Below are 115,343 nucleotides of genomic sequence, written 5' to 3'. Positions count from 1 at the left end.
TATGGTATCAACAGTTTATGAAAGAAGCGGGGCAGGTGTATGAAGTCTGGTACGGCCTGGCCGTAAAATGGAAAGGATGAGATAAAATGAAACTTTATACGAGAAGCGGAGATAAAGGAACGACGGGAATTATCGGGGGACGACGGGATAAGGACCATATTCGTGTAGAAGCCTATGGCACCTGCGATGAGCTTAATTCATTTGTAGGCCGTGCGGTGGCACTGCTTGATGATGAGATGTTCCCGGATATGAAAAGTGAACTGATCCGTATTCAGCACGAATTGTTCGACTGTGGAAGCGATCTTGCCAACGTGAAAGAGGACGCAGAATTTAAAGTGACTCCGGAAATGGTGACGGCACTTGAAGAGCACATAGATGAGTATATTCCACAGGCTCCGGAACTGCAGCGTTTTATCCTGCCGGGTGGTTCGATTGCAGCAGCGGAAATGCACATTCTCCGCACGGTAACGCGGAGAACAGAACGGCTTACAGCAGCGCTTATGAAAGAAGAACCTATTAATGAGCATGTATTTAAATATTTGAACAGGCTCTCTGACTATTTCTTTGCAGCCGCACGTGTAGTCAATGCCAGAGAAAAAGTAGCAGATATTGAATACGAAAGAAGTGCAATTGTATTCAAAGGCTCACGCAAGAAAAAGCAGTAGTCGAACAGTCTTTTAAAAAAAGAAGTATATTCAACGTACGATAAAAAAAAGCAGAGGCGGCGGCCTCTGCTTTTTGTTTATACTTCTATTTTGTCTGCCATAATAATCTCTTCAATGGAGGTTAAATCGTCCAGAACATTCTGGTTAGGCTCTTTATCAACAGCGAGCATCATAATAGCTTCTCCGCCCTCCTGGCGGCGGCCTACCTGCATAGTAGCAATGTTTACATTATGCTTTCCGAGCAGCTGTCCCATTTTACCAATTACACCGGGACGGTCGGTATGCTGAATGTATATTAAGTGGCCGGTTGGATAAAAGTCGACGTTAAAGTCATTAATACGGACAATACGAGGGCCGTAGGCTTTCACGTATGTTCCATAAATAGCGAATTTTTTTCCTTCCCCTTTTACCGTAGCTTTAATGAGGTTGGAATATCCGGAATCGTCGGAACGGTGTTTTTCCCCGTAAGTAATGCCGCGCTCTTTGGCGATAATTGTAGCATTCACGTCATTGACAGGCGCATCTACGCGGGAGCTTAGGAATCCGGCAATCAGTGATCTTGTAAGAACACTCGTTTCAAGATCGGTTACATCGCCGCTGTAGTGAACATCAATATCCTGTACAGGTGTTTTCATGCTCTGGGAAAGAATATTACCCATTTTTCTGGACAGCTCATAGTAAGGCTGAAGCGTGTCGAAGATTTCCTTGGACATCGTCGGCAGGTTAATGGAATTTAGTGCCGGCATGCCGTTTAAAAACTGCAGGACTTCTTCTGATACCTGGGAGGCTACATTAAGCTGGGCTTCTTTTGTGCTTGCAGCAATGTGAGGTGTAGCAACTACCTGTTCAAAAGCAAGAAGTGGATTTTCATTAGCTGGTTCTTCTTCGAATACGTCCAGCGCTGCTCCTGCTACGTGGCCGCTTTCCAGATTATTATAAAGTGCTTTTTCATCAATAATGCCGCCGCGTGCGCAGTTGATAAGAAATACGCCGGGTTTTGTTTTTTTAATATTTTCTTCTCCAAGAAGCCCTTTTGTATCTTTCGTCAGGGGAGTGTGGACCGTTAGAATATCCGACGCACCGAGAATGGCGTCCAGGTCAGCAAGCTCTACACCCATTTTCTCCGCACGTTCTTTTGTGAGAAACGGGTCGTATACAAGCACGTTGATATCAAAGCTGTGAGCACGCTTTGACAATTCAGAACCAATACGTCCAAAACCAATAATACCAAGCGTTTTTCCTCTTAGTTCAGAACCTTGAAAAGCTTTTCTGTCCCATTTTTTATTTTTTATAGAAGCATTTGCCTGCGGAATCTTCCGGGCAAGGGAAATAATCATCGCAAAAGTATGTTCAGCTGTAGAAATCGTATTACCGTCAGGGGCATTTACGACAACGATGCCGCGCTTTGTTGCTTCTTCAATTTCAATGTTGTCGACGCCGACACCGGCACGCGCTACAATCTTTAAATTAGTCATCTGGTCCATTAATTCTGCTGTTACGGTTGTGCTGCTGCGAACCAGCAGGGCATCATAGCTGTGCAGGTCAGACGTTTCTTCAATCGTCTGCTGTACACATTCCACCTGGCTGTTGTCCAGTAAAGGAGCAAGTCCTTCGCTGCTCATTGCATCAGAAACCAGAATGCGGTAATGTCCTTTAGCAGATGCTGTCTGCTGATCTTCAGTTGTAGATTGTTGTATCATAGTGCTCTCCACTCTCCCTCAATCTATTTTCTCTAAATATATATAGAAAGCTTCCGCCCGCACGAATTCATCGTGAGAGGCAGAAGCTTTCGTGATACTACCCTCATTACAGGAATCAGGTGACCTTATACATAAAAATGGAAATAGTATATCAGCACCAGACCCTGCCGGAAAGAATACGGGCAACCAGGTGTTCTCTTCAAAAGGACATTTGTCTTTCAGTTGATTGCAATGTATCACACCTTCACATAGGTGTCAATTTGGCATGTATAGAATAAAGCCGTTATAAATGAAAAATCCCTGTTTCTTCACAGGGATTCAACAAATTAATCGAATTTAAGCGCGTCGCCGTCGAAGGTTTCATCCGCGATCTTAATAGAATCGGTCGGACAGCCTTCAAATGCGTCCATCATATCTTCTTCAAGATCTTCAGGAACTGCTGTAATACCTTTGTTGTCGTCAAGGATTACTTCCGCCAGACCTTCATCATCGTAGTCATAAATATCAGGAGCGGCAGCACCACAGGCGCCGCAGGCGATGCATGTATCTTTATCAACGATTGTAAACTTAGCCATTTTCGATAACCTCCTACTTCTTTAATCAAGTAAACATATTTATAGAGCTCTTCATAAGAACCCAAACGTCTATTTCATATTGTATTCTTTCATGGTAAACTTTTCAACAGTTAAAGACGTTAATTTTCTAAAATTACGCAGGACAATCACGCGATAACAAGGGGGAAACCCGCGCATGGAATGGAATTTCAGGCGACATCTTATTCTTCATGTGTTAGTGAAACTTGAGGGAGACAGAACGCCGGGTGCGGTTTATCATATACTTACAGGCAAAAAAAGTTCCCAGTCCATCCAGGATATGAAGTGGTACGGGCTGACGGAATGGTATGGAGCTTTTCCTAAGCTTACTATGGAAATATTTCAAAATGATCTGACTCTTTTTCGTCAGAATGGGCTCCTGCTGCCATCTGCTGATTTTATCAAAATACCGGATACAGCAAAAGAAATGGATAAAGATTTTTGGTCGGTGTATGTACGGCCTGTTTTGTATAATCAATGGAAGTATGGAGCAGCGGCAGGCGTTTTCTGGGAAAGACTCGCTCTGCTGGTGCAGTGTTTATCGTTTTCCCTTGCCGGCTCCGGCCATTTTATTCCCGTAACGAAAGAAAAAGCGGTACTGCACTGGCTTAAAACGATATGGCCTTCGGGCAGAGAAGCTAAAATCCAGCTGGCAGATACTCTGCACGTTGAACTGAACAGCCTGCTGGATAGTTTCAAAACAGAAGATGCTGCTATTTTAGTAAATAAACTGGGCGGATCTGCCAAAACCGGACTCACCTATTCACAGATAGCCGGAGCGCTCGGACGGGAAGAAGAAGAAATCATCTATAGGTTTAACGGAATTCTACACTATATAATAGAAGTACTGCAGCAGAATTCATCTTCCTTTCCACTTCTGGCCGGACTGCTGCCGGCTGTTGAGTCTTCCATCCGTCTGACGAAAACGGCTGCAGAAACAAAACGGCTTCTCGATAAAGGCTGGTCTTTTGAAAAGATCAGCCGGTTTCGGCGTTTAAAACAGAGTACCATCGAAGACCATATCATTGAAATTGCTTCGGAAAGCAGTTCTTTTCCACTTTTTGACTACGTTCCGGCTGCATATTCGGAAAAAATAAGAGCGGTTTCAAACACTCTGCAGACGAGAAAGATGAAAGAGCTGAAAGATCAATTTCCCGATGAAATCACTTATTTTCATATACGATTAACGCTTGCTTATTATGGAGGGAAAACAGATGAATCTTCAATATGAGCTGAAGAAGTATTTTGGTTATGATTCTTTTCGAAACAGCCAGGAAACGATTATTCGTTCTCTTCTTCAAAAAGAAGATGTACTTGCCATTATGGCTACCGGCTCGGGAAAGTCAATCTGCTATCAGCTTCCGGCCTATCTGCAGCCCGGTCTTACCGTAGTTGTTTCGCCGCTGCTGTCGTTAATGGAAAACCAGATGCAGGAAATGCAGCAAAAACAAATGAAACAGGTGGACATGTATAATAGCTTTTTAAGCTTTTCTGAAAAAGAAAACGTGTTAAGAAACCTGTCTGCATTAAAAATACTGTTTATTTCTCCGGAAAGCCTGCAGCTTGATAAAGTGAAGCGGGCGCTCGGCTCTGTGACTGTTTCCCTTCTTGCTGTAGATGAAGCGCACTGTATTTCACAGTGGGGCCATGAATTTAGAACGGATTACCTGAAAATAAAAGAAATACGTAAAGATATCGGCAGTCCGACTGTACTGGCAGTCACAGCCACAGCTGCTCCGAGCGTACAGGAAGACATAGTAAATCAGCTGGAAATGAAAAAACCGCTTATTGTAAAAGAATCTACGAATCGTCCCAACATATCCATCCATGTAAAAAAAACAAATTCAGATGAAGAAAAAAATAATGAGCTGCTGCGTACTATTAATCATTCACCTGACCCCGGGATGGTTTATTTTTCGAGCCGGGCAGCAGCAGAACAAATGAGTGCCTTTCTGGAAATTCACACGAATAAACGCGTATCCGCCTATCACGGAGGGATGCTGCAGGAAGATAGAATTCTCGTCCAGCAGCAGTTTCTACAGGATGAACTTGACGTAGTGTGCTGTACCAATGCTTTTGGAATGGGAATAAATAAACCAGACGTTAGATACGTTATTCATTACCATTACCCTAAAGACCTTGAATCGTACGTTCAGGAAATCGGAAGAGCAGGAAGAGATGGAAAAAGAAGCAGCGCTCTTTTATTATATAAAGAGGATGACATTTATCTGCCCCGGTTTTTTATTGAAATGGAATTTCCTGCAGAAGAAGAAATTGATTGGCTGGTCTCCCATATAACTAAAGGCCCGGAGATTTCTGAGGCAAGCCTGGAAGAGTCTGCCGTAAACAGGGGCTGGGAGGAAAATCATATTCGTTTTTTTCTTCACTATTACCGGGAGTGGAAGAAGGGTCCGGGGGGTCCGCTGGCGGACAAAATAAAAGAAGTAAAAGAAAGACGGACAATCTGGAAGCAGCAAAAGCTTAAAAGTATGGAAGAGTGGCTGCAGGTATCAACCTGCCGGCGTGAAGCGCTGCTTCACTATTTTGGAGAAACGCTCCAGGAAAAGCCGGAACACTGCTGCGATTTATGCGAGGCGCACTGGGTGGCAGCCGCCACTGCGCAGAAAAGGGAAAAACGAAAGGTATTTGAACTCTCCTGGAAAAAAAGGCTGGAAGATTTACTGCTGACCAAGGAGTCCGGGAGTGCAAAAGGAGAGAAAGGCTAATGATGGAAGAGAAGCCTGGTAAACGTACGGAGAAAAAAAGACTGGAAAGAAAGGAAGAGGAAAGAAAAAAGCAGGAGCAGAAAAAGCAGGCGGAAAAAGCAAAGCTGGAAAGAAAAAATCAAAAGAAACAAGAAAAAGAACGTTTAAAACAGGAGTGGAAACAACAGGAAGAAACGAACCAAAATAATGAAATGCAGCCGGAAAAGGCTCCGATTCGGAGAATGGCTGCACGTAAACAGGAAAAAGAAGAAAACGCACCGGTGACGATGACGAACCTGTTATTTATTATTTTTCTGGGAATCGTTTTTCTTATTGTGATCAGCGCAGCTCTTATAATTAATATTTAAAATTGACGGGCTGCAGATTCTCCCTGATATTGTGGTGATAAGGCGCTTCGGTCCTGATCTGTTAGAGGCGAGGATAAAATCAGGCCGATAAAACAGATAACAACTCCTGCTGCCATCAAAATAAATGGAATAAGCAGAGAGATTTTTCTGGCCAGAAAAAAGAGAAGCAGCACAAAACCAACAGCGAACATAAGTGTTCCTATAAGAAATACAGCAAAATCCATGAGAGGTCTCCTTTCTATCATTCATTGTTGCGTTATTTACAGTATAACAAAATCGGACCGGTACAGGGATTCTAAAAGAAATGGTCACAATCCGTTCATGAGTTAAAAGTACAGGAGATGGTTTATAATCACCGTTTAGAGGGAATAATAGGTAAAACAAATATGCTCTTATAAAAAGGACGATATTATGAAGTGGATAACCGTGGTCTTTTCAGCCGCGTCAGGCCTGCTGCTCTATATGAATTATGCTGCCCACCGGGCTGTAGTCAAGCAGGAACAGATTTTAATACATGAACTCCCTGAGAGCTTTACAGGGAAGACCATCTTTTTTATTTCTGATATACATAGAAGAAAAATATCCAAGTCTTTAAGCAGGCAGATTGCCGAAAAAGCGGATATTATTATAATAGGCGGGGATTTAAGAGAGAAAGGCGTGCCTTTTTCCAGAACTGATTACAATCTGCGCCTGCTGAAAAAAGAAGTACCTATGTTATTTGTATGGGGAAATCATGATATGCAGGAGCGTTCCCTTGAATTGAAAAGTCTGCTGACAGTTCATCAAATAGAAATTCTGGATGGAGATATATTTACCTGGAAGGTACACAACAGTAAACTCTGCATTGCCGGACTTAATGAAACGACCGGGGGAGCTGACAGCAGATGGATGAACGCTGAAATATTAGTTTCCCACTATCCGAGTACGGCCGTTGAGGCAGCAGAGCATGCGGAAGCTTATTTTATGCTTACAGGTCATTCCCATGGAGGGCAGATTCGTTTTGGTCCCTGGGGCATACGTCCGCCCGGAGGCTGGAAACAGGCTGGCCGTTTAACCTATCTGGTCAGCTGCGGATACGGAACAACGCTTCTGCCGCTCCGCTTTGGAGCAAGAGCAGAAGCTCATTTTATTACGTTAGTATCTGCGGAGAAGTGAAATAAACAGGCGCGGGGGGAAAAGAAATGGAACCTATGGAAGGCAAATACAATATAAAGGCTATTTCCAACATGTTAGGTATCCAGCCGGGCACGCTTCGTGCCTGGGAAAGAAGATATAATATTGTGCATCCGGAAAGAAACTCGGCCGGCCACCGTCTTTATACAGAAAAAGATGCAGCGGTTCTTAAATGGATTCTGGACAAAACGAGCAGCGGCTTTACTGTAAGCCAGGCGGTAGGACTTCTTGATAAGTTTGAAGAAATAGACAGCATGGCAGCCCACCCTATGGAAGTAGACCACACCTTTGCTTTAGCAGAAGAGATTCTGGGGCACCTGCTCCGCTTCAGAGAGGCAGAGGCGCAGGAGGCACTCAACAGAGCTTTTTCTATGTTTACGCTGGAAAAGGTAACGACAGATATATTGGGAACTCTTTTAGTGAAAGTGGGAACTCTTTGGGAAATGGACCAGATTACTATTGCCCATGAGCACTATATTACTTCCTTTCTGCGCACAAAAATAGGAAGTATCATGCACTCCTACAACGTGAAAGGATTTTTACCTAAAATCGTAACCGCCGCAGGTCCGAATGAAAACCACGAACTGGGGCTGCTCTTTTTCACACTGTATCTAAAACGAAAAGGCTTTGAAGTCATTTATCTGGGTGTAGGCATTCCTGAAGAAGACCTGATCCAGGTAATGGGGGAAATAGACAGCAGCATTTTCTTTACCTCCTGTACGCTGCTCGAAAACCTGGAGCCTTCCCTGGAATTTATTACAGAACTGGAGACGCTGCATCCTCATTTGAGCATTGGCATGGGAGGACATGCCGTTCAATACATGGATGTTGACAAAACCAAGGAATACAGCCGTTTTCTGGTCGGCTCTGATGCTTCAGAATGGGATGAATGGATAAGTAACGTATTGTACAAAAAAACGGAAAACAGAAAGAATTAAAAGGGTGCAGATTATGAACAGAAAGACAGTAGTTATTGTAGGAGCAGGGCCGTGCGGAATAGCGGCGGCCATCGAATTAAAACGCAGAGGAATGGATGCTGTTTTAATTGAAAAACGAAATATTGTGGATGCTATATACCAGTATCCCATTCACCAGGTTTTCTTTAGTACCAGCGAAAGGCTGGAGGTGGGAAATCTTCCATTCACATCAATAAATCGAAAACCGACCCGCCAGGAAGCGCTCGTGTACTATAAACGAGTGGTCGACCAGGAAAATCTCCGCATTCATTCATATGAAACGGTAGATTCTATCGAAAAGACGCAGGATGGATTTCTTGTGTCTTCTCATACGATGAACGGCGTGAAAAAGCAGTATGAGCCGGCATATGTCATCATTGCGACCGGTTATTACGGACAGCCCAATAAGCTGGAAATCGAGGGGGGAAACCTGCCCCACGTTTCTCATTATTTTAAAGAGGCGCATCCTTATTTCCGCAGGGATGTCGCGGTGATCGGCGGAAAAAATTCCGCAGTGGACGCGGCTCTGGCTCTGGAAAAAGCAGGGGCGTTTGTAACGGTTCTTTACAGGGGAAGTTCCTTTTCAGAGCATGTAAAACCCTGGATACTCCCGGATTTTAATGCGCTTGTAAGGCAGGATAAAATCAGGCTTTTATCCGAAGCGGTCGTTACCTCTATTTCAGAACAATCCGTAGAATATACGCAGTACGGCCAAAAACAAAGCCTTCCTGCAGATTTTGTTTTTGCAATGACCGGCTATCATCCTGATCATTCTTTTCTTGAACAGGCAGGAGTTTTAAAAGGGGAAGAAGGACGGCCTTATTTTGATCAGGATACGATGGAAACAAACGTACCTGGACTTTATATTGCCGGAGTAATAGCGGCCGGGGACAATGCCAATGAAATTTTTATAGAAAACGGCAGGTGGCACGGAGAACAAATTGCCTCCCATATAAAAGAAAAAGAAAGCTGGCCTTCGTCATTATGACGGCCAGCTTTCAAATGTATTGGTAAGATCTATTCCGGTAATTCCTGCCTCAAGAGCGATCATTAATTTCAGCCGCGCCTTCTGGCCGTTCAGCCCGTTCGAGAAAATAACGCCTTTCTTTTTAAGCTGCATGCCTCCGCCTTCATATTCGTAAGTGGCCTGTACGATACCGCTGTAACATCTTGATACAAGAACGACCGGGATATTGCGGGCAATAAGCGCTTCTACTGCCGGAACAATAGCCGGGGGCACATTGCCCTGGCCGAATGCTTCGATGACGAGTCCGGAAGGAGAAGCTGATTCAAACAATTCAATTGTTTCTCTTTCCATTCCGGCGTACGCCTTAAGCAGAAATACCTTTTTAGTCAGAGAAGAGATGGAAAACTGCTCTCTGGCTGAGGGAGTATGGTGAAAAAGGATGCCGCGCCGTGTTACGAGGCCTATTGGTCCAAATTGAGGGCTTTGGAATGTGGCCACATTGGAGGAGTGCGTTTTTGTAACGTTGACTGCTGAATGCACCTCATCGTTCATTACGACGAGCACTCCTTTTTCCCTCGCTTGTTCTGATGAGGCCGTTCTTATAGCAGCAAGGAAATTGTAGGGACCGTCTGCTCCTAATTCATTGCTTGACCTCATAGCGCCCGTTAAAATAACAGGGATGGGGGAATGATGAAGAAGGTCCAGAAAATAGGCCGTTTCCTCCAGAGTGTCCGTGCCATGCGTAACTACGATACCATCATAGAGGTTTTCAGCTATTTTTTCGTTAATAAAAGACGATAGTTCAAACATATTTTCAGGCGTTATGTGCGGCGAGGGAAGATGAAAGAACGGAACAACCGTAATATCAGCAACCTGTTTTGCTTCTTCATGCCACTGATCAAGCGGGTTTTTCTCTCCTGGAGCTACACTGCCAGTCTGTTTGTCTTCTTTCATGGAGATCGTGCCTCCGGTATGTATCGTTAAAATCCGCTTCATTGAGGTGGCCTCTTTTCTATTTATAGTTAGTTGATCAAGTACAAAGCTGGAAAGGACGGATGCGTGAGTGTTTGCTATTATAACTGCGGCCCTGGCGCCTTCGGTCGCATTTTTAAGCTATTATTACTTAAAGCAGGAGACTCATTCGCGGTCTTTTCGTAAAACAGCCCGGTCCTTTTTAATCGGTATGCTGCTTGTTTTTCCTATTGTTACTGTGCAGTATGCACTGACACAAGAAACCGGGACGGAGGCGTCTGTTTTTGTACAGTCTTTTGTGTATGCCGGGCTGCTTGAAGAATTCTTTAAATGGTTTATTCTCTGTGCTGCGGTTATTCCGTTTATCCGGGTACGCTCCGTTTACGATACGACTCTTTACGCGCTGGCTGTCGGGCTCGGATTTGCGGCAGCGGAAAACATATTGTACCTGACAGCATATGGCGTGGATATAGCGCTTGGAAGAGCGTTTCTGCCGGTAGCAAGCCATGCTTTGTTTGCCTGTACTATGGGATATTATATAGGGAAAGCCTCTTTTTTAAAAGGTACTGCACGGAAATTATTTTTGTTTTTGGCTCTGGCAGTCCCGTTCGTTTTACACGGCACGTACGATTTGCTATTATTAATCGACCGGCAGTACATAGTCTACTTCATTCTCCCATTAGGATTTCTTCTATGGTGGACAGCTGCTGAAAGGCTCAAAGCAGCAAATAGGTTTGAGCAGATGGAAGGAGAATAGACGGCTTATGATAGAGGAAAAGCGATATCGTGTCGTCATACGATGCCCGCAGTGCGGGGAAAAATTCGTTTTAAAAGGAAGCAGAAAAGAAGATGGAACCATTCAGACAGGTTTTGTCCGCTGTATCTGCGGAAACAGCAGCCACTTGTATGTAGATACGGCTCCTGAATAAATTCAACGAATTCGCACAATTTGATTGCAATTCGTACGGTAATCTTGTAAGGTTTTACTACACAACTATATAAATAAAGCTTTCTTATCCAGAGAGACGGAGGGATCAGGCCCTATGAAGTCTCAGCAACCAGCCTAAACAGGTCAGGTGCTAAATCCGCCGGGCAGCAGATGCCCGAGAGATAAGAAGAGGTGCTCTTATAAAACGCAGACCTTCTTCTTACTTTTAGAGGAAGGTCTTTTAGCGGAATGATAAATCAGGATACGCCGGCCACTATATAGTAATCAGCCACAAAAAGGGTGACAATCATGGATAAGAAATTTCACATTGAAACGAATCTAGTACAAATCGGAAACAAAGAAGATCCACGGACAGGGGCGGTCAGCGCTCCTATTCATATGTCTACAGCCTTCCGCCACGAAGGACTGGGCGAGTCTACAGGATTCGACTATTCCCGTACCGGCAATCCTACAAGGGACATATTGGAACGTGCTATTGCAGGCCTTGAGAACGGGGCAAAAGGTTACGCACTAAGTTCGGGAATGGCTGCGATTCAAACTTTGTTTGCTATTTTTGATAAAGACGATGAGATCCTCGCTTCCCAGGATTTGTACGGCGGGACCTACCGTTTATTTGAAGAAGGATGGAAAAACTGGGGCATTACCATCGCATACGGCGACCCAAGAAATCTGGGAGCATTTGAACAAAAAATCACCGACCGTACGAAAGCATTGTTTATTGAAACACCGACTAACCCATTAATGCAGGAAGCAGATATTACCGAAATGTCAAAACTGGCCAAAAAACACGGCCTCTGGCTGATAGTAGATAATACTTTTTATACACCGATCCTGCAGCGCCCGCTTGATATGGGAGCTGATATTGTTATTCACAGCGCTTCGAAATACCTCGGCGGCCATAACGATATTATTGCCGGATTAATTGTTACAAAAGACGAGCAGTTAAGCAGTCGGATAACGGCATTTCATAACGGAATGGGAACCATACTATCGCCGATGGATTCCTGGCTTTTGATGAGAGGGATGAAAACACTCTCCCTGCGTATGGAGAAGCATACAGAAAATGCCCGGGCAGTGGCGGCGTTTCTGGAAAAACATCCGAAAGTAACGGACGTGCTGTATACAGGAAAAGGCGGCATGCTTTCCTTTCGGATCGAAAACGAGAAGTGGGTCGATTCCCTGCTGCGCGGGCTGGAGCTTGTGACGTTTGCAGAAAGCCTGGGTGGTGTAGAAAGCTTTATGACCTATCCGGCCACGCAGACACACGCTGATGTACCGGAAGAAGTCCGTATTGCCAACGGCGTCTGTAACAGGCTGCTTCGTTTTTCTGTAGGTATTGAAAATAAAGAAGATATTATCGCAGATTTAGAGCAGGCGCTCGACCGTCTGTAAAAAGAAAATCACGAATCAGGGGAGTGGCTCGCAGTGAATTTGGCAGAAGAATACGCAAAACGGATGTTAATTGGCGACGGGGCGATGGGAACGTATCTATACGAAAAAGGATACAGCGGCTCCTACGAATCACTAAATCTATCAGACCCCGATCTGATTAAAACCATTCATAGAGAATACGTAGAAGCAGGATCGGATATTATTCAGACCAATACGTATGCGGCAAATCGCATCAAGCTTGCAAAATACCAGCTGGAAGAAGAAACAGCTGATATTAACAGACGAGGTGTAGAAGCAGCCCGGGAAGCTTCTGAAGGCAGGACATTTGTATTTGCAACGATAGGCGGCATTCAAGGACTGCAGAAAATGGAAGAAAGCGAAGCTGAAATAATTAAAGCTTTTTCCGAACAGATGGATGCTCTTATAAAAGCGGAGCCCGATGGAATTATTCTGGAAACGTTCTATGATCTTCAGGAGATTACTGCGGTCATCAAGCTTGCCAAAAGTAAAACAAACCTGCCGATAATTGCCCAGGTGGCACTGGGGGAAGTAGGAGTTATGCATGGCGGACTGCCTCTTGGAGAAGCATTTAAGCAGATGACGGCAGCCGGCGCGGATGCCGTAGGAGTCAACTGCAGAATGGGACCATATCACATCTTAAGATCGCTGGAGATGACACCGCTCGATGAAAATACGCTGTACGCGGTACACCCTAACGCCAGTCTTCCGGATATTGATGACGGCCGGTTCGTCTACCAGTCCAATCCGGACTACTTTTATGAAAAGGCGCTTGATTTTCAAAATCAGGGTATCGGCATTATTGGCGGATGCTGCGGCACAACGCCGGAGCACATCGCTCAAATAGCCGCGGCTGTTAAAAACACTGTTCCAAAGAAGCGGGCCGCCCAGGCAGTTGCCCAGAAAACAGGGCAGTTTTCCATCGTTGAACCTCCTTCTACAGAACCAAGTCTGCGGGAAAAGGCAAAGCAGTCCACTACCGTTATTGTGGAACTCGACCCACCTAAAAAACTTGCTACGTCAAAATTTGTAGAAGGCGCCCAGGCTTTATACCAGTCCGGGGCGGATGCTGTTACGATGGCGGACAATTCGCTGGCAAGTCCCCGCGTGGATAATCTGGCAATGGGTGCACTCGTTAAAAGCATGACCCAGGCACGGCCGCTGCTTCACGTCGCCTGCCGTGATAGAAACCTTATCGGCCTTCAGTCTCATTTAATGGGCATCAATGCTCTTGGTATTCATGACATACTGGCTGTAACCGGGGATCCTACCAAGGTAGGAGACTTCCCGGGAGCAACCTCTGTATATGATGCGAATTCCTTTGACTTAATTCATTTAATGAAAGAGATGAATAAAGGACTGTCTTTTTCCGGAAAGTCACTCGGCCAGAACACGACGTTTACCGTCGGAGCTGCGTTTAACCCTAACGTACGTAACGTAGACCGGGCCGTGCAGCGTCTGGAAAAGAAGATTACGGCTGGAGCCGATTATTTCATGACACAGCCGGTCTTCGGGGAAGGCCAGTTTAAAGAAATTTATGAAGCGACAAAACATATGGACGTTCCGGTGTATATCGGTATCATGCCTCTAGTGAGCAGCCGGAATGCCGAATTTCTGCATAATGAAGTGCCCGGCATTAAGCTGACGGATACGATCCGCCAGAGTATGGCGGCCTGCGGGGAAGACCGTGCGCTTGCAGCGGAAGAAGGAATTGCGATAGCGAAAACGCTGATCGACGAAGCGATGGAATATTTTAACGGCATTTATTTAATCACCCCATTTCTTCGTTATGATATTACATGCCGCTTAACCGAATATATAAGAGAAAAAGCAGCGGTTCGCACAGAAGAAAAAAGCAAGTGAACAGAGTGGAGGGAAACATATGCCTAAAACAGCAATCCAGGACAGACTGAAAACGTCGATTCTCATTTTAGATGGAGCAATGGGAACAATGCTTCAGAACGCCGATTTAACCGCAGAGGATTTCGGCGGGGAAGAGTATGAGGGCTGCAATGAGTATTTGAACGTAACCGCTCCTCACGTGCTTGAAAAAATCCACCGCGATTACCTGGAAGCAGGAGCGGATATTATTGAGACCAACACGTTTGGAGCAACGAGCATTGTACTCGCAGATTATGATCTGCAGCATATGGCTGAAGAGTTAAATATTGCTGCAGCCAGGCTTGCAAAGGACGCTGTCAAAGAAATAGAAACAGAAGAATTTCCACGCTATGTTGCCGGTGCTATGGGACCAACAACTAAATCCCTGTCCGTAACCGGAGGAACGACATTTGAAGAATTGACCGAAACCTACCGTGAGCAGGCCTCCGGGCTGATTAAAGGTGAGGTGGATTTATTTCTGCTGGAAACAAGCCAGGACGTAAGAAATGTAAAGGCGGCCTACCTGGGCATTCAGCAGGCGCAGCAGGAGCTCGGCATCGAACTGCCGTTAATGATTTCAGGAACAATCGAGCCGATGGGTACAACGCTTGCCGGACAGACGATGGAAAGTTTTTATATCTCGATAGAGCATATGAACCCGATTGTTGTCGGACTGAACTGCGCTACGGGTCCCGAATTTATGAGAGATCACCTGCGCTCTCTATCTGAACTTTCCACCACGTATGTCCACTGTTATCCGAATGCAGGACTGCCGGATGAAGAGGGGCATTACCATGAATCACCGGAATCCCTGACGACAAAGCTGGAAGGCTTTGCTGAAAAAGGCTGGCTGAACGTAGTCGGAGGATGCTGCGGCACAACACCCGAGCATATTAGAGTTATGCGTGAAGCATTAACCAAATTCGAACCCCGGACTCCTTCAGAGGGGCATCCTCATGTGGTGTCCGGTATTGAGCCGCTCGTATATGAAGAAGATATGCGTCCGCTTTTTGTAGGGGAACGGACAAACGTTATTGGTTCCAAGAAATTTAAAAGGCTGATTAATGAAGGCAAGTTTGAAGAGGCGTCGGAAATAGCCCGAGCGCAGGTGAAAAAAGGCGCTCACGTAATAGATGTCTGCCTGGCTGATCCGGACCGTGAAGAAATAGATGATATTGAGGTCTTTTTAAGCCATGTCATTAATAAAGTGAAAGTTCCGCTTATGATTGATTCAACCGATGCAGCGGTTATTGAAAAAGCACTGACGTATTCACAGGGAAAAGCGATTATTAACTCTATTAACCTCGAAGACGGGGAAGAACGCTTTGAAGATATCGTGCCGATCTTAAAGAAGTTTGGTGCAGCAGTAGTAGTAGGAACCATTGATGAAGAAGGAATGGCGGTTTCTACGGAAAGAAAAGTAGAAGTAGCAGTCCGCTCGCATGACATTCTCGTCAATCAATATGGGATGAATCCAAAAGATATTATATTTGATCCGCTTGTCTTTCCGGTCGGCACCGGAGATGCCCAGTATATCGGCTCCGCTGAAGCGACAATCAACGGTATTAAAGAAATTAAAAAAGCGCTACCGGACTGCCTGACGATACTTGGTATAAGCAACGTCTCCTTCGGTCTGCCCCCTGTAGGAAGAGAAGTTCTTAACGCATCATTTATGTACTACTGTACAAACGCAGGGCTTGATTATGCGATCGTCAACACGGAAAAGCTGGAACGTTTTGCAAGCATTCCGGAAAAAGAGAAACAGATGGCAAAAGAGCTGCTGTTTGAAACGTCAGATCAGACACTGGCAGATTTCACCGCTCATTACCGGGGCAAAAAGGCAGAAAAGAAAACGGTGGAGCAGAATCTTTCGCTCGAAGACAGGCTTGCAGAGTATATTGTAGAAGGCACCAAAGAAGGCCTCTACAAAGACCTTGATGAAGCCCTTACTAAATATGACGAGCCTCTGAGCATTATTAATGGTCCGCTTATGGTCGGCATGGACAAAGTCGGAAAACTGTTTAATAACAATGAGCTGATTGTAGCGGAAGTACTGCAGAGTGCCGAAGCGATGAAAGCAGCTGTATCACACCTGGAACCGTACATGGAGACAAAAGCGGCGGATGATACGGGCAAAGGAAAAATTCTCCTTGCTACCGTTAAAGGTGATGTGCATGATATCGGTAAAAACCTGGTAGACATTATTTTGTCCAACAACGGTTTTAAAATTGTGAATTTAGGTATTAAAGTGACGTCCAACGAACTCATTGAAGCGGTCGCTAAAGAAAATCCGGATGCGATCGGTTTGAGCGGCCTTCTCGTTAAATCGGCCCAGCAGATGGTGCTGACTGCCCAGGACCTGAAAAACCAGCAGATTTCCATTCCGGTTATGGTCGGCGGAGCGGCCTTAACGAGAAAGTTCACCGAAGAAAAAATCAGTGCGGAATACGACGGCATGGTGCTGTATGCAAAAGATGCCATGAATGGACTTGATCTGGCCAACCGGCTGGCCCGTCCCGATGATATGAAGCAGCTTCAGGTGGAATGGGCGGAAAAACGGGAAAAGCGGCTTAATAAAACAGCTGAAAAACCAAGAGCGTCAACAGCAGTAGCTGAAGCGCCGGCCCGTTCGGAAGTATCGACAAAAACACCGCTGCTCGTACCGCCTGATCTTAAACCGCATCTGATGAAGGATTACAGCATCAGTCATATACAGCCGTATGTGAATATGCAGATGCTTCTTGGAAGACACCTTGGTGTACAGGGTAAAGTCAGCCGCCTGCTTGCTGAAAAGGATAAAAAGACAGTAGAGCTGAAAGAAAAAGCTGATGATTTAATGGAGCGTGCGAAAAAAGAGCAGATTCTGCGTGCCCACGGCATGTATCAATTTTTCCCGGCCCAGGCAGACGGCAATACGATTATTATTTATGCAGATACAGAGGGCACAACAGAACTGGAGCGGTTTACGTTTCCACGCCAGAACAAGCCGCCGTTTTTATGTCTTGCCGATTTTGTAAAGCCTAAGGAAGAAGGCGTCATGGATTATATAGGATTCCTGACGGTTACTGCAGGAGAAGGCGTGCGTGCCAGAGCCAATAAAGCGAAAGAAGAAGGCGATTATTTATTCAGCCATCTTATTCAGGCGGCAGCGCTTGAATTAGCAGAAGGATTTGCAGAGCGCGTACACCAGATTATGCGTGATCAGTGGGGCATTCCTGATCCTACAGATTTCACGATGGAAGACAGGTTTTCTGCGAAGTACCACGGCATTCGTGTTTCTTTCGGTTATCCGGCCTGCCCGGATCTGGAAGATCAGGCCAAGCTCTTCCGGCTGCTTCAGCCGGAAAAGATCGGTGTGGAACTGACCGATGAATATATGATGGAACCGGAAGCCTCAGTGTCGGCAATGGTATTTTCCCATCCGGAAGGCAGATATTTCAGCGTGTTATCTTCCGGCAGATAGTATAAGGACAAAACGAAAAAGCAGGCAGCTGCTTTTTCGTTTTTCTTATATCCGTTAAAACAGCCCGGGGTATAGTATGTTAAAATTTAAGAGTGATGACGCGAATAAAGAGTAGAAGAGGAGCATGAAAATGACAGTTAGTATTGCAATAGACGGCCCTGCAGGAGCGGGAAAGAGCACCGTAGCAAAGAAAGCAGCCTACCTGCTTGGTTATACATATATTGATACTGGTTCCATGTACCGGGCTATTACGTATCTGGCGCTTGAGCAGCAGGCAGATCCGGAAAAAGAAGAAGAGATACTGCCGCTTCTTCAGAATCTTGAGATCGAGTGGAAGCAGGAAAATGGAGAAAACATTATTTATATTAACCGGAAAAATGCAGCGGACGCGATCCGCACACCGGAAGTAACAGCCAGCGTGTCGGCAGTATCCGCCCATCCGCTTATCCGTGAACGCATGGTGGAAAAGCAGCGGGAGCTGGCGGCATCCGGAAGCGCCGTACTGGACGGCAGAGATATTGGGACTACTGTTCTTCCCAATGCAGAAGTGAAGATCTACATGACGGCCAGCGTAGAGGAAAGAGCACGCAGGCGCCATGAAGAAAATAAAGCCAAGGGAATGGAGTCCAATCTGGAAACGATACAGCAGGAAATTGCTGAGCGTGACTTAAAAGATTCCACAAGGGAAGTGTCCCCGCTCATAAAAGCAGACGATGCCGTAGAGCTCGATACCACTAAGCTTTCTATTGACGAAGCCGTCGAGAAAATTTTGGAAATGGTGAAGGAAAGGACGTTCAAAGCATGAGATTATATACGATTGGCAAAGCACTCTGCGGAATATTTTTCCGGGCTGCGCTCAGGGTGGAGATAGAAGGAAAAGAAAATCTGCCCGCTGAAGGGCCGGTATTAATCTGTTCGAACCACGTAAGCAATTTTGACCCGCCGCTTGTAGGAACATTTATTAAGCGTGACGTCGTTTTTATGGCAAAAGAGGAGCTGGTGACAAATCGTTTTGCGGGACCGATTATTTCCAGACTGGAAGTGATGCCGGTTAAACGGGGAATGGCGGACAGGCAGGCTTTGAAGCAGGGACTGCAAATACTTAAAGACGGAAAGGTTTTGTGTTTGTTTCCAGAGGGTACAAGGAGTAAGACCGGTGCAATAGGTGAAGGTTTGTCGGGGGCTGGTTTTTTCGCTCTTCGTTCCTCCGCTGTTGTCGTTCCGGTTGCCATAACAGGAGAATTTAAGCCTTTTGGGAAAGTGAAGCTTTCCTACGGAGCTCCGGTTAATATGTCGAAGCTCCGCATAGAAAAAGCAAATGCTGAAACAGCCACAAAGGTTATTATGAAAAGTATTAGAGAGCTTAAGGAGTCCCAGGTTCTATTGAAGTAAGAAAGAAATAGGTATTTTCTTTTGCTTATGGCCTATTTTTTATTATAATAGATATAGTAGCGAGGAAAAGTAGAAGGAGGCAATGGACAATGGTCGATGAAATGAACAACGAGTTAGCTGGTATGAGTGATATTAAAGAAGGAGATATCGTCAAAGGCAAGGTAACAAAGGTTGAAGAAAAGCAGGCCTTTGCTGATGTTGGATACAAGGTGGATGCTGTTATCCCAATAAGTGAACTGTCCGGTCTTCACGTGGAAAAAGTAGAAGATGTCCTGAAAGAAGGGGACGAAATCGAATGCAAGGTAACGAAACTTGAAGACGATGAACTGGTTATTTCAAGAAAAGCTGCCCTTGCAGATAAAGCCTGGGGCGAACTGGAATCCAAGTTTGAAAACGGCGATATTATTGAGGCAGAAGTAGCAGAAGTAGTAAAAGGCGGCCTCGTAGTGGATCTTGGAGTGCGCGGATTTATTCCGGCTTCATTGGTGGAAAGACATTTTGTTGAAGATTTTTCCGACTATAAGGGACGTACTCTTTCCCTTAAAATTATTGAAATCGATTCAGCTGATAATAAGTTAATACTCTCCCAGAGAGCAGTATTGGATGAACAGGCAAACCGTCAGAAAAAAGACGTACTGGAACAGCTTCAGGTAGGCGATACCGTAAAAGGTACCGTGCAGCGTTTAACTGACTTTGGTGCATTTGTTGATGTAGGCGGAGTAGACGGACTTGTACACATCTCGCAGATGGCTCATCACCGTGTAGAATCCCCCGGCGAAATCGTCAAAGAAGGCGAAGAAGTTCAGGTGAAGATTCTTGCAGTGGATACCGACAGCGAGAGAGTATCTCTTTCCATTAAAGATACGCTTCCAGGACCGTGGACCACGATTGAAGGCCAGATGGAGCCTGGAGATATTATTGAAGGACAGGTAAAGCGCCTTGTTTCTTTCGGAGCATTTGTTGAAGTGGCTCCCGGAGTAGAAGGACTGGTCCATATTTCGCAGATAGCTGACCGTCACATCGGTACGCCGGGTGAAGTACTTGAAGAAGGCCAGGCAGTAAAAGTGAAAATCCTGGATATAACTCCTTCCGAGCAGCGTATCAGTTTGAGCATTCGTGAACTGGAAAAAGCAGAGAAGCCAGACCAGAAAGTGCAGCAGGAATATGATGCACCGGAAGACGATCACTCCGGATTTTCTCTTGGAGATATGATCGGCGACCAGCTGAAAAAATATAAAAAATAAGGGGTTCGATGTGTCGTGTCAAGAGCACAGCGTAAACAAGACCATATTACTCATGCACTAGCGACAGGATTTGCTGGGGCATCGAGTTATGATGATCTTCGTTTTGTACACAACAGTCTCCCCGGTTCTTCAGTGGACAATATAAGCTATACTACTAATGTCGGCGGACTTTCCTTAAGTTCGCCGATTATTATTAATGCAATGACCGGAGGCGGCGGGGAAACAACAGAATCAATTAACCAAATGCTTGCCCAGTCGGCAAAAGCTACAAATACGGCTATGGCAGTAGGTTCGCAGATGTCTGCAATTAAAGATCCGGCAGAAGCTGCATCCTACCAGATCGTGCGCCGTGAAAATCCCGAGGGTGTTATTTTTGCCAATCTGGGGAGTGAGGCAACACCGCAGCAGGCGGTGCAGGCTGTGGATATGATAGAAGCAGATGCTCTGCAGATTCATCTGAATGTTATTCAGGAACTGGTTATGCCTGAAGGGGACAGAAACTTCGCAGGAGCGCTTGATCGTATTAAAGCGGTCCGCCAGAGCCTGGATATACCTATTATCGTAAAAGAAGTAGGGTTTGGTATGTCGGCCGAAGCATTTCAAACGCTTGAAGAAGCAGGTATTACGGTTATAGATACGGGTGGAAGCGGAGGCACCAATTTCTCAGCTGTTGAAAACAGCAGGCGGGAAGCGAAATGGTCTTTCTTTGATCAATGGGGTATCAGCAGTGCGGCTGCTGTGGCGGAATCTTCATTTGTACATAAGAAGGCTGACATTATTGGTTCCGGCGGCATCAGACATGCTCTGGATGCAGCGAAAGCTATAGCACTGGGAGCTTCCGCTGTCGGCATAGCCGGCAAAGTACTGGAAGCTGTTCATGAAAATGGCAGTGAAGGGGGCGCCGCTTACCTGAATGCTGTCCTGGAACAGCTGACGTTCATTATGGCAGCCGTCGGTGCAGAAGATGTATCCGCCCTGCAGCGTGCTCCTCTTGTTCTTTCGGGAGAAACTGCACACTGGTTAAAAGAAAGAGGATTTGATACAAAAAGCTATGCAGCAAGAGTAAAATAGCGGCAGGCGGAAGCCGGTTCTATGAAAAAACATAGAACCGGCTCTTTCTATGGTTATGTAGAGGCTTAAAATCTAGTATAATAAATGAGGAACAAATAAATGACAGAGTTTTTGTTAAGGGATAGGAATGAGGGAGTAAGATGGCAAAGCCAACAATAGCAATAGTAGGAAGACCGAACGTAGGTAAATCAACCGTTTTTAACCGGATTATAGGAGAGCGGGTGGCTATCGTCCAGGACGAGCCGGGCATTACCCGTGATCGTTTATATAATAACGCGGAATGGCTGAACAGAGAATTTTTTGTTATAGATACCGGTGGAATCGATCTGGGAGATGAGCCTTTTCTTGATCAAATGAGGGCTCAGGCTGAAATCGCAATCGATGAAGCGGATGTTGTATTGTTTGTCGTAAACGGCCGTGATGGGATTACGACCGCAGATCAGGAAGCAGCAAATCTTCTGCTCCGGTCCAAAAAGCCGGTTGTAGTAGCAGTGAACAAGATCGACAGTCCTGCTATGCAGACACAGATGTATGAATTTTATTCGCTTGGATTTGGAGATGTCTATCCGGTTTCCGGTTCGCACGGTATCGGCCTTGGCGATCTGCTCGACCGTGCTCTTGAACATTTTCCGGATCAATCAGAGAAAGAATATGACGAAGATACGATTCAAATGGCAGTAATTGGACGTCCAAACGTAGGGAAATCTTCCCTCGTCAACGCGCTTCTCGGCGAGGAACGTGTTATCGTAAGTGAGATTGCAGGAACCACCCGTGACGCCATTGACACCCCTTTTGAAAAAGATGGACAGGAATACGTCATTGTTGATACTGCCGGTATGAGACGCCGGGGAAAAGTATATGAAGCAACAGAGAAGTACAGCGTACTGCGCGCGATGAAAGCCCTTGAGCGGGCTGATGTTGTTCTTACATTAATTGATGGAGAACAAGGAATAAAAGAGCAGGACAAAAAAATTGCCGGCTATGCCCATGAAGCCGGACGTGCGATTGTTATCGTCGTGAATAAATGGGATGCTATGGAAAAAGACGAAAAAACGATGCAGGAATTCACGCAGAAGATTCGTGAAGAGTTTCAGTTTCTTGCGTATGCCCCTATCGTATTTTTGTCTGCTAAAACGAAAAAAAGAATGAAAAACCTGCTTCCTATAGTTAAAACAGTAGCAGAAAACCACAGCCTTCGTGTGCCGACAAACGTCTTAAACGACGTTATTTCCGATGCAGTTGCGATGAATCCAACGCCTACTGAACACAACAAGCGCCTTCGGATTAACTACGCTACCCAGGTAGCGATCGCTCCGCCGGTTGTGGTGCTGTTTGTAAATGAACCAGAGCTAATGCACTTCTCCTATAGACGCTATATCGAAAATAAACTGCGGGAAGCCTTTCATTTTGAAGGAACACCGCTCAAGATATATGCAAGGAAAAAGAACGACTAGTCTATTGTAAGGGAGCAGAAGAGAATGGGAGTCATTCTGTCAATCATCATAGCCTATTTGATCGGTTCGATCAGCTTCAGCTATGTGATCGCTAAAAAAATAAAGAAAATTGACATTAGAAAACACGGAAGCGGCAATGCCGGCGCAACGAATACGCTGCGTGTACTGGGAAAGGGCCCGGCTGTTATAGTGCTGCTGCTGGATATTGCCAAGGGAATGGCGGCTGTCTGGATTGCAGCCGGTCTGGAAGCTGTTCCTTTTCTGTCATCGGGCGCTGAAGGGCTTGCACCTGCAGCCGCCGGACTGGCTGTAATTCTTGGCCATAACTGGCCGGTATATTTTGGGTTCAAAGGCGGTAAAGGCGTAGCTACAACGATTGGAGTAATCAGCACGCTGTTTTTCTTTCCGGCAGTTTACGCAGGGATCGTAGCTATTATTGTGATTATCATAACGCGTTATGTATCTCTTGGTTCTCTGCTGTTTATTATCGGTACCTCCCTGCTGTTAATTATTACAGCAGGGTCGGGGACCCACCCGGTTTCCTATATTTTACTCAGCATCATCTTGTCCGTGCTTGCTGTATGGACGCACCGATCCAATATAGAACGGCTTGTTAAAGGACAGGAAAACAAACTGGGAGCAAAATAAAGGAGGATCTTCATGGCAAAAAAGAAAGCAGCTGTAATCGGGGCCGGAAGCTGGGGAACGGCTCTTGCCCAGGTGCTGGCTGATAATGGGCACAGCGTTCAGCTCTGGGGCAGAAGAAGTGAGCAGTCTGAAGAAATCAATCAGACGCATATTAATTCGCGTTATCTGCCGGATGTGGTGCTGAATTCGACGATTAAAGCCTACAGCGATTTGTCGGCTACAGATGCAGATAACGATTATATTATCTGTGCTGTTCCTACAAAAGCTATCAGAGAAACGATAAAACAGCTTCGTCCCCTTCTGCACGAACATAGTATTCTTGTTCATGCCTCCAAAGGCATTGAGCCCGGTACATTTAAACGGATTTCCGAGATGATGGAAGAAGAGCTGGAGGGCGCCTCCTACAAAGCAGTAGCAGTACTGTCAGGTCCGAGTCATGCTGAAGAAGTGGGTATTAAACAGCCGACTACGGTCACTGTCTCATCAAAACATTTAGAAGCAGCAGCCGCTGTTCAGGATTTATTTATGAACAATTATTTCCGGGTCTATACTAATGAAGATATGATTGGCGTGGAAATCGGCGGTGCTTTAAAAAATATCATTGCTTTGGGCATCGGGATGACTGATGGCCTTGGCTACGGTGATAATACTAAAGCCGCGTTAATGACAAGAGGGCTTGCCGAGATTACCCGGCTGGGCGTAGCCCTTGGTGCAAATCCAATGACGTTTATCGGACTCTCCGGCCTCGGTGACTTAATCGTGACCTGCACGAGCGAGCACAGCAGAAACTGGAGGGCCGGTCATCTTCTCGGCAAAGGGAAAAAGCTTGATGATGTGCTTGATGAAATGGGAATGGTCGTAGAAGGTGTACGCACCACAAAAGCTGTTTTTGCGCTGGCACAGGCAGAGAACGTAGAAATGCCGATCACTTCTGCTTTATACAGCGTGCTGTTTGAAGAAGAACCACCTTTACAGGCGGCGGACCGGCTGATGGGCCGGATGAAGAAAAACGAAGAAGAAAGCTCTTTTATGGGAAGAAACGAAGGCGGCCGGGAAAGTTAGGCTGCTTCTTTTCCTTTACAGAAAAAGGAGGATACATTATGACAGCGCTTCAAAATATGTGGGTGTCGTTTATCGGCCTGTTCCTGATGTTTGTTTCTACCGCAGCAGCCGTGCTGGGTAAAGAAAAGCTGACAGGAGTACTTCGGTTTCTTGTTATGACTTTTTCATTTATCTGCCTGGTGATTGCAGGTCTTATTGTTTTTGTGGTGGTGTTTAGAGGGCCTCTGGCAGAATGATATCAGAAAGGGGAAAGCCCGAATGAACAATCGAAAAAAAGCCGGCTTTTTGTGCTTTATTCCTCTTTTGCTGCTTGGAGGCTGCTTTTATCCGAACAGTGGAGCTGAAGAGAGACAGGGGCCGGATGAGAGCCAGATTGCTGCCGTACAGCAGGCGGTTGATCAATATAGAGAAGATGAAATTAACCTTCTTCCCATCCGAACGCCGGAAAACAACCCGCCTTTATACGAGCGGTACGTTATTGATTTCAGGCAGTTGATGCCCCGGTATATGCAGGAGCCGCCTGCTAATTCTTTTGAAAGCGGAGGGAGCTATCAATATATGATTATAGATCCCGAAGAAGAGGCGGAAGTGAAAGTCATCGATCTCCGAATGACCCGGGAAATCAGGGAGTTCGAACAAAGGGTGAGCGCCTACATAGCTGAAAATGAATTTGCCCCTATTAAAGAATCAGTAGCTCCCGGTATATTCGAGGCTGATCTTGAAAAACTGGAGTACGAAGAGCGGCCCACTGTAGCAAGTCCATACTTTAACACCAGCCTGCCGCTTCTTATAAACGCAGATGGGGAAGCCCTCGTGGATTATTCGATTGATATTAACCGTGCGCTTCAAGTACATGATGCCTCCGTAGACGAAGGAGAAGATGCCAGAACGGTGCTTGTCGAGCATTATCCGGTTGTTCCTGCCTTTTCCGGAACATATGAACTCGATGAAAATGGTGAGCCTGTGTTAACTGGTGAAGAAGAGCCCGGCCAGCTGTAATGGCCGGGTATTGTTTACATAATATAAATATTGGTTATAAGATTCCCGTTGATCCCCTGAAGTGATAGCTTTGCTTTATAAATTACGGTATGCTAAAATTTTCAAAGACAAAGATAAAATAAGGGTAGGGGGAAGAGTAGTGGCTCCTTTTGATCATAAAAAAATAGAACAAGCCGTTACATTAATATTAGAAGCAGTTGGGGAGGACCCGAACCGGGAAGGCCTGGAAGATACACCGAAAAGAGTAGCACGGATGTATCAGGAAGTATTCAAAGGCATTCATGAAGATCCATCCACTCATTTAAAAACGGTATTTGGAGAACAGCACGAAGAGCTGGTATTAGTAAAAGACATTACTTTCTATTCCATGTGCGAACATCATCTCGTACCATTTTACGGTAAAGCCCATGTAGGCTACATACCTAAAGGCGGTAAAGTAACAGGACTCAGCAAGCTGGCGAGGACGGTAGAATCCGTTGCAAGCAAACCCCAGCTTCAAGAGCGGATTACTTCTACGATTGCCAATACTATAGTAGAGACACTTCAGCCGCATGGAGCGATAGTCGTCATAGAAGCAGAGCACATGTGCATGGCTATGCGCGGAGTTAAAAAACCGGGGTCAATGACGGTGACGTCAGCTGTAAGAGGAAGTTTACAAAAAGACGCAGCTGCCAGAGCGGAAGTTTTTTCTTTAATAAATACTCGTTAAAACAAAAAAGGCAGGGGAACGCAATATGAGCGGAGCGCAGGATTTTTTTGTAGTAAAAGCAGAGGAAGACGGAGTGAACGTGATCGGTCTGACAAGAGGAACAGATACACGGTTCCATCATTCAGAGAAGCTCGATAAAGGGGAAGTAATGGTAGCACAGTTTACTGAACATACTTCCGCTATCAAAATCAGGGGCAGGGCTCTCATTCAGACGAGCCATGGGGAAGTCCATACCGATTCCCAGTCATAAATAAAAGGCGCATTGCAAGGATAAATTAACGCAGCAGGCGCCTTTTTCCTGCTTTATTGAAGATTACAGCGTATTTCGAAAACATGTCTATGGGGGACAATGCAATGACAGATCAAATTTTCAGGGAAGCTGATATCGAGCGGATTGAAATGCTCTTTAGATCCAAAGCCTCTCATCAATATGTTTCAACGATTACAGGTGAAATGGCCGTCAATAAAAGCATGATATATTTTCTGCTCGATATTATGCAGCAGGTGGAGCTTGATTCTCTGCGTAAAGAAGAACAAATCGTAGCAGCTTTGATGGTAAACGGTGCTTTTGATACACACGAACATGTTCAGATTGCGCCGGTGCAGTCTGCACTTCATAAGAAAAAGCGCCAGTTAACTATTCTGGCAGGAGATTATCATTGGAGCCTTTATTACTCGATGCTTGCTCATCAGATCCATGCTCCCATTCTCAAAGTATTCAGCTCCTCTATTCAGCAGATTAATGAAGAGAAAATGCGTCTTCATCTCGCGGAAAGCACGGATAGAAATGATTTTATTAAGCGTCTGGAAACGGTGGAATCTGGCTTTCTGCAGAATATTGCCTCTTATTACGGACAAAAAAAGACAGCAGAAGCGGCTAATACTTTTTTTATGTTCAAACGTCTGAATGATGAGCTGCAGGTTCAGGAACAGCAGCCATTATCTGCTTTTATGGCAGCCGTTCATGCATACTGGACAAATGATGTTGAGGCCTCCCTCCAGGAAGATGCTGTACTGGGACTCGAAGAGCTGCACTGGCTTCAGGAGCTCAGGGAAAATTATTTTCTTGAACTTCAGCGGCATGCAGCGGAGTTACCGGAAACTTCACTATTTTTCAGCCATATAAAAGATACCATTTCCCAGCATGAAAATAAATTTATCCAGTAAGGAGGGCATACGTTGGGACAGTCTAAAGAAGAACGCGTGCATGACGTATTTGAAACGATTTATGAGAAATACGATACAATGAACTCGATTATCAGTTTTAATCTGCATAAATCCTGGAGAAAAGAAACGATGCGCCAGATGAATGTTCCAAAAGGGGCTTCCGCACTGGATTTATGCTGCGGAACAGCAGACTGGACCCTCAGCCTTGCAGAAGCAGCTGGCTCTGAAGGACATGTAAAAGGGCTTGATTTCAGCGCCAATATGCTGAAAATAGGCCGGCAGAAAGTAAATCAATCGGGATGGAAAACAATTGAACTGGTAGAAGGTAACGCCATGGAGCTGCCTTTTGATTCCAACAGTTTTGATTTTGTTACGATAGGATTCGGTCTGCGTAATGTACCTGATTATCAACAGACAATGCAGGAGATGCACCGGGTATTAAAGCCGGGCGGAATGGCCGTGTGCCTGGAAACGTCTCAGCCGGAAAGAAAGGCTGTAGAAGGAGTATATTCTCTCTATTTTAAATATATTATGCCAAGACTTGGAAAATATCTGGCCGGACGGTTTGATGAATATTCCTGGCTGCAGGAATCCACAATGAATTTCCCGAACAAATCGGCTCTTGCCGTTATGTTTAAGCAGGCTGGTTTTAAAACCGTAAACGTACATTCTTTTTCAATGGGGGCGGCTGCGGCTCATTTTGCACGTAAACAATTGGATTAATAGATAGGATGCTTATAATGAAAAAAATTAAAGTGATACTTGAAATGATAAAATTTGAACATACTGTATTTGCCCTGCCATTTGCTTTTCTAGGTGCTGTGCTGGGCAGTATGTCTGTACAAGGCACCTGGCCGACCATCATGGAATGGATATTTATTACCCTGGCCATGGTCGGAGCACGAAGTGCGGCCATGACGCTCAACCGCGTGATTGATGCAAATATTGATAAAAAAAACCCGCGTACAGCAGATAGGGCGATACCGGCAGGAGAAGTTTCCATTGCCCAGAGTCTTCTGTTTATTGGAGGATCTTTTGCGCTTCTCTTTATCGCAGCCTTTTCCCTTAATACATTGACGGTGCTCATGCTGCCCCTGTTCGTGTTTCTGCTTACTTTTTATTCCTATACGAAACGATTTACGTGGCTTTGTCACGTATTTCTTGGTGTTACTATAGCAATGGCGCCTGTCGGAGGCTGGATAGGGGCGACCGGCCAGTTTTCAGTGGAGCTGCTTTTTCTCTTTTTAACCGTAGCTTTCTGGACGGCTGGATTTGATGTAATCTATGCTACTCAGGATGCTGAATATGACCGCCGGGTAAAGCTTCATTCGATCCCGGCCCGGTTTGGTATTGAAAAAGCCCTTCGTATTTCCAAAGGTTTTCATTTAATCAGCTTTGCTTCGCTGCTGCTGCTCAGCCTGCTTTCACCGCTGGGCTGGCTGTTTTTTATCGGCGTGATGATAGTAGGTGCGATCATGGTTTATGAACACTCCTTAGTCAAACCTAATGATCTCACGAAAGTCGGCGTTGCTTTTTTCCAGATGAACGGCATCATCAGTATTACTATGCTGGTTTTTGCTATTGGGGATCTGCTGCTATGAATAATACGAAGCGAATATTCACCGTAGCTATTACAGGAGCAAGCGGTGCCGTATACGGCATTAGAGTAGTACAGCAGCTTCTGAAAGCAGACTGCAGAGTGCATCTGCTGATCAGCGAAGCGGGCTGGGAGGTTTTCAGGCTGGAGATGGAGCTTGATACATCAGACAGACAGGCATGCCTGAATGGACTGTTTGGCGACTATGATGAAAAAGATCTTCTTATACACGGACTTAGAGACTTTACGGCTCCTATTGCGAGCGGCTCTTATAAAACAGAAGCAATGATTATTGTGCCCTGCTCCATGGGGACACTTTCCAAAATTTCCAACGGAAATTCAGGCAGCCTGCTTGAACGCGCCGCGGATGTAATATTAAAAGAAAGACGCCGGCTTGTCATTGTACCAAGAGAAACGCCGTTGAACGGAATTCATCTTGAAAACCTCGTTCGCGCTGAACGGGCGGGAGCGCATATCGTTCCGGCAATGCCTGGTTTTTACCATCTGCCTAAAAGCATGGATGATTTGATCAATTTTGTAGCAGGGAAAGTGCTGGACAGCGTTCATGTAGAGCACACGTTGTTTGCAAGATGGGGGGAGAAACGATGAGCCTGCATCTTGGTGAAATTTCCTATACAAATATCCTTCCCTTTTTTCATTACCTGGACCGGCAAGAGCTGCGGAACAGGGGCGTTCAGTTTTATTACGAAGTGCCGTCATCGCTTAATCATTCTCTGGCAGAAGGTACGATTGATATTGCAGCGGTTTCATCATTTGCTTACGCAAAAAATTACGACAGGCTCTGTCTGCTTCCGGATTTATGTGTGTCTTCTAAAGGAAAAGTGCGCTCGATATTTTTGATTTCCAAAAAACCTATCACAGAGCTGGAAGAAGCTCGTATAGCACTGACTTCAGCAAGTGCTACATCGATTCATCTGGTGCAGATTCTGCTCAAAGAGTTCTATCATTATGATACGATTCATTTTGAAACGGTTTCTCCAAACCTGCTGGAAATGATGAAAACGTACGACGCCTGTGTGCTTATTGGAGACGATGCTATAAAGGCAAGGCGGGAACACACCCAATACTATTATTATGATTTGGGGGAACAGTGGTTTACCCATACCGGACTTCCGATGACGTATGCTGTATTTGCAGTGCAGAAGGACGCACTACAGTCGCATCCGGAGCTTTTGTCTTACTTAAGTGAAGAGTTTGCACACAGCCGGGATAAAGCCCGAAACGATAAATATAAAAAGCTGGCAGAAGATGTATCGGCAGATATGGGGGGCGCTCCTTCTTTCTGGGAAAGTTATTACAAAGGTATCCACTACGTATTTGGAGAAGAGGAAAAGCGTGGACTCCTTTACTATTATTCGTTAGCATATAAGTATGGATTTATTGATAAACCCATACCTGCATTAAACATATGGGGAAGCGGAAGAGAGGTGCAGTCTTCAAAGTGAAAGTGAATGCGGTGAAATTAGCAGATTTGTATATGTATTTAAACGCAGATATAAAGAAAATTGAGGAAGAGCTGGAGCAGTCTGTTCTGTCCGAGCACCCTGCCCTTAAAAGCGCTTCTCTTGACCTCCTGCAGGCGGGGGGTAAACGTATCAGACCGGTTTTTGTTCTTCTCGGTGCAAAATACGGCAATTATGATATTGACCGGGTTAAACATATTGCCGTTTCGCTGGAATTGATTCACATGGCATCCCTTGTGCATGATGATGTAATTGATAATGCAGAACTGCGCAGAGGATCCCAGACGATAAAAGCCAAATGGGATAATAGGGTTGCTATGTACACCGGCGATTATATTTTTGCAAAAGCCGTGGAAAAAACAACTTTTTTTAATGATGGAAATATTAATACCATTCTATCCCATGCGATGATTCAAATGTGTCTCGGTGAAATTGAACAGATTCGTGATCAGTACAATTGGGAGCAGAATATGAGGATTTATCTGCGCAGAATCCGCAGAAAAACAGCACTGCTCATTGCCGTAAGCTGTCAGCTTGGAGCAATAAGCGCAGGGGCATCCAAGCAGGAACAGATCAGGCTGTATCAATACGGTTATAATGTAGGAATGTCGTATCAGATTATAGATGATATTCTTGATTTTACCGGTACGGAAAAACAGCTGGGCAAACCGGCCGGCGGCGATTTAAGGCAGGGAAACGTGACCCTGCCCGCTCTTTACGCTATGGACCGGGATCCGTCCCTTAAGAGGGACATAGTCCAGCTGATTGAAGACGAGGCATCAAGCTCGCAGGATATTACTCCGATTATAGAAGCAATTAAGCAGTCGGGCGGCATTGAGTATTCGAAAGAACTCAGCCGCAAGTATTTAAACAAGGCATACAGTGCCCTGGACAGCCTTCCGGATATTAAGGCAACTAAATCCCTCAGGGAAGTGGCTACTTATATAGGCGGCCGCAAGCATTAAAACAGGAACTTTGTCCGTCCGGCGGATAAAGTTCCTGTTTTTTTATGTCCATTGCGAACGCTTACATGTTTTGATATAATCATAAAGGTTGAAAGCTTTCATTTACATAAGGAGGAACAGTCATGGAGCAGACATTTGTTATGGTGAAACCGGATGGGGTACAGAGAAACTTAATCGGTGAAATTGTTCAGCGCTTTGAAAAGAAGGGCTACACATTAAAGGGTGCGAAGTTAATGAGTATTTCCAGAGAGCTTGCCGAAAAGCATTATGGTGAACATAAAGAAAAACCATTTTTCGAAGAACTCGTAGGATTTATTACCTCATCACCGGTATTTGCAATGGTGCTTGAAGGAGATAAAGTTGTTTCCTCCGCAAGAAAACTAATGGGAGCCACAAACCCGCAGGAAGCGGCTCCGGGAACAATCAGAGGAGACTACGGTGTTCGTATAAGCATGAATGTTATTCATGGATCGGATTCAGTAGAAAGCGCAGAAAGAGAAATTGCTCTCTTTTTTGACCGCGGCGAATTAACGAGTTACGAAAAGCAGGTATCAGTGTGGGTCTAATACAATAAATGAAAGCCGGCAGTCGTGGAATATTCCACAGCTGCCGGTTTTAAATTTTTATGAATAAACAATAATAAGCAGGATGTGCTCTTCTCCGCAGGCTTTTACTCATGATATGATAGACAATGCGTAATAAACCGCGAATGAGACGAAAAGGATGTATAAAACCAATGAAGAGCAGAGAATCCAGTGCGTTCGCTTCCCAAAAAGGATCCGGTCTTCCGGCCGGTGATTATATTGTTTTTACTGAGAAAGTCAAAACAAAAACGGGTATTGATTTATCTTTGTACAAAGAAGATCAGATGAAGCGCAGATTGAAAACCTTTTACGAGAAGAAAGGTTTTTCCAGCTTTGTCTCTTTTTTTGATGATGGTTTAATGAAAAAAGATGAGCTGTTTCATCAATTTTTAGAACGAATGACAATAAATGTGTCGGAGTTTTATAGAAATCCGTCCAGATGGGAACAGCTCGAAGAGACAATTTTTCCATTATTGTGTAAAGGATCTTCGGTTTTTAAAGTATGGTCGGCTGCCTGTTCGACCGGGGAAGAACCATACACTATTTCCCATATGTTAAATGAAGCACCCTACTGCAGCCATTACAGCATACTCGCCACCGATATTGATACCAATGCCCTGCTCACTGCAGAAAAAGGAATCTACACGTCCCATACGCTCAGCGCCATTCATATGGCCAGGCCGGGACTGCTGAAAAAAACGGAAGACGGATATGAAGTATCCGCCCATTTGCGAAGTAAAGTAACGTTTAAACAGCTTAACCTTTTAGGAGATGCGTTTGACCGCCAGTTTGATTTTATATCATGCCGGAATGTACTAATCTATTTTACCGAATCAGCTAAAGCCGATTTATACAGGAAATTTTATCACTCCCTGAAGGACGGTGGAATTCTGTTCGTAGGAAGCACGGAACAGATTTTTCAGCCGCAGCAGTTTGGTTTTGAAACAGCTGGGCCGTTTCTTTATAGAAAAAACACCCGGCTGCTGTAGACAGAATAGAATAAATCTTCAAACGCAAAATACGCATAATACAGAAAATTATGTTACAATTTAATGCATAAAAGCACTAAAGAGCTCATGGAGCGTATGGAATAGGAGAGAATAAAACGATGAGATATTTAACAGCGGGAGAATCACACGGCCCACAGCAGACGACAATTATTGAGGGAGTTCCATCCCAGCTTGAACTGCTGCAGGAAGATATTAACACGGAATTAAAGAGAAGACAGGGCGGACACGGCAGAGGCCGCCGCATGCAGATAGAAAAAGATACTGTGGCTATTGCAGGCGGAGTAAGGCACGGAAAAACGACAGGTGCCCCTTTAGCTTTAATAGTTGAAAATGATGATTTTAAACATTGGACAAAAATTATGGGAGCCGATCCGCTTACCGAAGAAGAAGAAAAAGAAATGAAGCGTGTCATCAGCAGGCCGCGTCCAGGCCATGCCGACTTGAACGGTGCTATTAAATACGGCCACCGGGACATGCGTAATGTACTGGAGCGCTCCTCTGCAAGAGAAACGACAGCCAGAGTAAGCGCCGGAGCGGTAGCTAAGAAGTTACTTAAAACGCTGGGTATTGAAGTAGGCGGGCAGGTTCTGGAAATTGGCGGGATTGAATCAAAGGACCGTGATTATACAGATATCCACGATTTAAAAGAGCGCACCGAAGCTTCACCCGTTAGATGCCTGGACAAAAATGCAGAAAAAGAAATGATGCAGGCAATTGATGACGCGAAAAAAGACGGCGACTCCATCGGAGGTATCGTTCAGACCGTCATTACAGGAATGCCGGCAGGGGTAGGAAGCTACGTTCACTACGACCGCAAGCTTGATGCCAAAATAGCCGGAGCGGTTATGAGCATTAATGCCTTTAAAGGTGTAGAAGTAGGGCTTGGCTTTGAAGCAGGCCGTATGAACGGAAGTAAAGTACATGATGAAATATTGTGGGAAGAAGGCCGCGGCTACTACAGAAGCCGCAACAACCTGGGCGGTTTTGAAGGCGGAATGACAACAGGTATGCCTATTACCATCCAGGGCGTAATGAAGCCGATACCAACCTTGTATAAACCATTAAGAAGTGTAGATATTGAAACAAAAGAACCTTTTGAAGCAAGTATTGAACGCTCAGACAGCTGTGCTGTTCCGGCAGCATCTGTTGTAATGGAAAATGTCATTGCATTTGAAGTCGCCAATGCCATTCTTGAAATGTTTGGATCTGATCGTATCGATGCGATTCAGGAAAATATAAAAAAACACAATGAATGGGCGCGTGATTTTTAATGGAACAGCTCTTCGTTAATGCTTCACTCTCCTCCTATCCGGTTTATATTGGAGAGGGGATTCGAAGCAGAACGGGGGAGTTACTCCTCTCTGAAGCAAAAGGCGCGGACAAAGTATTTGTCATTACAGATAGTGCTGTCGGCCCGCTGTATCTTGAAGATGTAGTCCAGTCTTTTCCGGATCATGTAGAAATATTTACATTTACAGTGGAGAGCGGAGAAGCCTCCAAATCTTTCGCGGAGTATGAACGCATTTTAACAGCTATGCTTGAAAGCGGACTGGACCGCAAGTCTGTTGTTACGGCTTTGGGCGGTGGTGTAGTAGGTGATCTGGCAGGCTTTGCGGCGGCAACGTATATGCGCGGCATTCCATTTGTACAGATGCCGACCACGCTTTTAGCCCACGACAGCAGTGTAGGCGGCAAAACCGGGATTAATCATCCGCTTGGCAAAAATATGATTGGGGCATTTCATCAGCCTTCTGCCGTTATTTATGACGTAGAAATGCTGCAGACCCTCCCGGATAAAGAATGGCGCTCTGGTTTTGCAGAAATGATGAAGCATGCCTATATTAAAGACGCCTCATTTCTCGAATGGCTGCAGCGTCATATAACGACGATAGAAGACGTGAAAACATCAGCTGTTTCCATGCTGAAGCGTTCTATTCAGGTTAAGGCAGACGTTGTAGCTCTTGATGAAAGAGAGACAGGTGTGAGGGCTCACCTGAATTTTGGTCATACGCTCGGCCATGCTGTTGAAAACACAGCCGGCTATGGAAAGTGGGCTCACGGCGAAGCGGTTGCGGCAGGAATGCTTTTTGCGATGCAGCTAAGCAACGAAGAAGGTTTATCAGCCTGGGATACGAAAAAAGAGAAAGAATGGCTGCTGTCTTTAGGTTATCCGCTTGTGATGACAGAGCTTTCAGCAGACAGCCTGCTGAGAGCTATGAAAAAAGATAAAAAAACCTCGGCGGGTGTGTTTACTTTTGTTCTTGTAACAGAGCCCGGCGAAACGATTACAAAGCAGATACCGGACGAAACCGTGCACAGGCTGCTGGAGTCATTTATTGAAAGGGGGAGATCGGATGATTAGAGGACTGAGAGGAGCTACGACAGTAGAACAAAACGATGCGGAAGCCATTGCGCAGGAAACAGAAGCGCTTCTCGGACAGATGATTGAAAAAAATGATATTTCCCCTGAACAGGTTGCGCATGTCTGGTTTACTGTAACTGAGGATATTGATGCGGCTTTTCCTGCGAAAGCAGCGAGACAGTTTAAAGGATGGGAGTATGTACCGGTCATGTGTGCCCGTGAGATTCCCGTACCCGGGAGCCTTGAAAAATGCATTCGGATTATGCTTACTGCAGATACAAAGAAAGCGCAGAATGAAATGCATCATATTTATTTAAATAAAGCAGTAGTCCTGCGGCCTGACCTTGAGTTGACAGATACAAAAGAATAGAGGTAGGATTACTGATAAGATTAGAAGAGCATTTAGAATAGGCAAAGAGCAGAGTAAAGCAGAGCAGCAGCAGAGATGAGTGGAGCTTAGACAGAGATTATTAACCGCATATTAAAGCATAACCTATAAGCAGCAGGACGTGCGGGCATACCCGCCCGCTTTTTGCTGTTCCTACCCTCATTCTCCTTTTCTGCCATACTCCTGTTCTTGAGAGGAGCGTTATGATGACAGAAACATCAATGGAGTCCTTCCAAAAGCAGGCGGAAAGTCATCCGCTCGTACCCTACGTACGTACTTTTTTCACAGATTTATTAACCCCTATTGAATTATTTAAAAATATTGAAGAACAGGCAGTGTTCATTTTAGAGAGTAAAGACCCGGCTTCTTCCTGGTCACGGTATTCGTTTATAGGTCTGAATCCATCTTATCGGATCCGGGAGAAAAACGGTTTGTTTCAATTTGTAGAGGAAACATCCCAGCAGGTGAAAGCAGAGAACGACAGCCTGGCTGTTTTATTTGAAGAAAGCCTCTCCATTATTAATCCGGGTATTCCTTCTATTTCCCTTCCTTTTAAAGGTGGTGCAGTGGGGGTAGTAGCCTACGATACGATTGAACAGTTTGAGGATGGAATAGCTGCAGCAGACAAAACGGATGATGAAAGCAATGTTTTATTGTTATTCTGTGAGACGATTATTGCGCTCGATCATGATACGAAAGAGCTTTCCTTTGTTCATTACGAAAACAATGAACAGGAAGAAGTGCCGGTGCGCTATCAAAAAGCACAGGAAACCGTAGAGAAATTAATGTCCATGATGCAGGATCATAAAAAAACAGACGCTTTTTTATCTCCATATAATACCCAGCAGGATGTGGATTTTTCTAAAGTCGTATCGAATTATAAAAAAGAAAAGTTTCTGGAGGATGTCCGGACTATTAAAGAATATATAAAAGCCGGTGATATCTTTCAGGCCGTTCTTTCCCAGCGCTTTGAGCGGGATATACACGTTACCGGATTTCAACTGTACCGGATTCTGCGGATGGTTAACCCGTCCCCTTACCTGTTTTACTTGAAGCTGGACGGACGCGAGGTGATCGGAAGCTCACCGGAGCGGCTTATTCAGGTGGAAAATACCCACGTAGAGATTCATCCGATTGCCGGTACAAGAAAACGCGGAAAAAGCGAAGAAGAAGATCTGGCACTCGAGAAGGATCTGCTGGCTGATGAAAAAGAACGGGCCGAGCATTATATGCTGGTGGATCTGGCAAGAAATGACGTAGGAAGAGTGGCTGATTACGGCTCTGTACAGACACCGGTTCTACTTGAAGTAGGCAGGTTTTCCCACGTGATGCACATCATTTCCAAGGTGACAGGCAGACTGGCAGACGGTACGCTTCCTATTGAAGCCCTGCAGGCTTCTTTTCCGGCCGGAACCGTTTCCGGTGCACCTAAAATCAGGGCGATGCAGATTTTAAAAGAGCTCGAGCCGACGCGGCGCGGCATCTACGCAGGCGCTGTCTGCTATTTAGGATACGACGGCAATATTGATTCCTGTATCTCTATTAGAACGATGATAGTAGAAAAGGGCAAAGCCCGTATTCAAGCAGGAGCAGGTATTGTAGCAGACTCGGTACCGGAATTGGAATATGAGGAAACGCAAAATAAAGCAGCGGCTCTGCTTCGCGCGATTGAAGTAGCCGAAGAAATGTTTTATGAGGAAGGGGAAGCGGTAAAAGATGCTTAAAAAACTGCTGGCGTCATGTATAGAAGGTAACAGGCTGACAGAGGAAGAAGCTTACCAGGCGATGGACATTATTATGAAAGGTGAAGCTACAGAAAGCCAAATTGCAAGCCTGCTTTCCATTTTACGATACCGCGGGGAAACGGTAGATGAAATGACAGGGTTTGCCCGTGCCATGAAAGAGCATGTGATCCAGATCAATCATATGGAATCTTTTGTAGTAGACACCTGCGGCACCGGTGGAGATTTGAGCTCCACTTTTAATATCTCCACCGCAGCGGCAATCGGCCTGTCCGCCATGGGCGTAAAAGTAGCAAAGCATGGCAATCGTTCAGTTTCTTCTAAAAGCGGGAGTGCGGATGTATTGGAAAAGTTAAACATTTCCGTTCAGTCCACCCCGGAAGAAGCGGCCCGGTCGCTTAAAGAAAAGCAGATGGCATTTTTATTTGCTCCCCTGTACCATGTGTCGATGAAACATGCTGTAACTCCCCGTAAAGAAATAGGGTTCCGCACTATTTTTAACCTGCTTGGACCGTTAACCAACCCGGCAAATGCGGATGCCCAGGTGATCGGTGTTTTTAAAAAGGAAGCCGGTCTTCAGATGGCAGAGACCCTGCAGCGGCTCGGAGCAAAGCGGGCACTGCTTGTAACCGGAGCCGACGGACTCGACGAGATTACCATTACCGGAAAAACGTATGTAGCCGAGCTCAAAGACGGCAAAATATCAGAATATACAATAACGCCGGAGGAAATCGGTGCTGTCTCCGCCTCCATAGAAGAAGTACAGGTGGAGACCTCCGAAGAAAGCGCGGCATTAATAGAAAAGATTTTCGCGAACGAGGCCGGGCAGGCTGCAACAGATATTCTTTTATTAAATACAGCAGCAGCTTTATATGTAGCAGACAAAGTGCCTTCCATAAAAGAGGGCTATCAGCAGGCAAAAGCAGCGCTTGAGTCCGGTCTCTTCTTAAAACAGCTGTACCGTCTACAGGAAAGCGGGGTCGAAGAAAGCCATGCTTGATAAAATACTTGCAACGAAAGCAGAGGAAATAAAAGATATAAAACTTGAAAAACAAGTACACGTACCGTTTTACTCATTAAAAGAAGCACTGGAAAAACAGCAGGGAATCATACGGGTTATTGCCGAAGTGAAAAAGGCATCTCCTTCTAAAGGAGTAATCCGGGAGGACTTTGACCCGGTATCGATTGCAAAAAGCTATGAAGCTGGAGGCGCCGCGGCTCTCTCCGTGTTAACGGACGTCACCTATTTTCAAGGGGCCCGGGAATATGTAACGGCTGTAAAGCAGGCTGTCAATCTGCCGGTACTGCGGAAGGATTTTATTATTGATGAAAAGCAGATTGAAGAAAGCAGGCGTATCGGCGCTGATGCTATTCTGCTGATTGCAGAAGCAATGAAACCGTCTCGTCTTCACGAGCTTTATAAAGAAGCAAAAGCAACGGGTCTGGATGTTCTGGTAGAGTGCCATTCCAAAGACGAATTAACGGCGCTTCTCGACGAATTCGAGCCGGAAATTATCGGTATCAATAATCGCGATTTAAAAACGTTTTATACTTCGCTTGACACGACAAGAGATCTTTCTGCTCTTCTGCCGGAAGAAAGTCTATTAGTGAGCGAAAGCGGCATTGCGACTTATGAAGACGTGCTGGAAGTTAAAAAAGCAGGGGCACGCGGTGTTCTCGTAGGGGAATCGCTTATGCGCCAGCCGGACGTGGAACAGGCACTGCGAAAGCTGCTGGGTGAAACCAATGTTTCAACCGATATATAAATTCTGCGGGGTTCATTCAGCCGCGGGACTGCAGACAGCGGTCGCCTCCCAGGCAGCCTACATCGGTTTTGTGATGGCTGAGAGCAGACGGTATGTGTCTGCGGACATAGTTAAAGAGTGGCTGGAGCATTATCCGGACCTGGACAAAAAAGTAGTGTTTCTTTTCGTGAACGAAACACTGGATACGATAAAAAAAGCAGTAGAAACTGTCCGTCCGGACGTTATTCAGCTGCACGGTTCCGAAACGCCGGAACAGGCTGCAGCTGTAAAAAAAGCTTTTCCGGATATTGAAATATGGAAAGCCGTACACCACGATCCCAATTCACTGTTGTTACTGGAGAAGTTTTTAAACAATGCAGACGGGTTTGTTATTGATGCCAAAGCACAGCATGCATGGGGCGGCAGTGGAGAATCATTTGACTGGTCGCACGCCGGCCGTTATATAGAGTATGGCAGACGCATGGGTGTACCTCTGTTTATTGCCGGGGGCATAACACCTGATAACGTGCAGGAGCTTTTGAACCATAATCCATGGGGCATTGACCTTTCCAGCGGGCTGGAAAGCTATGGAGAAAAAGACCCGGAAAAAGTAAGACAACTGGAAAAGAGGTTATGTGAAAATGAGTAAAGTATATCCAGACGATAAAGGGCGCTACGGCGCTTTTGGAGGGAAATTTGTACCGGAGACGCTGATGTTTGCTCTTGAAGAACTCGAACAGGCTTTTGAACAAGCATGGAATGATGAGGCGTTTATGAATGATTATCATCACACGCTCGAAGAGTTTGCCGGCCGTCCAACTCCTTTAACCTATGCAGAGCGGCTTACCGAAAAACTTGGTGGTGCTAAAATCTATCTGAAGCGTGAAGACCTGCTTCATACCGGGGCCCATAAACTTAATAATGCTGTTGGCCAGGCTCTTTTGGCAAAACGAATGGGGAAAAAGAAAATAGTTGCCGAAACCGGAGCAGGCCAGCACGGTGTAGCTACGGCGACAGTATGTGCCCGTATGGGACTGGAATGTAAAGTGTTTATGGGAGAAGAAGACATGAGACGGCAGTCCCTGAATGTTTTTCGAATGGAACTGCTTGGGGCAGAGGTTGTACCTGCGCTTTCCGGAAGCAAAACGCTGAAAGACGCTACAAACGAAGCGATCCGCTACTGGGTTTCCAATGTAGAAGACACCTTTTATTTGATTGGTTCCGTTGTAGGGCCTCATCCATATCCAAAAGTAGTCCGCAATTTTCAGCGCATTATTGGAGACGAGACAAAGCAGCAGCTTCAGGACATTGAACAGTCCCTGCCTGATGCAGCAGTTGCCTGCGTAGGCGGAGGCAGTAATGCCATCGGAATGTTTTATCCTTTCCTTGAAGATGACGTAGAGTTATACGGTGCTGAAGCTGCCGGAATGGGAGTGGAAACAAGCCATCACGCCGCTACAATCAGCAAAGGCACAAAAGGCGTCATTCACGGATCCCTTACCTATTTAATTCAGGATGAAAACGGCCAGATTATTGAACCGTATTCGATATCAGCCGGTCTCGATTATCCGGGCATTGGTCCTGAGCATTCCCATCTTGCCGAAAGCGGCAGAGTGCAGTATGAAGCAGTAACAGATGATGAAGCAATGGAAGCTCTTAAAGAATTAACCCGTACAGAAGGCATTTTTCCGGCGATTGAAACGGCGCATGCACTTCATCTGGCTTTTGCACAGGCCAAAAAGATGTCCAAAGATCAGATATTGGTCATCTGCGCTTCAGGCCGTGGGGACAAAGACGTAAATACTATTAAAGAGTCATTGGAACGGGAGGTGCAGTCATGACGAGACAAACCGTCCGCGAGGCTGCGGAAAGCGCCTCCTATCCACTGTTTATTCCCTTTATTATGGCAGGAGATCCGAATAAGGAAACGACCATTGAGCTGGCATTAACGATGCAGGAAGCCGGAGCCCATATTCTGGAGCTGGGCATCCCTTATTCCGATCCTCTCGCCGATGGTCCCGTCCTGCAGCGTTCCGCCCTTCGTGCCTTAAAGCACGGCATGTCGCTCACAGAGGCTATAGAATTAATTCCTGAGATGAGAAAAAAAGGATTAACGATTCCTGTTATTATTTTTTCCTATTACAATCCGGTGCTGCGGATGGGAATTGAAACATTTATAGAGAAGCTGACAGAAAATGAAGCAGACGGTGTACTCATTCCAGATCTTCCATTAGAGGAAAGTGAAGAATTAAGCACCCTTACTAAAAAAGTAAATCTCGCTAATATTTCTCTTGTAGCTCCGACTTCAAGCACAAGACTGGAAAAAATTGCTGCGCAGGCGGAAGGGTTTTTATACTGTGTATCAAGCCTGGGGGTTACGGGCACAAGAGAAGAATTTCCTCCGGAAGCCTATGCCTTTATCGAAGAGGTGAAAGCCAGCAGTGAAGTGCCGGTCGCCGTAGGATTTGGCATCTCCACCCCTGAACAGGTGAAGAGGTTGCAAGGCTCAGCCGATGGGGTTATTATTGGTAGTGCAATTATGAAAAAAGTGGAAGGCCTTCAGGCTGAATTAGAGCATGAAGCGAAACGCCGGGACGCGCTCCAGTCTATCCAGCAGTACGTAGAAGGTTTATTAGCCGTCCCATCCTCCCACCAACAATAAATGGAGGAATCGTAATGAAAGCTAAAAAGCAGATATACGGCATGACACCATACCAGCCGGGAAAACCGATAGAAGAAGTAAAAAAAGAGCTGGGTCTTTCAGAAGTAATCAAACTTGCTTCCAACGAAAACCCATACGGCGCATCCGATCGTGTGAAGCACACGCTTGAAGATACGGCCGGCCATCTGGAAGTTTATCCGGACGGCTATGCTGCGGCGCTCCGTAAAAAGACAGCTGACTTTCTTGGAGTGAAAGGAGAACAGCTTGTATTTGGAGCCGGGTCTGATGAAGTTATTCTTATGCTGTGCCGTACGTTTTTGGATCATACGACAAATACGGTCATGGCAACGCCTTCCTTCTCCCAGTATAAACATAATGCATTAATTGAAGGGGCGGAAATCCGGGAAGTCCCTTTGAAGGATGGAGTGCATGATCTGAATGCAATGCTTGAAGCAATTGACGAACAGACCCGGATTGTATGGGTGTGCAATCCAAACAATCCAAGCGGAACGTATGTAAATAACACTGCTTTCCGGGAATTTGTTCAGCAGGTTCCTGACGATGTGCTTATCGTATCGGACGAAGCTTATATTGAATATGTAACCGCGGATGATTATCCTCAGACTATGTCCATGCTTGCAGACACACCAAACTTAATGCTTCTGCGCACATTTTCCAAAGCTTATGGCATGGCTTCGCTGCGGGTAGGGTTTGGCATTGCTTCACCGGAGCTGATTTCTCTTGTAGATAGAGTACGCCCGCCGTTTAATTTAACAACGGCAAGCCAGGTGGCAGCAATTGAAGCAATAGAAGATCAGGAACATATTAAGCAGTGTGTGGCAGATAATGCGGAAGGACTTAAGGAACTGCAGAATTTCTGCAGTAAGCATAAGCTTACGTACCTGCCGACCCAGGCAAATTTCCTGCTTATTTATGTAAAAGTGCCGGGAGATGTAATGTTTCAGGCTCTATTGAAAAAAGGGTTTATCGTCCGGTCGGGACAGGCGCTTGGATTTCCGGAAGCAATTCGGGTGACCGTTGGTACGAAAGAACAAAATAAAGCATTTATGACAGCATTTGCTGCCTGCTTGGAAGAAGTCAACGTATCTTCCAAGTAACAAAGGATACGCTTAAAGGAGTACAAACGTGGCAAATAAAAAAGTATGTGTCATTGGAATGGGCCTGATAGGCGGTTCTATTGCTTTGGCAATCAAAAAAGAGCATCATGCAGAAATAACGGGTGTAGACGTTGATAAAAATCAGCTCCGCCTGGCCAAGTCGCTGGGTGTTATCGACGTCTGTGCCGAATCACTGGAAGCAGGAGCAAAAGAAGCAGACCTGGTGGTCGTAGCAGTCCCTGTAACAAAAACCGTCAATATTCTTGAAAAGCTTCAGCAGGCTGAATTAAAGCAGGGTGCTATTGTAACTGATGTAGGCAGCACCAAACAGCAGATCTGCGCCTCTGCCGACTTTTCGGAGCAGGGCGTCACTTTCATTGGCGGCCATCCGATGGCGGGATCTCATAAAAGCGGGGTGCAGGCAGCCAAACCCCACTTATTCGAAAACGCTTATTATGTTCTCACGCCTACGAACGGAACCGGCATGAACCGGGTCATTCAGCTCCAGAACTGGCTGAAGGGTACGTCGGCGAGATTTATTGAGATGGCTCCGCAGAGACATGATCAGGTGGCCGGCCTTATCAGCCATTTTCCTCATATTATAGCCGCAGGGCTTGTGCATCAGGTCCGGGATGCTGGGGAAAAGGATGGAATGGCAAGCCAGCTGGCAGCTGGAGGATTCAGGGATATTACAAGAATTGCATCCGCCAATCCGATTATGTGGCGGGATATACTTCTTCAAAATAAAGAAATGCTTCTGCAGCTTCTGGAAGACTGGAAAATACAAATGAATAAAATGGAGCTGCTTATAGAGGAAGAGGACAGCGAAAACATTCTGCATTATTTTTCAGAAGCAAAAAGTTTCCGCGATACGCTTCCCGTTCGGGAAAAAGGAGCACTGCAGTCTTTTTATGATCTATTTGTGGATGTACCGGACCACCCCGGGGTCATTTCGGATGTAACCGGTATTCTTGCAAAAAATAACATCAGCATTATAAATATTCGTATTATGGAAACGAGAGAAGATATCACAGGTGTTCTTCAGCTGACGTTCCGTTCGGAAACAGACAGGGAAGAAGGAAGCCGTTTTCTGCAGCAGTCCTTATATGACACCTATTTAGCTGAATAATCAGCAGTCGGCCGCCTGTTTTTTAACAGGTGGTTTTTCTTTTAAAAAGAGTTGACAATATGGAAATTCTTGATAGAATATAGTTAGCGTATGGTTTCTCTCCACTCCTATCCATACTCATTCATTTGAATAGCTTTTTGGCTAACCTGATTTGTAAGCGTTTACGAATCAGGTCTTTTTTTATGTTCTCCTATAATAGATGCCGGTCGAACTCCACTGTATAGTTTGGTATACTGATACGAGTCAAAGAGGAATAAAGAAAGACGATGGAGGGTTTTAAACAAGTGGATTTAATAAAAATTTACGATATGATAAATAACGGCAGGGTCGAAGAAGGACTCGAAAAACTGGCAGCTCTTGAAAAGACTGCCTCTCATCAGGAAAAATACGATATTCTGCAGGTGTACGAAGAGCTGGGTCTTGCAGATAAATCCAAACCTATAATTGACGAGCTTATCCAGCATTATCCGGATGAAACAGAGCTTTATTTAATTGCAGCGGAAAATGCTATTGATCTGGATCAGGAAGAAGACGCCATTGAATGGCTGCTGGAAATAAAAGAAAAAGACGATAATTTCCTTCAGGCACAGATGCTTCTGGCTGACTTATATCAACTGCAGGGACTCGATGAAGTGGCGGAAACGAGGCTGCTTCAGGCTCTTCAGAAAGCACCGGAAGAGCCGGTGCTTCTGGCCGGCCTGGGTGAATACTATCTGGAAAGAGGAGATTTTGCCAAATCTATTCCTTATTTGAAACAAGCGGAACAGCACGGCTTTCAATATCCGGAAGGCAGCCTTTCCCTGCGGCTTGCTGAAGCATACAGCGCCACGGGTCAGTTTGAAGACGCTATGAAATATTACAAAACCGGACTTGAAGAAAAGCGGGAAATGAACGCGCTGTTCGGTTATGCTTATACAGCGCTTCAGGTAAAAGACTATGAGCTTGCCGCACAGAAATTTGAAGAATTAAAAGCAATGGATTATGAATATGCTTCATTGTACCCTTATTTAATTCAGGCATATAAGCATCAGAAAAAATGGGAAGCTGCTTTTGAAGCCGTTCAGGAAGGTCTGAAAGTAGATAATTTTAATGATCAGCTCTATGTAGAAGCCGGTATTGTTCAGTGGTCCCTTGAGAATAAGGAATTGGCGGAAGGATATTTGAAAGAAGCACTTGCCCTGAATCCCGCCAATGCCGAAGCAGCTTCCGTGCTGTTTTCCATGTGGCACCGTTATGAAGACTACGACGATATGATCGATCTGGCGGATCACCTTCAGGCTTTAGGAGAAACGGACGTATTGTTTGAATGGAATAAAGCCAGGGCTTATGCAGGCAGGGATGACCTGGAGGAGGCACTGCCATTGTTTGACAAAATCTATCCCGAACTAAAAGAAAACACGGTATTTCTCGATGAATACGGCGAAGTGCTTTTAGAAATGGGTTATAAAGAAAAAGCGGTGCTGATCTGGAATCAGCTTCTAATCGAAGAACCGGACAATCAAGCTGCAGCGCTGCGGATTGAGGAACTGGAACAGGAATAAAGGAGGATTTGCATTGAAATGGACCGCAGATGACATGACCGTATTTCTCCGGGAAAAACAGTATATTGATACGCTGCTGCTGCCGCTCCAGCCCGTGTCTTTTACAAATGAGATGAAACAAAGTGCCTCCATGCAGGAATTTGTGGAAGCATTAACCCGGGAGATGGAAAAGCAGTTTAAAGGCAGGGTTATGCTGTCGCCGGCTTTTCCTTATTTAAAACAAGAACCGGTGGAGGAGCAGCTGCCAAAAATCCAGAAGTGGATACAAGAGGCCAAAGAAGGCGGCTTTTCCCATATTATCCTGATCACTTCGGATGCCGGCTGGAAACAGGTGGAAAAAAGCATTGACGGAATGCTCGTATGGATGCCATTTGTTCCTTTTGAAAACCTGGAGAACTCCTATAAAAAACAAATCATTTCAGAGCAGATGAAACAACTGCTGCCGCTGCTTACAATGAAATGGAATGAATAGCAGCAGGTTTTGCCGCAGTTTACAGGCAACGTTGACATATCGTTAAAAGCTGGGATATTATTAAGATATTCCAGCTTTCTTTTTATCCAGAAAGGCAGGAAAGAGGGCTTGTTTTCTGTTATACTATAGTTAACAAACCAGTTTGCGAAAATGGTGTAGTTCTGCCTTTAACGGCATGTCTTTGCAATAATAAAATAGAAAAGCAGAGCCACGCTTCTTTTTTTCGTTTGTTTTGTAAGGGCTTTATTTCTTTTTAATGGGGGAGGGAAATAGATTGAGTGAAAAAAAGCATAATGTATCCAGGCGTCAGTTTCTTACATATACGCTTACTGGAGTTGGCGGCTTTATGGCAGCAGGAGTAATACTTCCTATGGCAAGATTTGCAGTAGACCCGGTTCTTAAAGCGGGTGCAGAAAGCGACATGTATGCGGTTGCAGAAGTAGCGGATTTAACGGAAGAGCCGCAGCGGTTTGATTTCTCGTATGAACAGGTTGATGCCTGGTATCAGTCAGAAGTGACGGAAACAGCATGGATTTACAGAGAAGGAGATAATATCGTGGCTTTGTCACCTACCTGTACGCACCTGGGATGTACGGTGAACTGGGATGCCAACGAAGATTATCCGGATCAGTTCTTCTGTCCCTGCCATTTCGGCCGTTTCGAAAAAGACGGAACGAATATTGCGGGTACACCGCCTACGGAGCCGCTTCATAAGTATGTAACGGAAGTAAGAGATGGAACGGTTTACTTAGGTACAGCAGAACCACAAATATAGGGGGTGTATTACATATGTTACAGCGCGTGTACGATTGGGTGGACGACCGTCTCGATATCACTCCTATGTGGAGGGATATAGCGGACCATGAAGTGCCGGAGCACGTAAACCCGGCTCACCATTTTTCCGCATTTGTTTACTGTTTCGGCGGTCTTACCTTTTTTATTACCGTTATTCAAATTTTATCCGGTATGTTTTTAACAATGTATTATGTTCCCGATATTGTAAATGCGTACGAATCGGTTCGTTATCTTCAAGGGGAAGTGGCATTTGGAGTAATTGTCCGTGGTATGCACCATTGGGGGGCAAGTCTTGTTATTGTTATGATGTTTCTTCATACCCTTCGGGTGTTTTTCACAGGATCTTATAAAAAGCCCCGTGAATTAAACTGGGTAGTCGGTGTACTCATATTTTTCGTAATGCTTGGACTTGGATTTACAGGGTATCTTCTTCCCTGGGACATGAAGGCTTACTTTGCCACAGTGGTTGGACTTGAAATCGCAGAAAGTGTGCCTGTTGTCGGGGAATTAACGAAGACGCTGCTGGCGGGGGATCCTGAGATTATTGGCGCACAGACGTTAACCAGATTCTTTGCCATTCATGTATTCTTCCTGCCGGGTGCACTGCTTGGATTACTTGCTGCCCACTTTATTATGATTAGAAAACAAGGTATTTCTGGTCCATTGTAAAGGACAGTGAAGAATATACTGATTGGGGGGATATAAACGATGCATAGAGGAAAAGGCATGAAATTTGTCGGAGACTCCCGTGTGCCTGACAATAAAAAACCGAATATCCCAAAAGACTATTCGGAGTTTCCGGGAAATACGGAAGCTTTCTGGCCTAACTTCCTGCTGAAGGAATGGCTCGTAGGTGCCGTATTTCTAATAGGATTCTTATGTTTGACGATTGCCCACCCGGCGCCGCTGGAAAGGCTGGCTGATCCGACGGATTCAGGATACATACCGCTTCCAGACTGGTATTTCCTGTTTTTGTACCAGCTGCTGAAATACGAATACGCATCCGGACAGCTTACGGTTATTGGAGCGGTTATCATTCCAGGTCTTGCATTTGGAGCGCTTCTTTTAGCACCATGGCTTGATACAGGACCAGAGCGTAGAGCCTCGAAACGTCCGATTGCTACTTCCTTAATGGTTCTTGGTGTGCTCGCTACTGTTTACCTGACGTGGGAATCGGTGGAAAGCCATAACTGGGAAGAAGCGGAAGCCCAGGGGGAAATGCTTGACGAAGAGGAAATGGAAGCCGCGGAAAGTGTCGATATGGAAGCCGCCGGTTACGAAATTTATTCTGAGCAGGGCTGTATTGGCTGCCACGGCGACCAGCTTCAGGGTTCAGGTGCCGCCGGGCCTCCTATCTTTGACGTACCGTATGAGCCGGATGATGTAGCTGATATCGCAGTAAATGGTATTGGTGAAATGCCGGCCGGACAGTTTGAAGGAAGCGACGAAGATCTTCAGACACTCGCTGAATTTATCTCTTCCGGTGGAAATCCGGAAGAAGGCGGCGGAGAAGAAGAGGAATCAGAAGAATAAGGCATTGACATTTTCGTCCTGTAAACGATATCGTTTATAGGACGATTTTGTGTGGAAATTTGTGAAGAAAAGAGGGGCTCTATGATTGTTCTTCGGTGGATGACCTATTCTCCAGTATTATGGATACTGCTTACGATTAATGTGTTTGGTACGCTTTATGGGTATTACTGGTATGCGTACCAGCTGGCATCAACCCCGCCTGTTTTTCTTCTGTTTGTTCCCGACAGCCCGACGGCAAGTCTGTTTTTTTGTCTGGTTTTGTTTTCTTTTATTATAAAAAAACAGAACGGGCTGATCGAAGCGCTTGCAGCAGTAACCCTTATCAAATACGGCATCTGGGCCGTAGTGATGAACACAGCAGCAGGGTTGGCCGGCGGAGCGCTGGAATGGCAGCACTACATGCTGATTGCTTCTCATGCCGGGATGGCCATCCAGGCTTTTCTTTATATGCCTTTTTACCGGATCAAAGCCTGGCATCTTGCAGCGGCAGCGGTATGGACAGTTCATAATGACATTATCGATTATGTATACGAAATGTATCCGTGGCTGTCACCGGCCTTAAGCAGCTATGTTTCCCACATTGGGTATTTTACGTTTTGGCTGGGAATTATTTCTGTAGGAGCTGTATATCTCCTCGGCGTACGCCGAAAGAGAAAAACGCTGAGTCTTATGTAATTTTTGAAACGGCTGTCATACAATCGTCAAAACCTGTCGAGCGTAGTGATTGACTTTCTTTGACGTTTTACATAAAATTAGAATATACATTAAAAATGGAGGGGTCAAAGACACTATGGGAATAGGAGCATTTATTATTTACTTCCTGCTGCTTATGGGAATACCTTTATGGGCACAGGCAAAAGTGAAAAAAGCTTACAAAAAATATTCTAAAGTTCCTAACTCATCCGGTATGACCGGTGCGGAAGTAGCACAACGAATTTTACACGATAATGGTATATATGATGTAGCGGTAGAGCCTGTAAGAGGCCAGTTGACCGACCACTATGATCCAAGTAAAAAAGTAGTGCGCCTGTCTGAAGGAAATTACAGTCAGCGCACCGTAGCAGCCCAGGCAATAGCCGCTCATGAAGTCGGCCATGCGATGCAGGATGCAGAAGATTATGCATTTCTTCGTTTCCGCAGCAAGCTTGTACCGGCAGCTACAAAAGGATCAAACTTTGCTTTTCTATTTATTATTGCAGGTATGCTGCTTCAGTCGCAGGGAATGCTGTTAGCCGGTATCGTATTTATGAGTGCCGCCGTCCTGTTTCAGGTCGTTACGCTTCCGGTCGAATTTAATGCCAGCAGCCGGGCGATGACTCAGGTAGTCAGCACCGGAATAATTAAGAACAATGAAGAGAAAGAAACAAAGAAAGTACTCGATGCTGCAGCGTTAACTTATGTAGCTGCTGCACTGGTTGCCGTTCTCGAACTTGTGCGATTCATTGCTATGTACTTTATGATGGACGAATAAAAGAATATGAAAAAAAGCCGAGAAGAGAGATCTTCTCGGCTTTCCTTCTGTTTAGGGCTATGAAACATGAAGCGGTTTTTTGTTTTCATCCAGCGTAAATCCTTCCCCCATAACGTCCTGAACGTCATTAACAGTAACAAATGCATGGGGATCAATATTCTCCACCAGGTTTTTGAGCCGGACCAGTTCGTTGCGTCCGATAACGCAGTACAGTACTTGTTTATCAGATCCCGTGAAGGAACCGGTACCTTTAAGTATCGTACCGCCGCGGTCCATCTCGTTGGTAATTGCTGCAGAGATTTCTTCTGTATAGTCCGATATAATAAATGAAGCTTTAGCAGAGTAAGCACCCTGCTGAATAAAGTCAATTACTTTTGCAGCGACAAATACGGCAACAAGCGTATACATCGCTTCCCGGTAGTTTAAATAGACAAGAGAGCTCGTAATAACCGCTGCATCAAATAAGAACAGCGTCCGGCCCATGCTCCAGCCGAAATAACGAAAACCGACCTTGGCGATTATATCGGCTCCTCCCGTGGTCCCGCCGAACCGGAAAACAATACCGAGTCCGGAACCGACCAGGACTCCGGAAAACAGGGCCGCAAGCGTTAAGTCCTCCTGGAGTGGAAGATAAACGAGGGGAAACTGCTGAAACAGCCACAAAAATAAGGAAATACTGAACGTACCAATAAGGGTATAAATAAAAACGACCCGCCCTAGCACTTTCCAGCCTACGAGCAGAAGCGGGATATTTAATACAAGGTTTGACCAGGCAGGGTCCACGTCAAATATAAAATATAAAATTAATGCAATACCGGTCAGTCCGCCATCAGCGAGATTGTTTTCCATGTTAAAATAGACGAGTCCAAACGACATTATAGCAGAACCAAGAATAACAAACGCTATGTTAGTAAGGTGCGTGCTCGTTTTCATATAGTATTCCTCCTTTAATCAATCAGCCTTTATTAGTATAAGCGAAGAGAAGGCAGGAGACAATTTGTTACGGATTGTCAATAAGAAAGGAATCAGATACGATATCAGCAGGAGGCGGATAACCAAATGGATAAAAAAACAATGCAGGAGATGCAGCAGGAAGTAGACCGCTATATCGGCCAGTTTGAAGAGGGGTATTTCAGTCCGCTTGCCATGATGGCCCGGTTAAGTGAAGAAACCGGGGAACTGGCACGGGAGGTCAATCATTCCTACGGAGAAAAACCGAAAAAGAAAGAAGAACAGGAAAATTCGATGGAACAGGAAATGGGAGATATCCTATTTGTACTAATATGCTTTGCGAACTCTTTACATATTAACCTGGATGAGGCATTTGATCTGGTTATGGAGAAGTTCCGATCAAGAGATGCAGACCGGTGGACAAAAAAAGAATAGGGAGAGAGTTAATCATGACAAAACATATACGCATTGCTATAGCAGGGCCGCGCGGCAATATGGGAACAGAAGCCGTTAAATTGACAGATCGTACAGAACACTTTGAATTATGCGCCGTCATTGATTCCAAAAACAATGGCAGCCGTTTAAAAGACATTGCCGGTATGCCGGCGGTCGATGTGCCTGTGTATACCGATATTAATCAGTGCTTTCAGGAAAATACGATAGATGTGCTGATTGATTTAACCAATCCGGAAACAGGCAGGAAGCACCTTGAAGCCTCCCTGGCTCACGGTGTATCACCTGTTGTAGGAACAACAGGTTTTACGGAAGCAGACATTGAAAAACTGAGCAGAGAAGCTGAACAAAAACAGATTGGCGTAGTCATTGCTCCTAATTTTGCAATTGGTGCCGTCCTAATGATGAAATTTGCCAAAATGGCAGCAGCTTATATGCCGGATGTAGAAATTATGGAGATGCATCATGACCGCAAGCTTGATGCGCCATCAGGCACAGCCATAAAAACGGCTGAGCTGATTAAAGAAAACCGTGCTTCCCGCAGACAGGGGCATGAAAACGAAACGGAATCTCTTGCCGGTGCGAGAGGTGCAGATATAGATGGAATGAAAATTCACAGCGTCAGGCTTCCAGGTCTTGTAGCCCACCAGCAGGTTATGTTTGGGGGAGCCGGGCAGACACTGACTATTAAGCATGATTCGATTAACCGGGAGTCCTTTATGCCTGGAGTGCAGCTCGCGGTAGAACACGTAGTGGAACACAAGGAGCTTGTTTACGGTTTAGAAAACATAATGTAGGAGGGTCAACATGAAAATTGCCTTGATAGCCCACGATAAGAAAAAAGAAGACATGGTCAGCTTCGCTCAGGAATATAGACACATTCTGCAGGGGCATCAATTGTATGCAACAGGCACTACAGGGAAAAGAATCCAGACGGAAGCAGATCTTGATGTACATTGTTTTCAATCCGGGCCTATAGGAGGCGACCAGCAGATTGGTGCTCTAGTGGCAACAGACCAGATGAACTGCATCTTATTTTTCCGGGATCCATTAACTGCCCAGCCCCACGAGCCGGATGTGTCAGCACTTCTCAGACTTTGTGATGTCCATGGGGTGCCATTAGCTACAAATATAGCTACAGCTGAAATTCTAATTAAAGCAATAGAGGAAGGCATTATTGATTTCCGCGGTTCCTCAGAGAAAGAAGGATCTTAATGACTGCTGCATTGACATTACTGGCGTTCGGCGCCCATCCGGACGATATTGAAATTGGAATGGGTGGGACGGCCGCACTCCATGCCCAAAAAGGGGATAAGGTAGCATTTTGTTCACTGACAAGGGCGGAACTTTCCAGCAATGGAGATATTAAAACTAGACAGAAGGAAGCCGCCCATGCGGCCGAAACGCTTGGTGCCCAGGCGCGCTATCAGCTGAATTTTCCAGACCGGAATTTAACAAAGGAAAGCCCGGAATATGCAGAAATCGTGACGCTGATCCGTTACCTGCGTCCGGATATTGTTTTTTTTCCATGGCACGAAGACCGTCATCCGGATCATATAAAGTGCGGGGCGATCATAAAAGAGGCGCTTTTTGATGCCGGCATCCGCAGATATACAGAAGCGGGCGGCGACGCATGGCGCGTCCCCTACTCGTATCAGTACAGCATAAACGGCATGATAAGCGGTGCCGCCTTTTATATAGATATTTCGAGTGTCCAATCATTGAAGGAGGAGTCGCTGCTCTGCTATGAAAGCCAGTTTATTTTAGCAGAAGAAAGTGTGCACACTCCTCTTACAAGTATGTATATTGAATCGGTACGGGCAAGGGATCTTCTGATGGGCAAACAGGCTTCTGTTTCCTATGCAGAAGCATTCACCCCCTATTCTCCGGTATTACTAAACGAACTGCCAGGAAGGAAAAATGAATGAAACTCAATATTGGAATTTCCTGTTATCCGACCGTAGGCGGATCAGGAATCGTCGCAGCAGAATTAGGAAAACAACTGGCAGAAAGAGGACATACAGTTCATTTTATTTCAACTAGTATGCCGTTCCGCCTGAATAAAACATATCCGAATATTTATTATCACGAGGTCGAAGTGAATCAATACGAAGTATTTCAATACCCTCCTTATACGTTAACGCTGGCAAGCAAAATGTCAGAGGTCGCTAAACGGGAGAAGCTGGATATTCTGCATGTCCATTACGCGGTCCCTCACGCCATCTGTGCCCTTCTCGCTAAAGATATGGCGCAGACGGGATTGAAAGTTGTGACGACGCTGCATGGAACGGATATTACCGTTCTGGCAAACGATGCCTCGCTGAAAGAATCGATTTATTATGCAATAGAAAAATCAGATGCGGTTACAGCGGTTTCGCAATCGCTCGCCCAGCAGACTAAAGATATGCTCGGTATTAAAGCTCCGATTGACTGCATCTACAATTTTATTGAGCAGGCAGATGCCGTTCAGGAGCACAGCAGGGAATGGTGGAAAAAAGAATATAATATCCCCGCTGAACACAAAGTAATGATTCATATATCCAACTTCCGCCCGGTTAAACGGGTGGAGGACGTTATTGAAGCATTTTACACGGTCCAGCTGGAACAAAAGGCGACGCTTCTGATGATAGGGGACGGCCCGGACCTGAATAAAGCGTGGCAGCTGGCTGAGAAGCTGGGTATTGCGGAATCAGTGCTTTTCTTAGGGAACCAGAAAAACATTTCCGATTTTCTTAACATGTCAGACGTGATGTTTCTGCTGTCGGAAAAGGAAAGCTTCGGGCTTGCCGCATTAGAGGCGATGGCATGCGGCGTTCCCGTAGTAGGGACCGATGTCGGCGGTATACCTGAAGTAATAGAAGACGGCAGGTCGGGCCTGATCGTTCCGGCTGGAGATGCAGAAGCCGCAGGTAAGGCGGCGCTGCATATAATAGCAGAAAGCAGTGTTTTTCAGTCTTTTTCCAGCGAAGCGAAAAAACGCGCAAAGGAAGAGTTTTCTGCATTAAAAATCGTGCAGCAATACGAAGACGTGTATAAAAGGGTGCTTGCTGATGGGGAAAGCCTATAACGAAGCGGTGACTTTTCTTTCGTTGTTAAAAAAGCACGATATTACGGGCTGGCTGGTCGGAGGATGCGTGCGGGACTGGATAAAAAACGGCCGGGACTACATGCCGCGTGATCTAGATATAACAGTAAACGCCTCTGCAGAGGAGATTAAGCTGATTTTCAATAGAGCCCATCGGATGTCAAACCGGCACGAAACGGCGGTTCTCCACCACAGGGGGCACGTTTATGAACTGACGGCATTAAAAGGGGCCGGCATTAGCGAGGATCTTGCAGCAAGGGATTTTACATGCAATGCAATGGCTGTTGATGTGAATGGAAACCTGCTGGATCCGTATGATGGCGCAGAAGCAGTTCACTCCGGATTCATTAAAGCGGTTGATCCTTCGCGCTGTTTTCGGGAAGATCCGCTTCGTATTCTGCGGGCTCTCCGGTTTGTGTCTCAGTTTGGCTGGAGTATGGATTCCCGGACAGAAGCCGCCTGTATAAAGGAAATAAAAGAACTGCGGGGCACGGCGGTGGAACGCATAAAAGATGAATGCTCGCTTCTCCTGCAGGGCAGCTTCGCAGAAAGGGCGCTTCGAATGGCCGATACATTCCGGTTGTTTGAGCATTTACCTGAGCCGGTTCAGGCAGGGCCGCTTTGTTTATGGCGGTATCAGATAAACAAATTGGATGATGGGCTTATGCGCTGGGCAGGCCTGTTTCTCATACTGTACGGAGGGAAAGGGTCTGCCGTTTTAGGAAGCTGGTCCTTCTCCAATAAGTGGAAAAAGGAACTCAGGCACCTGCTGGAGGCCGTGAAGAATCATGATTATAAGCAGGATTCGTATACTCTTTTTAGAGCAGGGCGGGAGCAGGCCGTACGCGGCTATCTCCTTCATCAATGGAAGTATGACTACACGCCGTCTGAAAAGGAATTGGAGTCTTTTTATGCACGCCTGGACGCTCTTCCTATTAAAACGAAAAAAGATTTAGCTTTAGATGGAAAAGATATCCTCAGGCATTTTCCGGATTTATCATCAGCTCATTATGGACGCCTGCTTTATGTGCTTGAAAAAAAAGTAGTCATAGGAGAAATCGCCAATAAAAAAGAGCAGCTGCTCGAAGAGGCGGCCATTTTTGTAAAAGAAAGGGGGAAGGAAAGCGATGCGTGATAAGCTGTTGGCAATATTACATGATTCAGGCAGCTCCTATATTTCCGGACAGGAGATAAGCGATAAGCTGGGTATTTCAAGGACAGCCGTGTGGAAGCACATCGAAGAACTCCGCAAAAAAGGCTACAAAATAAACGCGGTAACAAAGAAAGGCTATAAAATGGAATATACGCCAAATTCCATAACCGCCGACGAAATAAATGCCTATTTGGACACGAAGACGTTTGGGCGGGTCGTCCACTCTTTTGACCAGGTAAACTCCACCCAGATTCCCGCCCATGAGGCAGCGAGAGAAGATGCGCCGGAAGGAACGATTGTAGTAGCAGAGGAGCAGCTCAAAGGCAAAGGACGTATGGGCAGGCCCTTTCACTCACCGAAAGGCACCGGTCTCTGGTGCAGCCTGATCCTGCGGCCTTCCTTTCCTCCCCAGCAGGCGCCTCAGCTTACGCTGCTTACCGCCGTTGCTATCGCAGAAGGAGTCAGGAAAGTAACAGATCTGCCCGTAGATATTAAATGGCCGAATGACCTATTGATAGCCGATAAAAAAATTGCGGGGATTCTTATTGAGATGCAGTCAGACCCTGATGAGATCCACGCTGTCATTGTGGGTTTCGGATTAAATATTAATCAAAAGCAGGAGGATTTTCCTGAAGATATCCAGAGCCGTGCCACGTCGCTTGCTATAGCAGGAGCCGGCCAGTATAACCGGGCACAGCTGCTTGCCGAAATATTAAAACAATACGAATACTGGTATTTCCGGATGCTTGAGGAAGGATTCGGCCCGGTGCGTGAAAAGTGGGAAGCACTCGCTGTTACGATTGGAAAGTATATTACGGCCGTTACTACCAGAAAAACACTATGCGGACTGGCCAGGGGTATTACTAAGGATGGTGTTCTTCTACTTGAAACAGAAGATGGGAAAATAGAATATATTTACAGTGCGGACATCCACGAACAGCGCAGTACATGATGAAATTTGATATACTAAATGCAACTTCAACGTGTCAGGACAGTATCGAATATTTTCGAACTGTACCTCCCGTAATGGAAGCTTAGTAATGATTGATCTGCCTTGATCCGTAAATGGACAGGGACGGAGAAAGATGAAAGCAACATCGTTTCATAAAGCTTGTATTTCATCCTTCTCCCTATAAATTAGGAGGAGAGATTAGCATGCATACAACATTAACGCTTCGAAAATTAAAACAGGAGCGGATTCCGATTGCGATGATGACCGCATATGACGCTCCTTCTGCCGCCGCCTGCGCACAGGCAGAGATGGACCTTCTGCTGGTTGGGGATTCTGCGGGTATGGTCATTCATGGATATACGTCAACCGTGCCGGTGACCGTAGAAGATATGATTTTGCATACACGGGCTGTAAAGCGCGGCGCTCCCGGGGTTTTTACAGTTACCGATATGCCGTTTCTAAGCTGCAGCGGAAGCCGGAATGAAGCCGTTTCTGCGGTACGGCGGACTATTCAGGACGGCGGGGCCGATGCTGTAAAGATCGAGGGGGCCGGAGAATTTGTCCCGTTGATTACGGCACTGACAGAAGGCGGCGTAGCAGTAATGTCGCATCTGGGGCTAACACCACAGTCTTTTGCCGTGCTTGGAGGGTATAAAGTTCAGGGGAAAAGCGAGAAGTCAGCCGGCCGTTTAATTGAAGATGCGAAACAGGTGGAAGAGGCGGGGGCTTTTGCACTCGTACTGGAGTGTGTACCCGGGGAACTGGCAGCTTATATTGCCTCTATCCTCTCCATTCCGGTTATCGGTATAGGAGCCGGCAGCCGCACGGACGGACAGGTGCTCGTTTATCATGACGCACTTGGAATAGGAAACGGCCATGTGCCTTCCTTTGTCAAAGCGTTTGCGCATCTGGAGCCGTCTATTCATACAGGCCTTTCGGAATACGTAAAGGAAGTAAAGGACCGGTCTTTTCCTGATGCTTCCCATACGTTCACGATGCCTGCTTCCATTTTGGAAAAAGTAATAACAGGTGCCGGGATATGAAAATAATCCGTACCGTTCAAGAGATGAAAGCAGAAATCCGAAAACTGAAAAAGCAGGAAGGCTCACTCGGTTTTGTTCCAACCATGGGGGCACTTCATGAAGGCCATACTTCCCTTTTCCAGCGTTCGGCAGAAGAAAATGACTGGACCGCTGCAAGTATATTCGTTAATCCGCTTCAGTTCGGTCCTGGTGAAGACCTGGCGTCGTATCCAAGATCAGAAGCAGAAGATATGGAGGCTGCGGAGAAGCATGGAGTGGACCTGTTGTTTCTGCCGTCCGTTCAGGAAATGTACCCCCGCCCGATGACGACCGTAATTCATGTGAAAAAGGGAGCCGGCGTGCTCTGCGGTAAAAGCCGGCCGGGTCATTTTGACGGAGTGGCGACAGTGGTTCATAAGTTACTGCAGATTATACCTGCTGACCGGGCTTACTTTGGACGAAAAGATATTCAGCAGACAGCGGTGCTTATGAATATGATCGATGATTATCATCTGGATACAAAATTAGTCATTTGTGATACCGTAAGAGAAGCATCCGGACTCGCTAAGAGCTCCAGAAACTTATATTTAAGCAGCACAGAAAAGCAGGAAGCGGCTCAAATATATGAATCTCTCAAACTGGCAGAAATGCTGTGGGAAAAAGGAAAGCAGCCCGACGAAATCACAGAGGTGGTAAAGCAGTATATTACGGAGCATACGAGCGGGCGCATTGATTACGTTCAGGCCCTGCCGTTTCCCTCTCTTGATCCATTGGATACAGCCAGTAAAATGTGGGTGATAGCCTGTGCCGTTTATTTTAATAAAGCCCGCCTCATCGACAATATCACGGTGAAAGCAGGAACGCTGCATAAACCGGCAGGAGAACAGGAGAAGAGCCATGTTTAGAACAATGATGAAATCAAAACTGCACCGGGCCACAGTAACAGAAGCCAATCTTCATTATGTAGGGAGCGTCACGATTGACGAAGATTTAATGGAAAGCGTCGATCTGCTGGAAAATGAAAAAGTACAGATCGTAAACAATAATAACGGCGAGCGCCTGGAAACATACGTTATCACAGGACCTCGAGGTTCAGGCACCATTTGTCTGAACGGGGCAGCAGCCCGTCTCGTTCAGCCCGGGGATACAGTTATTATTATTGCCTACACGATGATAGAAGAAGAACGGGCAGCAGCGTGGCAGCCCAAAATAGCTGTTCTGGATGCCGATAATAAAATAGAGCAATATATAAATAAAGAAATACACGCAGCGACGCTGGAAACAGAACGTTAACGTGCAACGATAATAACGGGGTGAATGAGCTTGCCAAAATATGTAGTAATTGATACGGAAACCACAGGAAATGCGCCGCAGGACGGAGATAATATTATTCAAATAGGTGCGGTGTTGATGGAGGATGATGAAATCATCGACACGTTTTCCGCCTATATCCGCCCGGCTCATTCGATCCCCCCGTTTATTATGGAATTAACAGGTATTACAAACGAAGATGTAGAAAAAGCAGATTCGTTTGCCGGGGCAGCAAAACCAATGCTTGCCTGGCTCGAAGATGCAGTTCTGGTCGCTCACAATGTACCATTTGATTTGAGCGTACTGAATGCGGAGCTTTCCAATGCAGGTTTACCTGTATTTGAAGGGGCTACACTCGATACGGTGGAGTGTGCACGGTTTATGTTTCCGACTGCGCCGGGCTATCAGCTGACCCAGCTTGCGGACTGGCTGAATATTTCTCATGACAGGCCCCACCAGGCAGACAGCGACGCCATCGTTACCGCAGAAATCTGGCTTGCTATAAAAAGAAAAATAGAAACCATGCCGGTCCCTGCCCTCCAAAAGCTGATGACGGCTTCCAAATATATGCAGAGTCACCTGGAGCCGGTATTCATGCAGGCAAAAAATAACCTCAGGCTCAAAGAGTCCGAAGGCATCCGGGTGGTACACAATATAGCTTTAAAATCTCCACAAGAAGCGCCTGCACAGGAAGCGGCTCCAGATGTTTCCCTGCCGCCGCTTTTCAGCAGAGACGGTTACTTTTCAGAAAAGTGGAGTGCATTTGAATTCCGGAAAGGCCAGCAGGAAATGGCGGATACGATAACCTCCTGCTTTACAGAGCGGTCTCACGCCTTAATAGAAGCAGGCCCGGGAACCGGTAAATCGTTAGCCTACTTAGCACCTGCAGTGCTTCACAGCCTTGCACAGCAGGAGCAGATTGTAATCTCTACTTATACAAATGCGCTTCAGGAACAGCTGTATGACAGGGACATTCCTTTTTTAAAAGCTATGCTGCCATATTCGTTTAACGTATCGATTCTCAAAGGAAGACAGCATTATCTATGTCTGCGCCGCTTTTCCATGCAGTGGCAGGAACCGGTGGCAACCCATGATGAAGCTCTGGCTTTGGCTCAGGTAACGGTCTGGCTGCTTGAAACCCAAACCGGTGACTTAAATGAGTTAAACCGGGCCGGCGGGGATAATCATGCAATCTGGCAGAAAATAAGCAGCCGGAGAGCTACAGCGCCCGGGCCCGGATCCTCATGGTTTCCCTACTGTTTTTACGAACGTGCTAAAAAACAGGCAGCGGAAAGCCAAATTGTGATCGTAAATCATGCCCTGCTTTTTTCAGACGTTAAACGCAAAAATAGTATACTGCCTTCGTATGAAAGACTTATTATAGATGAAGCGCATCAAATTGAAGAAGCGGCGTCTAAACATCTGGGAGCAGACGTGGATTATTATTCATTCCAGTATTTATTAAACAAAATCGATGCCGGTACCGGCAAAGGCAGCTTTTTTAAACTGCAGTTAATAGAAGAAGAAACGGTGCATGCCCTTACGGATACATGGTACCAAAGACGACGGGATCATATTGCGCTTCTGAAATATGAGTGCAGCGAGTTATTTCGTCTGCTGCGTCAAATTTGTATGAAAAACAGCCATTCCGAACGGACGGACGTCGGGCGGATGCTTTACCGCTATGAGCCCGGCGGTCAAAATGGCCCGGCCTGGAAGGCAGCCAGAGAAGCAGTCAACCGGCTGGACATGATCTTTCGGGAAGAGAAAAAAGAATGGGGCGTATTCCAGCAGATTCTGCAGAAAAATACGGTCCATTCTGATTACAATGAAGCGCTGCTTACGGACTTTCAGCAGACAGCGGATGATCTAAGTGAGGCATTTGACGAACTCGCACAGGTCACCCTGGAGCAGACAGACGACCATGTTTACTGGATGGAAGCTGATCATAAAGGAGCTGCAAACGGAGTGTCTATTTACAAACGGCCTCTGGATGTTTCAAATGATCTGGCAGATAAACTGTTTGGAGCCAAGAGCAGCGTGATTATGACGTCTGCGACCTTAATGGTGGAACAATCGTTTTCCTATGCTGTATCGAAATGGGGGCTGGACGACTTTACGCCGGAGACGCTGTATATCCCGTCCCCGTATTCCTATGAAAACCGCTCTGCTCTTTTGATTCCAAGTGATTTCCCAGGGGTCAGGGACAGCACCTATGTAGAGGCAATGGCTGATTTTATCTACCACACGGCTTCTGTTACAGATGGCAGAGTGCTTATTTTGTTTACTTCCTTTGATATGCTGGCCGACACGTACCATATGCTCCGTGAATGGGACGAGATGAACAGCTTTACGATTATAGCCCAGGGCATCCACAGCGGAAGCAAAAGCAAATTGTTAAAAACGTTCCAGCAGAACAAGCGGACCATCCTGCTGGGGACGAACGCTTTTTGGGAAGGAATTGATCTTCCCGGTGACCAGCTGCGCTGTTTAATTATAGCCCGGCTGCCGTTTTCTCCTCCTGGAGACCCGCTTATTCATTCCCAAATGCAGCGAATTGAAAAGCAGGGAGGAAATGCGTTCCAGGAAATGTCACTGCCTCAGGCGATTCTGCGATTCAGGCAGGGCTTTGGACGAATGATCCGGGGCCATTCGGACCGGGGAACGGTTGTGGTGCTGGATAAACGGATTATGAAAGCTTCCTACGGCCCGGCGTTTCTACATTCGCTGCCGGATATGCCTGTTGTGCATAAGCAGTCAGATGCGTTGTTAAACTATATTCATGATTTTTATAACGAGACTAATTAATAAAGGAGAACAATCCATGCGTTATACGATAAAAAATGTTCATATTGTCCGGGGAAACCAGAATAATGCGGTTTCTTACGATCAGTGGCTTCGAGTAGAAGACGAAAAAATTGCAGCGATAGGAAGCGGAGAGCCTGAACTACAGGCCGGGGAAGAAGTGATTGACGGTAAGGGGCGTTGGCTGACTCCGGGAATGTACAATACGCACGGTCATACACCAATGGCCCTTCTGCGCGGAGTATCAGATGATGTGGTGCTGCAGGAGTGGCTTGGCAATAACATCTGGCCAAGAGAGGCTCTGTTTGATAAAGAGGTATCAGAAGCAGGCACCATGCTGGCTCAGGCAGAAATGATCCGTTCGGGAACGGTAGCGTTTCAGGATATGTACCATATTGATATGGACGCAGTATTCCGGACGGCGCAGGATTCAGGCTTAAAGGCCGTACTGGCACGCGCCATGATCGGCCTTGTCGATCAGCCGGAGCAGAAGAGACGACTGGATGAAGCCGTCTATCTTGGAGAGAAATGGGATACAGAAGGTGGTTCACGCATCAAAGGAATGATGTTTCCACATGCCCCCTACACATGTCCACCGGGTTTTATGAAAGAAATAGTAAAAGCAGCCCATGATAAAAAATGGACGCTCGGTGTTCATTTAATGGAAACGCGCCGTGAAAAAGCAGACTATGAAAAAGAAAACGGCGTCGATTTATTCGATGACTTGATGAATATGGGATTTTTCGAGGAGAAAACCATACTCACCCATACGGTCCACATGAGCGAAAAAGAAATGCAGCAGCTTAAAGGAAAACCTGCCTATATTTCACACAATCCAATGAGCAATGCTAAGCTCGGCTCTGGTATTATGCCTATGATGCAGATGAGAGAGAATGGGCTGTCGATTTCCATCGGTACAGACAGCACTGTTTCAAACAACAATCTGGATATGTTTGAGGAAATGCGGATGGCGGCCTTCATGCAGAAAGCATCTCATGAAAACCCGGCAGTGATTTCTTCTGAAGAAATATATAAGATGGCTACACAAATCGGAGCAGAGACGCTGGGATTTGCAAATGCCGGCGTAGTAGAAATCGGAGCGGATGCAGACTTTCTGTTAATTAATGCAGAAGAACTTCATCTTCAGCCGAAGCAGAATATTTCGTCTCATCTCGTCTATGCTGCTTCCGGAAGAGACGTAACGGATGTATTTGTAAATGGCCGCCGGTTAATGAAAGATCGGGAACTGCTTACGATGGACGAAGAAAAAATCATCTATAACGTGAACCGTCAGTTTGATAAACTGGAGAAAGTATACCAAAGCAAAAATTAGGAGGGGCAGTATGAGTGATCAATTGGAAGTAATGTCAACTACCCGTTTCAAAGCCGCAGACGATGTGTACAAAATAGTAGACACATTAAATAGAACGTTAAAAGACGATGATCTGATGTTCGGGCTTGCGCTTGACGAAAAAGATTCGGATTATATGGTGTTTACGATCTACCGCACATAAAGGAGGCAGATCTATGCTGAAAAAATGGTATGTCATTCTGCCTGCAGCAGCCGTTCTGTTTTTAGCTGCAGTGTTTATTCTGCTGCTGGTCGCAAGAGGCCCGCTTCTGGAAGAAAGGGCTCTGGGAGAAGAGCTTGCGCTCGAAGAACAGAATGTAGAAAGTGTGGACGATGTTTTTTTATATAATGGGAGCACTTTTTTATACAGCACCCTGGTAACAAATGAAGATGAAAGCCGCGACTGGGTGTTTTTGAATGAGGAAGAAGCGGTGGAGCGGATAAACGCCGCAGATACCATTACGCTCGAAGAAGCCGAAACCCGGATTATGGAAGACAATAACGTAGAACGGTTAAAAAAAGTTACCCCGGGGATCGAAGAAGGCATTCCAGTATATGAAGGGGTATACGAAGCAGAAGGCAGGCTTCAGTATTACTATATCCGCATGGCGGATGGAGAATTTATTAAGCGGTACAGTTTTAGAAAAGATTAGCTATTAACAGGAGGCCCGGAAAATGAAACCAACGATAGAACAGATCAGCCGGCACGTAGATCAGACAATTACACTTGGCTGCTGGCTTGCTAATAAACGCTCAAGCGGAAAAATTGCTTTTCTGCAACTGCGGGACGGAACAGGCTTTATTCAGGGAATTGTCGTAAAAAGTGATGTAGGAGAAGAACTGTTTCAAAAGGCAAAAGGGTTAACGCAGGAGAGCTCCATGTATGTAGAAGGGGTAGTGAAAACCGATGAGCGTTCCCCATCCGGCTTTGAACTGCAGGTAACCGGGCTTGAAATCATTCATGAAGCGGTTGATTATCCAATCACGCCAAAGGAACACGGCACGGAATTTTTAATGGATCACCGCCATTTGTGGATGCGTTCCAAAAAACAGCACGCCATTCTGCGCATACGAAACGAAATTATCCGGGCAACGTATGCTTTTTTTGACAAAGAAGGTTTTGTTAAAATCGATCCGCCTATTTTGACGGGTAATTCAGCAGAAGGCACTACGAACTTATTTCATACGAAATATTTTGATGAAAATGCCTATCTCTCCCAGTCCGGACAGCTCTATCTCGAAGCGGCCGCCATGGCATTCAACCGCGTTTTTTCATTTGGTCCTACATTCCGGGCCGAGAAATCAAAAACGCGCCGCCACTTAATTGAATTCTGGATGATAGAACCGGAAATGGCATTTACCGACCATGAAGAAAGTCTTCAGATTCAGGAGCAGTATGTATCTCATATAGCAAAAAGCGTCATTGATCACTGTCCGCTTGAATTGGAAGCATTAGATCGCGATATTACGAAGCTTCAGCAGATTCAGGCACCGTTTCCGCGCCTCACGTATGATGAAGCAATCGTCTTTCTAAGAGGGCAGGGATTTGATATTGCCTGGGGAGAAGATCTTGGAGCGCCTCACGAGACAGCTATTGCAGAATCCTATGACAAGCCGGTATTCATTACGCATTATCCGCTTGGCATTAAGTCGTTCTACATGAAGCCGGACCCGGAAAATCCGGAAGTCGCCCTTTGTGCAGATTTAATTGCGCCGGAGGGATACGGTGAAATTATCGGAGGAAGCCAGCGTATTGATGATTTTGAGCTGCTGGAACAGCGGTTTGAGGAACATGGGCTTTCTGAAGATGCCTACCGCTGGTATCTGGAGCTCCGCCAGTATGGATCAGTACCCCATTCTGGTTTTGGACTGGGACTGGAACGGACAGTTGCCTGGATGTCCGGTATTGAACATGTAAGGGAAACCATTCCATTTCCGCGTCTATTAAACAGGCTTTACCCATAATAAATAAATAGCCGCAGCCCTTAAAGCAAAGCCCTCTACTGTGAGGGTTTTGCTTTTAAGTCCTATAGGTAAATGATAAAATGAAACATGGCAGAAGGAGAGATCGGCTCATGGAACAATCGGATATTATTGACATAATGCACAGCGGATATTTAAGCGTCCCTAAGTTTTTGTTTGACCACTACAACGAGATGGACATTTCTGATTCTGAAATGATGATCCTGCTTCACCTGCACCGCTTTATGGAAGAGGGAGAATTTTTTCCGACACCGGATGCCATTGCAGCGAAAATGACGATCACAGCCGAGCAGTGTGCCAAAGCGCTCCGCCATCTTGTAGCTCACGGCTTCATCACAATAGAAGAGCGGGAAAACAATGAACGGGTCCGATTTGAAACGTACTCGCTGCGTCCGCTGTATGAACGAATCGTGGAGTCGATTACATCAGAGCGGCAGCAGCAGAAAGCCCACAAAAATGTAACCGAAGAAGGGGAAATCTATGCGATGTTCGAAAAAGAACTGTCCCGTCCGCTTTCCCCGATGGAGTCAGAAACGATCAGCGTATGGTTTGACCAGGATCATTACACGCCGGATATGATTAAAGCAGCCCTCAAAGAGGCCGTGATGTCCCAGACGCTGAGCCTGCGCTACATTGACCGTATTCTGCTGGAATGGCATCGGCGCGGTATTAAAACCGAAGAGCAGGCAAAGGCTTATAATGATACGCATCGAAGAAACCAGGTACAGCCGCCCCGTCAGAAAGAAAAAACCAAACCGGCCTCATATCCGAATATAAATTGGCTTGATGAATAATGGAGGAAAGAGAGCATGCTGACGAATAAAAAAACAACACAGGCGATGGATATCATTGAAGAGATGTTTCCGGAAGCTGAATGTGAACTGGTTCATGCCAATCCTTTTGAACTGTTAATTGCAGTAGTGCTTTCTGCGCAATGTACGGATGCTTTAGTTAATAAAGTAACGCCCGCTTTGTTTGCCAAATATAAAAAACCGCTCGATTATACACAAGTAGAGCAGGAAGAACTGGAACAGGATATCCGCTCGATCGGTCTGTTCCGCAGCAAAGCAAAAAACATCCAGAAGCTTTGTACCTCCTTAATAGAACAGCATAACGGAGAAGTTCCTAAAACGCGGGAAGAGTTAATGAAGCTTGCCGGGGTTGGAAGAAAAACAGCGAATGTAGTAGCTTCCGTTGCTTTTGGGATGCCTGCAATAGCTGTGGATACACACGTAGAGCGCGTATCCAAACGGCTCGGCATCTGCAGATGGAAAGACTCTGTCACCGAAGTGGAGCAGACGCTGATGAAGAAAATACCTGAAGAAAAATGGTCTGACTCCCACCACCGCCTTATTTTCTTCGGGCGCTATCACTGCAGGGCCCAGCGTCCAAAATGCGGAGACTGTCCGCTTCTTCTTCTCTGCCGGGAAGGCACAAAGCGGATGAAACAGGGAAAAGTCCATGCCTGATTTAATCATTGAACCGCAGTGGAAAAATCCGCCCTTTTATGATAAAGATACGGACATTATACAGGCGGCATCCGCCAGCTGGAAAGAGGAGATGGGTATGTATCCTTTTTTAGCTGAGATTGCTTTTCAAAACGGGCAGGCGGGTTACGAGTTTTGGGAAGACCCATTTCCAGTATTGGAGCACTGGCAGGCATACTGGCAGCAGAATAAAATAGAAATAAAACATCACATTGCAGTGCGGGAGGCGAAAAAAGCTCTTCCGCTGATCATCCCCGCCATTTCCGGAATCATTGAAAGTTATTTTTGGATGAACGGTCAGCCTGCAAGCATGGATGCCGGCCGCTGGGATGGCCTCGACATCGTTCCTGTAAATGGAAGGGAACGAATCGATTTCATCTGCAGCCGGCCGGTACACCATCACAGTTACGCGCAGCTTAATGAACTTTACGAAGAAAGCCGACGTAAGGCTGCAGTACTTAAACGAACACGGACGTAAACAGGAAAGATGAAGAAAGCGGGGTCATGCAAGGTGGAAAACACAGCGGTATCCAAATGGGAAGAATTATTTGAACAAAGAAGCCGCCGGAGGAGAGAAGCCCTTCAGGCTAAATCCGAAAAAAACTCTTTTGAGCTGGCGTTCTGCGGCCATTTTTCAGCCGGGAAATCAAGCGTTATTAATGATCTGCTCGGCCATGATATTCTCCCGACAAGCCCTATACCAACCAGTGCCAATATTATTTCCATAAAAAAAGGAGACGTTGCGCTTGAACTGGTCGATCAGGATGGGGGCAGACAGAAGTGGGAGCAGGAGATCCCATGGGATAAAGCGAGAAAATGGGGAATGGACGGAAATGCGATAAAAGAAATGACCATTTTTGGCCCCTTTCCTTTTCTGCACGAACATGCTGCAATTATTGATACACCTGGAGTGGATTCCACGGATCCGGATCACCAGAAAATAACAGCGTCCCAGCTGTTTACGACGGATATGATTGTGTATGTGACCGACTACAATCATGTGCAGTCCGAAACAAATATTGAATTCCTGCAGCAGCTGTCCAGAGAAAAAAAGCCTATCGTTCTGGTAATTAACCAAATTGATAAACATAATAATAATGAATTGAGTATTCAATCGTTTGAAAATGCGGTCCGAAATATGCTGGCAAAATCCAACATTCGAATATTATCGCTGTTTTTTACTTCGATGAAAGAAGAAAATCATCCTCTAAATCAAAAGCAGGATTTTACCCGGTTCGTAAAATCCGTTCTTTATTACAGCGAGTCGTTAATAGCGCCAAGCGTGAAGGCTCTGGAAACAGCAGCCGTATACGATCTTCTGGAGCAGCTTGAAGATGAAGAGGAAGAGGCCTGGGAGAAGTGGGAAGAAGAAATACGCGCTGAAGGAATCGATCCAGCGGCTCTGCAGAAAATAGACAGTGCCGAAGACGATCGTTCAAAAGAAGAAGCGGAGAAAAAAGAAAAACTTTCCCATACAGCAAAAGAAAGAAAACAAATACTGGAAAATGCTATCCTTTTTCCGCATACGACGACCGAAAAAGCAAAAGCCTGGCTGGAAAGCATGGATCCCGGCTTTAAAACAGGGGGGCTTATTAAGTCAAAGAAAAAAATAGAAGCGGAAAGAGAGAAACGAGAAGCAGAGCTGTGCGCCGACCTGAACGAAAAAATAAAAAAGCAGATGGTCTTTCATCTCCGTGATCTGCTGAATCAAATGGAAACATATGATGAAAAACGATTTGATGAAAATAAAGAAGCGATCCAGCAGCTCTCTTTTGAAGCGGACTCGGCGTTTCTTCGTTCCTTTATTTCCTCCCAGACAACTGACCGCCGGTTTCTGTATACATTCATGGAACAGGTCTCACAATCTACGGCCAGGCATTTAAAAACACAGTCTTCCGACCTTTTTGACATGCTGCAGGATGCAGTGAAGGATTATTACGAAACATGTGCAGACCGACAGAAACAGGAAGCAGAACAATCCGCATCGTATGAACAGCGGTGGGGGCAGTGGAAAGAAACAAAACAGCAGTTTGAGAATAAAAAGCAGGCGGCAAAAAACTGGCTGCATCAGAACGAGTCAAAAGAACTGCAGGAACAGATTGAGCAGGTTTCCGTTCAGGAGGCACCCCGGGACATACCGGAAATGCAAATCGTTCAGGAAACAGAGAGTCTAATCAGCACAGAAGAATACACGGAGGAAACAGCTGCAGTCAAACAAATGGATGAATCCATAATCCCGGCAGTAGAATCTTATCTGGAGAAGTTTATGGAAAAGCCGCTTTTTCAAAACGAAAAACAGGCTCTGAGCCGGGAAGTACATCAGTTTAAAAATCATCATATAAAAATATCTTTATTCGGCGCATTCAGTGCAGGGAAATCCAGCTTTATTAATGCGATGCTCGGCAGTAATGTTCTGCCGGTGTCTCCGCATCCAACGACCGCTGCCATAAATCGTGTACTGCAAAGTGATGATACACACGACCATGGCACTGTAGATCTTCATTTAAAAGAAGAATCGTTTTTGGATAAGGAAATTCAGGCTGTATCAAAAGAAATCGGTGAAAACTGGACTTTCCATACGTTAAAAAACTGGAAGCGCCCATCCGGCCAGCAGGCAAACGCGCGGCTGAGAACGTATTATCAGCACTTATATACCCTGCAGCAGAGTATCAACCGTTACAAACAGGACCTGGGAACAAAAAAAACGATTCTGCTTGATGAGCTTCAGGAATGGGTAGCCCAGGAAGAGAAAGCATCCATGATTAAAGAAGTGATTGTATATTATGACTGTGAGTGGACACGTAAAGGCCTTGAGCTTATCGATACACCAGGAGTGAATTCGATTCATGGAAGGCATACGAATGTCGCATTTGAGCAGATCAGACAGTCCGATGCTATTTTTTACGTAACGTATTATAACCATGCCTTTTCAAAAGCCGATCAGATCTTTTTGCAGCAGCTGAACCGGGCAAATGAAAGCTTCTCGCAGGATAAACTGTTTTTCCTTATTAATGCATCGGATCTGGCAGACAGTCCTGCCGAACTGAATGGAGTGAAAAGCCATGTGAGGGATCAGTTAAAACGCAATGGCTTTCAGTCCCCGCGTCTTTCCGCCGTTTCAAGCAAGCAGGCTTTAGCGGATAAGGAGGGAGGCAGAACGGCTGTTTCCAGTGGGTTCCAGGAGTTTGAAACGCAATTTACTAATTCCGTATGGCATGATCTTCGTTCCAGCCATCTGGCATCTATTCAAGATAGGATGCGGAGCATAGCAGATGAACTGCAGCGGACGCTGAAAACGATGAATACGAATCAAGCCGGGCTGGAAGAAAAAAAGCGGAAGCAGGAAGCGGTAGTTCGGGAAAAAAAGGACGAACTGACGGAACTTTCTCTGCGCCCGCATCTTCCGGCATTTCTTCAGGAAATTGATGAACAATGTGCCTACTTGATTGACCGGGTGACGTTTGGAATGAATGATTACTTCACAATGGCGGTGAATCCTGCCGTTATTTCCGCCTCCTCCAAAAAACAGCAGAAAGAGCAGCTGAGAAACGGTATTAGAGAGATAGATGGATTTGTACGCCAGTTTGTTATGCAGGAAAAAGAAACGCTTCATATACGCATCGAATCCTTCGTAAAACAAAAAACCCTTCAGGTAATGAAGCAGAAAGTAGATAAATGGAGAGAAGATCTCCCGCTTCTTGATCTACCTGAAATAGAATGGAAAGAGTGGACCTCATCCATTGCTTTTCCATCCCTCGAAGAAGAAACGTATGCAGCGATGTTTCGATCGAGCCGGGATTTCTTTGAAAATAAAGTAAATATGGAAATGAAACAGCAGGCCTCCGATGATATACGTTCCCAGATGAACGCTATCGTTAAAAAATATCAGCAGGAGCTGGAAAAGGAAACAACAGAGATGACAGACGACCTGGACAAAAGAACGTCTGAAGGCTTTGAACAGCAGCTCAATGATGAATTGGAGCGGCTGGAGTGGCTTTATGACATTAATAAAAAGCCTTATATTGAAGAAGAGACGAAATGGCTTGAAGCTGAATTTGAAAAGCAGTAAGTATCGTTTGGAAACTTAGATAATGCTCATTTAAATGGAATGGCAGCTGGAAACAGTTTTCAAACAATCTAAAAGGAGAGCAGCCTGCACAGGCCGCTCTCCTTTTTGCTTATATTTTATTGCTCCGTTGTGGTTTCGTCCTCAGAGGAGCCGGAAGTGCTGTTCGAAGAAGCAGATCCTTCATCTTCCGGAGTACTGTTGGATTCCGATTCCTCAGCAGGAGGCGTTTCTTCATTTGAAGATCCGCTGTCATCCTGCTCGGTTTCGCCGGAATTATCGTTATCGCTACTGCCGTTATCCTGGCCGCCGTTGTTTTCGGAAGGCTCAGATTCTGTACCGTCGGATTCATCTTCTGAATCTGTGTTTTCTTCGTCGGTAGTACCTTCTGTATCATCGGAAGATTCTTCGTCTGAAGGTTCTTCTTCCGGCGTTACTTCTTCCTCTTCGGTTGCTTCCTCTTCCGGAGGTGCTTCTTCTTCAGGAGCCTCTTCTGTATCCGGTACTGTTTCTTCGACCGGAACTTCTTCAACCGGCGCATTATTGGTATCACCGGCATCATTACCAGATCCCAGATCGGGCTCTGTAGGAGGAGCGGTTAAATCCTGGTCGTTGCCTTTTACAATCAGCTCCGTCGTAATATCTGAAGAAGAGGTGGATCCTGACGCACGTTCGCCGGTGCTTTTAACTAAATCAACCTCTTCTACGGAATCCGGCATCTCAAAATCAGGTGTATCGATGCCGTTTGACGCATTGTCCATAGTCAGACGGAATATTTCTTTGGCGATTTCCCGTTCGGATTCATTCATATAGTTGGCTCCCCGATCCCCGCTGAAACCGGTCCAGACAGAAGCCGTATACCGGCTCGTATAGCCGGTAAACCAGACATCCGGTACCCCGCCTTCCGGAATGCCATTGGCATCGAGTTCATCCTGAGTAAAGTTAGTCGTGCCGGTTTTTCCGGCGAGAGGAAGGCCTGGTATGTTTGCAGCCCGGCCTGTGCCGGATGATTCTGTAACTACATCTTTTAACATATCCGTTATCATGTAGGCAGTGTAGTCATTCATTGCTTCAGTAGATTCAGGCTCCATCTCTATTTCACGCCCGTCCGGAAACTCAATTCGCGTAATCGCATGGGGTTCGTTGTACGTACCGCCGTTACCGAAAGCGGCATAGGCTCCGGCCATATCAAGACTCGAAACACCTGGTTCAAACGATCCCAGCGCGGCAGATTCGTAAAATTCATCGAATTCAATCCCGAGACCTTCAGCAAATTCTTCTGCTTCCGGAAGACCGGTTTCCTGCAGCGTTTTCAGCGCAGGGATGTTTAAAGACTGAGTCAGTGCTTCACGCATGCTTACTTCTCCGGCATAATTCCGGGAGGAGTTCCGGATAGGGGTTCCATCTGAATAGGCATGCTCTTCATCGGTAAGCTGGTGGTAGGTGGACCATTGGTTATTTTCTATAGCCGGACCATAGTCAACGATAGGCTTAATCGTTGAACCGGCATCGGCATTTGCACCGGTAGCGTAATTGTAGCCTCTGGCTACATCTGCGCCCTGTCGGTTACCGACCATCGCTTTTATGGCACCGGTCTGGGTATCAATTAGGGAATAACCGACCTGAAATTCATCACTGTCAGGATAGCCTGCGATCTGTTCGTTTGTCTGGACCACTTCTTCACCATAATCCTGGGCATCACGGTCAAGCGTAGTGTAGACCCGCATTCCGGCGGAATATAAATCGGCAGAAGTGATTCCTTCTATGTTTTCAAGTTCATTCTGCACGTGGCTGATAAAGGAGTCATAAACAGCTCCTTCTTCAGAAGGAGTATGATCCAGCTGATCTTCCAAAGAGACGCTTGACGCCTGCTCTGCTTCATCTGCTGTAATAAAACCCTGCTCCTCCATCAAATGAATAATAAGGTTGCGGCGGTCCAGCGAATTCTCCGGATTCTGAAGAGGGTCATAATAGCTGGGACGTCTTGGGATAGCCGCGAGCAGAGCCGCGTCTTCAATTTCAAGCTCGGATACTTCCTTATTGAAATAAATGCTGGATGCTTCGCCGATGCCATAGGCTCCCTGGTTAAAATAGATTAGGTTTAAGTACATTTCAAGAATCTGGTCTTTGCTGTACTGCTGTTCAAGCTGAACAGCCAGATACTGCTCCTGTACTTTCCGGGCAATAGTTTTATCCGGGGATAAAAAGGCATTTTTTACGACCTGCTGGGTAATTGTGCTCGCTCCTTCAGCGCCGAATCCATCAGAAACGTTAGCAAGCACGGCACCGCCGAGACGACGGAAATCTATGCCGAAATGGTCATAAAAACGGGAATCCTCTACGGCAATAAACGCTGATTTTGCATTGTCGGGCACTTCATCAATATCAATAAGTGTCCGATTTTCGCCGGATTGCAGCCGTGTAATCTGCTCGCCGTTCTGGTCATATATTTCTGCCGCTTCAGAAAGAACAAGCTGTTCCGGATCCAGATCCGGTGCCCCGCTGATCATCGCTACGGCAGTTATGGCGCCGATGGTCATAATGATAAGAACGGCAGCTACTAAAGCCATAAATAGTTTCTTCCACAGCGGAAGGCCTCTTTTTTTCTTGGAAGGCCTTTTTTCAGTCTCCCTGCTTTTTGAAGATTTACGCCTATCCTGGCGGGAACGATATTCATTACTCATCTAGTCATTCTTCCTTTCTTTCTTCAATCCAGCTGTAAAAAGATCAGCAGCTAATTAGTCGCTGAACTTCTAAAAAAGTTACATTATTAGGAGTAATGGGAGTCGATAATCTGCAGGTAATCAACTCTGGCCTGATAACTCTGGGGAACGAGGTAGCCGTTTTCTTCAAATGCCGATTTAGGGATGGATTTGCGTGCTTCGCTGTTATCATACCAGTCCAGGAAATGCCGGGCTTCAAAGAAATATACTTCTTCGAGCAGAGTAAACCGCACGAGCAGAAAAGCAACCCCTCCCTGAGCGATAATCCGTTTCATATGAAGGGCCTGGTGATCGTGGATATTCCGCATAGGAAATGAAGTTTTGTTTCTGGTTTCTTTGGCTTCAAAATCAATATAGCGTCCCTGATAGAGGCCGTTGTAGTCGGTAGTGGAAGCCTGCTTAAAATAAGCCTCGGTAATTTTAGCTGCACTTCTGGAAGGGTAATCAACATGAACGATCTGCACCGGGGTCGGCTTTTTATGAATAACCGCTATATTCATTTCCAAATAATATTCATTGGTGGCATTAATATCTTCTTCAAGCGACATGCCGCGGTTGGCATAATCCTTGGCAGAAACAGGCAGCGGCTTTTTTTTCTTGTCTTTAGCAAGCGGTGAATATTTTTTCCCATTGGGATAACGGAATGCCATTAATGATCCGCTCCTTTCCGTCCTGTATGAATGGCATGACATCTTTACTATAATAGCACAAACCACCAGGTGTGAGAATCAGAAGAATGTGCTCCCGGGTGGACAGAAGAAGGAAATTTCATGTTACGATTATAGACGAAACAAAAAGGGGGATATCATGTCAGAAAAAGCAATTAATATAGGATTTGGAAACATGGTTATTTCTGAACGGATTGTATCTATTGTGAGTTCAGATTCAGCACCAACGAAGCGGATGATTCAGGAAGCAAGAGATAGAAAAATGCTGATTGATGTGACAAATGGCAGAAAAACAAGAAGCATTATTTTGTCAGACAGTGACCACGTAATGCTATCGGCCATTCAGCCGGAAACGGTAGCCCAGAGACTTCATGAAAATGAGTAAGGGGACATTGGTATGAACAGGCTTATGGAAGTAACAGAAGAGCTGCTGCAGCAGAATGAAATGATGCTCGATTTTTATGAAGAGCGCATGGAGCATACGAAAAACAGGGATTATTTTTTTGATACGGTTAAACCTTTCGCTGATAAGGTAAAGGCACTAGCCGATGAGTGGTTTTCACTTGCCTCAGAATGGGTAAAAAAAGAACAGCCGGTTTATCTGCATCTAAAGCAGCTCGAAGACACGCACGAGAATATGACGATCGCTTCCGTGACGTGTTTTCAGCCGGACACGAAAGAAAAAAGATTTAAAGAGATGAACCAGTCCATTCATTATGTACTCCGGAGCCTGGAGAGCGCCTGGAAAGAGAAGGAAAGCAGGGGATAAAGGTGAAGCATCTTATCACAGCGGACGAACTGGAACAAAAAATTGGAACAGAAACGGTCATAGCAGACTGCCGCTTTACGCTCGGCGACCCGGAACAGGGGCGCCGTGAGTACGAAAAGAGACACATACCCGGAGCAGTACACGCCGATCTGGAGGAAGATTTATCCGACATTACCGAAGAACACGGCGGCAGGCATCCGCTGCCGGACATGGATCGGTTTGCTCAAAAAGCCGGAGAGTGGGGAATCGACCTCACGACAGAAGTAGTCGTTTACGATGATCAGAATGGAGCGATGGCAGCCCGTCTCTGGTGGATGCTTCGTTACCTTGGACATGAACATGTTTACGTATTGAACAGTCCTTATTCTTCCTGGGTAAACGAGGACCGGCCGGTCGATACGAAAGTACCGGAGCCGGAGAAAAAAATATTTACAACCGATTTGAAACCGAACATGCTTGTGCATATTGAAGAAGTAAAAGTGGCACTTCATGATGACAAAACCAAACTGATTGATGCCAGGGACTATGAACGTTATTCCGGGCAGAAAGATGAAGTGGATCCGCAGGCAGGCCATATACCAGGAGCGGATCATTACTTCTGGGGGGACGTCGTGAGCAGAGATGCCGCGTGGAAAACTCCCGATCAGCTGAAAGAACACTTTCAGGATCTCGATAAGTACGATCAGGTGATCTCCTACTGCGGATCAGGCGTTACGGCTGCCGTAAACGTTCTGGCAATGGAAGAAGCCGGATTCGATCATGTGCGGCTTTATGCCGGCAGCTGGAGCGACTGGGCTTCCTATCCGGATCTGCCGATTGAAAAAAGCTGAATATAAATAAAAGCAGCCCGGTGCTTATTGCACCGGGCTTTCTTTATGAGCTTGGAAGCTGTCTGCGCGGCAGCTGCCAGTTATAATAAACGCTCAGCATGCGAAGCGAAACAATACCTCCTAAAATCAAAACATAGCCGAAAAACTGGTCAACCAGACCGCTGCCGATCAACAATCCGGCCGGTACTGTCCAGGCCACGTAAATATCCCGGCTTAATACGAGGGGGCGACGCCCCGCCAGAAGATCCCGTATGATGCCGCCCCCGGCTCCCGTTAAGGCAGCAGCGGCAATGGCAGCGCTCAGCGGGAGATCCATCTGGGCTGCAAATATGGCCCCCTGCACAGCAAAAGCTGCAAGTCCGACAGCATCAAAAAGGACGCCCCATCTTGTCCAATGGCGAAACCAGACCTGCGGGAGAAAAAAGGCGCCCGTCATTAATAAAAACGCAATAGTAAAAAGCAGCTCCTGATCCCAGAGAGCCGATACAGGAACGCCGATCAGCAGATTACGAACCGCGCCGCCTCCAAAAGCTGTAACAAAACCTAAAATATAAACCCCTATGATATCGTATCGTTCTTCCATTGCTACAATGACGCCGCTTAAAGCAAAAGCAATGGTTCCGATAATATTTAATAGTTCCCATGAAATCATCGTACCAACCCTCTTCTAGTAGTTCGTTCAGCCACAAAAAAGAGACCCGGCTGAAAGCCAAATCTCTGAATAGTCTATAACACAAAGCTTCATCATAATAAATGATTTGCCGTTTGTTGGCAAGTCCGCTAAAAACGACCAGACCGGAAAATCGCAAATAACAGCCAGATAAACATAAAAAAGGAAATAATAAAGCCAATCTCAATAACCGGAATCTGGACAAGTGGAGAAGAGGATGCACCGAAAGTAGAACCAATGATAAGGCCTACCATAATGATACTAAAGGCAAGCAGAATAACGCTGAAGGAAAGCCGGTTGCTGATACGATCCATTTTATTAAGAATGATCTGTATTTCCGGAATGTCCATATCCACGCCGATCTTGCCTTTAGCGACCCTTTCGAGTGAATCTCTCATATGTTTGGGCATATCCCATAAATACTCAGATTGTTTTTTTGCCTCATCCACTGCTTCATCCATATATCGTTTTGGATGAATTTTTTCTTTGAAAAGTCGTTTTCCATATGGTTCGGAAAGCTCCATAATACTAAGATCCGGATCAAGTTCTTCGACAACACTCTCGATTGTGATCACGGCTTTTGCCAGCATAACGTATTCTTTATGAATTTTAATTTCATAACGGTGGGCGGTGGCGAATATATCATTGATGGCTTTGCCGATGCTCATGTCATGAAAGGAAGTCTCATAGTATTTGGACAAAAGGTATTCAATGTCTTCTGTAAACAACTCTGTATCCAGATCCTCCGGGAAATCTGCCATTTCGTATATCGCTTTTGTTACTTCATCCGGCTTTTTTTTAGTCATCGCAATCACATAGTTAACAAATTCCCAGCGCATCGACCGGCTTAAGCGGGCAACCTGGCCGAAATCAATATAAGCAGCTGTATCTTTTCCCGTAAAAATAATATTACCGGGATGAGGGTCGCTGTGAAAAAAACCATTAATCATCATTTGATGCAGAAAAGAATCGGCAAGCTGCCGGGCCAGTTTTTTCTTATCGTATTGGATCGGGGACTCTTCGAGATGATGCAGCTTCTCTCCGTGTATAAATTCCATCGTCAGTACGCGGCGGCTGCAGTATTCTTCGTAAATATAAGGAATATATACAGCGGGAAACGGCTCCATGTTTTTCGCCATTTTCTGCGTATTGCGTGCTTCCGTATAATAATCGGCTTCATCGCGTATAGCTTCTACATATTCTTCAACGATCGTATCAAGCCTGTAATACCGGGCCCATTGAAAACGCTGGCATAAGAGTCTCGCCAGGTCGCGAAGAACATCAATGTCCTTTTCGATCATCTCTTTAATCTGCGGCCTCGATATTTTTACAGCTACTTCTTCACCCGTATGTAATACAGCGTAGTGTACCTGGCCGATAGAGGCAGCAGCAAGAGGTTCTTCTGTAAAAGACTGAAAAATTTCATCTACCGGAGCGTGAAGATCGTGCTCAATCATGCGTTTTCCGAGTTCTACCGAAAAAGGAGGAACTTCATCTTGAAGTTTCTCCAGTTCCTCTACAATAGAAGGGGGGAAAATATCTTTACGCATGCTCACAAGCTGGCCGAGTTTGATAAAAGTAGGTCCGAGTTCCTCGATAACAAGCCGGAGCCTCGTACCAATCGACTGCGCGTTGAAATCATCCGATTCCGCAGATAGACGTTTGGGAAGGGAGAGTATATGAAAAAGCCCTACCTCGCGAAGTATATAACCAAAGCCGTGTTTGGCAAGGGTAGTTGCAATCTGCCTGTATCGGTTCGCATGCTTTAGTCCTTTCGTAATGGCCATGATTCCTGCTTCCTTTCCTCAGCCTGTATCACTCAGCCGGGTTGTTCCATCCGTCGTTGTTCGGCCTCTCAGCAAGTTTTTTTTCAATATCATGCAGCTTTTCTTCCAGACGGAGAATGTCAGCCTCGGTGGCAAGCCCCATATCCCTGAAAGACTGCTGGGTTTTATCTTTGCGCTTTTCGCTCCACTTCGTTTCTTTATCCCGCCCCCGCTGGATTAATTCTTCTTTCCATTCCTGTGCCTCGCGGGGCGTGATTTTTCCTTTGTATACAAGGTCATCAAGATAATTCTGCATTTTTTCCCGGCTGTATGCCGCTGCTCCCAGTCCCAGAAAAAAACCTCTTTTCAGCATATCATTCATTATTGTCAGTCCTTCCCGTTTGTTTGTATTTATATTCCCTGTTTTCATCATTTTAATCGGAGAGTAAGTGAAAGCTGTGAAAAGAAAAAAGCCTCCCGGAACAGAATCACTTCGTTCCTGCAGGAAGCTTATCGTTGTGTTCTCAACCGTTATCCCGCACCATGAAAAAAATAAATGCCATAATGCTTACGATAGAAAAAATAGTCAAGACGACGAGTAATAAAGGTTCTGCATCATTCCACGCGTTTACTGAAGCGTGGGCTGTAGCAGGCCAGACGGCCAGTACTGCCGCTGTCATTAATGCAGCCATCCACTTGTTCATCCGCTTACCCCCTGTAAAATGCTTAATTTATGTAAAACATAACACAAAACAGTTTACCTATTACATAGTATAGTGAATTTTTTGTATTTAATCAATTACGCGCTGTATTTCCTTTTCCTTTTATTTTCAAAGGTTCGCAGATGTAGTACAATGTACAGCAGTTGAACACAGAAGACAGCAGGCGCATAATGAAAATGTGCAGGATAGTTTTGTGAGGCAGAAAGGATAATGACAAATGAGCAGGATTCATATAGAAGACATCATCATCGCAAACCAGACGCTGAAGGACGTTGTTAATCATACGCCTCTGCAGAAAAACCAGGTATTATCTGAACGTTATCAGGCAAATGTTTACTTAAAAAGGGAGGACCAGCAGGTCGTTCGTTCCTTTAAAATCAGAGGAGCTTATCACTTGATGCACAGCCTGTCCGAAGAAACAATGAAAAATGGTGTAGTATGTGCCAGTGCAGGAAATCACGCGCAGGGTGTAGCTTATTCCTGCAGTGCTTTAAAAGTAAAGGGCCGTATTTTTATGCCGACGACAACGCCGCGCCAGAAAGTGGGACAGGTTAAGCTGTTTGGCAGGGAGTATGTGGATGTTGTTTTAACAGGAGACACATTTGATGATTCATATAAAGAAGCGATGGCTTACTGTGATGAGCATCAAATGGCCTTTATCCACCCATTTAATAATGAGAAAATCATCGCCGGCCAGGGAACGGCAGGCCTTGAGATTATGAACGATATTGAAGAGCCGCTGGACTATTTGTTCTGCTCTATCGGAGGCGGGGGTCTTGCTTCCGGCGTCGGAACCTATATCAAGTCTATTTCCCCGAATACGAAAATTATCGGTACGGAGCCTGCGGGCGCTGCCGGAATGAAGGCTTCGTTTGACAACGGCGGCGTTACCGAACTCCAGAAAATCGATAAATTTGTAGACGGAGCAGCTGTTAAGCGGGTTGGGGATATTACGTACGATGTATGCAAGGATATTCTCGACGAAATTAAACTTGTTCCCGAAGGTAAAATCTGCACGACGATTCTGGAGCTGTATAATGAAAATGCGATTGTTGCTGAACCAGCAGGAGCTATGCCCATTTCGGCACTTGATTTTTATAAAGAAGAAATTAAAGGAAAAACTGTCGTCTGCATTTTAAGCGGAGGAAACAATGATATTGGGCGTATGGAGGAAATGAGGGAAAAGTCTTTGATTTATGAAGGACTGCAGCATTACTTTATTGTTGTGTTTCCTCAGCGTGCCGGAGCCCTGCGTGAATTTCTGGATGAAGTTCTCGGGCCGGATGATGATATTACCCGGTTTGAATACAATAAAAAGAACAACAAAGCGAACGGACCGGCATTGGTTGGTATTGAATTAAAAAATCAGGAAGACTACAAGCCCCTGATTGAACGAATTAATAAAAAAGGCTTCTCCTACAAAGAAATTGATAAAGAAGAAAGTTTATTTAATTTCCTTATTTAAAAGGAGGAGGTAAGCATGATTGTACAGGAATTTTCCTCTTATTACTTTCTAATAGAACAGCATGAACATGCCCGTCTCAGTGCTGCAGCGGCAGCGCACGTCAACAATCCGCGCTGGAAAGACGAAAATAAATGGAATTCGCTTTTATATGCCATCCGCCTGCACGATAATGCCTGGATCCCTCTGGATCAAGTCGTTTCCGGACCTGCTGGAGGCCAGCCTTATTCTTTTGTGGATTATCCGCTGGAGGAGAAGCTGGAGGCGTATAAAAAAGGCATTGAAGCGGCAGGCAAAGAGGATCTGTACAGCGGAACTCTTCTAAGCATGCACTATGCGTCCTTTTTAAAAAATGATACGTCGGCAGCGGGCGTGTCTTTTTTTGAAGGAGAACAAAAAAGACAGAAAGACTGGAAAAAAAGAGTAACCGGAGCCAATCGTCTCGATCAGCACCTGGATATTCTTCAGTTTTTTGACGATGTATCGTTATATGCCTGCATGAATAAAGCAGGTACGCCGAAATCAGAAGAAGTTAGCTGGTTTCAAAACGGGTTTCGGCACCGCTTTTCTTTTCTTGGAAAGAAAAAGGTTTATCCGCTCTGGCAGGATAGTTCCGCCGTAAAGATGAAGCCTTCGCCTTTTTCAGAAGCCTTTGATTTTACGATCCAGGGCTGGAAGCTGCCAAAGGATGTATGGCAGAATGGACAGAAGACAATTCATACAGCTGAACTGCAGACATTGACGCAGGAAATTCGTTTCGTATGAGGAGAAGTAGGGGAAACTAGTAACAGCACAGCAAGAGAAAGGGGAAACGGAATATGAGTTTGGAAAAAACGCGCATTATTGCATTAGTAGAAGACGATTTTGAGGATCTGGAGCTTTGGGTGCCGGTAATGAGGCTTCGGGAAGAAGGAGCTGAAGTCGTGCTTGCAGGTAAAGAGAAGGGACGCACGTATAAAGGTAAATACGGTGTTCCCGCTGAGGCAGAGGCTGCTTTCAGCGAACTTGACGCAGCACAATTTGACGGCATTCTCGTTCCGGGAGGATGGGCACCGGATAAATTGCGGCGCTATGAAGAAGTTCTGAACTTTGTCAAGCATATGGATGAGCACAAAAAAGTGATCGGCCAGATCTGCCATGCCGGCTGGGTGCTTTCCAGCGCAGGCATCCTGCAGGGTGTTACGGTAACGAGCACGCCGGGCATTAAAGATGACATGACCAATGCAGGAGCCATATGGAAAGACGAAGCCGTCGTAACGGATGGACATATTATTTCCAGCCGCCGTCCCCCTGATATCCCTCTTTATGGAAAAGCATTAGTTAAAGCGTTTCAAAACCTTTAAAGAAAAGAGGCAGAATTCATGAGCGAATTAAAAAGAGAACTTCAGGAGTTTTCCAGAGCGGCCAATGAGTTAAAAGCAGTCTGGAATAAGATGAGTGAACTCGATCGCAAAGAGAGTTTAAAAGATTATCCATTTGCCGAGGATTTTCCAAAAGTCGCCAATGATATTAAGAAGTGGAATGACGCCGTCCACGACTTGTAGAAAGAGGATAAGATGGAGCAGATTAATAAAGAACAGCTTAAGCAGCTGAAAGAAACATCGTCCGGCGCAGTGTTTTATGCTTCTCCCTTCTGCAGGACGTGTCAAATTGCCGAGCGTGTAATAGAACCTATGAGAAAATTGTACGACGTTCCTTTTTACAAAGTAAATATTAACGAAATTCCTCAGGAAGCTGTAACGGAAAAAATACAGAGCGTTCCCTGCCTGATTGTTTTTAAAGACGGGGAGCCGGTTAAAAAAATGTATACGTTCGATAATCCGCCTTATGTGCTCGAACAGCTTCACGGTGAACTTCAAAGTACGCTGAAATAAGGAGTTATGAAGAATGAATGCACCAGATTTTCAACTGCAGGATATATATAGTGAAACGACTCATCAGCTGGAAGAATGGAAAGGTACGCCGCTGATTCTTACGTTTTGGGCTTCCTGGTGCCCGGATTCCATGAAGGATCTTCATTACAAACATTTGTTTTACGAGCAGATGGACAAAGAAGTAATGGGTTTCTTAACGATTAACGTTACGGGACGAGAAGGAAAAGAAGAAGACGCTGTTCAATTTCTTGAAAAAACGGGCTACAGCTTTCCCGTTTTAAAAGATAAAGGCACACAGGTCTACGACGCCTATCAGTGCATGGGCGTGCCGACCACTTTTCTGCTGGACGAAAACCTGGAGATTCGGCAAAGCTATTCGGATAAAGCTTCGTTTCCGGAAATTGTCCAGGGCATTCATCAGTTAATGAACAAATAAAAACAGACTGAAAAGACCCCCACCATTGGTGGGGGTCTTTTTTGATACCAGCAGAAAACATCTCCCGCCAAGTATAAGTTATTTAGGCTTCTTTCCCGTTTTTATAATATTTTTCATCTGATCTTTGTTCGGATAATCTCCGGCGTCATACTGTTCCATCACCCAGGTTTTGTCGTATTCAACCCGTTCGATAGTAGCGTCTACCTGGCCGTTTTCTATGCGGATAAGTGCAAATGAAGGGCGGGGGTCCTCGTCAAACGGCAGGCCGATGCTGCCTGTATTGATAATGGTTTTAGCACCTATTTTACGGACAAAAGGTGTGTGAATATGGCCGTAAATGTATATGTCGGCCTCTTCAGCCGAAGCAAGCTTCTCCAGCATTTCTTCGTCATCCGCATCTGCGGGCACTACCTCGAAGAGACTCGATGGAACTGCATGGAAAGCGTGCATGACAATGCCGTCTTCCAACTCGTCGAGAAAATAGGTAGGAAGCTTTTCCAGGTAAGCCAGATCTTCTTCCGTGAGGCGTTCAAGCGCCCAATCTCTTTCCTGGTTCATCAGGCCGAGCGCTTTGTCCGGCACTTCTCCTTTTTTGATTCCTCTGGTAATCCATTCGTCCGCGTTGCCTTTTAATACTTTGGCAGGAGTAGATCGTATGGTTTCAAGGGCGTTCTTAGGTTCAGGCCCTCTAAAGCTTAAATCCCCGATAATATACATCTTGTCAATTTTTTGTTCTGCGAGTACCCGGAGTACCGATTTTAGTGCTCTTGCATTTCCGTGAACATCTGATAAAACTGCTATCTTCATAATAATGACCTCCTTGAACTTCTGCCTCTAACAGCTTTACAGCTGATTTCCTTACTAGTATACCCTATCCCGGCTTTTTCATACATGCAGACCTGGATATTCCTTTGAAAGCGAATCGTGTAAATTGGCTGAGCGAAACGAGGGTATGTTACAATTTAAAAGAAATAAAACCCGATAAGACAGGAAAGGCAGGATGATAAAATGAGAATTACTTCGATAGAACCAACACCAAGTCCTAATACGATGAAGTTGACCCTCGATGAGTCGTTGGAGGCCGGCAAAAGCCACAACTTCACGTTAAAAAATAAAGATGAAGCCCCGGAGGCAATCCAGAAAATTTTTACCGTGGAAGGAATCAAAGGCGTATACCATGTAGCCGATTTCATGGCCATTGAACGGCACCCGAAAGCTGACTGGAAAGAGCTGCTTCCTCAGGTTAGGAATTTATTCGGAGAAAAAATGGAAGTTTCCGCCGATGGAGGAGAAGAAGGAACCGAGGCATTTGGTGAAGTAATGATTCAAAAGCAGATGTTTAAAGGAATTCCGATGCAGCTGAAAATTATGGCAGGCGAAGAGGAAAAGCGTCAGGGTCTCCCTGAACGGTTTCAGGAAGCTGCTTTTAAAGCTCAAAAAGAAGACGACAACATTGTGCTGCAAAGAAAATGGGAAGAGCACGGCATCCGTTATGGAAATGACCTTGATGCTATCGGCGCAGAAGTAGCGGAAGAAATTTCTGCTGTCTACAATCAGGAACGGCTGGATCGTCTCGTGAAAATGGCGTTATCCGAGGATGAAAATAGTGAGCAGTACGCGCAGCGTTTCAAAAAAGTAACGCTCGATATGCTGGATGTTCCGGATTGGAAAGAGCGGTATGCGCTGCTTGAGCAGATGGATCCAAAAGAGGAAGATATTCCAGTTCTGGAAAAAGCGCTCAGTGATGAGAAATCATCTATCAGAAGACTTGCTGTCATGTATCTGGGAATGATTGAAGATCCAGTTATTCTGCCGTATCTGACAATGGGATTAAACGACAAGTCGGTAACCGTAAGACGTACGGCTGGAGACTGCTTTTCCGATTTAGGCGACACGGGCGGCATTCCGGCAATGATCGAAGCGCTCGAAGACAAAAATAAACTGGTACGCTGGCGCGCAGCTATGTTTCTTTATGAAGTAGGAGATCATTCCGCTGTGCCTGCACTTCGGAAAACTGCAGAAGATCAGGAGTTTGAAGTGGCCCTTCAGGCGCAGATGGCACTCGAGCGTATTGAAGGCGGAGAAGAAGCAAAGGGATCTGTTTGGAAACAGATGACAGAACGGATGTCAGAAGGTAAATAATACACGGGCGGGAGGTTATTTTAATGACTAAAGACGAAGTGAAACACAAGCTGAAAGAAAAGCAGCTCAGCGAAGCACTGGAGCTGGTAGAGGATGCTGAAAAAGGCCACCTGGATGAACTGGAGCTGGTTCGTTCGCTCGGTCTGCTTGCTGATGAAGAACTAAACAGGGAAACGCTGGCCGTTTTGGAAAACGAAGGCGTTACGATCATTTATGTTGAAGAGGATGACGAATGACTTCCCGTCCTCTCCCTTCCCAGAAAATATCTAAAAAAGCATTATCAGTATGGAGAATTAAAGGAGCAATCGAAGCGCTGGTTTATTTAGCGCTTCCGGCTGCTCTGCTTATTTTTACCATCCGGCAGGACTGGCCGGTATGGATTGTAAGCATTGTTCTTCCTGTAATCGCTGTCTTTGCCATTTGGAAAGCCTGGTTTTTTCCCGCCATGACATGGAAACGCTGGCGGTATGAAGTGTATGAAAAAGAAGTGGAGCTGAGGCGCGGCGTAGTAATTACGAAGCATACGCTTATTCCAATGTCCCGTATCCAGCATGTAGATACAGCTCAGGGGCCTCTCTATAAAAAATATGGACTTTCGGCCCTTACCATTTCCACCGCTGCCGGTATTCATGAAATTCCAGCACTAGCCGAGGAAGTGGGGCAGGATCTGAGAGACCACATTTCGAGACTTGCAGAAGCGGAAGATAGTTTATACAGCAGGAAAGAAGCTGATGCGGATGACGAATAGCTGGAAACGGATGCACGGCGCGGCGGTAGTAGTTCTCTTCGTATCTCGTATAAAAGACTTTATTTTCCCGCTGCTTTTAACCTTTTTTGCAGGCGGAACAGGCACTTTATTCGGCCAGGAGTGGATATTTCCTGCTCTGCTGCTTGTTTTATTTCTGCATAGTTTGTTTTCCTGGCTGTTTTTCCGGTTCCGGCTGGAAGAGCAGGAGCTTCGTATTAAACAAGGTATATTTGTAAAAAAAAGACGGTACATACAGCGGAAAAAAGTGCAGTCTGTCGATATTTCGGCCGGCATTATCCAAAGAACGTTCGGCCTCGTAAAAATTAAAATAGAAACAGCCGGAGGCGGCATGGTTCCGGAAGTAAGCATCATTGCGCTGTCAAAAGATGATGCAGAAGAAATCCGTGAGTCTCTTCTTTACGGAGCAGCTGAATCTGTATCCCTGGAAGAAACCGATGCAGTAGATGAGGATACTGCAGTTGAAAAGACGCGGGAGGAAGTTACGTATCAAAAAAAAATACCGGCCCGCTATATTTTTTACGCAGGGATCACTTCGGGAAAGGTGGGCCTGTTCTTTTCCGCTGCAGCCGCTATATTTTCGCAGTTTGATCAATTCATCCCGGAATCTTTTTATGAAAGCACTGTAGGATATATTCTGGATTTAAGCCTTTGGTTTCTCGTATTGTTTTTCTTTTTAATTGCGATTATCGCATGGGTCGGCTCTACAGTGGTTACGATGCTTCAGTACGGGCAGTTTGAGATCAAGCTGATTAATAAAGAAATGATTATCAAGCGGGGCCTGTTGGAAAAAAAGCAGCTTACGCTTCGGCCTGAACGGATTACAAGCGTCCGCTACACGTGCAATCCGCTTCAGCAGATGCTCGGTTTTTGGAGAATTTACATCGACAGTGCGGGTGGCGGCTCAGAAAAAGAATCGTTTTCCACCGTCCTGCTGCCGCTTGGTTCAAAAACTATGGCAGAAGAAATCATACATCACATCCGTCCGGATCTGCAGATGGAGCCGGGTCTCGCGCGCGTGCCAAAGCGTGCAGCAAGGCGCTATATATTCCGGGCCTCCTGGATGGGATGGCTGCTGGCAGTGGCTGCAGCTATCTGGGTGCCGTATGGAAGCATGTTATTTGTTCTGCCGCTGCTGCTGACCTGGCTCGGCTGGACACAGTACCGCTCCGCCGGATTGGCTGAAGATCACAATAAGCTTGTTCTGCAGAACCGGCTTATCAGCAAGCAGCATGCTGTTCTTCCGAAAACGGCAATACAGTCCTACACAAAGCAGTATCATTATTTACAGGAAAGAAATCAGTTATGTTCTATTACGGTCGACATTTTGTCGTCAAGCGGCGGAAGGGAGTTCAGCCTCCGCGATCTGGATACTGAAAAAGGAAAAGATCTTCTCCAGTGGTTTTCAGAACCCGCAGAACAAAAAGAGGTGCCCGCAGACTAGCTGCCGGCACCTCTTTTTTTGAATGAATTATTGATCTGTTTTTTCATTTTTTGTGTAGGCGTTATTGGTATACACATATATTTTGCGCTCTCCATTATCCGCGGTACATTCAAATCGATCATATACATAGTCGGTTTCTTTGTTATGAATGTGCCGCACATAATGATGCTGAATCATTACCGTCAACCCGTTCCGCTGATAGGAAAGAAAGTTAACGCCTTTCAGCGTAGTTTCCGGGCTGCTCTGCAGCAGCTCATATAAAAGGCGGTTATGGCACTCAAGCAGATCGCTGTCTGTCAAAGAGAAGTGCATAAGAGCCTGCTTTAATCCCTGACGGGACGTTTTATCCAGTTCATTTAATAAAATCGTATAAGGCTCAAACTGTTCGGGATGAATGCGGACCCAGTCGTGGTTACGCAGAGTAAGAATATCACCGGACTCATCGGCAAAGCGGAACCCTTTAACATGCGTAACGTTTACCCAGCCCTGCCTGGGATCGGCTGCTTCCAGTTGAAATGGACAGTTAGCCAGTTCCAGCACATCTCCCATTTTAGGCTCGGTTAAATAAATAACGTCTTTGGATTTTTCGATTTTGTAATAAATGTAGTGCACATCATCCAAAGGAGGGTGCAATGCTGTATCCTTCGGTGACAGCTGACGGAGAATATCATTATACTGCTTCATTTCCAGGGAGTTCTGCCTGCTGCGCTCTGTAATCTGAGCTTTTTTATCTTCAATCGCTTCCGATAATGTAACCGAAAATGAAACCTGCTGCCGGTCCGGAGACACGGGCAGAATTTTCTGTCCACTGACATGCATTGTTTTACCAGGCTTGTCCAGCAGAGTATCAATTTTGGAGAAGACAGGCAGCGTAAATATGCCGGTCACTGTTACTTCGCCATTCCACACCTGTTGAGGCGGTGTAATTATCGAATGTAATGTAGCAAAAAATGTTCCTTCATTTCCAAGGTCGATCAAAACGGTCCGGCCCTGCTGTTGCTTTGCATCTGCTCGATTCACAAAAAAACCTCCAATTGCATATATATAACTATTTATCGTTCGTGGAAATGTATTCATTATAAGCAATTCCTGTTCCTTTTCGCAAGAATTAGTTATTCTGCTGCTTCTTTTTAACGTAATCAAGAAGACCCATTGCGCAGACATACAAATCCAGCTGCAAAAGGTATTTGAATGGATCCCCGTCAGGCAGAGGGGGAAGTTTGTAAAAACCAAGAATGTCTTTATACAATTCTGCCCGGAGGTGTTCCAGCTCATTTTCTTTACCGGCCGATTCTTCTGCTGTCTGCACAAAAACAGGAAGCCAATAACGAATCTGACTGCTGACTTCTTCTAGATCCTCCGTTTTACCGAAATGGCCAAAATAAATAGCAGCAGGCTTCATAGCAGTTAGGTGATCGAGGGAGGCAAGCATCTGCTCCGGTCTGAACTGGTTCGGCGAAGTAGACGGAAGAAAAATCTGCCTGTCGTACTGTAGCGCGTCTACATATTGGATACCTGCTGTATCCCCTGTAAAGACCCCATTAGTCAAGCTGTCATGAATACTAATATGGTGATCAGCATGTCCCGGTGTATGGTAGAACGTCAGCGTTCTACCGGCCGCAAGAGAGAGCGTCTCTCCATCTGCTGCAGACAAAATGCGTGCTTCCGGTACAGGGAGCACTGGATTAAACAGCTCATCAAAATCGTCGCCATATACCGCTTTGGCTCCTTTAATAAGCTTGGAAGGGTCTGCTAAATGGCGGGCTCCTTTAGGATGTACGATCAGTTCGGCATCCGGGCATTCCTGAATAAGCAGGCCTGCTCCCCCCGCATGGTCAAGATGAATATGTGTCACAATTATATACCGGATGTCTTTAATCGAAAAGCCGATTTTCTGCAGGTTTTCTTTTAAGCGGGGAATAGAAGGACTGGGGCCTGTTTCAATTACTGCGAGTGTTCCGCCGGTTAAAATGTAAGTGCCGGTACGTCCAGGTACCGATAAATCCATTCCATCGGATATCCACAACTCATCGTCTAATTTCATTATTTTCTCTGACTGGTTCATAACACCACTCCTTTATGTAAAGGCTTACAAAAAATAAAACCAAAAAGCGGCGGCAGGCTACCGCTGGTCTTTGGGCGGGTATCTTTTTTCATGAAGCTTGAACAAATAATCAACGCGCTCTGCCTTTAATGCATCTACTTTTCGGTGCAGGCCTTCGAGAGTGGAGCGCATCTGCCGTAAAGTAGACGTGAGCTCTTCCTGGCGTATGAGCTGATTGTCAGGCGAAAGGAGGCGGTAGGCTTCGAGCAGGGAGGGAATGTCTTTTTGAAGCATGCGTTTGACAGTATATCTCTCCTCGAGGTCGAGAAGGTCATAATGCTGCGTAATCTCCCTGGCCTCCTGAACAATTTCCATAAGGCAGCGTTCCGATGCGCGTGATAAACCGGAGCGTGCCAGCTTTATATGGCTTTCCGTTTTATAAATAAATTGAAACGGCTCCTCGGAGGAGTCGACAAAATGTTTGTCTTCTGTAGTCAGCGTTGAAGAAGCTGCCGGCTCCAGTGCAGGCAGGCGGCCGAGCAGCTGGTCATCGAGCTGCTCGAGCTTATAAAATACGCCTTGAAAAAAACGGGACTTTCGGATGCTTCGTAAATACGTTTCCCCGTTTTTCCGGTATTGAATATAGGCCTCTTTAAAACGATTCTGTTTGGAGCCGGGGTTATATGCTTTTCGGACATATTCAATCGTGACGCGCTTTTTAATGGCAGCTTCCGATTTATACGTTTCATAGCTCAGCAGCCGCATCCGTTTCTGATTAACACGGAGTCTGAAGTAAAATGTCTTTCCGGATTTTTTAAAGGTCTGGGTTGTTTTTACCTGTTTTCCAAACTCGATCAGCCGGTCCAGTGCAGCTTCTATATCCTGAATCATTACCAGACCGTGCGCATCAGAAAATATCTGGTCTTCTACCTGCCGACGGTGGTCTGGAATAAAACGGTCCACCCACGGATGGGCCATCCAATTCTTCGCCATGTCTACCACCTCTTTGCTTTCACTTAATCGAGCAGCTTTGTTTTCATCTGTTTATTTAATTCATCCAGTTCGGAAATAAATTGTTTTCCGGAATGGACAATGCGCTCGTTGGATTGTTCGGTCAACTCAATAGCTGTTTGTACATCTGCGTATGCTTTTTTGAAGGTTTCCATTGCTACTGCAGGTTCTTCAAGCGTACGAAGTGTATCTTCCGTATTGGTTTTCAGCATCTGTGCGTTAGTCAGTATCATATTTTCCGTCGCCTCATTGACGCTGTTTACAGCGTTTATGACGTTTCGCTGGTTGCCAAGCGCCAGTTGTATCGAAGCGGTTACCGTAATAATATTTTTGGTCATCGTGATAGCATTAAATACGGCTTCTTCAAGTTTTTCATTGTTTTCTTTAATAAGATCGACACTTGCCAGCGATTGTTGAAGAACCATCACAGCCTGGCTCATGTTTTTCACGCGGGAGATAACCTTAACCTGGCCTTTTTGAAGTTCAGCCGGATTGTCTTTCCATTCTTCTGTCGTCATTTCCTGTTCAAGCATGTCATTAAGCTGCCGTCCGGTCTCAATTTGTTTTTCCAGATCTTCAATCCGCTCCCGGGCTGTTATTTTAAGCTGATCGAGCATCAGGTTATCTTCCTGCAGCTTATCCCGGCCGATAAGGAGGGCTTCCACAATATTTTCCACCTGTGCTTCCACGGTTTCGTATTTTTTGGAATATTGTTCTACCGGATTCCGCCGGAGCAGTTTGTTCCAGGTTTTCTGCAGTTTTGTTTCCTTAAGGTATTCAGGTTCCAGTTCGCTGACCATACTTTTAAGTTCATACAGCCTGTCCGGAAGGTCGTTTCCTTCCTGGTTCATCATTTCTTTTACAGGCCTTTTTAAAGAGTCAAGCGAATCCCCGGCATTTTTCTGTTCGGACTGGCCCAGGCCGCCGAGAGAAGTCAGCAGGGCATCTGTATCTTTCGATTCGCGGAACCGCTGTATAAACTGTTCCGCTTCTTTCGTTGTATTTTTTTCTTTCGTTTCATTGAGGTGTTCATTTGTATCCATTCTGTATCCTCCTTTGGATTCGGTCGAAAGCATACTGGTCTATATTGAAAATATTATATCATTTTGCCGGAAACTGTGTGCAAATGACTTCCTATTTTACTCATTATTAGATACGATTAACCTCATCACTCGTTTCATTTGGAATACCATTGAGAAACAGAGAGAAAGCGGTTTGTTAAAAAAAAGGAGCGTTTAACGTGTTTTCCTATTATTTTACCCTTGAAGAGGCAAATAAAACCCTGGAAGGCCTGACTGAGGAGATGGCTGGTCTCCAGGAGCTGCAGCTGGAGTATCGTGAGCTTCTTGCCTCACGCCTGCGTTTCAAGCAGGAAAGTTTCATCAGCGCTGCAGCAAAAGAAGAAGAACTGTTTGTACTGGAAGCAGGAATTGATTTTCTGGAGTTTCAGTCCCGAATGCTTATAAAACAGCTGGAAAAACAGAGTATTTTTGTAAAAAGCATCGATCAGGGCCTGGTTGATTTTCCGGCCAGAATGGACGGCGCTCCGGTTCTTTTATGCTGGAAGCAGGGAGAGACCGAGATAGCACACTATCACGGGGTTTTTGAAACGTACCGGAAAAGAAAAAAAGTAAATTATATAGATGACTGAGCAGGGGAGAAGCACATGTGTTTATTAACAATGAGCTATAATATGAGGTCGGACTATCCATTAATTATTGCTGCCAACCGCGATGAATTTTTTGAAAGACCGACAGAGCCTCTTCATATCTGGGAGAACTCGCCGATTATCGCAGGAAAAGATGTAAAGCTCGGCGGCACCTGGATGGGAGTGACAAAAGCCGGTCGGTTTGCTCTTGTTACGAATGTAAGAAACCCGTTTGAAAAACCAGGCGATCTGTCCAGAGGTTTCATCGTGAAAGAAGCGCTGGAGGCGGATGATTTAGAAACATATTTAGAAAAGCTTCATCAGAGCAGCAGCCGCTACTCCGGTTATAACCTGCTGGCAGGCAGTCTTGAGGGGGTTTATTATCACTCCAATCAAAGCAGCCGGAAACCAGAGCGTCTTGAGCAGGGCCTTTACGGGCTAAGCAATGCAGCGCTTAACACTCCGTGGCCTAAAGTGGAAGAGCTGAAATCAGGAGTAGGTGAGGCTGCTGCCCGCAGTGAGATCAGTAAAGAAGAGTTGTTTACCTGTCTATCAAGCGAACGGAAATACAAACAGTCAGACCTTCCGGATACAGGAGTCGGGAAAGAACTTGAACAGAATCTTTCTTCGGTTTTTATAAAAATGAAAGAATACGGCACAAGATCTCAAACTATTTTGTTAATGGATAATAAGGGCGGAGTGGAAATAACCGAACGTCTTGTAAACAACGATGCAAATGGGGCAGAAGATCGGACGATTTCGTTTACGTCAGAAAATATCCATCAAAACTGACTGTATAATTATGTAACTACCTTTATCACTATACACTCATTGAATAAATGAAAGATTCTGTTAAACGCTGAAAGAAAGCGTTTTCAATACTTTTTATCGATGTGAAATAATTTGCCGAAATGTCAGAAAAATGATATGCTTTTGTATATTAAATATGAAGTAATTGAATTATATATAGTAGCAGAGGGGTGGAGAGGGCAATGACAAAGCCTGTATATTCACGGAGGGAGGGTCTTTACGACTCTCAATTTGAGCATGATAACTGTGGTATTGGTTTTCTTGCAAATATTAAAGGAAAAAGGTCGCACGATATAATAGAAAAAGCGATGCAGATCTTAAGAAATCTTGAACATAGAGGCGGCCAGGGGGATGAGCCGAATACAGGGGACGGAGCAGGTGTCCTGCTGCAGGTGCCGCACCGTTTCTTTAAAGAAGAGGCGGAATTAGGGTTTACTCTTCCGGAAGAAGGTTTTTACGGAGTAGGCATGGCCTTTTTATCCAATGATTCCTCGAGACGCCGTCAGTGTGAGCAGCAGGTGGAAGATATAATCAGCCAGGAGGGTGCAGAGCTTCTGGGATGGAGAGACGTTCCATTTGATGACAGCACCCTCGGAAAAGCTGCTTTAAAAGCAATGCCGGCGATCCGTCAGGTATTTGTTAAACGGCCTGACCACATTAAAAGCAGAAAAGCCTTTGAACGGGCGCTGTATATTATACGCAAACGCAGCGAAGACGAAGCTCATAATGGACTTCAGGAAAACGACGCTTTCTATTTCGCGAGCTTTTCCTCCCAGACCATTGTATATAAAGGGATGCTTACAACAGCGCAGGTAAAAGAATTTTATCTGGATATTTCCAATCCGGCGTTTGATACAGCGGTAGCTCTTGTACACTCGCGTTTTTCAACGAATACATTTCCGAGCTGGGAAAGAGCCCACCCGAACCGTTATTTAATTCATAACGGCGAAATTAACACGATTAAAGGAAACGTAAACTGGATGCACGCGAGAGAAGCCATTTTCCGTTCAGAAGTATTTGAAAAGGATATTAATAAAATACCTGTTATTGATCAAAGCGGAAGCGACTCGGCGATGTTTGACAATGCGTTTGAATTTTTAACGCTTGCCGGCCGCAGAATGCCTCATGCAGCAATGATGATGATTCCGGAGCCTTGGCAGAATGATGCTTCAATCAGCGAAGAGAAAAAAGCGTTTTACCAGTTTCACAGCACGCTGATGGAGCCGTGGGACGGCCCAACTGCCATAGCATATACCGACGGCAGGCAGGTTGGGGCCTGTCTGGACCGGAATGGACTCCGTCCTGCCCGGTATTATGTAACAAAAGATGACCACATTTTAATGTCTTCCGAAGTTGGTGTGCTCGATATCGAGCCTGAGGATGTACTGTATAAAGAAAGGCTTCATCCAGGCCAGATGCTTCTTGTTGATATGCAGGAAGGCAGAATCATTCCGGATGAGGAGATCAAGCACGAAATCGCTTCAGAAAAGCCTTATAAGCAGTGGGTCGAAGAACACATGGTCGACCTGGAAGATGTACTGGAAAGCCGTGAGGTCTACAATACAGACTTTGAACAGCTTGAAACAAAACAGCTGGCTTTCGGCTATACGTATGAAGAAATGGAAAAAATGATCAAGCCGATGGCGCTGGAGGGTGCAGATCCTGTAGGTTCTATGGGTTACGATTCCCCGCTGGCGGTACTTTCTAAACGTCCGCAGCTTTTATACAATTATTTCAAACAGCTGTTCGCCCAGGTGACGAACCCGCCTATTGATGCGATACGTGAAGAACTGGTAACGGCAGTAGGCACTTCGATTGGACGCCAGGGAAATCTGCTTCATCCAGAACCGGAAAGTGCAAGACATCTTTATTTGAAGACGCCTTTCATTAATAACGAAGATTTGGCGAAGCTGCGCTCTAATAAGAGAGAAGGCTTAAAATCGGTCACGCTTTCTATGGTCTTTAAAAGCAAAAAAGGAGCCAGAGGCCTGAAACCGGCTTTAGACAGATTGTTCCATGCCGCAGACCGTGCGGTTGAGCAGGGAGCTACCGTGCTTATATTGAGTGACAGGGATGTTAACAAAAATTATGCGCCGATTCCGGCTCTGCTTGCCTTGTCCAGCCTGCATCATCATTTGATCCGAAACGGCCTGCGCACACAGGTCAGCCTTGTGGTGGAATCAGCAGAACCGAGAGAAGTCCATCATTTTGCCGTGCTTCTTGGTTACGGAGCAGAAGCAATTAATCCTTATTTAGTTTTTGATTCACTTGACGCTATGGTTAGAGATGGTCTGATGGAAGATACATCTTACGTAGAGTCGGTGCAGACATATATTAAAGCAGTAACAAAAGGTGTAATGAAAGTATTGTCCAAAATGGGCATATCCACCATCCAAAGCTACCGCGGCGCCCAGATATTTGAAGCTGTTGGTATTGATACACAGGTAATAGATGACTACTTCACCTGGACGCCTTCCCGAATCGGCGGCGTCACGCTTGATATGATTGGTGAAGAAGTAATGATGCGCCACCGCCGTGCCTACACAGACCTTGCAGGGCAGGATAAAACGCTTGATCCCGGGGATGATCTGCAGTGGAGAAGAAACGGCGAGCCGCACCAGTACAATCCGCATACGATTCATATGCTGCAGCATGCTACGAAGCGAAAAGACTATAAATTATTCAAAAAGTATTCAGATGCTATTGATAAGCAGGAAAAAGAACAAACGACCCTGCGCGGGCTGCTTGCTTTCAAAAAGAACGGTCTTGATCCCATTTCTATTGATGAGGTAGAGCCGGTATCCAATATCGTAAAACGATTTAAAACAGGCGCCATGTCTTTTGGATCAATATCTGAAGAAGCCCATGAAGCGCTTGCTATTGCAATGAACCGAATTGGAGGGAAATCCAACACAGGTGAAGGCGGGGAAAACCCGAAGCGCTTTACGGCGGAAGAAAATGGAGACTTAAAACGAAGCGCGATCAAGCAGGTTGCCTCCGGAAGATTTGGTGTTACGAGTCATTATCTTGTTAATGCTGATGAAATCCAGATCAAGATTGCCCAGGGCGCTAAACCTGGTGAAGGCGGTCAGCTTCCTGGTAATAAAGTGTATCCATGGGTCGCAGAGGTACGTGGAACGACGGCCGGAGTAGGTCTGATTTCTCCACCTCCGCACCATGATATATATTCGATTGAAGATCTGGCGGAGCTGATACATGATTTAAAAAATGCCAATCCTGAAGCGCGTGTGAGCGTAAAGCTTGTGTCGGGAACGGGAGTCGGAACGATTGCTGCAGGTGTTGCAAAGGGACGCGCCGACCACCTCGTAATCAGCGGCTATGATGGAGGAACGGGTGCGGCAGCGAGAACGAGCCTCAAGCACACCGGGCTTCCATGGGAAATCGGACTGGCTGAAACACATCAGACGCTTGTTCTTAATAACCTCCGCGACCGCATAACCGTAGAAACTGATGGAAAGCTTATGACAGGAAGAGATGTAGCGATCGCGACTCTTCTCGGTGCAGAAGAGTATGCATTTTCAACCGCTCCGCTTGTCGTACTTGGATGTATTATTATGAGAGTCTGTCACCTTGATACATGTCCGGTCGGTGTAGCTACGCAGAACCCGGAGCTTCGCAAGAAGTTTATGGGTACTCCGGATGATGTAGTGAACTTTATGGAATTTGTAGCGGAAGAAATGCGTGAAATCATGGCAGAGCTTGGTTTTAAAACCATCGATGAAATGGTAGGGCGCACGGATCTTCTGGAACAAAAACAGGAAGTAGACAACTGGAAGGCAAAAACGGTTGATTTAACCAATCTGCTGTACCGTCCAAGAAAGCTGGATCAGTCCAAGCATTTTGGAACCATTAAGCAGGATCATTCCCTTGATGTATCGCTTGACCGCACAACGCTCATGAAAGCGGCAGAACCCGCTCTTGAAAGCGGTGAGCCGGTATTTGGAGAGTTTGCTATTCAGAATACGGACCGGGTGGCCGGAACGATTGTCGGCAGTGAATTGACGAAGCGGTACGGAAGCGCAGGCCTGCCGGATGACACGATCCGCTTTACCTTTAAAGGCTCCGCAGGTCAGAGCTTTGGTGCTTTTGTGCCAAAAGGAATGACGCTGAATCTAATTGGGGATGCCAATGACTATATCGGCAAAGGTTTGTCCGGTGGAAAGATAACGGTAGTACCACCTGATGAGGCAACGTTTGCTGCTGAAGAAAACATTATTATTGGAAATACGACCTTTTACGGAGCTACTTCAGGAGAAGCATATGTCCGCGGTATGGCGGGCGAACGATTTGCTGTTAGAAACAGCGGTATAAAAGTAGTCGTTGAAGGTGTGGGAGACCACGGCTGTGAGTACATGACCGGAGGAGTGGTCGTAAACCTCGGCACGTGCGGCAGAAACTTTGCAGCGGGTATGTCCGGAGGAGTGGCGTACGCCCTTGATACGGACGGCCATTTTGAAACGCACTGCAATACAGAAATGGTTCACCTCGAGAAGGTCGAAAGCGATGAAGATAAAAACGAATTAAAGCAGCTGGTGGAAAATCACCTTAAGTATACAGACAGTGCCCTTGCTGATAGCATTCTTCAGGACTGGGACAATAAAGTAAATGCATTTGTCAAAGTGATTCCTCATGATTTCAAACAGATGCTGTCCTTTATCGCAAAAGCTAAAAACAGTGGTCTTGATGAACAGGAAGCAATCATGCAGGCTTTTGATGAAAGCAAACTCAGCAAGGCGGAAGCAGGAAAAAACTAATAAGACAGCTGAAGGGGAAGATGGTTTTTCTTCCCTTGTCTTAACACATAGGTTTAATAGAAAAGAATGTCTGGAGTGAAGGAAATGGGGAAACCTACTGGATTTATGGAGTATAAGAGAGAGACTCCATCAAAGAGAGATCCGCTTGCCAGAGTGAAAAACTGGCAGGAGTTTACGATTATCATGCCTGAAGAAAAAGTGGAAAAGCAGGCAGCCCGTTGTATGGACTGTGCAGTTCCTTTTTGCCAGACAGGTACGTCTATGCCCGGTTCCGGTGATATAGGCTGCCCGGTATACAATCTTATTCCGGAGTGGAACGACCTGGTCTACCGCGGAAAATGGAAAGAAGCCCTGATTAGACTTCATAAAACAAACAATTTTCCCGAATTCACCGGAAGAGTCTGTCCGGCCCCGTGCGAAGGTTCCTGTACGGTGGCAATCAGCGATGATCCTGTTTCCATTAAATCTATAGAGTTTCAAATTGTAGAAAAAGGTTTTAAAGAAGGCTGGATAAAACCACAGCTTCCCGAGAAAAGAACCGGAAAAAAAGTAGCCGTTATTGGATCGGGTCCGGCAGGACTTTCTGCTGCAGCCCAGCTTAATAAAGCCGGTCACTCAGTGACTGTCTTTGAAAAAGACGATCGGATCGGTGGTTTGCTCACATATGGTATCCCTGATGTGAAGCTTCCTTTTCATGTCGTCAACCGCAGGTTAAATATTATGCGGGAAGAAGGCATTGAATTCCGGACAAGCGTAGAAATTGGTAAAGATATTTCTTCGGATCAATTAAACAATGACTATGATTCCGTGATTTTGTGCACAGGCGCTCAAGTACACCGTGATGTACCGGCTGAAGGGAATGACCTGAAAGGAATTCATTATGCTATGGATTTTCTCCGCCAGAACACGAAATCACTGCTTGATTCCGAGTATTCAGACGAAAATTACATTAATGCAGAAAATAAGAATGTAATCGTAATCGGAGGCGGTGACACTGGAGCGGACTGTATAACTACATCGCTGCGTCACGGCTGTGCTTCTCTTACCCAATTTGACATTAATGTGCAAAAAGATGAGGAAAGAAAAGAAGATAATCCGTGGCCTCTTTATCCAATTGTGCATAGTAAAGAAGATGCACATAAAGAAGCAGAAGCTGTATTTGGAGACGATCCGCGTGCGTATAAAGTTATGACAAAGAAATTTGTCGGCGATGAAAATGGAAATGTGAAAGAGCTTCATACCATTGACGTAAAAACGGAATGGAAAGACGGAGAAAAAATCCGTACAGAAATTCCCAACACTGAACGTGTCTGGAAAGCTGAACTTATACTTCTTGCCGTGGGCTTTACCGGTCCCGAGCAGGAGATCTTAAAAGACATGAAAGTAGAAACCGACAGCCGCAGCAATATTAAAGCGGAATACGGTAAATATGCAACAAGCCGTGAAGGCGTGTTCGCAGCCGGCGACAGCAGACGGGGCCAGAGCCTTGTCGTCTGGGCTATTAACGAAGGCCGTGAAGCAGCAAGAGAATGCGATAGATATTTGATGGGTGCTACTAATTTGGTATAAAAGAAATCCCCGGTCAGCCCGGGGGTTTTCTTTTATACCTTTTTATAATTTCACAAACCATATTAAAAGTGATTTTTCGGCTGGACTTTGTTAAGATGGATGAAACACATCAATAAAAGAGGGAAAAGATGAAAAAAGCATGGAAAATCCTACTTAGAATACTGGCCGTTTATGCTGCGGTGATTGTATTAATTCTTACGGCAACCATTATTACCGTTATGCTTTCGTTTGCCATTATAGTCGCAGATGACCTATTTGGATTAAGCAGTCTGCGCCCAATAGCCGACGACACGTTAACCCCATGGTCTGAGAGGCTCTGGCATTGGTTTGTGCTGATCACCCCCGGGGGCTGAAACATATAATACATTGGAGGAATAACTATTATGGAAACAGCAGTTGTCCGAGTGCCATATAAAACAGGTGTATACATCGGAGAGAAAATAGAAGAAAAGAACGATAAATCATTAATTAAAGTACGGGAAGTGCTTAAGCACCCGAAACAGGGGGATCTGCATAATCCAAATCAAGTGGACGTAGCGATGTTTCATGAGCGTAAGGCACTGGCAGAATTTGAAAAAGTCTGGATTCCCACCGCAATGGTTAAAGAGGCGGAACTGAGCGGCCGGAGCTATAATGAAACGTTAAAGCAGGCATATAATACCTACTTTCAGGAATTGGAAAACAAAGAGACCTCTTTTGATAAGAAGTCTCTGGAAACACTGCAGAAAGCAGCCGAAGATTATAAGTTTTAGTGAAATGAGGAATAGCCGTAGGGTGTACCGGATCGGAGCATGTGGAGCCTTACGGATAGATCAATTAGAAATAGTTCATCAGAGTCATCCAGACTGCAGCCGGTAAGGTTTTCAATTTTTTTTAACCGGTACAAAAGAGACTGGCGGTGAAGGTTCAACGCCCGGGCTGTCTGGCTGACATTTCCTTTGTGCTGGTTGTAGACGACAAAGGTGTGAACGAGGTCGATTCCTCTTTCTTTGGAATATTTACGTAAAGGGGCAATCGTAATTTCGGTAATCTCTTCGAGTTCCTCATTTTCCGTCATGGCAAACAAGGCCCGGTCAAAACGGGTATCAGCGAATGTACTGATAAACCCTTTCTCTTTATGGGCATGTCCAATATCAAGCGCAGCCTTTGCTTCCTGGAAGCTGACATTAAAGCAGTAGCGCCCATATGTTTTTGCCACCCCCCAGGATACTATGGCCTGGGGGTTTTTTTGTTCAAGCCGGTACTGCAGCAGGTCAATAAAAGGGTAAGCCGTTTCAATGCTTTTCTCGGTAAATAGTTCCACAAAAATGATCAACTCTTCTTTTTGAAACGTGCTCATCGTTTTTATATTCATCGTTCGTCCGGCGTGATACGTTTCTTCTTCGAGAATATCCCCAATGGTGCGCAGCCAGTTGGAATAAGAGTGGGAAGCGTGATTGTCGTGCGGGTAAGGCTGGCTGTTTTCCGGCTTGGCAATCAGACATAAATAATCTGTATCCAGATCATAATGAAGAGACTTTGCCCGGGATAGCGTATCGTCCAGGGATTCAAAAGTACCTTTTGCCAGACTCCAGACAAAGTCATCCTTTAAGCGAAGCTCGGTTTCCAATGCTGTCTGGTCATGAAGAAAACAAAGCGCAGATGTTGTTGCTGCATGTTCTAAAAGAATAAGGTGGTCAAGAAGTTCTTTTTCTGCTTTTATTCCTTTACTCGGCCATTGAATTAAAATAAATCCCTGAATTTCCCGTGCGGTCTGCACCGTCAGCTGCAGAATACTGGATTGGGGTGTACTGATCCAGTGCATGTTGCTTGGAAGCGACCTTGTTTCCACCCCATCTTCATATGAATAAGAAAGAGGGTCTCCCTGGTTAAGAAGGTAATCATTCCAAAGAGATTTAAGTCTTTCTGCATTTCGTGTCTGGTGTTTAAAACGCCCCCGGCGGTCGGTAACAATTACCGGCATGTCCAACTGCTTCTGGAGATAAGACGTGATTTCTCCGAGGCCTTCCCCGCGCAGCACAATTTCAAGCAGTTCTTTGCGGATGCTGTCAGACCGTTTAACGGCATCGCGTTCTTCCTGGTTAAGAGCAGAAGAGATCTGCTGGGTTACTTCACTGAAACGAACATCCCAAGGCAGCTGAACGAGAGGGAATTTCTGTTCGCTGCAGTAGGATATGACAGGTTCGGGCAGCTGTGGTATGTAATGTCCGATAGAGACAATCAGCGCAGCGGCACCGGCTTCTTTTACTTCCTTTACAAATGTAAGCAGTTGACTTATTTGGTCTTTGTAGCCAATGCCGGTCGTCAGCACAACTTCATTTTTCCGGACAAAATCCTCCACAGGGGCTTCAATAATAGATACCCATTCCACCTGATTTTGTTTACTTGCTTCATAAGCTGTCAGCAGGAGAGATTGATCCATTACAGGAAGAGCCATTACATCTTTTACGGTAAACATAGGCGTCACCCCCGGTCTTTTTCTACAGTACATTCTATTGTTATTATTGTAGCATATGTTTATGTGAGATAATCTATTATCCAACTTGTCCAGTGCTTATTCAAAACTTTCATACAATTTGATGAATGGAATTAATGGAATGTTTCTATACAATAGAGGTAGACAAGAAATTGTATACGAAATAAGGAGTGGTTTAAAATGACAGAATTTAAAGATAACAACGTAAAAGCCTCCACAAAATCAGTATGGGCAGGAGAAAAAGAATACCGTGCTTTTGGAGCTTCACAGGTTCCGGTTGTACACAGCGTGGCGTACACGTATGACGACCTGGATCACTGGTATGACGTAGCAATCGGTAAAACGAAAGGCCACATTTACGGACGTAATACTAACCCGACAGTAGAATCCTTTGAAAAAAAGGTTCAGGAGCTTGAAGGAGCAGAGGCGGCTACCAGCTTTTCTACAGGGATGGCTGCTATCAGCAACTCGCTTGCTACGTTTCTGCGCCCGGGTGACCGCGTTGTTTCTGTTAAAGACACGTACGGCGGGACGAACAAAATTTTCAGCGAATTCCTGCCGCAGATGAATATAGACGTAATGCTCTGCGAAACGGGCAACGAGGCCCAGATTGAAGAAGAAGTAAACAAAGGCTGTGAAATTCTTTATTTAGAAACACCGACTAATCCAACAGTGAAAATTACGGACATCGAAAAAATGGTAAAAATCGGCCATGATGCCGGAGCCCTTGTGTTTGTAGATAATACGTTTGCTACACCGATTAACCAAAATCCTTTAGAGTACGGAGTAGATCTTGTTCTTCACAGCGCTACGAAGTTTCTCGGGGGACACGCCGATGCACTTGGAGGCGTAATCTGTGGAAGCAAAGAGCTTGTAGAGCAGGTTTATCATTATCGTGAAATCAATGGAGCGACGATGGATCCGATGGCCGCCTATCTGATGATCCGCGGGATGAAAACTCTTCACCTCCGGGTAAGACAGCAGTGCGAGTCTGCTATGAAAATTGCAACGTTTCTTAAAAACCATGAGCAGATTGATCAGGTATTTTATCCTGGATTGGAAGATCACCCGGGACATGATATTGCTAAAAGGCAGATGAAAGATTTTGGAGGCATGTTCAGCTTTTCCATGAAAGGCGGACTGGAAGCTGTTAAGCTGTTTCTTCCTAAATTGGAACTTGCAAATAGAGCAGCAAACCTGGGTTCAGTAGAAACAACGGTAGGACCGGCTAGAACGACAAGCCACGTGGAAAACACGCCGGAAGAAAGAGCGGCGCTTGGTATTCCGGAAAGTCTTGTACGTTACTCAGCAGGTATTGAGGACACAGATGACCTGATCAGAGATTTAACACAGGCTCTTGCTTATCTTCCGGAGCCGGTTGCAGCAAAAAGCTACTAATAGAAAGGTTGACTAGATGCATGGACTCCAGCCACCATATTTATAATCAGGCAGAAGCTTTAACAGAAAAGCTTATTTCCTGGAGAAGAGAGCTTCATCAGCATCCGGAGCTCAGCTTTCAGGAAAAACACACATCCGCTTTTATTGCTGAAAAGCTGGAGGAAATAAAAGGAATGACGGTACTAAAAGGAAAAGAAAATACCGGAGTGGAAACCGGTGTAGTCGGTATTCTGAAGCGGGGGGACGGTTCAGTAACCGCCCTGCGTGCAGATATTGATGCCCTGCCAATTACAGAAGAGAATGACCATCAATACGTTTCCGAAAATGAGGGAGTTATGCACGCCTGCGGCCATGATGCCCATGCAGCTATGCTTCTGGGTGCGGCACATCTCGCTGCAGAAAATATAGAAAACATTAATGGAACCATTAAATTTATTTTTCAGCCTGCCGAAGAAGATACGGACCGTACAGGAACGACCGGTGCTTCCTATATGCTCGAGAATGGCATCTATGAAGACGTCGAACATGCCTATGCGCTCCATATTGACCCCGAGCATCCTCTGGGCAGCGTCCGGCTTCATGAAGGTGCCAGCATGGCAAGTGTCGATACCTTTGAAGCAGTGATTGAAGGAACAGGGGGACACGGCGCTTATCCGCATCTGGGAACGGATCCGACATGGATGCTTTCTTTTCTTCTGCAGGCCGTGCAGGGGGTAAGTTCCCGGCGGATATCCCCGCTGGAACCTGCTGTTATAAGTATTGGTGAAATTAAATCCGGATCAAGCTACAACGTGATTCCGGATAAGGTATATATAAGAGGCACGATGCGAAGCTATTACGAAGATACACGCAGCCGGATAGAAGAGGAATTAAAACGGGCATTTGCCATTATTGATTCGCTTGGAGGAACGTACACTCTTTCCATTCACCGCGGGGAACCGGCTCTTATGAACGACCGGAAAGTGGTGGACCTTTTAACCGAAACCGTAACGGAAATGTTCCCCCGGATGACTATTCTCAAGGAACCTTACGGGCTGGGCGGAGAAGATTTTGCGCATGTGGCAAAAGTAGTACCGGCGGCTATGATGTTTATTGGAGCCGGGATACCGGGACGCAGCAACAGCGGGCTGCACATGCCGCTGTTTGATTTCGAAGAGGCAGTGCTTCCAGTCGGTGCAGCTATACTAGCAAATGCAGCCCTTCGTCACAGCAGAGAAACAAATACGTAAACCGAAAAGGAGAGAGCGTATGGCACATAAGCTCGCATTTATTGGATTTGGAGGAGTGGGGCAGGGACTTGCCTCTATTCTTATCGATAAAAAAGAAAAACTTAATGAGCAGTACGGTACCGATTTTCAGGTGGTTTCTATTTCTGATTTGTATAAAGGTTCAATCCATGATCCGGAAGGACTCAACCTGGAACAGGTACTCGATTCTCTAAAACAGCATAAAACACTGGAAGGCTATCCGGAAAACAGTCGATTAATACGGGGCTGGGACAGTATGGAAACGATAGAAAAATCAAATGCCGACACGATGATTGAGATCACCTTCACGGACGTAAATACCGGACAGCCGGCTATCGATCACTGCAAAAAGGCATTTGAATCCGGTAAAAATGCTGTCCTTACAAATAAAGGCCCGGTAGCGCTTGCTGTGAAGGAACTGCAGAAGCTTGCCTCTGAGAAAGGCGTGGAGTTTTTATTTGAAGGCACGGTCATGAGCGGTACACCGGCTATACGGATGCCGCTGACCTCCCTGGCAGGTAATGATATAAAGGAAATCAAAGGCATCTTCAACGGCACGACAAACTATATGCTGATGAGGATGGACCAGGGACTTGAATTCGAAGATGCATTAAAAGAAGCCCAGGATAAAGGCTTTGCAGAGGCAGATCCGACGAATGACATCGAAGGATACGACGTTATGTATAAAATGGTTATTATGGCTAACGTCGTAATGGGAGCTTCCATTACTAAAGAAGAAGTGGCCAGAACCGGTATAACAAACCTCACGCCCGCTGACATGAAAGAAGCAAAAGATAATGGGGAAACCTGGAAACTAATAGGAAAAGTAGTCCAGGAAAACGGCAGTGTCACAGCATCTGTCGGACCGGAGCGTTTAAAACTTGATGATCCGCTTGCCGGAATTAATGGTGCTCTGAACGCAGTAACATATGAATGTGACCTATCCGGACCTGTAACGCTTATAGGTGCCGGGGCAGGTATTCCGGAAACCGGTTTTGCCCTGCTGATAGACCTGCTGAACATGAAAAAATAATCTATTCAACAGTACGAGAAAGGTGGAGAAGCAATATGGCGACAAAAACAGCTGGAAGAAAAATGCTTTTAGGCGGAGAATGGGTGGATCGTGAAGATCGTATTCCCGTATATGATCCTGAAAATGGAGAGCAGATTGATTCCGTACCGGCTGCTGCAAAGGAAGACATGGAATATGCCATCCAGGTGGCCGAAGAAGGAGCCGCTATTGCAGAATCCCTTACTGTACGGGAAAGAATGGATATTTTAAATAAAGCAGCGGCTTATATTGACGAGCGCAGGGAAGAATTCGCGGAGACGATTGCCAAAGAGGGAAGCAAAACAATCAATGAAGCACGCGGAGAAGCAAAACGGGCGGCTGAAACGTTGAGACTCGGCGCGGAAGAAGCAAGGCGGCTGACAGGGGAATCCATTAATTTTGATCAAATGCCGGGCAACGAAAACCGGATGGGTTATTATTATCATTTTCCGGTTGGTGTTATTGCTGCAATTACGCCCTTTAACGACCCGCTCAACCTTGTAGCCCACAAAGTAAGCCCGGGCATTGCAGCAGGAAACGCTATGATCGTTAAGCCGGCTACAGAGACCCCGCTGAGCGCTTTAAAACTCGCAGAAGCTCTTGTACATGCAGGGCTGCCTAAAAAGGTTCTTACAGTTATTACAGGTAGAGGCAGGGACATTGGCGATACGCTTGTAGAGAGCAGTAAAGTAAATATGATCAGCTTTACCGGTGGATTGGAAACAGGAGAAGCAATTGCTAAAAAGGCCGGTCTTAAAAAGCTCTCCATGGAACTTGGTTCGAACTCGCCGGCAATCGTTATGGCCGATACAGACTTGAAAAAAGCAGCTGACTCGCTTACATCCGGAGCATTTGCCGCTTCCGGACAGAACTGCCTCGGCGTACAGCGGATCTTTATAGAATCCAGCGTATATGATGAATTTAAAAAGCATATGACAAAAGCAGTAAGCTCGGTTAAATTAGGCAGAAAGCTTTCGGAAGATACGGACATGGGCCCGCTGATTAATGAAAAAGAAGCCAAGCGTGTGCAGGAGTGGGTAGAGGAAGCTCTGGATGCCGGAGGAAATATACTAGCCGGCGGAAAGCGCGAAGGAGCGCTTTATCATCCTACTCTGCTGGAAAACGTGCCGGAAGATGCTACCATTGTAAAAGAAGAAGTATTCGGTCCGGTTGTTATGATTTTTCCGGTTGATTCGCTTGATGAAGCAATCACACGATCCAATCAGGTCAACTACGGCCTGCAGGCAGGTATTTTCACGAAAAATATTGATGCGGCCATGAAGGCTGCACGCAGGCTCCATGTCGGCGGCGTTATGATAAATGACAGCAGTGATTTCCGTATTGATGCCATGCCTTTCGGCGGCGTGAAAGGCTCAGGCCTGGGTCGTGAAGGAGTAGCTTTTGCGATTGAAGAAATGTCGGAAAAGCGGATTATTTGTTTTAAGTTGGAGGATTTCTAAAAAATCGGCTGTGAAGGAGTGGAGAAATGTTTCCTCTTGATGAATATAAAGTTCGGATGAACCATACAAAGCAAAAAATGATGGAATATGGGATAGAAGTACTGCTGGTGTCCAACCCGTCTAACATGTACTATTTAACCGGTTATAATGCCTGGTCGTTTTATGTGCACCAAATACTGGTCGTTATGATAGACGAAGAGCAGCCTATCTGGATAGGAAGGGAAATGGATGCGCACAGCGCAAAGGTAACCACATGGCTTGATGAAAATCACATCATTCCTTATCCGGATGAGTTTGTGCAGTCTTCTATTAAGCATCCGATGGATTTTGTGGCGAATATTCTTATAGAAATTGGCCAGGGATCCAGAAAAATCGGTCTGGAAATGGATTCGTTCTACTTCACTGCCATGTGCTATGAACGTATTACGACCCAGCTCCCCGATGCTGAATTCAGAAACTACAACACACTTGTAAACTGGGTGCGTTTAATTAAATCAGATCTGGAAGTAGAATATATGAGACGTGCCGCCAGAATTCTGGAAAATGCGATGACGGCTGCCTACGAAACCGCAGATGTCGGAGTCAGGGAAAACGATGTAGCTGCAGCCATTACCGCAGCACAGATACGCGGTACTGCGGAATATGGCGGCGACTATACGTCAATTGTTCCTATGATTCCAACGAGCGAAAACACAGCGAGCCCTCATTTAACGTGGACCGACCGTCGATACGTGGAGGGAGACTATTTAACGATAGAAATAGCAGGTGCATACAAGCGATACCACACGCCGATGTCAAGAACGATGGCAATCGGCCATGCACCGGATAAAGTAACAGAGCTCTCCAAAGTCGTTCAGGAAGGCATAGAAACAACGCTTGATGCCATCCAGCCCGGAATGACCGCAGAAGAAGTAGAGGCGATCTGGAGCCGTACCATTGCCAAGAGGGGCTATTATAAAGAATCGAGGCTCGGTTACTCTATTGGTTTAAGCTACCCGCCGGACTGGGGCGAGCATACCGTCAGTTTTCGAAAAGGCGACAAGACGATTCTTCAGCCGAACATGACGTTTCATTTAATGCCCGGCATCTGGCTTGATAATTACGGTGTCGAAATTACTGAATCGATTCTTATTACAGAAAATGGATGCGAAACGTTTGCGGACTTTCCAAAGCCGCTTTATGTAAAAGAAGCAAATTCCAGTAAAACCAAACAGCCTTTTTAACAGCATATCCATGCACAGCAGGCCTCCGGATTAATATATCCGGAGGCCTGAGCTGTGTGATGGAGCGCTTTTCAAACACTGATCCAGGTGATACGATAAAAATACTGTTAAAGGAGAACATAACAACGGGTATCAGGCGGGATGGGGAAAGTCATGCAGAAAATATCGATTATAGAGCGTTTGTTGGGTTATATTACATTTCTTGCGGTTTTATTTTATTTAGCTGATGTGATATTTGCCATGCCGGGCTCTGTTTATATATACAGCACGGCAGCGGCCGTTCTGCTGCTGTTTTCGCTCTTAAAAATGAATCGTTTTACTAAAAGTATTATTCTGCTGCTGCTTGGGGCAGGACTCTGGATGTTTATGTACTATCAGGAAGCCTTTTCTATCATGCTGTTTAGTTTAGGTGAAAATATGAATCTGCTTGCTTTATTTATTCTCGTTCCTCTTTTCGGAGTGTTTATGAGCGGTGCCGGGTTTTTAAAAGCACTGCAGCACGCCCTCCAGAAAAGAGAACAGAAACACCGGTCGAGGCCGTATTTATTTGGGTATGTATTAACGGCCGGAATGGGTTCTCTATTAAACCTGGGCTCCATGCCGCTCGTACATAAAATTGGTTCGGAGAGCTTTACTTCCTTTGAAAATAAACGCTTTGGCCTGCTGATTATTAGAGGATTTGGGTTTTGTATGCTCTGGTCCCCTTATTTTGTTAATGTAGCGCTGATTCTGGTATTATACGATTTATCCTGGACGGATATTGGAGGCTATGGGTTAATTATGGCTGCCTGTTACAGCGTAATTGTAGCCCTGTTTTTCCGATCTTCTGTATTTTCCATTCCCGATGAAAGGGTGAACCGCTCAGAAAACAAGGCACCGGCGGCTCTGCAGAAGCAGCTCAGGCTTTTTTTGTTATTTGTTGTAATTCTGCTTTCGCTTTCATTTCTGCTGGAGATGATGCTGCCGTTCGGAATGTTGACAGTGGTTGTTTTATTAGGGCTGCTCTATCCATTAATATGGGCAGCTGTATTAAATATGTTCCGCAGCTACGTGGAAGAAGCCCATGAAGAGATAAGCTGGAGCTTTAAAAGGTTGTATAATGAACTCGGTATTTTTATTACTGCTGGTTTTTTTGGGGAAGCATTGTCCCTGAGTCCTGCTGGAGAAATGCTGACCCGGCTTTTAATGGACTGGTCGGGAGGACTCGTGCCTGCTCTTTCTGCACTTTTAATAGCAGTGGCGATGCTTCTGGCCTTTATAGGAATTCATCCCGTTATTATAGTAATTGGAATAGGGGGCTCACTTGACCCGGCTTTGTTTGGGGTGACGCCCTCTTTTATGGGAATGCTTATGCTGGCAGCGTGGACGCTGGCTACCCAGTTTTCTCCTTTTTCCGGCTCGGTTCTTATGGCTTCTCATCTTATGAATGTGCCTGCCTGGAAACTGGTTAAAAAAAATACTCCATTTTTACTGACGGTGTATGTTGTTTTTATCTTTTTATTAAGCGCGCTTCACTGGTTTCAAAGCACAGGAGTATAAAGGGGTCTTTTTATGAACGGTTCAGCGCAGTGGATAAATTATATGCTTTTATTCGGCGTAATGATTATGTGGGGGATGAACGTTACGGCTATTAAAGTGCTTGTAGAATACGTTCCCCCTGCTGCCATGCAATCATGGAGAATTTTATTAGCGGGACTTGTACTTGCTGCTATCATTTCCATAAAAGGAGAATGGCGGCGCATTACAAAAAAACAGGTTGTTTATATTATTTTTGCTTCTTTAACCGGGGTAACGGCTCATCATCTATTTCTGGCCTTTGGACTTGCCAATACAACAGCAGTAAACGGGTCGTTAATAGTAGCACTTGTACCTGTGTTTACTTCTATTTTAGCGTTGCTTATTTTAGGAGATCCCTTTACAAGGATTAAATTTATAGGAATTGTGTCCGCGTTTACCGGAGTTTGTTTTGTTATTATCGCAGGCTCTGACAGCGGGGCAGAAAGCATAGCCTCTGGTGATATACTTATGCTGGCAGCTGTTTTTGCACAGGCATTGAGTTTTATTTTTATACGGAAAGCAACCAGTGATCTGTCTCCTCGTCTGGTAACGGGAATAATGTTTATAGTTGGCTCTATGGGCTTATTTTTGTTTAGTGCACTTCTTGAGCCGGAAGGACTGCCGCCGCTTGGAGAGATCCCGGCAGGGGTGTGGATGATATTTTTAGGATCGTCTGTACTGGCTACAGCTTTAGGACATCAGGTGTTTAACTTATCTATTCAGAAGATAGGAGCGGGGGAAACAGCCGTTTTTAATAATTTTGTTCCTTTTTTTGGAATGGTAGGCTCTGTTTTGTTTTTGGGAGAATCTATCTATATGCTGCAGGGTATCGGTTTTCTATTAATTGTAGCCGGTGTGCTGATGGGAACAGGCTATCTGGAACAAAAATGGATGCAGAAAAGAAAAGCTTATTAGAGCTTTTCTTTCTTTTCCGGTACATGATCGATGCCGCCCGGATGAAAAGGGTGGCATTTGCTTATTCGGACAATGGTCAGCCAGGCTCCTTTAAATGCTCCAAAACGTGAAAAAGATTCGTAGCCGTATTGGGAGCAGGTCGGATAAAAACGGCAGGTGGGCGGGGTATACGGCGAAATAAACCGCTGGTATCCCCGGATGATCCAAAGAAAAAGGTGTTTCACAGCTGTATACCTCTTTTCGAAAAAAAGCAGCCTCCGCTGATAGCGGGGCTGTTTTTTTATAATGAGTATAACGCGTTATCCAACATAAAGCGATTTTTTTGGTTCAACGGCGGTAAAAACTAAAGCAGCTTCCTCTTCAGTCAGACGCACCATCGGGAGTCTGACATCGCCGGAAATAACACCCTGCATTTCAAGAGCGGCTTTGACCGGAACTGGATTTGGCGCAGAGAACATAGACTTCATTACCGGCAGCAGTTCGCGGTGCAGCTTAGAAGCATAGGCTGGATTTCCGTTTAAAAAGCTTTGTACCATGTCCTGCATTTCGTTTCCAATAATATGAGAGGAAACCGAGACAACGCCGGTGCCGCCAACAGAAAGCATAGGAAGCGTTAAGCTGTCATCCCCGCTGTAGACAAGAAAAGAATCCGGCGTGCTGGAAATAATCTGTGAAGCCCAGTCCAGGTTGCCTGTTGCTTCCTTAACACTCATAATATTTTCAACTTCTGCAAGACGGATAATCGTTTCCGGTATCATCCCTGCGGCACTGCGTCCCGGGATATTATAAAGCATAACCGGAAGTCTGGTAGCTTCGGCTACAGCTTTGAAATGCTGATACATTCCTTCCTGGGAAGGCTTGTTGTAGTAAGGAGTAACGAGCATTACCGCATCGACACCTGTTTTTTCGGCAAGCTTTGTTAATTCAATGGAGGCACGTGTGTTGTTGCAGCCTGTACCCGCGATCACCGGCACACGGCCGTTGGCTACATAGACTACATGTTCAAAAAGCATTAGCTTCTCTTCGCGGCTGAGCGTTGGAGATTCACCAGTAGTGCCTGCTACGACAAGACTTTCGCTGCCGCTGCTGATGAGGTGGTTTACGAGTCTGGTAAGAGAGCGGAAATCAATCTCTCCATCTTTATCAAATGGCGTGGCCATTGCTGTACTTATTCGTCCAAAATTAATCATTACATTCACCCTTTTCTTGAGATTTATGTTTCAAAATCACAAAACGAATAGAGTGAGGGCAAGGTACTTTCCCGGAGCGTTTTTCCATACAAAAAAACAGCAACAGGAGAGACCTCATTGCTGTTTAACGTTTCCGGGATTATAAGAACCGTTAAAGCGTGAGATAGCCCTCCATGCAGCCAGACGGCTGCATGACAGTTCCGCATCTATTAAATACGAAACCAGCTTCTAATTCTTGAGCATAATAGAAGCTTCGGCAAATACTCCTTTCGTCAGCTTTCCCGGAAACTCAAGTTTCTCCAGCGGATTAATGATAGCATTTGCACCTCTAACCTCACTTCTTCTAAAAGAAGTAGGATATTACATTTTGTTGTAAATTCACCATATCAAACATTATAGTATAATGCAATAGTTTTTATTTACGTATTTTTTATGAAAAAAAGACACTAGCTTTATCCTATATTTATCGATAAAAAGGCTTTATTATAGGAAAATATAAAAAAAAGAAAAATATTATTTTCAATACAGGCATATTTGCTTTATACTGTGGGTAAGGAATAAAAATGCAGGGGGTCATTTTATTATGTCACCATTTCACCAGGTAGCGTTTGAACTGAGAGAGGATCTATATTCTGAGATCAAACATTTAACGGATCAGGAAAAAGATTCATTTTTTCACGATGTACTGCTTGACCAGATTAAGAAAAGAAAATCTAGAGACATGCAGGAAAAAATGAAGCAAGGCTATTTGGAAATGGCCCAGCTTAATGCACAGGTTTGCCGTGAGTTTGAAGAAGCGGAATCTGAAGCCCTAACTGTCGGAGAATTGGTTTTAGCTGCGAAATAGGCAGCTGAAACCGCCTTCTTTGGCGTTTCTTATTTCCTGAAATAAGACCAAGGAGGTGAACAGATGAGTTGAGTGAACGTAGTCATGATCACTATCCATCAAAAAAAATAGTAAAACGAGGCGACGTTTTTTTTGCTGATTTGTCTCCAGTTGTAGGTTCAGAACAGGGAGGGGTAAGACCCGTTCTTATCATTCAAAATGACATTGGGAATAGATTCAGTCCCACCGTTATTGTAGCCGCAATTACGGCCCAGATTAAGAAAGCCAAGCTGCCAACCCACGTAGAGATTGATGCCGAAAAGCATCGTTTTGACAGGGACAGCGTAATTTTACTGGAGCAATTGCGTACAATTGATAAGCAGCGCCTTACAGATAAGATTACTCATCTGGATGATGAAACAATGGAGCGTGTCAAAGAAGGCCTGGAGATCAGCCTTGGCACTAAAGAAGTCTAACTTAAACGAAACCTTACATAATTTTAGCGGAAAAAAGACGTGCAGTGCCTGCAGTCTGTATTTCTTTTTTTTGCTGCCCACAATTCAAACAAAGTAAAACACGCTGATGCAGCGTGTTTTTTTTAGAATAACTTTTAAAAAGGAGATAAGATGATGAACCATACGATAGAAACGATCCTCGACCACCGCTCCGTCAGAAAGTTTAAAGATATTCCCCTTGAGGAAGAAACCGTAGAAATGCTCGTCCGGGCTGCCCAGGCAGCTTCCACCTCAAGTTTTGTCCAGGCCTATACGATTATCGGCATAGAGGACCCGGTTAAAAAAAGAAAATTGGCTGACCTGGCCGGCGGCCAGCCGTACGTCGAGAAAAATGGCTACTTTTTTCTATTCTGCGCTGATTATCACAGGCATGAAGAATTGTTGCGAACTAGAGATACAGATATAAATGTTTCAACGGAAAGTACGGAAGGATTTATGGTGGCCGTTATTGATGCTGCTCTGGCAGCACAGAACATGGCCGTAGCGGCAGAATCTTCAGGGCTTGGCATATGTTATATAGGAGGAATACGCAATAAATTACCGGAAGTAGATGCCTTAATAGAAACCCCGGATTACGTTCTGCCTTTATTTGGAATGGCAGTGGGCTATCCTGAAAAAAGAGAAGGTATTAAACCGAGGCTTCCGCTGGAAGCAGTGTTTCATAAAAATCAATACAGCAAAGATAAGGCAGCGTTAAGCGAAGCGTATCAGGCATATGATGAGATCATTAAGGCTTATTATCAAAACAGGTCCTCGGCAAGTAAATCCATGACATGGACAGATCAAATGCAGGCCCTGCTGGAGCGTTCCAAAAGACAATATATGAAAACGTTTGTTCAATCTAAACAATTGGACCGTCATTGATGATCATGTAATAAACATAATTATAAGCCATATATGTCAATAAAACGTAATATATAATGATTTAGCTTGTTCAGAAGCCCTCACCGCTTATTTGTGTTCATAAACTTGCATATACTCTATTTTATTTTTCATTGTTGTGTGATACACTACTCAATGGTCAATCAGACAATCACACAATGGGACACTAAATAGAGAATGAGTCCGAACACGAAGGGGGGCTTTCACATGTTGAAAGCATTGAGAGAGAAATACAGCCATAAAAAAACGGGCTGGTCCAACGAAACCGCGGAAAGAATAGAAGCATACGCTGCATCAGAACAATCTGTTTATGAAGAACAAAAGCTGGTCGAAGAACAGCAGAACCATCTTCTTTATTCGGAAATGGAGAAATATTTATATACGATTCATCCATCCTTTTTATTGAATGCAGGAGTAGCGAGAGCGCTTCATAACCGGCTGCTTGCACGTTCACAGGGCAAATTTTCTATTTCTTTGCATGTGACAAGTGAAATGCGCCTTGCACTGGACTTTTATAATACGGATCTTTCCATTTTTATTCGACTGCTGGAGAAAAAAGGCTACAGCATTAAAAACAGGGAAGAACAATTCATGGCAGTACTTTTAAACATGCTGAGTGAAAATAATTACCGGATGTTTCTGGACCGTTATGATGATTTTGCGGATGCCGAAGATTCACTGGAAGCTGCTATTTACGCTTATTTAGAACTGGTGGATAACCGTAATAAATTTGAAAGCGGCCGAATGGATTTCCTCAACAAGTACCTTATTAACAAAGGGCTGCTGAGCAGTTCCTATACGAAGAGAAAGCTGATTAAACTGATTAAAAGCTTTGAAAAAGAATTCAAGGAAGATTTTAAAATGAATAAGCTGGAAAAGCGTATGCGCGGTATCAGCTGATTAAATGTGCAGGTTTAAAACTCTCCGAATGGAGAGTTTTTTTATTGTTTTAGAGGCTGCAGAGCCGGTCAAATGGAAGTTTCCTATCCGGTTCTGTTTACTTATCGAAACCATTTGTTATAAAATGGGGTAAAGGCTAGGGATAGGGAGTGAATAGATCGTGTCAAAAGATACAGGGAAGTATTTTATTCATAAGCTCGAAGAATCCAAGGAACAATTTGAAAGAACGATCGATTGTAAGCACACCGCATTTGACGATTTATATCCTTATATGAATGAGCAGCCTCAGTTTTTCTGGTATAAACGCTACGTTGCCTGGCAGGAACTTTTAACCACGGTAAAGCATGCAGAGGATCTGGATGTAAACTGGAAAGATGTATTTAACGATTCCCAGCAGTCATTTATCGACAAACAGGTATTAGATGCCAAAGTGCTGGATGAATGGTACGGAAAAGAAAGAAAAGAAGCATAAAAAAAAGCATCCGGCCGGTAGTGCACCCCAAAAGTTAGAGTAAAATCTAACGTTTGGGGTGTTTTCTTTGGCTAAATATAGTGATGCGTTTAAAGAACAACTGGTTCAGGAATACCTTCGCGGTCCTAAAGGATATAAACGGTTGGCTAAAAAGTATGGGCTACCGTCCATGAGTCCGATAAAAGAATGGGTCGATGCTTATCGACTCTTGGGCCGAGAGGGATTAAAAAGAAAAACGAAAAAAAGCACCTACACTGGTTCCTTTAAATGGGATGTTTTATACTGGAGAAAACAAAGAGGAGCTTCCCTTCAGGAGACGGCGGAGGCCTTCGGCCTC

Annotated in this window: 120 protein-coding genes and 2 riboswitches (1 of these 122 running past the window's edge); of the genes, 101 read left to right on the top strand and 19 right to left on the bottom strand. The window is 45.5% G+C overall.

The window, feature by feature from the left end; all coding sequences use genetic code 11:
• Positions 1-80 carry the end of a bifunctional adenosylcobinamide kinase/adenosylcobinamide-phosphate guanylyltransferase gene (locus ATL39_RS10315; protein ID WP_120193284.1) on the top strand. Its footprint begins 340 nt before the window's first position, so only the last 80 of its 420 coding nucleotides appear in the window; the start codon falls outside the window, past its left edge; the stop codon is at positions 78-80.
• 6 nt (positions 81-86) lie between these two features.
• Positions 87-665 (top strand): cob(I)yrinic acid a,c-diamide adenosyltransferase, encoded by a 579-nt coding sequence (locus ATL39_RS10310; RefSeq protein ID WP_120193283.1) that lies wholly within the window; start codon positions 87-89, stop codon positions 663-665.
• Between the two features lie 77 nt (positions 666-742).
• Here ATL39_RS10310 and serA read toward each other — a convergent pair whose 3' ends face one another.
• Positions 743-2,365 carry a phosphoglycerate dehydrogenase gene (gene serA / locus ATL39_RS10305; RefSeq protein ID WP_120193282.1) on the bottom strand — a complete coding sequence of 541 codons (1,623 nt, stop codon included), beginning with the start codon at positions 2,363-2,365 and terminating at the stop codon, positions 743-745.
• Between the two features lie 326 nt (positions 2,366-2,691).
• Complete coding sequence (locus ATL39_RS10300; protein WP_120193281.1) at positions 2,692-2,940, bottom strand: ferredoxin; 249 nt, start codon at positions 2,938-2,940, stop codon at positions 2,692-2,694.
• A gap of 175 nt (positions 2,941-3,115) precedes the next feature.
• Between ATL39_RS10300 and ATL39_RS10295 the strand changes: the two genes are divergently transcribed.
• From ATL39_RS10295 to ATL39_RS10285, 3 genes are read left to right on the top strand one after another with little or no spacing between them, the layout of a single operon-like run.
• Entirely contained in the window at positions 3,116-4,189 is a 1,074-nt protein-coding gene (locus tag ATL39_RS10295; protein ID WP_120193280.1) for a YpbB family protein, read from the top strand.
• Entirely contained in the window at positions 4,173-5,684 is a 1,512-nt protein-coding gene (locus tag ATL39_RS10290) for a RecQ family ATP-dependent DNA helicase (RefSeq protein ID WP_170146903.1), read from the top strand. Before ATL39_RS10295 ends, ATL39_RS10290 begins: the two co-directional genes overlap by 17 nt.
• Entirely contained in the window at positions 5,684-6,031 is a 348-nt protein-coding gene (locus tag ATL39_RS10285) for a hypothetical protein (RefSeq protein WP_120193278.1), read from the top strand. Before ATL39_RS10290 ends, ATL39_RS10285 begins: the two co-directional genes overlap by 1 nt.
• Here ATL39_RS10285 and ATL39_RS10280 read toward each other — a convergent pair.
• Positions 6,028-6,255 carry a hypothetical protein gene (locus ATL39_RS10280; RefSeq protein WP_120193277.1) on the bottom strand — a complete coding sequence of 76 codons (228 nt, stop codon included), beginning with the start codon at positions 6,253-6,255 and terminating at the stop codon, positions 6,028-6,030. The genes ATL39_RS10285 and ATL39_RS10280 overlap by 4 nt on opposite strands.
• A 187-nt stretch (positions 6,256-6,442) precedes the next feature.
• On the opposite strand from ATL39_RS10280, the gene ATL39_RS10275 reads away from it, so the two are divergent.
• The 3 genes from ATL39_RS10275 to ATL39_RS10265 are packed head-to-tail and all read left to right on the top strand — an operon-like array spanning position 6,443 to position 9,148.
• Complete coding sequence (locus ATL39_RS10275; protein ID WP_120193276.1) at positions 6,443-7,186, top strand: metallophosphoesterase; 744 nt, start codon at positions 6,443-6,445, stop codon at positions 7,184-7,186.
• A gap of 26 nt (positions 7,187-7,212) precedes the next feature.
• The gene (locus ATL39_RS10270) at positions 7,213-8,142 is read left to right on the top strand and encodes a MerR family transcriptional regulator (RefSeq protein WP_120193275.1); all 930 of its coding nucleotides are present in this window, start codon (positions 7,213-7,215) and stop codon (positions 8,140-8,142) included.
• Between the two features lie 13 nt (positions 8,143-8,155).
• A complete protein-coding gene (locus ATL39_RS10265) occupies positions 8,156-9,148 on the top strand; it encodes a YpdA family putative bacillithiol disulfide reductase (protein ID WP_120193274.1) in 993 nt (330 codons plus the stop codon).
• Here the strand turns inward: ATL39_RS10265 and ATL39_RS10260 are convergent.
• Positions 9,143-10,123 (bottom strand): asparaginase, encoded by a 981-nt coding sequence (locus tag ATL39_RS10260; protein WP_120193273.1) that lies wholly within the window; start codon positions 10,121-10,123, stop codon positions 9,143-9,145. The two genes, ATL39_RS10265 and ATL39_RS10260, sit on opposite strands and share 6 nt — an antisense overlap.
• Positions 10,124-10,190: 67 nt before the next feature.
• Here ATL39_RS10260 and prsW point away from each other — a divergent pair, with 67 nt between their 5' ends.
• From prsW to ATL39_RS10055, 42 genes are all read left to right on the top strand, one after another.
• Entirely contained in the window at positions 10,191-10,856 is a 666-nt protein-coding gene (prsW, locus tag ATL39_RS10255) for a glutamic-type intramembrane protease PrsW (protein ID WP_120193272.1), read from the top strand.
• Between the two features lie 7 nt (positions 10,857-10,863).
• Complete coding sequence (locus ATL39_RS17425; protein ID WP_170146902.1) at positions 10,864-11,028, top strand: hypothetical protein; 165 nt, start codon at positions 10,864-10,866, stop codon at positions 11,026-11,028.
• A gap of 81 nt (positions 11,029-11,109) precedes the next feature.
• A riboswitch (SAM riboswitch) is annotated at positions 11,110-11,216 on the top strand.
• A 120-nt stretch (positions 11,217-11,336) separates the two neighbouring features.
• Positions 11,337-12,440: a methionine biosynthesis PLP-dependent protein gene (locus ATL39_RS10250; protein ID WP_120193271.1), complete on the top strand. Its 1,104-nt coding sequence runs from the start codon at positions 11,337-11,339 to the stop codon at positions 12,438-12,440.
• A 33-nt stretch (positions 12,441-12,473) separates the two neighbouring features.
• The gene (locus ATL39_RS10245; protein ID WP_120193270.1) at positions 12,474-14,321 is read left to right on the top strand and encodes a bifunctional homocysteine S-methyltransferase/methylenetetrahydrofolate reductase; all 1,848 of its coding nucleotides are present in this window, start codon (positions 12,474-12,476) and stop codon (positions 14,319-14,321) included.
• A 19-nt stretch (positions 14,322-14,340) separates the two neighbouring features.
• Positions 14,341-17,802 (top strand): methionine synthase, encoded by a 3,462-nt coding sequence (gene metH, locus ATL39_RS10240; protein WP_120193269.1) that lies wholly within the window; start codon positions 14,341-14,343, stop codon positions 17,800-17,802.
• A gap of 124 nt (positions 17,803-17,926) precedes the next feature.
• Positions 17,927-18,607, top strand: coding sequence for a (d)CMP kinase (gene cmk / locus ATL39_RS10235; protein WP_120193268.1), 681 nt, complete (start codon positions 17,927-17,929; stop codon positions 18,605-18,607).
• Complete coding sequence (locus ATL39_RS10230; protein ID WP_120193267.1) at positions 18,604-19,194, top strand: lysophospholipid acyltransferase family protein; 591 nt, start codon at positions 18,604-18,606, stop codon at positions 19,192-19,194. The genes cmk and ATL39_RS10230 overlap by 4 nt, the downstream gene beginning before the upstream one ends.
• An 89-nt stretch (positions 19,195-19,283) precedes the next feature.
• Complete coding sequence (gene rpsA, locus ATL39_RS10225) at positions 19,284-20,438, top strand: 30S ribosomal protein S1 (RefSeq protein WP_120193266.1); 1,155 nt, start codon at positions 19,284-19,286, stop codon at positions 20,436-20,438.
• Positions 20,439-20,453: 15 nt separating this feature from the next.
• On the top strand, positions 20,454-21,509 hold the full coding sequence (fni, locus tag ATL39_RS10220) for a type 2 isopentenyl-diphosphate Delta-isomerase (protein WP_120193265.1): 1,056 nt from the start codon (positions 20,454-20,456) through the stop codon (positions 21,507-21,509).
• 140 nt (positions 21,510-21,649) lie between these two features.
• Positions 21,650-22,963 carry a ribosome biogenesis GTPase Der gene (der, locus tag ATL39_RS10215; RefSeq protein WP_120193264.1) on the top strand — a complete coding sequence of 438 codons (1,314 nt, stop codon included), beginning with the start codon at positions 21,650-21,652 and terminating at the stop codon, positions 22,961-22,963.
• Between the two features lie 24 nt (positions 22,964-22,987).
• On the top strand, positions 22,988-23,611 hold the full coding sequence (gene plsY, locus ATL39_RS10210) for a glycerol-3-phosphate 1-O-acyltransferase PlsY (protein ID WP_120193263.1): 624 nt from the start codon (positions 22,988-22,990) through the stop codon (positions 23,609-23,611).
• Positions 23,612-23,623: 12 nt separating this feature from the next.
• Positions 23,624-24,673, top strand: a complete 1,050-nt coding sequence (locus tag ATL39_RS10205; RefSeq protein ID WP_120193262.1) for an NAD(P)H-dependent glycerol-3-phosphate dehydrogenase — start codon at positions 23,624-23,626, stop codon at positions 24,671-24,673.
• A 38-nt stretch (positions 24,674-24,711) separates the two neighbouring features.
• Complete coding sequence (locus ATL39_RS10200) at positions 24,712-24,909, top strand: DUF2768 domain-containing protein (protein WP_253075819.1); 198 nt, start codon at positions 24,712-24,714, stop codon at positions 24,907-24,909.
• A 22-nt stretch (positions 24,910-24,931) separates the two neighbouring features.
• A complete protein-coding gene (locus ATL39_RS10195) occupies positions 24,932-25,672 on the top strand; it encodes a hypothetical protein (RefSeq protein WP_120193260.1) in 741 nt (246 codons plus the stop codon).
• A gap of 139 nt (positions 25,673-25,811) precedes the next feature.
• Positions 25,812-26,381 carry a GTP cyclohydrolase I FolE gene (gene folE, locus ATL39_RS10190; protein WP_120193259.1) on the top strand — a complete coding sequence of 190 codons (570 nt, stop codon included), beginning with the start codon at positions 25,812-25,814 and terminating at the stop codon, positions 26,379-26,381.
• 25 nt (positions 26,382-26,406) lie between these two features.
• Entirely contained in the window at positions 26,407-26,631 is a 225-nt protein-coding gene (mtrB, locus tag ATL39_RS10185; RefSeq protein ID WP_120193258.1) for a trp RNA-binding attenuation protein MtrB, read from the top strand.
• Positions 26,632-26,735: 104 nt separating this feature from the next.
• Complete coding sequence (locus tag ATL39_RS10180) at positions 26,736-27,548, top strand: heptaprenyl diphosphate synthase component 1 (protein ID WP_170146901.1); 813 nt, start codon at positions 26,736-26,738, stop codon at positions 27,546-27,548.
• Between the two features lie 12 nt (positions 27,549-27,560).
• A complete protein-coding gene (locus ATL39_RS10175; protein WP_120193256.1) occupies positions 27,561-28,271 on the top strand; it encodes a demethylmenaquinone methyltransferase in 711 nt (236 codons plus the stop codon).
• Between the two features lie 17 nt (positions 28,272-28,288).
• Positions 28,289-29,149: a UbiA-like polyprenyltransferase gene (locus tag ATL39_RS10170; RefSeq protein WP_120193255.1), complete on the top strand. Its 861-nt coding sequence runs from the start codon at positions 28,289-28,291 to the stop codon at positions 29,147-29,149.
• Positions 29,146-29,754: a UbiX family flavin prenyltransferase gene (locus ATL39_RS10165; protein ID WP_120193254.1), complete on the top strand. Its 609-nt coding sequence runs from the start codon at positions 29,146-29,148 to the stop codon at positions 29,752-29,754. Before ATL39_RS10170 ends, ATL39_RS10165 begins: the two co-directional genes overlap by 4 nt.
• Positions 29,751-30,611 carry a menaquinone biosynthetic enzyme MqnA/MqnD family protein gene (locus ATL39_RS10160; RefSeq protein WP_170146900.1) on the top strand — a complete coding sequence of 287 codons (861 nt, stop codon included), beginning with the start codon at positions 29,751-29,753 and terminating at the stop codon, positions 30,609-30,611. The genes ATL39_RS10165 and ATL39_RS10160 overlap by 4 nt, the downstream gene beginning before the upstream one ends.
• Positions 30,612-30,622: 11 nt before the next feature.
• The gene (gene hepT, locus ATL39_RS10155) at positions 30,623-31,594 is read left to right on the top strand and encodes a heptaprenyl diphosphate synthase component II (protein ID WP_120193573.1); all 972 of its coding nucleotides are present in this window, start codon (positions 30,623-30,625) and stop codon (positions 31,592-31,594) included.
• 122 nt (positions 31,595-31,716) lie between these two features.
• Positions 31,717-32,160 carry a nucleoside-diphosphate kinase gene (gene ndk / locus ATL39_RS10150; protein ID WP_120193252.1) on the top strand — a complete coding sequence of 148 codons (444 nt, stop codon included), beginning with the start codon at positions 31,717-31,719 and terminating at the stop codon, positions 32,158-32,160.
• A 170-nt stretch (positions 32,161-32,330) separates the two neighbouring features.
• On the top strand, positions 32,331-33,167 hold the full coding sequence (locus ATL39_RS10145) for a CheR family methyltransferase (RefSeq protein WP_120193251.1): 837 nt from the start codon (positions 32,331-32,333) through the stop codon (positions 33,165-33,167).
• Between the two features lie 119 nt (positions 33,168-33,286).
• On the top strand, positions 33,287-34,459 hold the full coding sequence (gene aroC / locus ATL39_RS10140; protein WP_120193250.1) for a chorismate synthase: 1,173 nt from the start codon (positions 33,287-33,289) through the stop codon (positions 34,457-34,459).
• Positions 34,459-35,550 (top strand): 3-dehydroquinate synthase, encoded by a 1,092-nt coding sequence (aroB, locus tag ATL39_RS10135; protein WP_120193249.1) that lies wholly within the window; start codon positions 34,459-34,461, stop codon positions 35,548-35,550. The genes aroC and aroB overlap by 1 nt, the downstream gene beginning before the upstream one ends.
• Positions 35,543-35,920: a chorismate mutase gene (aroH, locus tag ATL39_RS10130; RefSeq protein ID WP_120193248.1), complete on the top strand. Its 378-nt coding sequence runs from the start codon at positions 35,543-35,545 to the stop codon at positions 35,918-35,920. The genes aroB and aroH overlap by 8 nt, the downstream gene beginning before the upstream one ends.
• 224 nt (positions 35,921-36,144) lie before the next feature.
• Positions 36,145-37,662: an anthranilate synthase component I gene (gene trpE, locus ATL39_RS10125; RefSeq protein ID WP_120193247.1), complete on the top strand. Its 1,518-nt coding sequence runs from the start codon at positions 36,145-36,147 to the stop codon at positions 37,660-37,662.
• Positions 37,655-38,680: an anthranilate phosphoribosyltransferase gene (gene trpD / locus ATL39_RS10120; protein WP_120193246.1), complete on the top strand. Its 1,026-nt coding sequence runs from the start codon at positions 37,655-37,657 to the stop codon at positions 38,678-38,680. The genes trpE and trpD overlap by 8 nt, the downstream gene beginning before the upstream one ends.
• Positions 38,673-39,446: an indole-3-glycerol phosphate synthase TrpC gene (gene trpC, locus ATL39_RS10115; RefSeq protein WP_120193245.1), complete on the top strand. Its 774-nt coding sequence runs from the start codon at positions 38,673-38,675 to the stop codon at positions 39,444-39,446. The genes trpD and trpC overlap by 8 nt, the downstream gene beginning before the upstream one ends.
• Positions 39,427-40,074: a phosphoribosylanthranilate isomerase gene (locus tag ATL39_RS10110; RefSeq protein ID WP_120193244.1), complete on the top strand. Its 648-nt coding sequence runs from the start codon at positions 39,427-39,429 to the stop codon at positions 40,072-40,074. Before trpC ends, ATL39_RS10110 begins: the two co-directional genes overlap by 20 nt.
• Entirely contained in the window at positions 40,067-41,266 is a 1,200-nt protein-coding gene (gene trpB / locus ATL39_RS10105; RefSeq protein ID WP_120193243.1) for a tryptophan synthase subunit beta, read from the top strand. Before ATL39_RS10110 ends, trpB begins: the two co-directional genes overlap by 8 nt.
• Positions 41,263-42,087, top strand: coding sequence for a tryptophan synthase subunit alpha (gene trpA, locus ATL39_RS10100; RefSeq protein ID WP_120193242.1), 825 nt, complete (start codon positions 41,263-41,265; stop codon positions 42,085-42,087). The genes trpB and trpA overlap by 4 nt, the downstream gene beginning before the upstream one ends.
• Before the next feature lie 14 nt (positions 42,088-42,101).
• Entirely contained in the window at positions 42,102-43,205 is a 1,104-nt protein-coding gene (gene hisC / locus ATL39_RS10095) for a histidinol-phosphate transaminase (RefSeq protein ID WP_120193241.1), read from the top strand.
• 28 nt (positions 43,206-43,233) lie between these two features.
• On the top strand, positions 43,234-44,334 hold the full coding sequence (locus ATL39_RS10090; RefSeq protein WP_120193240.1) for a prephenate dehydrogenase: 1,101 nt from the start codon (positions 43,234-43,236) through the stop codon (positions 44,332-44,334).
• A 284-nt stretch (positions 44,335-44,618) separates the two neighbouring features.
• Positions 44,619-45,875, top strand: a complete 1,257-nt coding sequence (locus ATL39_RS10085) for a tetratricopeptide repeat protein (RefSeq protein ID WP_170146899.1) — start codon at positions 44,619-44,621, stop codon at positions 45,873-45,875.
• 13 nt (positions 45,876-45,888) lie between these two features.
• Entirely contained in the window at positions 45,889-46,347 is a 459-nt protein-coding gene (locus ATL39_RS10080; RefSeq protein ID WP_120193238.1) for a YpiF family protein, read from the top strand.
• 274 nt (positions 46,348-46,621) lie between these two features.
• On the top strand, positions 46,622-47,122 hold the full coding sequence (locus ATL39_RS10075; protein WP_147419350.1) for a QcrA and Rieske domain-containing protein: 501 nt from the start codon (positions 46,622-46,624) through the stop codon (positions 47,120-47,122).
• 14 nt (positions 47,123-47,136) lie between these two features.
• Entirely contained in the window at positions 47,137-47,811 is a 675-nt protein-coding gene (gene qcrB, locus ATL39_RS10070; RefSeq protein ID WP_120193236.1) for a menaquinol-cytochrome c reductase cytochrome b subunit, read from the top strand.
• A 39-nt stretch (positions 47,812-47,850) separates the two neighbouring features.
• Entirely contained in the window at positions 47,851-48,675 is an 825-nt protein-coding gene (locus ATL39_RS10065; RefSeq protein ID WP_120193235.1) for a menaquinol-cytochrome c reductase cytochrome b/c subunit, read from the top strand.
• Between the two features lie 81 nt (positions 48,676-48,756).
• Entirely contained in the window at positions 48,757-49,350 is a 594-nt protein-coding gene (lhaT, locus tag ATL39_RS10060; protein ID WP_120193234.1) for a lipoprotein heptaprenylglyceryl N-acetyltransferase LhaT, read from the top strand.
• Positions 49,351-49,465: 115 nt separating this feature from the next.
• Positions 49,466-50,146 (top strand): zinc metallopeptidase, encoded by a 681-nt coding sequence (locus ATL39_RS10055; RefSeq protein ID WP_120193233.1) that lies wholly within the window; start codon positions 49,466-49,468, stop codon positions 50,144-50,146.
• A 57-nt stretch (positions 50,147-50,203) separates the two neighbouring features.
• Here the strand turns inward: ATL39_RS10055 and ATL39_RS10050 are convergent, their stop codons facing one another.
• Positions 50,204-51,079: a YitT family protein gene (locus ATL39_RS10050; RefSeq protein WP_120193232.1), complete on the bottom strand. Its 876-nt coding sequence runs from the start codon at positions 51,077-51,079 to the stop codon at positions 50,204-50,206.
• Between the two features lie 126 nt (positions 51,080-51,205).
• On the opposite strand from ATL39_RS10050, the gene ATL39_RS10045 reads away from it, so the two are divergent.
• The 19 genes from ATL39_RS10045 (at position 51,206) to ATL39_RS09955 (ending at position 70,768) form a co-directional block, all read left to right on the top strand.
• Positions 51,206-51,532, top strand: coding sequence for a nucleotide pyrophosphohydrolase (locus tag ATL39_RS10045; protein WP_120193231.1), 327 nt, complete (start codon positions 51,206-51,208; stop codon positions 51,530-51,532).
• A 14-nt stretch (positions 51,533-51,546) separates the two neighbouring features.
• Positions 51,547-52,347: a 4-hydroxy-tetrahydrodipicolinate reductase gene (dapB, locus tag ATL39_RS10040; protein WP_120193230.1), complete on the top strand. Its 801-nt coding sequence runs from the start codon at positions 51,547-51,549 to the stop codon at positions 52,345-52,347.
• A 10-nt stretch (positions 52,348-52,357) separates the two neighbouring features.
• Positions 52,358-52,765, top strand: coding sequence for a methylglyoxal synthase (gene mgsA / locus ATL39_RS10035; protein ID WP_120193229.1), 408 nt, complete (start codon positions 52,358-52,360; stop codon positions 52,763-52,765).
• Entirely contained in the window at positions 52,765-53,478 is a 714-nt protein-coding gene (gene bshB1 / locus ATL39_RS10030; RefSeq protein ID WP_120193228.1) for a bacillithiol biosynthesis deacetylase BshB1, read from the top strand. The genes mgsA and bshB1 overlap by 1 nt, the downstream gene beginning before the upstream one ends.
• Positions 53,475-54,617, top strand: a complete 1,143-nt coding sequence (gene bshA / locus ATL39_RS10025) for an N-acetyl-alpha-D-glucosaminyl L-malate synthase BshA (RefSeq protein WP_120193227.1) — start codon at positions 53,475-53,477, stop codon at positions 54,615-54,617. The genes bshB1 and bshA overlap by 4 nt, the downstream gene beginning before the upstream one ends.
• Positions 54,601-55,770 carry a tRNA nucleotidyltransferase/poly(A) polymerase-related protein gene (locus ATL39_RS10020; RefSeq protein WP_120193226.1) on the top strand — a complete coding sequence of 390 codons (1,170 nt, stop codon included), beginning with the start codon at positions 54,601-54,603 and terminating at the stop codon, positions 55,768-55,770. The genes bshA and ATL39_RS10020 overlap by 17 nt, the downstream gene beginning before the upstream one ends.
• Positions 55,763-56,740 (top strand): biotin--[acetyl-CoA-carboxylase] ligase, encoded by a 978-nt coding sequence (locus ATL39_RS10015; protein ID WP_120193225.1) that lies wholly within the window; start codon positions 55,763-55,765, stop codon positions 56,738-56,740. Before ATL39_RS10020 ends, ATL39_RS10015 begins: the two co-directional genes overlap by 8 nt.
• A 203-nt stretch (positions 56,741-56,943) precedes the next feature.
• Positions 56,944-57,783 carry a 3-methyl-2-oxobutanoate hydroxymethyltransferase gene (gene panB / locus ATL39_RS10010; protein ID WP_120193224.1) on the top strand — a complete coding sequence of 280 codons (840 nt, stop codon included), beginning with the start codon at positions 56,944-56,946 and terminating at the stop codon, positions 57,781-57,783.
• Positions 57,780-58,667 carry a pantoate--beta-alanine ligase gene (gene panC, locus ATL39_RS10005; protein WP_120193223.1) on the top strand — a complete coding sequence of 296 codons (888 nt, stop codon included), beginning with the start codon at positions 57,780-57,782 and terminating at the stop codon, positions 58,665-58,667. Before panB ends, panC begins: the two co-directional genes overlap by 4 nt.
• On the top strand, positions 58,660-59,055 hold the full coding sequence (gene panD / locus ATL39_RS10000) for an aspartate 1-decarboxylase (protein ID WP_120193222.1): 396 nt from the start codon (positions 58,660-58,662) through the stop codon (positions 59,053-59,055). The genes panC and panD overlap by 8 nt, the downstream gene beginning before the upstream one ends.
• A gap of 30 nt (positions 59,056-59,085) precedes the next feature.
• Positions 59,086-61,881, top strand: a complete 2,796-nt coding sequence (dinG, locus tag ATL39_RS09995) for an ATP-dependent DNA helicase DinG (RefSeq protein WP_170146898.1) — start codon at positions 59,086-59,088, stop codon at positions 61,879-61,881.
• Between the two features lie 16 nt (positions 61,882-61,897).
• A complete protein-coding gene (locus tag ATL39_RS09990) occupies positions 61,898-63,211 on the top strand; it encodes an amidohydrolase (RefSeq protein ID WP_170146897.1) in 1,314 nt (437 codons plus the stop codon).
• Between the two features lie 10 nt (positions 63,212-63,221).
• Positions 63,222-63,392, top strand: a complete 171-nt coding sequence (locus ATL39_RS09985; protein WP_120193219.1) for a YpmA family protein — start codon at positions 63,222-63,224, stop codon at positions 63,390-63,392.
• Between the two features lie 13 nt (positions 63,393-63,405).
• On the top strand, positions 63,406-63,882 hold the full coding sequence (locus ATL39_RS09980) for a hypothetical protein (protein ID WP_120193218.1): 477 nt from the start codon (positions 63,406-63,408) through the stop codon (positions 63,880-63,882).
• A 22-nt stretch (positions 63,883-63,904) separates the two neighbouring features.
• Complete coding sequence (gene asnS, locus ATL39_RS09975) at positions 63,905-65,194, top strand: asparagine--tRNA ligase (protein WP_120193217.1); 1,290 nt, start codon at positions 63,905-63,907, stop codon at positions 65,192-65,194.
• 110 nt (positions 65,195-65,304) lie between these two features.
• Positions 65,305-66,006 (top strand): DnaD domain-containing protein, encoded by a 702-nt coding sequence (locus ATL39_RS09970; RefSeq protein ID WP_170146896.1) that lies wholly within the window; start codon positions 65,305-65,307, stop codon positions 66,004-66,006.
• A gap of 15 nt (positions 66,007-66,021) precedes the next feature.
• A complete protein-coding gene (gene nth, locus ATL39_RS09965) occupies positions 66,022-66,681 on the top strand; it encodes an endonuclease III (protein WP_120193215.1) in 660 nt (219 codons plus the stop codon).
• Positions 66,674-67,177: a YpoC family protein gene (locus tag ATL39_RS09960; RefSeq protein WP_120193214.1), complete on the top strand. Its 504-nt coding sequence runs from the start codon at positions 66,674-66,676 to the stop codon at positions 67,175-67,177. Before nth ends, ATL39_RS09960 begins: the two co-directional genes overlap by 8 nt.
• Positions 67,178-67,210: 33 nt before the next feature.
• Complete coding sequence (locus ATL39_RS09955; RefSeq protein ID WP_170146895.1) at positions 67,211-70,768, top strand: dynamin family protein; 3,558 nt, start codon at positions 67,211-67,213, stop codon at positions 70,766-70,768.
• 116 nt (positions 70,769-70,884) lie between these two features.
• Here ATL39_RS09955 and ATL39_RS09950 read toward each other — a convergent pair whose 3' ends face one another.
• Together ATL39_RS09950 and recU are read right to left on the bottom strand one after the other, a co-directional pair.
• Positions 70,885-73,449 carry a transglycosylase domain-containing protein gene (locus ATL39_RS09950; protein ID WP_120193212.1) on the bottom strand — a complete coding sequence of 855 codons (2,565 nt, stop codon included), beginning with the start codon at positions 73,447-73,449 and terminating at the stop codon, positions 70,885-70,887.
• A gap of 86 nt (positions 73,450-73,535) precedes the next feature.
• Positions 73,536-74,138 (bottom strand): Holliday junction resolvase RecU, encoded by a 603-nt coding sequence (gene recU / locus ATL39_RS09945; protein ID WP_120193211.1) that lies wholly within the window; start codon positions 74,136-74,138, stop codon positions 73,536-73,538.
• Positions 74,139-74,295: 157 nt separating this feature from the next.
• On the opposite strand from recU, the gene ATL39_RS09940 reads away from it, so the two are divergent.
• Genes ATL39_RS09940 through ATL39_RS09930 form a run of 3 tightly spaced genes read left to right on the top strand, consistent with a single transcriptional unit; the run spans position 74,296 to position 75,755 of the window.
• The gene (locus tag ATL39_RS09940; RefSeq protein WP_120193210.1) at positions 74,296-74,541 is read left to right on the top strand and encodes a DUF370 domain-containing protein; all 246 of its coding nucleotides are present in this window, start codon (positions 74,296-74,298) and stop codon (positions 74,539-74,541) included.
• Between the two features lie 12 nt (positions 74,542-74,553).
• The gene (locus tag ATL39_RS09935) at positions 74,554-74,925 is read left to right on the top strand and encodes a YppE family protein (RefSeq protein WP_120193209.1); all 372 of its coding nucleotides are present in this window, start codon (positions 74,554-74,556) and stop codon (positions 74,923-74,925) included.
• Positions 74,926-74,927: 2 nt separating this feature from the next.
• Positions 74,928-75,755: a sulfurtransferase gene (locus ATL39_RS09930; RefSeq protein WP_245960969.1), complete on the top strand. Its 828-nt coding sequence runs from the start codon at positions 74,928-74,930 to the stop codon at positions 75,753-75,755.
• 43 nt (positions 75,756-75,798) lie between these two features.
• Here the strand turns inward: ATL39_RS09930 and ATL39_RS09925 are convergent, their stop codons facing one another.
• From ATL39_RS09925 to ATL39_RS09910, 4 genes are all read right to left on the bottom strand, one after another.
• Complete coding sequence (locus ATL39_RS09925) at positions 75,799-76,404, bottom strand: trimeric intracellular cation channel family protein (RefSeq protein ID WP_120193572.1); 606 nt, start codon at positions 76,402-76,404, stop codon at positions 75,799-75,801.
• 131 nt (positions 76,405-76,535) lie between these two features.
• Positions 76,536-78,212, bottom strand: a complete 1,677-nt coding sequence (locus tag ATL39_RS09920; protein ID WP_120193207.1) for an ABC1 kinase family protein — start codon at positions 78,210-78,212, stop codon at positions 76,536-76,538.
• Between the two features lie 28 nt (positions 78,213-78,240).
• A complete protein-coding gene (locus ATL39_RS09915) occupies positions 78,241-78,573 on the bottom strand; it encodes a phasin family protein (RefSeq protein WP_120193206.1) in 333 nt (110 codons plus the stop codon).
• Positions 78,574-78,715: 142 nt separating this feature from the next.
• Positions 78,716-78,895 carry a hypothetical protein gene (locus ATL39_RS09910; protein ID WP_120193205.1) on the bottom strand — a complete coding sequence of 60 codons (180 nt, stop codon included), beginning with the start codon at positions 78,893-78,895 and terminating at the stop codon, positions 78,716-78,718.
• Between the two features lie 235 nt (positions 78,896-79,130).
• On the opposite strand from ATL39_RS09910, the gene ilvA reads away from it, so the two are divergent.
• From ilvA to ATL39_RS09880, 6 genes are read left to right on the top strand one after another with little or no spacing between them, the layout of a single operon-like run.
• Positions 79,131-80,378, top strand: a complete 1,248-nt coding sequence (gene ilvA / locus ATL39_RS09905; RefSeq protein WP_120193204.1) for a threonine ammonia-lyase IlvA — start codon at positions 79,131-79,133, stop codon at positions 80,376-80,378.
• Positions 80,379-80,393: 15 nt separating this feature from the next.
• Positions 80,394-81,140, top strand: coding sequence for a DUF3891 family protein (locus ATL39_RS09900; protein WP_120193203.1), 747 nt, complete (start codon positions 80,394-80,396; stop codon positions 81,138-81,140).
• A 53-nt stretch (positions 81,141-81,193) separates the two neighbouring features.
• A complete protein-coding gene (locus ATL39_RS09895; RefSeq protein ID WP_120193202.1) occupies positions 81,194-81,718 on the top strand; it encodes a type 1 glutamine amidotransferase domain-containing protein in 525 nt (174 codons plus the stop codon).
• Between the two features lie 18 nt (positions 81,719-81,736).
• On the top strand, positions 81,737-81,919 hold the full coding sequence (locus tag ATL39_RS09890; RefSeq protein ID WP_120193201.1) for a hypothetical protein: 183 nt from the start codon (positions 81,737-81,739) through the stop codon (positions 81,917-81,919).
• A 12-nt stretch (positions 81,920-81,931) separates the two neighbouring features.
• Positions 81,932-82,249 carry a thioredoxin family protein gene (locus ATL39_RS09885; protein ID WP_120193200.1) on the top strand — a complete coding sequence of 106 codons (318 nt, stop codon included), beginning with the start codon at positions 81,932-81,934 and terminating at the stop codon, positions 82,247-82,249.
• Positions 82,250-82,262: 13 nt separating this feature from the next.
• Positions 82,263-82,685: a TlpA disulfide reductase family protein gene (locus ATL39_RS09880; RefSeq protein WP_120193199.1), complete on the top strand. Its 423-nt coding sequence runs from the start codon at positions 82,263-82,265 to the stop codon at positions 82,683-82,685.
• A 78-nt stretch (positions 82,686-82,763) separates the two neighbouring features.
• Here ATL39_RS09880 and ATL39_RS09875 read toward each other — a convergent pair whose 3' ends face one another.
• Complete coding sequence (locus ATL39_RS09875; protein ID WP_120193198.1) at positions 82,764-83,492, bottom strand: metallophosphoesterase family protein; 729 nt, start codon at positions 83,490-83,492, stop codon at positions 82,764-82,766.
• A gap of 201 nt (positions 83,493-83,693) precedes the next feature.
• On the opposite strand from ATL39_RS09875, the gene ATL39_RS09870 reads away from it, so the two are divergent.
• The 4 genes from ATL39_RS09870 to ATL39_RS09855 are packed head-to-tail and all read left to right on the top strand — an operon-like array spanning position 83,694 to position 87,037.
• Positions 83,694-84,827: a conserved virulence factor C family protein gene (locus ATL39_RS09870; protein WP_120193197.1), complete on the top strand. Its 1,134-nt coding sequence runs from the start codon at positions 83,694-83,696 to the stop codon at positions 84,825-84,827.
• Positions 84,828-84,850: 23 nt separating this feature from the next.
• The gene (locus ATL39_RS09865) at positions 84,851-85,063 is read left to right on the top strand and encodes a hypothetical protein (RefSeq protein ID WP_120193196.1); all 213 of its coding nucleotides are present in this window, start codon (positions 84,851-84,853) and stop codon (positions 85,061-85,063) included.
• Entirely contained in the window at positions 85,060-85,575 is a 516-nt protein-coding gene (locus ATL39_RS09860; RefSeq protein ID WP_120193195.1) for a PH domain-containing protein, read from the top strand. Before ATL39_RS09865 ends, ATL39_RS09860 begins: the two co-directional genes overlap by 4 nt.
• The gene (locus ATL39_RS09855) at positions 85,559-87,037 is read left to right on the top strand and encodes a PH domain-containing protein (RefSeq protein WP_120193194.1); all 1,479 of its coding nucleotides are present in this window, start codon (positions 85,559-85,561) and stop codon (positions 87,035-87,037) included. The genes ATL39_RS09860 and ATL39_RS09855 overlap by 17 nt, the downstream gene beginning before the upstream one ends.
• 27 nt (positions 87,038-87,064) lie before the next feature.
• Here ATL39_RS09855 and ATL39_RS09850 read toward each other — a convergent pair whose 3' ends face one another.
• From ATL39_RS09850 to ATL39_RS09835, 4 genes are all read right to left on the bottom strand, one after another.
• Positions 87,065-88,057: a DUF2777 family protein gene (locus ATL39_RS09850; protein ID WP_170146894.1), complete on the bottom strand. Its 993-nt coding sequence runs from the start codon at positions 88,055-88,057 to the stop codon at positions 87,065-87,067.
• 88 nt (positions 88,058-88,145) lie between these two features.
• Complete coding sequence (locus tag ATL39_RS09845) at positions 88,146-89,102, bottom strand: MBL fold metallo-hydrolase (RefSeq protein ID WP_120193192.1); 957 nt, start codon at positions 89,100-89,102, stop codon at positions 88,146-88,148.
• Positions 89,103-89,159: 57 nt separating this feature from the next.
• Complete coding sequence (locus tag ATL39_RS09840; protein WP_120193191.1) at positions 89,160-90,074, bottom strand: hypothetical protein; 915 nt, start codon at positions 90,072-90,074, stop codon at positions 89,160-89,162.
• Positions 90,075-90,097: 23 nt separating this feature from the next.
• The gene (locus ATL39_RS09835; RefSeq protein WP_120193190.1) at positions 90,098-91,135 is read right to left on the bottom strand and encodes a toxic anion resistance protein; all 1,038 of its coding nucleotides are present in this window, start codon (positions 91,133-91,135) and stop codon (positions 90,098-90,100) included.
• Between the two features lie 197 nt (positions 91,136-91,332).
• On the opposite strand from ATL39_RS09835, the gene ATL39_RS09830 reads away from it, so the two are divergent.
• From ATL39_RS09830 to kapB, 6 genes are all read left to right on the top strand, one after another.
• The gene (locus ATL39_RS09830) at positions 91,333-91,743 is read left to right on the top strand and encodes a DUF2203 domain-containing protein (RefSeq protein ID WP_120193189.1); all 411 of its coding nucleotides are present in this window, start codon (positions 91,333-91,335) and stop codon (positions 91,741-91,743) included.
• Positions 91,744-91,758: 15 nt separating this feature from the next.
• Positions 91,759-92,532 carry an NRDE family protein gene (locus ATL39_RS09825; RefSeq protein ID WP_120193188.1) on the top strand — a complete coding sequence of 258 codons (774 nt, stop codon included), beginning with the start codon at positions 91,759-91,761 and terminating at the stop codon, positions 92,530-92,532.
• Between the two features lie 200 nt (positions 92,533-92,732).
• Positions 92,733-97,325: a glutamate synthase large subunit gene (gene gltB, locus ATL39_RS09820; RefSeq protein WP_120193187.1), complete on the top strand. Its 4,593-nt coding sequence runs from the start codon at positions 92,733-92,735 to the stop codon at positions 97,323-97,325.
• An 84-nt stretch (positions 97,326-97,409) separates the two neighbouring features.
• Positions 97,410-98,894: a glutamate synthase subunit beta gene (locus tag ATL39_RS09815; protein WP_120193186.1), complete on the top strand. Its 1,485-nt coding sequence runs from the start codon at positions 97,410-97,412 to the stop codon at positions 98,892-98,894.
• Between the two features lie 128 nt (positions 98,895-99,022).
• On the top strand, positions 99,023-99,247 hold the full coding sequence (locus tag ATL39_RS09810; protein WP_120193185.1) for a hypothetical protein: 225 nt from the start codon (positions 99,023-99,025) through the stop codon (positions 99,245-99,247).
• 30 nt (positions 99,248-99,277) lie between these two features.
• Positions 99,278-99,646 (top strand): sporulation phosphorelay system protein KapB, encoded by a 369-nt coding sequence (kapB, locus tag ATL39_RS09805; RefSeq protein WP_120193184.1) that lies wholly within the window; start codon positions 99,278-99,280, stop codon positions 99,644-99,646.
• Here kapB and ATL39_RS09800 read toward each other — a convergent pair.
• Positions 99,643-101,352: a PucR family transcriptional regulator gene (locus ATL39_RS09800; RefSeq protein WP_170146893.1), complete on the bottom strand. Its 1,710-nt coding sequence runs from the start codon at positions 101,350-101,352 to the stop codon at positions 99,643-99,645. The genes kapB and ATL39_RS09800 overlap by 4 nt on opposite strands.
• 198 nt (positions 101,353-101,550) lie before the next feature.
• Between ATL39_RS09800 and ATL39_RS09795 the strand changes: the two genes are divergently transcribed.
• From ATL39_RS09795 to ATL39_RS09765, 7 genes are all read left to right on the top strand, one after another.
• Positions 101,551-102,768, top strand: a complete 1,218-nt coding sequence (locus tag ATL39_RS09795) for a cystathionine gamma-synthase family protein (protein WP_120193182.1) — start codon at positions 101,551-101,553, stop codon at positions 102,766-102,768.
• A gap of 20 nt (positions 102,769-102,788) precedes the next feature.
• On the top strand, positions 102,789-103,997 hold the full coding sequence (locus ATL39_RS09790) for a M20 metallopeptidase family protein (RefSeq protein WP_120193181.1): 1,209 nt from the start codon (positions 102,789-102,791) through the stop codon (positions 103,995-103,997).
• A 19-nt stretch (positions 103,998-104,016) separates the two neighbouring features.
• Positions 104,017-105,048: a homoserine dehydrogenase gene (locus tag ATL39_RS09785; protein ID WP_120193180.1), complete on the top strand. Its 1,032-nt coding sequence runs from the start codon at positions 104,017-104,019 to the stop codon at positions 105,046-105,048.
• Between the two features lie 35 nt (positions 105,049-105,083).
• Positions 105,084-106,526 carry an aldehyde dehydrogenase family protein gene (locus ATL39_RS09780; RefSeq protein ID WP_120193179.1) on the top strand — a complete coding sequence of 481 codons (1,443 nt, stop codon included), beginning with the start codon at positions 105,084-105,086 and terminating at the stop codon, positions 106,524-106,526.
• A 26-nt stretch (positions 106,527-106,552) separates the two neighbouring features.
• Positions 106,553-107,749, top strand: a complete 1,197-nt coding sequence (locus ATL39_RS09775; protein ID WP_120193178.1) for a M24 family metallopeptidase — start codon at positions 106,553-106,555, stop codon at positions 107,747-107,749.
• Positions 107,750-107,902: 153 nt separating this feature from the next.
• The gene (locus ATL39_RS09770) at positions 107,903-109,288 is read left to right on the top strand and encodes a hypothetical protein (RefSeq protein ID WP_147419349.1); all 1,386 of its coding nucleotides are present in this window, start codon (positions 107,903-107,905) and stop codon (positions 109,286-109,288) included.
• Between the two features lie 12 nt (positions 109,289-109,300).
• Positions 109,301-110,221, top strand: coding sequence for a DMT family transporter (locus tag ATL39_RS09765; protein WP_120193176.1), 921 nt, complete (start codon positions 109,301-109,303; stop codon positions 110,219-110,221).
• Here the strand turns inward: ATL39_RS09765 and yidD are convergent.
• The gene (gene yidD / locus ATL39_RS09760; RefSeq protein WP_211326984.1) at positions 110,218-110,445 is read right to left on the bottom strand and encodes a membrane protein insertion efficiency factor YidD; all 228 of its coding nucleotides are present in this window, start codon (positions 110,443-110,445) and stop codon (positions 110,218-110,220) included. The two genes, ATL39_RS09765 and yidD, sit on opposite strands and share 4 nt — an antisense overlap.
• Before the next feature lie 75 nt (positions 110,446-110,520).
• Positions 110,521-111,411 carry a 4-hydroxy-tetrahydrodipicolinate synthase gene (gene dapA, locus ATL39_RS09755; protein ID WP_120193174.1) on the bottom strand — a complete coding sequence of 297 codons (891 nt, stop codon included), beginning with the start codon at positions 111,409-111,411 and terminating at the stop codon, positions 110,521-110,523.
• A 156-nt stretch (positions 111,412-111,567) separates the two neighbouring features.
• A riboswitch (Lysine riboswitch) is annotated at positions 111,568-111,750 on the bottom strand.
• Between the two features lie 244 nt (positions 111,751-111,994).
• Between dapA and ATL39_RS09750 the strand changes: the two genes are divergently transcribed.
• From ATL39_RS09750 to ATL39_RS09725, 6 genes are all read left to right on the top strand, one after another.
• Positions 111,995-112,258, top strand: a complete 264-nt coding sequence (locus tag ATL39_RS09750) for a hypothetical protein (protein WP_120193173.1) — start codon at positions 111,995-111,997, stop codon at positions 112,256-112,258.
• A 107-nt stretch (positions 112,259-112,365) separates the two neighbouring features.
• Positions 112,366-112,713 (top strand): type II toxin-antitoxin system PemK/MazF family toxin, encoded by a 348-nt coding sequence (locus tag ATL39_RS09745; RefSeq protein ID WP_120193571.1) that lies wholly within the window; start codon positions 112,366-112,368, stop codon positions 112,711-112,713.
• Between the two features lie 153 nt (positions 112,714-112,866).
• Entirely contained in the window at positions 112,867-113,616 is a 750-nt protein-coding gene (nfsA, locus tag ATL39_RS09740; protein ID WP_120193172.1) for an oxygen-insensitive NADPH nitroreductase, read from the top strand.
• 225 nt (positions 113,617-113,841) lie between these two features.
• Entirely contained in the window at positions 113,842-114,534 is a 693-nt protein-coding gene (locus tag ATL39_RS09735; protein ID WP_120193171.1) for a hypothetical protein, read from the top strand.
• A 160-nt stretch (positions 114,535-114,694) separates the two neighbouring features.
• A complete protein-coding gene (locus ATL39_RS09730; RefSeq protein WP_425452992.1) occupies positions 114,695-115,006 on the top strand; it encodes a hypothetical protein in 312 nt (103 codons plus the stop codon).
• A gap of 67 nt (positions 115,007-115,073) precedes the next feature.
• Positions 115,074-115,343: helix-turn-helix domain-containing protein (locus tag ATL39_RS09725; protein WP_170146892.1), on the top strand; the 270-nt coding region annotated here is incomplete at its 3' end.

Origin of the sequence: Sinobaca qinghaiensis, assembly GCF_003610495.1 — a bacterium.
GTDB lineage: Bacteria > Bacillota > Bacilli > Bacillales > Marinococcaceae > Sinobaca > Sinobaca qinghaiensis.
This window is presented reverse-complemented; position numbering and strand designations above follow the sequence as displayed.

Bases quoted from the DNA above. Each gene is read 5' to 3' on its own strand.
- ATL39_RS10110 (WP_120193244.1), top strand. From the start codon at position 39,427: ATGTTTCAACCGATATATAAATTCTGCGGGGTTCATTCAGCCGCGGGA.
- bshA (WP_120193227.1), top strand. From the start codon at position 53,475: ATGAAACTCAATATTGGAATTTCCTGTTATCCGACCGTAGGCGGATCA.
- ATL39_RS09770 (WP_147419349.1), top strand. From the start codon at position 107,903: ATGCAGAAAATATCGATTATAGAGCGTTTGTTGGGTTATATTACATTT.
- ATL39_RS10295 (WP_120193280.1), top strand. From the start codon at position 3,116: ATGGAATGGAATTTCAGGCGACATCTTATTCTTCATGTGTTAGTGAAA.
- ATL39_RS10300 (WP_120193281.1), bottom strand. From the start codon at position 2,940: ATGGCTAAGTTTACAATCGTTGATAAAGATACATGCATCGCCTGCGGC.
- kapB (WP_120193184.1), top strand. From the start codon at position 99,278: ATGGAAACAGCAGTTGTCCGAGTGCCATATAAAACAGGTGTATACATC.
- asnS (WP_120193217.1), top strand. From the start codon at position 63,905: ATGAAACCAACGATAGAACAGATCAGCCGGCACGTAGATCAGACAATT.
- ATL39_RS09870 (WP_120193197.1), top strand. From the start codon at position 83,694: ATGAGAATTACTTCGATAGAACCAACACCAAGTCCTAATACGATGAAG.
- gltB (WP_120193187.1), top strand. From the start codon at position 92,733: ATGACAAAGCCTGTATATTCACGGAGGGAGGGTCTTTACGACTCTCAA.
- panB (WP_120193224.1), top strand. From the start codon at position 56,944: ATGCATACAACATTAACGCTTCGAAAATTAAAACAGGAGCGGATTCCG.
- rpsA (WP_120193266.1), top strand. From the start codon at position 19,284: ATGGTCGATGAAATGAACAACGAGTTAGCTGGTATGAGTGATATTAAA.
- mgsA (WP_120193229.1), top strand. From the start codon at position 52,358: ATGAAAATTGCCTTGATAGCCCACGATAAGAAAAAAGAAGACATGGTC.
- trpD (WP_120193246.1), top strand. From the start codon at position 37,655: ATGCTTAAAAAACTGCTGGCGTCATGTATAGAAGGTAACAGGCTGACA.
- dapA (WP_120193174.1), bottom strand. From the start codon at position 111,411: ATGATTAATTTTGGACGAATAAGTACAGCAATGGCCACGCCATTTGAT.
- ATL39_RS10310 (WP_120193283.1), top strand. From the start codon at position 87: ATGAAACTTTATACGAGAAGCGGAGATAAAGGAACGACGGGAATTATC.
- ATL39_RS09900 (WP_120193203.1), top strand. From the start codon at position 80,394: ATGATTGTACAGGAATTTTCCTCTTATTACTTTCTAATAGAACAGCAT.
- ATL39_RS10145 (WP_120193251.1), top strand. From the start codon at position 32,331: ATGAAGAGCAGAGAATCCAGTGCGTTCGCTTCCCAAAAAGGATCCGGT.
- ATL39_RS17425 (WP_170146902.1), top strand. From the start codon at position 10,864: ATGATAGAGGAAAAGCGATATCGTGTCGTCATACGATGCCCGCAGTGC.
- ATL39_RS09845 (WP_120193192.1), bottom strand. From the start codon at position 89,102: ATGAACCAGTCAGAGAAAATAATGAAATTAGACGATGAGTTGTGGATA.
- ATL39_RS09940 (WP_120193210.1), top strand. From the start codon at position 74,296: ATGTCAGAAAAAGCAATTAATATAGGATTTGGAAACATGGTTATTTCT.
- ATL39_RS09855 (WP_120193194.1), top strand. From the start codon at position 85,559: ATGCGGATGACGAATAGCTGGAAACGGATGCACGGCGCGGCGGTAGTA.
- ATL39_RS09875 (WP_120193198.1), bottom strand. From the start codon at position 83,492: ATGAAGATAGCAGTTTTATCAGATGTTCACGGAAATGCAAGAGCACTA.
- ATL39_RS09935 (WP_120193209.1), top strand. From the start codon at position 74,554: ATGAACAGGCTTATGGAAGTAACAGAAGAGCTGCTGCAGCAGAATGAA.
- panC (WP_120193223.1), top strand. From the start codon at position 57,780: ATGAAAATAATCCGTACCGTTCAAGAGATGAAAGCAGAAATCCGAAAA.
- ATL39_RS09980 (WP_120193218.1), top strand. From the start codon at position 63,406: ATGCTGAAAAAATGGTATGTCATTCTGCCTGCAGCAGCCGTTCTGTTT.
- der (WP_120193264.1), top strand. From the start codon at position 21,650: ATGGCAAAGCCAACAATAGCAATAGTAGGAAGACCGAACGTAGGTAAA.
- ATL39_RS09775 (WP_120193178.1), top strand. From the start codon at position 106,553: ATGTTTCCTCTTGATGAATATAAAGTTCGGATGAACCATACAAAGCAA.
- ATL39_RS09735 (WP_120193171.1), top strand. From the start codon at position 113,842: ATGTTGAAAGCATTGAGAGAGAAATACAGCCATAAAAAAACGGGCTGG.
- lhaT (WP_120193234.1), top strand. From the start codon at position 48,757: ATGATTGTTCTTCGGTGGATGACCTATTCTCCAGTATTATGGATACTG.
- ATL39_RS09915 (WP_120193206.1), bottom strand. From the start codon at position 78,573: ATGAATGATATGCTGAAAAGAGGTTTTTTTCTGGGACTGGGAGCAGCG.
- ATL39_RS09810 (WP_120193185.1), top strand. From the start codon at position 99,023: ATGAAAAAAGCATGGAAAATCCTACTTAGAATACTGGCCGTTTATGCT.
- aroB (WP_120193249.1), top strand. From the start codon at position 34,459: ATGGAACAGCTCTTCGTTAATGCTTCACTCTCCTCCTATCCGGTTTAT.
- ATL39_RS09815 (WP_120193186.1), top strand. From the start codon at position 97,410: ATGGGGAAACCTACTGGATTTATGGAGTATAAGAGAGAGACTCCATCA.
- ATL39_RS10020 (WP_120193226.1), top strand. From the start codon at position 54,601: ATGGGGAAAGCCTATAACGAAGCGGTGACTTTTCTTTCGTTGTTAAAA.
- ATL39_RS10195 (WP_120193260.1), top strand. From the start codon at position 24,932: ATGAACAATCGAAAAAAAGCCGGCTTTTTGTGCTTTATTCCTCTTTTG.
- trpB (WP_120193243.1), top strand. From the start codon at position 40,067: ATGAGTAAAGTATATCCAGACGATAAAGGGCGCTACGGCGCTTTTGGA.
- metH (WP_120193269.1), top strand. From the start codon at position 14,341: ATGCCTAAAACAGCAATCCAGGACAGACTGAAAACGTCGATTCTCATT.
- ATL39_RS09765 (WP_120193176.1), top strand. From the start codon at position 109,301: ATGAACGGTTCAGCGCAGTGGATAAATTATATGCTTTTATTCGGCGTA.
- ATL39_RS09970 (WP_170146896.1), top strand. From the start codon at position 65,305: ATGGAACAATCGGATATTATTGACATAATGCACAGCGGATATTTAAGC.
- trpA (WP_120193242.1), top strand. From the start codon at position 41,263: ATGACGAGACAAACCGTCCGCGAGGCTGCGGAAAGCGCCTCCTATCCA.
- ATL39_RS10015 (WP_120193225.1), top strand. From the start codon at position 55,763: ATGCGTGATAAGCTGTTGGCAATATTACATGATTCAGGCAGCTCCTAT.
- ATL39_RS09790 (WP_120193181.1), top strand. From the start codon at position 102,789: ATGGACTCCAGCCACCATATTTATAATCAGGCAGAAGCTTTAACAGAA.
- trpC (WP_120193245.1), top strand. From the start codon at position 38,673: ATGCTTGATAAAATACTTGCAACGAAAGCAGAGGAAATAAAAGATATA.
- ATL39_RS10260 (WP_120193273.1), bottom strand. From the start codon at position 10,123: ATGAAGCGGATTTTAACGATACATACCGGAGGCACGATCTCCATGAAA.
- ATL39_RS09750 (WP_120193173.1), top strand. From the start codon at position 111,995: ATGTCACCATTTCACCAGGTAGCGTTTGAACTGAGAGAGGATCTATAT.
- ATL39_RS10160 (WP_170146900.1), top strand. From the start codon at position 29,751: ATGAGCCTGCATCTTGGTGAAATTTCCTATACAAATATCCTTCCCTTT.
- ATL39_RS10275 (WP_120193276.1), top strand. From the start codon at position 6,443: ATGAAGTGGATAACCGTGGTCTTTTCAGCCGCGTCAGGCCTGCTGCTC.
- ndk (WP_120193252.1), top strand. From the start codon at position 31,717: ATGGAGCAGACATTTGTTATGGTGAAACCGGATGGGGTACAGAGAAAC.
- ATL39_RS10230 (WP_120193267.1), top strand. From the start codon at position 18,604: ATGAGATTATATACGATTGGCAAAGCACTCTGCGGAATATTTTTCCGG.
- plsY (WP_120193263.1), top strand. From the start codon at position 22,988: ATGGGAGTCATTCTGTCAATCATCATAGCCTATTTGATCGGTTCGATC.
- ATL39_RS10280 (WP_120193277.1), bottom strand. From the start codon at position 6,255: ATGGATTTTGCTGTATTTCTTATAGGAACACTTATGTTCGCTGTTGGT.
- dapB (WP_120193230.1), top strand. From the start codon at position 51,547: ATGACAAAACATATACGCATTGCTATAGCAGGGCCGCGCGGCAATATG.
- cmk (WP_120193268.1), top strand. From the start codon at position 17,927: ATGAAAATGACAGTTAGTATTGCAATAGACGGCCCTGCAGGAGCGGGA.
- qcrB (WP_120193236.1), top strand. From the start codon at position 47,137: ATGTTACAGCGCGTGTACGATTGGGTGGACGACCGTCTCGATATCACT.
- aroH (WP_120193248.1), top strand. From the start codon at position 35,543: ATGATTAGAGGACTGAGAGGAGCTACGACAGTAGAACAAAACGATGCG.
- ilvA (WP_120193204.1), top strand. From the start codon at position 79,131: ATGAGCAGGATTCATATAGAAGACATCATCATCGCAAACCAGACGCTG.
- ATL39_RS09990 (WP_170146897.1), top strand. From the start codon at position 61,898: ATGCGTTATACGATAAAAAATGTTCATATTGTCCGGGGAAACCAGAAT.
- ATL39_RS09780 (WP_120193179.1), top strand. From the start codon at position 105,084: ATGGCGACAAAAACAGCTGGAAGAAAAATGCTTTTAGGCGGAGAATGG.
- ATL39_RS09865 (WP_120193196.1), top strand. From the start codon at position 84,851: ATGACTAAAGACGAAGTGAAACACAAGCTGAAAGAAAAGCAGCTCAGC.
- ATL39_RS09785 (WP_120193180.1), top strand. From the start codon at position 104,017: ATGGCACATAAGCTCGCATTTATTGGATTTGGAGGAGTGGGGCAGGGA.
- ATL39_RS09890 (WP_120193201.1), top strand. From the start codon at position 81,737: ATGAGCGAATTAAAAAGAGAACTTCAGGAGTTTTCCAGAGCGGCCAAT.
- hisC (WP_120193241.1), top strand. From the start codon at position 42,102: ATGAAAGCTAAAAAGCAGATATACGGCATGACACCATACCAGCCGGGA.
- ATL39_RS10265 (WP_120193274.1), top strand. From the start codon at position 8,156: ATGAACAGAAAGACAGTAGTTATTGTAGGAGCAGGGCCGTGCGGAATA.
- ATL39_RS09910 (WP_120193205.1), bottom strand. From the start codon at position 78,895: ATGAACAAGTGGATGGCTGCATTAATGACAGCGGCAGTACTGGCCGTC.
- ATL39_RS09950 (WP_120193212.1), bottom strand. From the start codon at position 73,449: ATGAGTAATGAATATCGTTCCCGCCAGGATAGGCGTAAATCTTCAAAA.
- ATL39_RS10180 (WP_170146901.1), top strand. From the start codon at position 26,736: ATGACAGATCAAATTTTCAGGGAAGCTGATATCGAGCGGATTGAAATG.
- ATL39_RS10050 (WP_120193232.1), bottom strand. From the start codon at position 51,079: ATGAAAACGAGCACGCACCTTACTAACATAGCGTTTGTTATTCTTGGT.
- ATL39_RS10165 (WP_120193254.1), top strand. From the start codon at position 29,146: ATGAATAATACGAAGCGAATATTCACCGTAGCTATTACAGGAGCAAGC.
- ATL39_RS10200 (WP_253075819.1), top strand. From the start codon at position 24,712: ATGACAGCGCTTCAAAATATGTGGGTGTCGTTTATCGGCCTGTTCCTG.
- ATL39_RS09835 (WP_120193190.1), bottom strand. From the start codon at position 91,135: ATGGATACAAATGAACACCTCAATGAAACGAAAGAAAAAAATACAACG.
- ATL39_RS09825 (WP_120193188.1), top strand. From the start codon at position 91,759: ATGTGTTTATTAACAATGAGCTATAATATGAGGTCGGACTATCCATTA.
- ATL39_RS09795 (WP_120193182.1), top strand. From the start codon at position 101,551: ATGACAGAATTTAAAGATAACAACGTAAAAGCCTCCACAAAATCAGTA.
- ATL39_RS09920 (WP_120193207.1), bottom strand. From the start codon at position 78,212: ATGGCCATTACGAAAGGACTAAAGCATGCGAACCGATACAGGCAGATT.
- bshB1 (WP_120193228.1), top strand. From the start codon at position 52,765: ATGACTGCTGCATTGACATTACTGGCGTTCGGCGCCCATCCGGACGAT.
- ATL39_RS10290 (WP_170146903.1), top strand. From the start codon at position 4,173: ATGAATCTTCAATATGAGCTGAAGAAGTATTTTGGTTATGATTCTTTT.
- nfsA (WP_120193172.1), top strand. From the start codon at position 112,867: ATGAACCATACGATAGAAACGATCCTCGACCACCGCTCCGTCAGAAAG.
- ATL39_RS09840 (WP_120193191.1), bottom strand. From the start codon at position 90,074: ATGGCGAAGAATTGGATGGCCCATCCGTGGGTGGACCGTTTTATTCCA.
- serA (WP_120193282.1), bottom strand. From the start codon at position 2,365: ATGATACAACAATCTACAACTGAAGATCAGCAGACAGCATCTGCTAAA.
- ATL39_RS09860 (WP_120193195.1), top strand. From the start codon at position 85,060: ATGACTTCCCGTCCTCTCCCTTCCCAGAAAATATCTAAAAAAGCATTA.
- ATL39_RS09880 (WP_120193199.1), top strand. From the start codon at position 82,263: ATGAATGCACCAGATTTTCAACTGCAGGATATATATAGTGAAACGACT.
- ATL39_RS10045 (WP_120193231.1), top strand. From the start codon at position 51,206: ATGGATAAAAAAACAATGCAGGAGATGCAGCAGGAAGTAGACCGCTAT.
- aroC (WP_120193250.1), top strand. From the start codon at position 33,287: ATGAGATATTTAACAGCGGGAGAATCACACGGCCCACAGCAGACGACA.
- nth (WP_120193215.1), top strand. From the start codon at position 66,022: ATGCTGACGAATAAAAAAACAACACAGGCGATGGATATCATTGAAGAG.
- panD (WP_120193222.1), top strand. From the start codon at position 58,660: ATGTTTAGAACAATGATGAAATCAAAACTGCACCGGGCCACAGTAACA.
- ATL39_RS10170 (WP_120193255.1), top strand. From the start codon at position 28,289: ATGAAAAAAATTAAAGTGATACTTGAAATGATAAAATTTGAACATACT.
- ATL39_RS09800 (WP_170146893.1), bottom strand. From the start codon at position 101,352: ATGTTTACCGTAAAAGATGTAATGGCTCTTCCTGTAATGGATCAATCT.
- ATL39_RS10270 (WP_120193275.1), top strand. From the start codon at position 7,213: ATGGAACCTATGGAAGGCAAATACAATATAAAGGCTATTTCCAACATG.
- ATL39_RS10250 (WP_120193271.1), top strand. From the start codon at position 11,337: ATGGATAAGAAATTTCACATTGAAACGAATCTAGTACAAATCGGAAAC.
- recU (WP_120193211.1), bottom strand. From the start codon at position 74,138: ATGGCATTCCGTTATCCCAATGGGAAAAAATATTCACCGCTTGCTAAA.
- ATL39_RS10285 (WP_120193278.1), top strand. From the start codon at position 5,684: ATGATGGAAGAGAAGCCTGGTAAACGTACGGAGAAAAAAAGACTGGAA.
- mtrB (WP_120193258.1), top strand. From the start codon at position 26,407: ATGAGCGGAGCGCAGGATTTTTTTGTAGTAAAAGCAGAGGAAGACGGA.
- ATL39_RS09960 (WP_120193214.1), top strand. From the start codon at position 66,674: ATGCCTGATTTAATCATTGAACCGCAGTGGAAAAATCCGCCCTTTTAT.
- ATL39_RS10205 (WP_120193262.1), top strand. From the start codon at position 23,624: ATGGCAAAAAAGAAAGCAGCTGTAATCGGGGCCGGAAGCTGGGGAACG.
- trpE (WP_120193247.1), top strand. From the start codon at position 36,145: ATGACAGAAACATCAATGGAGTCCTTCCAAAAGCAGGCGGAAAGTCAT.
- ATL39_RS09985 (WP_120193219.1), top strand. From the start codon at position 63,222: ATGAGTGATCAATTGGAAGTAATGTCAACTACCCGTTTCAAAGCCGCA.
- ATL39_RS10055 (WP_120193233.1), top strand. From the start codon at position 49,466: ATGGGAATAGGAGCATTTATTATTTACTTCCTGCTGCTTATGGGAATA.
- ATL39_RS09885 (WP_120193200.1), top strand. From the start codon at position 81,932: ATGGAGCAGATTAATAAAGAACAGCTTAAGCAGCTGAAAGAAACATCG.
- ATL39_RS10065 (WP_120193235.1), top strand. From the start codon at position 47,851: ATGCATAGAGGAAAAGGCATGAAATTTGTCGGAGACTCCCGTGTGCCT.
- ATL39_RS09895 (WP_120193202.1), top strand. From the start codon at position 81,194: ATGAGTTTGGAAAAAACGCGCATTATTGCATTAGTAGAAGACGATTTT.